Origin of the sequence: Rhodanobacter glycinis (assembly GCF_900114325.1) — a bacterium.
Lineage (GTDB): Bacteria > Pseudomonadota > Gammaproteobacteria > Xanthomonadales > Rhodanobacteraceae > Rhodanobacter_A > Rhodanobacter_A glycinis.
The window spans coordinates 53,815-167,051 of sequence record NZ_FOSR01000003.1; the positions used below are offsets into that span (position 1 = coordinate 53,815).

The 113,237-nt window shown below is 65.5% G+C and carries 107 protein-coding genes, 1 tRNA gene and 1 other RNA gene (2 of these 109 only partly in view); 72 read left to right on the forward strand and 37 right to left on the reverse strand.

Going from position 1 to position 113,237, the window contains the following annotated elements; translation table 11 throughout:
* From BMY90_RS04200 to BMY90_RS04220, 5 genes are all read left to right on the forward strand, one after another.
* Positions 1-343 carry the 3' portion of a S1/P1 nuclease gene (locus BMY90_RS04200; protein ID WP_092701924.1) on the forward strand. The gene continues 467 nt to the left of window position 1, outside the view, so 343 of the gene's 810 nt are visible here — the last part of the coding sequence; its start codon lies off the left edge, out of view; the stop codon is at positions 341-343.
* Positions 344-416: 73 nt separating this feature from the next.
* Positions 417-1,892, forward strand: a complete 1,476-nt coding sequence (pyk, locus tag BMY90_RS04205) for a pyruvate kinase (protein ID WP_092701926.1) — start codon at positions 417-419, stop codon at positions 1,890-1,892.
* A gap of 32 nt (positions 1,893-1,924) precedes the next feature.
* On the forward strand, positions 1,925-2,482 hold the full coding sequence (locus tag BMY90_RS04210; protein WP_092701928.1) for a hypothetical protein: 558 nt from the start codon (positions 1,925-1,927) through the stop codon (positions 2,480-2,482).
* A 45-nt stretch (positions 2,483-2,527) separates the two neighbouring features.
* Entirely contained in the window at positions 2,528-2,974 is a 447-nt protein-coding gene (locus BMY90_RS04215) for an energy transducer TonB (protein WP_092701930.1), read from the forward strand.
* A 124-nt stretch (positions 2,975-3,098) separates the two neighbouring features.
* Positions 3,099-4,106, forward strand: coding sequence for a class I fructose-bisphosphate aldolase (locus BMY90_RS04220; protein WP_092702306.1), 1,008 nt, complete (start codon positions 3,099-3,101; stop codon positions 4,104-4,106).
* Between the two features lie 78 nt (positions 4,107-4,184).
* Here BMY90_RS04220 and BMY90_RS04225 read toward each other — a convergent pair whose 3' ends face one another.
* The 3 genes from BMY90_RS04225 to BMY90_RS04235 all read right to left on the reverse strand — a co-directional run bounded on the left by BMY90_RS04225 (position 4,185) and on the right by BMY90_RS04235 (position 6,408).
* On the reverse strand, positions 4,185-4,784 hold the full coding sequence (locus tag BMY90_RS04225) for an outer membrane beta-barrel protein (RefSeq protein ID WP_092701932.1): 600 nt from the start codon (positions 4,782-4,784) through the stop codon (positions 4,185-4,187).
* A 184-nt stretch (positions 4,785-4,968) separates the two neighbouring features.
* Complete coding sequence (locus BMY90_RS04230) at positions 4,969-5,562, reverse strand: porin family protein (RefSeq protein ID WP_092701934.1); 594 nt, start codon at positions 5,560-5,562, stop codon at positions 4,969-4,971.
* Positions 5,563-5,820: 258 nt separating this feature from the next.
* Entirely contained in the window at positions 5,821-6,408 is a 588-nt protein-coding gene (locus tag BMY90_RS04235) for a porin family protein (protein WP_008207531.1), read from the reverse strand.
* A 249-nt stretch (positions 6,409-6,657) separates the two neighbouring features.
* Here BMY90_RS04235 and tkt point away from each other — a divergent pair, with 249 nt between their 5' ends.
* Entirely contained in the window at positions 6,658-8,658 is a 2,001-nt protein-coding gene (gene tkt, locus BMY90_RS04240; protein WP_092702308.1) for a transketolase, read from the forward strand.
* Positions 8,659-9,661: 1,003 nt separating this feature from the next.
* Here the strand turns inward: tkt and BMY90_RS04245 are convergent.
* The 4 genes from BMY90_RS04245 to BMY90_RS04260 are packed head-to-tail and all read right to left on the reverse strand — an operon-like array spanning position 9,662 to position 11,802.
* A complete protein-coding gene (locus BMY90_RS04245) occupies positions 9,662-10,078 on the reverse strand; it encodes a hypothetical protein (RefSeq protein ID WP_092701936.1) in 417 nt (138 codons plus the stop codon).
* Positions 10,075-10,545 (reverse strand): Mpo1 family 2-hydroxy fatty acid dioxygenase, encoded by a 471-nt coding sequence (locus tag BMY90_RS04250; protein ID WP_092701938.1) that lies wholly within the window; start codon positions 10,543-10,545, stop codon positions 10,075-10,077. The genes BMY90_RS04245 and BMY90_RS04250 overlap by 4 nt, the downstream gene beginning before the upstream one ends.
* Positions 10,546-10,569: 24 nt before the next feature.
* On the reverse strand, positions 10,570-10,902 hold the full coding sequence (locus BMY90_RS04255) for a DMT family transporter (RefSeq protein WP_092701940.1): 333 nt from the start codon (positions 10,900-10,902) through the stop codon (positions 10,570-10,572).
* A gap of 3 nt (positions 10,903-10,905) precedes the next feature.
* On the reverse strand, positions 10,906-11,802 hold the full coding sequence (locus BMY90_RS04260; protein WP_092701942.1) for a phosphoribosylaminoimidazolesuccinocarboxamide synthase: 897 nt from the start codon (positions 11,800-11,802) through the stop codon (positions 10,906-10,908).
* 286 nt (positions 11,803-12,088) lie between these two features.
* On the opposite strand from BMY90_RS04260, the gene BMY90_RS04265 reads away from it, so the two are divergent.
* From BMY90_RS04265 to rpe, 3 genes are all read left to right on the forward strand, one after another.
* Positions 12,089-12,409, forward strand: a complete 321-nt coding sequence (locus BMY90_RS04265) for a c-type cytochrome (protein WP_092701944.1) — start codon at positions 12,089-12,091, stop codon at positions 12,407-12,409.
* Positions 12,406-13,221: a co-chaperone DjlA gene (gene djlA / locus BMY90_RS04270; RefSeq protein ID WP_092701946.1), complete on the forward strand. Its 816-nt coding sequence runs from the start codon at positions 12,406-12,408 to the stop codon at positions 13,219-13,221. Before BMY90_RS04265 ends, djlA begins: the two co-directional genes overlap by 4 nt.
* 121 nt (positions 13,222-13,342) lie before the next feature.
* Entirely contained in the window at positions 13,343-14,017 is a 675-nt protein-coding gene (gene rpe / locus BMY90_RS04275; RefSeq protein ID WP_092701948.1) for a ribulose-phosphate 3-epimerase, read from the forward strand.
* A 318-nt stretch (positions 14,018-14,335) separates the two neighbouring features.
* Here rpe and BMY90_RS17185 read toward each other — a convergent pair whose 3' ends face one another.
* Positions 14,336-14,473, reverse strand: coding sequence for a hypothetical protein (locus tag BMY90_RS17185; protein ID WP_175481490.1), 138 nt, complete (start codon positions 14,471-14,473; stop codon positions 14,336-14,338).
* Between the two features lie 306 nt (positions 14,474-14,779).
* Here BMY90_RS17185 and pdsR point away from each other — a divergent pair, with 306 nt between their 5' ends.
* Genes pdsR through BMY90_RS04290 form a run of 3 tightly spaced genes read left to right on the forward strand, consistent with a single transcriptional unit; the run spans position 14,780 to position 18,145 of the window.
* Positions 14,780-15,469 (forward strand): proteobacterial dedicated sortase system response regulator, encoded by a 690-nt coding sequence (pdsR, locus tag BMY90_RS04280; RefSeq protein WP_008209455.1) that lies wholly within the window; start codon positions 14,780-14,782, stop codon positions 15,467-15,469.
* Positions 15,469-16,095, forward strand: coding sequence for a hypothetical protein (locus BMY90_RS04285; protein WP_037098894.1), 627 nt, complete (start codon positions 15,469-15,471; stop codon positions 16,093-16,095). Before pdsR ends, BMY90_RS04285 begins: the two co-directional genes overlap by 1 nt.
* A gap of 31 nt (positions 16,096-16,126) precedes the next feature.
* Positions 16,127-18,145, forward strand: coding sequence for an ATP-binding protein (locus BMY90_RS04290; RefSeq protein ID WP_092701950.1), 2,019 nt, complete (start codon positions 16,127-16,129; stop codon positions 18,143-18,145).
* A gap of 9 nt (positions 18,146-18,154) precedes the next feature.
* Here BMY90_RS04290 and BMY90_RS04295 read toward each other — a convergent pair whose 3' ends face one another.
* Both BMY90_RS04295 and BMY90_RS04300 read right to left on the reverse strand, forming a co-directional pair.
* On the reverse strand, positions 18,155-19,087 hold the full coding sequence (locus tag BMY90_RS04295; RefSeq protein ID WP_175481491.1) for a pilin: 933 nt from the start codon (positions 19,085-19,087) through the stop codon (positions 18,155-18,157).
* A 196-nt stretch (positions 19,088-19,283) separates the two neighbouring features.
* Positions 19,284-20,447 carry a pilin gene (locus tag BMY90_RS04300; protein ID WP_175481492.1) on the reverse strand — a complete coding sequence of 388 codons (1,164 nt, stop codon included), beginning with the start codon at positions 20,445-20,447 and terminating at the stop codon, positions 19,284-19,286.
* A gap of 308 nt (positions 20,448-20,755) precedes the next feature.
* Here BMY90_RS04300 and trpE point away from each other — a divergent pair, with 308 nt between their 5' ends.
* Both trpE and BMY90_RS04315 read left to right on the forward strand, forming a co-directional pair.
* Positions 20,756-22,246, forward strand: a complete 1,491-nt coding sequence (gene trpE, locus BMY90_RS04305) for an anthranilate synthase component I (RefSeq protein WP_092701956.1) — start codon at positions 20,756-20,758, stop codon at positions 22,244-22,246.
* Positions 22,247-22,832: 586 nt separating this feature from the next.
* Positions 22,833-23,018, forward strand: coding sequence for a hypothetical protein (locus tag BMY90_RS04315; protein ID WP_092701958.1), 186 nt, complete (start codon positions 22,833-22,835; stop codon positions 23,016-23,018).
* Between the two features lie 133 nt (positions 23,019-23,151).
* Here the strand turns inward: BMY90_RS04315 and BMY90_RS04320 are convergent, their stop codons facing one another.
* From BMY90_RS04320 to BMY90_RS04360, 9 genes are all read right to left on the reverse strand, one after another.
* On the reverse strand, positions 23,152-23,337 hold the full coding sequence (locus tag BMY90_RS04320) for a hypothetical protein (protein WP_092701960.1): 186 nt from the start codon (positions 23,335-23,337) through the stop codon (positions 23,152-23,154).
* Positions 23,338-23,394: 57 nt separating this feature from the next.
* Positions 23,395-24,207 (reverse strand): N-acetylmuramoyl-L-alanine amidase, encoded by an 813-nt coding sequence (locus tag BMY90_RS04325; RefSeq protein ID WP_092701962.1) that lies wholly within the window; start codon positions 24,205-24,207, stop codon positions 23,395-23,397.
* A gap of 187 nt (positions 24,208-24,394) precedes the next feature.
* Positions 24,395-25,447 carry a serine hydrolase domain-containing protein gene (locus tag BMY90_RS04330; RefSeq protein WP_092701964.1) on the reverse strand — a complete coding sequence of 351 codons (1,053 nt, stop codon included), beginning with the start codon at positions 25,445-25,447 and terminating at the stop codon, positions 24,395-24,397.
* A gap of 172 nt (positions 25,448-25,619) precedes the next feature.
* Positions 25,620-26,339, reverse strand: a complete 720-nt coding sequence (locus BMY90_RS04335; RefSeq protein ID WP_342741498.1) for a M15 family metallopeptidase — start codon at positions 26,337-26,339, stop codon at positions 25,620-25,622.
* 80 nt (positions 26,340-26,419) lie between these two features.
* Positions 26,420-27,988 (reverse strand): serine hydrolase, encoded by a 1,569-nt coding sequence (locus tag BMY90_RS04340; RefSeq protein WP_245734893.1) that lies wholly within the window; start codon positions 27,986-27,988, stop codon positions 26,420-26,422.
* A gap of 136 nt (positions 27,989-28,124) precedes the next feature.
* Positions 28,125-29,366 carry a dipeptidase gene (locus tag BMY90_RS04345; RefSeq protein ID WP_092701966.1) on the reverse strand — a complete coding sequence of 414 codons (1,242 nt, stop codon included), beginning with the start codon at positions 29,364-29,366 and terminating at the stop codon, positions 28,125-28,127.
* Positions 29,363-30,652 carry a diaminopimelate decarboxylase gene (gene lysA / locus BMY90_RS04350; protein WP_092701968.1) on the reverse strand — a complete coding sequence of 430 codons (1,290 nt, stop codon included), beginning with the start codon at positions 30,650-30,652 and terminating at the stop codon, positions 29,363-29,365. The genes BMY90_RS04345 and lysA overlap by 4 nt, the downstream gene beginning before the upstream one ends.
* Positions 30,653-30,718: 66 nt before the next feature.
* The gene (locus tag BMY90_RS04355; protein ID WP_092701970.1) at positions 30,719-33,754 is read right to left on the reverse strand and encodes a TonB-dependent receptor; all 3,036 of its coding nucleotides are present in this window, start codon (positions 33,752-33,754) and stop codon (positions 30,719-30,721) included.
* Between the two features lie 55 nt (positions 33,755-33,809).
* A complete protein-coding gene (locus tag BMY90_RS04360) occupies positions 33,810-35,312 on the reverse strand; it encodes a transglutaminase-like domain-containing protein (RefSeq protein WP_092702316.1) in 1,503 nt (500 codons plus the stop codon).
* 196 nt (positions 35,313-35,508) lie between these two features.
* Between BMY90_RS04360 and BMY90_RS04365 the strand changes: the two genes are divergently transcribed.
* The 7 genes from BMY90_RS04365 (at position 35,509) to BMY90_RS04395 (ending at position 43,613) form a co-directional block, all read left to right on the forward strand.
* On the forward strand, positions 35,509-36,663 hold the full coding sequence (locus BMY90_RS04365; protein ID WP_092701972.1) for a DUF819 family protein: 1,155 nt from the start codon (positions 35,509-35,511) through the stop codon (positions 36,661-36,663).
* Positions 36,664-36,673: 10 nt separating this feature from the next.
* The gene (locus BMY90_RS04370; protein WP_092701974.1) at positions 36,674-38,080 is read left to right on the forward strand and encodes a C40 family peptidase; all 1,407 of its coding nucleotides are present in this window, start codon (positions 36,674-36,676) and stop codon (positions 38,078-38,080) included.
* Between the two features lie 55 nt (positions 38,081-38,135).
* Complete coding sequence (locus BMY90_RS04375; protein WP_008211204.1) at positions 38,136-39,236, forward strand: dipeptide epimerase; 1,101 nt, start codon at positions 38,136-38,138, stop codon at positions 39,234-39,236.
* 18 nt (positions 39,237-39,254) lie between these two features.
* Positions 39,255-40,112: a MurR/RpiR family transcriptional regulator gene (locus BMY90_RS04380; protein ID WP_008211202.1), complete on the forward strand. Its 858-nt coding sequence runs from the start codon at positions 39,255-39,257 to the stop codon at positions 40,110-40,112.
* A gap of 174 nt (positions 40,113-40,286) precedes the next feature.
* On the forward strand, positions 40,287-41,054 hold the full coding sequence (locus BMY90_RS04385; protein ID WP_008211200.1) for a L,D-transpeptidase family protein: 768 nt from the start codon (positions 40,287-40,289) through the stop codon (positions 41,052-41,054).
* Complete coding sequence (locus tag BMY90_RS04390) at positions 41,051-42,325, forward strand: dicarboxylate/amino acid:cation symporter (RefSeq protein WP_092701976.1); 1,275 nt, start codon at positions 41,051-41,053, stop codon at positions 42,323-42,325. The genes BMY90_RS04385 and BMY90_RS04390 overlap by 4 nt, the downstream gene beginning before the upstream one ends.
* 151 nt (positions 42,326-42,476) lie before the next feature.
* Positions 42,477-43,613, forward strand: a complete 1,137-nt coding sequence (locus BMY90_RS04395; RefSeq protein ID WP_092701978.1) for an NAD(P)/FAD-dependent oxidoreductase — start codon at positions 42,477-42,479, stop codon at positions 43,611-43,613.
* 12 nt (positions 43,614-43,625) lie between these two features.
* On the opposite strand, the gene BMY90_RS04400 is transcribed toward BMY90_RS04395, so the two are convergent.
* Positions 43,626-44,852, reverse strand: coding sequence for a glycoside hydrolase family 27 protein (locus BMY90_RS04400; RefSeq protein WP_092702318.1), 1,227 nt, complete (start codon positions 44,850-44,852; stop codon positions 43,626-43,628).
* A gap of 143 nt (positions 44,853-44,995) precedes the next feature.
* Here BMY90_RS04400 and BMY90_RS04405 point away from each other — a divergent pair, with 143 nt between their 5' ends.
* The 7 genes from BMY90_RS04405 (at position 44,996) to BMY90_RS04435 (ending at position 52,862) form a co-directional block, all read left to right on the forward strand.
* The gene (locus tag BMY90_RS04405) at positions 44,996-46,864 is read left to right on the forward strand and encodes a glycoside hydrolase family 2 protein (RefSeq protein WP_217638548.1); all 1,869 of its coding nucleotides are present in this window, start codon (positions 44,996-44,998) and stop codon (positions 46,862-46,864) included.
* A 157-nt stretch (positions 46,865-47,021) separates the two neighbouring features.
* Positions 47,022-47,879, forward strand: a complete 858-nt coding sequence (locus tag BMY90_RS04410) for an SGNH/GDSL hydrolase family protein (RefSeq protein WP_092701982.1) — start codon at positions 47,022-47,024, stop codon at positions 47,877-47,879.
* Between the two features lie 163 nt (positions 47,880-48,042).
* Positions 48,043-49,386: an Hsp70 family protein gene (locus BMY90_RS04415; protein ID WP_092701984.1), complete on the forward strand. Its 1,344-nt coding sequence runs from the start codon at positions 48,043-48,045 to the stop codon at positions 49,384-49,386.
* A gap of 273 nt (positions 49,387-49,659) precedes the next feature.
* The gene (locus tag BMY90_RS04420; RefSeq protein WP_092702320.1) at positions 49,660-50,259 is read left to right on the forward strand and encodes an anthranilate synthase component II; all 600 of its coding nucleotides are present in this window, start codon (positions 49,660-49,662) and stop codon (positions 50,257-50,259) included.
* A complete protein-coding gene (trpD, locus tag BMY90_RS04425; RefSeq protein ID WP_008216812.1) occupies positions 50,256-51,308 on the forward strand; it encodes an anthranilate phosphoribosyltransferase in 1,053 nt (350 codons plus the stop codon). The genes BMY90_RS04420 and trpD overlap by 4 nt, the downstream gene beginning before the upstream one ends.
* Positions 51,309-51,360: 52 nt before the next feature.
* On the forward strand, positions 51,361-52,155 hold the full coding sequence (gene trpC / locus BMY90_RS04430) for an indole-3-glycerol phosphate synthase TrpC (protein WP_008216815.1): 795 nt from the start codon (positions 51,361-51,363) through the stop codon (positions 52,153-52,155).
* Positions 52,156-52,160: 5 nt separating this feature from the next.
* Positions 52,161-52,862, forward strand: coding sequence for an HAD family hydrolase (locus tag BMY90_RS04435; protein ID WP_092701986.1), 702 nt, complete (start codon positions 52,161-52,163; stop codon positions 52,860-52,862).
* 130 nt (positions 52,863-52,992) lie between these two features.
* Here BMY90_RS04435 and crp read toward each other — a convergent pair whose 3' ends face one another.
* Positions 52,993-53,688 carry a cAMP-activated global transcriptional regulator CRP gene (gene crp / locus BMY90_RS04440; protein ID WP_092701988.1) on the reverse strand — a complete coding sequence of 232 codons (696 nt, stop codon included), beginning with the start codon at positions 53,686-53,688 and terminating at the stop codon, positions 52,993-52,995.
* A gap of 291 nt (positions 53,689-53,979) precedes the next feature.
* Here crp and speD point away from each other — a divergent pair, with 291 nt between their 5' ends.
* On the forward strand, positions 53,980-54,765 hold the full coding sequence (speD, locus tag BMY90_RS04445) for an adenosylmethionine decarboxylase (RefSeq protein ID WP_008216821.1): 786 nt from the start codon (positions 53,980-53,982) through the stop codon (positions 54,763-54,765).
* A 132-nt stretch (positions 54,766-54,897) separates the two neighbouring features.
* Here the strand turns inward: speD and coq7 are convergent, their stop codons facing one another.
* Positions 54,898-55,539 (reverse strand): 2-polyprenyl-3-methyl-6-methoxy-1,4-benzoquinone monooxygenase, encoded by a 642-nt coding sequence (gene coq7, locus BMY90_RS04450; RefSeq protein ID WP_037102572.1) that lies wholly within the window; start codon positions 55,537-55,539, stop codon positions 54,898-54,900.
* Between the two features lie 378 nt (positions 55,540-55,917).
* Here coq7 and rplM point away from each other — a divergent pair, with 378 nt between their 5' ends.
* From rplM to BMY90_RS04470, 4 genes are all read left to right on the forward strand, one after another.
* A complete protein-coding gene (gene rplM / locus BMY90_RS04455; RefSeq protein WP_008216823.1) occupies positions 55,918-56,346 on the forward strand; it encodes a 50S ribosomal protein L13 in 429 nt (142 codons plus the stop codon).
* 9 nt (positions 56,347-56,355) lie between these two features.
* A complete protein-coding gene (gene rpsI, locus BMY90_RS04460; protein WP_008216826.1) occupies positions 56,356-56,748 on the forward strand; it encodes a 30S ribosomal protein S9 in 393 nt (130 codons plus the stop codon).
* 12 nt (positions 56,749-56,760) lie between these two features.
* Positions 56,761-56,835, forward strand: a tRNA-Gln gene (locus BMY90_RS04465).
* A gap of 244 nt (positions 56,836-57,079) precedes the next feature.
* The gene (locus BMY90_RS04470) at positions 57,080-59,047 is read left to right on the forward strand and encodes a chloride channel protein (protein WP_092701990.1); all 1,968 of its coding nucleotides are present in this window, start codon (positions 57,080-57,082) and stop codon (positions 59,045-59,047) included.
* 104 nt (positions 59,048-59,151) lie between these two features.
* On the opposite strand, the gene rpiA is transcribed toward BMY90_RS04470, so the two are convergent.
* The 6 genes from rpiA to BMY90_RS04500 all read right to left on the reverse strand — a co-directional run bounded on the left by rpiA (position 59,152) and on the right by BMY90_RS04500 (position 61,729).
* Positions 59,152-59,793 carry a ribose-5-phosphate isomerase RpiA gene (rpiA, locus tag BMY90_RS04475; protein WP_008216830.1) on the reverse strand — a complete coding sequence of 214 codons (642 nt, stop codon included), beginning with the start codon at positions 59,791-59,793 and terminating at the stop codon, positions 59,152-59,154.
* A 31-nt stretch (positions 59,794-59,824) separates the two neighbouring features.
* The gene (locus tag BMY90_RS04480) at positions 59,825-60,277 is read right to left on the reverse strand and encodes an EVE domain-containing protein (RefSeq protein ID WP_008216832.1); all 453 of its coding nucleotides are present in this window, start codon (positions 60,275-60,277) and stop codon (positions 59,825-59,827) included.
* Positions 60,274-60,888, reverse strand: a complete 615-nt coding sequence (locus BMY90_RS04485) for a 5-formyltetrahydrofolate cyclo-ligase (RefSeq protein WP_092701992.1) — start codon at positions 60,886-60,888, stop codon at positions 60,274-60,276. Before BMY90_RS04485 ends, BMY90_RS04480 begins: the two co-directional genes overlap by 4 nt.
* Before the next feature lie 102 nt (positions 60,889-60,990).
* Positions 60,991-61,179, reverse strand: a non-coding RNA gene (ssrS, locus tag BMY90_RS04490) — 6S RNA.
* 6 nt (positions 61,180-61,185) lie between these two features.
* Positions 61,186-61,512 (reverse strand): cell division protein ZapA, encoded by a 327-nt coding sequence (locus BMY90_RS04495; protein ID WP_008213635.1) that lies wholly within the window; start codon positions 61,510-61,512, stop codon positions 61,186-61,188.
* The gene (locus BMY90_RS04500) at positions 61,505-61,729 is read right to left on the reverse strand and encodes a TIGR02449 family protein (protein ID WP_008213636.1); all 225 of its coding nucleotides are present in this window, start codon (positions 61,727-61,729) and stop codon (positions 61,505-61,507) included. The genes BMY90_RS04495 and BMY90_RS04500 overlap by 8 nt, the downstream gene beginning before the upstream one ends.
* Positions 61,730-61,896: 167 nt before the next feature.
* On the opposite strand from BMY90_RS04500, the gene BMY90_RS04505 reads away from it, so the two are divergent.
* Complete coding sequence (locus BMY90_RS04505; protein ID WP_008213637.1) at positions 61,897-62,463, forward strand: UPF0149 family protein; 567 nt, start codon at positions 61,897-61,899, stop codon at positions 62,461-62,463.
* Complete coding sequence (locus BMY90_RS04510; protein ID WP_092701994.1) at positions 62,418-63,770, forward strand: aminopeptidase P N-terminal domain-containing protein; 1,353 nt, start codon at positions 62,418-62,420, stop codon at positions 63,768-63,770. Before BMY90_RS04505 ends, BMY90_RS04510 begins: the two co-directional genes overlap by 46 nt.
* A 178-nt stretch (positions 63,771-63,948) precedes the next feature.
* On the opposite strand, the gene pepQ is transcribed toward BMY90_RS04510, so the two are convergent.
* The 6 genes from pepQ to rph all read right to left on the reverse strand — a co-directional run bounded on the left by pepQ (position 63,949) and on the right by rph (position 70,901).
* A complete protein-coding gene (gene pepQ / locus BMY90_RS04515; RefSeq protein ID WP_092701996.1) occupies positions 63,949-65,265 on the reverse strand; it encodes a Xaa-Pro dipeptidase in 1,317 nt (438 codons plus the stop codon).
* Between the two features lie 74 nt (positions 65,266-65,339).
* Positions 65,340-65,687, reverse strand: a complete 348-nt coding sequence (locus tag BMY90_RS04520; protein WP_008213641.1) for a PilZ domain-containing protein — start codon at positions 65,685-65,687, stop codon at positions 65,340-65,342.
* The gene (locus tag BMY90_RS04525; protein WP_092701998.1) at positions 65,684-68,191 is read right to left on the reverse strand and encodes a DUF1631 family protein; all 2,508 of its coding nucleotides are present in this window, start codon (positions 68,189-68,191) and stop codon (positions 65,684-65,686) included. Before BMY90_RS04525 ends, BMY90_RS04520 begins: the two co-directional genes overlap by 4 nt.
* A gap of 102 nt (positions 68,192-68,293) precedes the next feature.
* The gene (gene hemW / locus BMY90_RS04530) at positions 68,294-69,460 is read right to left on the reverse strand and encodes a radical SAM family heme chaperone HemW (RefSeq protein WP_092702322.1); all 1,167 of its coding nucleotides are present in this window, start codon (positions 69,458-69,460) and stop codon (positions 68,294-68,296) included.
* A gap of 11 nt (positions 69,461-69,471) precedes the next feature.
* Positions 69,472-70,071, reverse strand: a complete 600-nt coding sequence (rdgB, locus tag BMY90_RS04535) for an RdgB/HAM1 family non-canonical purine NTP pyrophosphatase (protein ID WP_092702000.1) — start codon at positions 70,069-70,071, stop codon at positions 69,472-69,474.
* Positions 70,072-70,166: 95 nt separating this feature from the next.
* A complete protein-coding gene (gene rph, locus BMY90_RS04540) occupies positions 70,167-70,901 on the reverse strand; it encodes a ribonuclease PH (protein WP_008213646.1) in 735 nt (244 codons plus the stop codon).
* A 91-nt stretch (positions 70,902-70,992) separates the two neighbouring features.
* Here rph and BMY90_RS04545 point away from each other — a divergent pair, with 91 nt between their 5' ends.
* The 19 genes from BMY90_RS04545 to BMY90_RS04630 all read left to right on the forward strand — a co-directional run bounded on the left by BMY90_RS04545 (position 70,993) and on the right by BMY90_RS04630 (position 87,810).
* Positions 70,993-71,853 carry a YicC/YloC family endoribonuclease gene (locus tag BMY90_RS04545; RefSeq protein WP_008213647.1) on the forward strand — a complete coding sequence of 287 codons (861 nt, stop codon included), beginning with the start codon at positions 70,993-70,995 and terminating at the stop codon, positions 71,851-71,853.
* 187 nt (positions 71,854-72,040) lie between these two features.
* Positions 72,041-73,312: a tyrosine-type recombinase/integrase gene (locus tag BMY90_RS04550; protein ID WP_092702002.1), complete on the forward strand. Its 1,272-nt coding sequence runs from the start codon at positions 72,041-72,043 to the stop codon at positions 73,310-73,312.
* A 91-nt stretch (positions 73,313-73,403) separates the two neighbouring features.
* The gene (locus BMY90_RS04555) at positions 73,404-73,850 is read left to right on the forward strand and encodes a hypothetical protein (protein WP_139201686.1); all 447 of its coding nucleotides are present in this window, start codon (positions 73,404-73,406) and stop codon (positions 73,848-73,850) included.
* A 61-nt stretch (positions 73,851-73,911) separates the two neighbouring features.
* Positions 73,912-74,136, forward strand: a complete 225-nt coding sequence (locus BMY90_RS04560) for a helix-turn-helix transcriptional regulator (protein WP_217638549.1) — start codon at positions 73,912-73,914, stop codon at positions 74,134-74,136.
* 47 nt (positions 74,137-74,183) lie between these two features.
* Positions 74,184-74,660, forward strand: a complete 477-nt coding sequence (locus BMY90_RS04565) for a hypothetical protein (RefSeq protein ID WP_092702006.1) — start codon at positions 74,184-74,186, stop codon at positions 74,658-74,660.
* Positions 74,650-76,209 (forward strand): DUF3631 domain-containing protein, encoded by a 1,560-nt coding sequence (locus tag BMY90_RS04570; protein ID WP_092702008.1) that lies wholly within the window; start codon positions 74,650-74,652, stop codon positions 76,207-76,209. The genes BMY90_RS04565 and BMY90_RS04570 overlap by 11 nt, the downstream gene beginning before the upstream one ends.
* Positions 76,206-76,568, forward strand: coding sequence for a TubC N-terminal docking domain-related protein (locus BMY90_RS04575; protein WP_139201687.1), 363 nt, complete (start codon positions 76,206-76,208; stop codon positions 76,566-76,568). The genes BMY90_RS04570 and BMY90_RS04575 overlap by 4 nt, the downstream gene beginning before the upstream one ends.
* Complete coding sequence (locus BMY90_RS17555) at positions 76,565-76,783, forward strand: HGGxSTG domain-containing protein (RefSeq protein ID WP_139201688.1); 219 nt, start codon at positions 76,565-76,567, stop codon at positions 76,781-76,783. Before BMY90_RS04575 ends, BMY90_RS17555 begins: the two co-directional genes overlap by 4 nt.
* A gap of 541 nt (positions 76,784-77,324) precedes the next feature.
* Positions 77,325-78,065 (forward strand): sensor histidine kinase, encoded by a 741-nt coding sequence (locus BMY90_RS04580; RefSeq protein ID WP_139201689.1) that lies wholly within the window; start codon positions 77,325-77,327, stop codon positions 78,063-78,065.
* Positions 78,062-78,712 carry a response regulator gene (locus tag BMY90_RS04585; protein ID WP_092702014.1) on the forward strand — a complete coding sequence of 217 codons (651 nt, stop codon included), beginning with the start codon at positions 78,062-78,064 and terminating at the stop codon, positions 78,710-78,712. Before BMY90_RS04580 ends, BMY90_RS04585 begins: the two co-directional genes overlap by 4 nt.
* A gap of 805 nt (positions 78,713-79,517) precedes the next feature.
* The gene (locus tag BMY90_RS04590) at positions 79,518-80,831 is read left to right on the forward strand and encodes a hypothetical protein (RefSeq protein WP_245734895.1); all 1,314 of its coding nucleotides are present in this window, start codon (positions 79,518-79,520) and stop codon (positions 80,829-80,831) included.
* A gap of 17 nt (positions 80,832-80,848) precedes the next feature.
* A complete protein-coding gene (locus tag BMY90_RS04595) occupies positions 80,849-81,352 on the forward strand; it encodes a hypothetical protein (RefSeq protein WP_092702018.1) in 504 nt (167 codons plus the stop codon).
* A 3-nt stretch (positions 81,353-81,355) separates the two neighbouring features.
* The gene (locus BMY90_RS04600) at positions 81,356-83,344 is read left to right on the forward strand and encodes a GMC family oxidoreductase (RefSeq protein WP_008213659.1); all 1,989 of its coding nucleotides are present in this window, start codon (positions 81,356-81,358) and stop codon (positions 83,342-83,344) included.
* 227 nt (positions 83,345-83,571) lie between these two features.
* The gene (gene gmk / locus BMY90_RS04605; protein ID WP_008213660.1) at positions 83,572-84,198 is read left to right on the forward strand and encodes a guanylate kinase; all 627 of its coding nucleotides are present in this window, start codon (positions 83,572-83,574) and stop codon (positions 84,196-84,198) included.
* A 73-nt stretch (positions 84,199-84,271) separates the two neighbouring features.
* Positions 84,272-85,108 carry an ABC transporter ATP-binding protein gene (locus BMY90_RS04610; protein ID WP_037101018.1) on the forward strand — a complete coding sequence of 279 codons (837 nt, stop codon included), beginning with the start codon at positions 84,272-84,274 and terminating at the stop codon, positions 85,106-85,108.
* Positions 85,105-85,878, forward strand: a complete 774-nt coding sequence (mlaE, locus tag BMY90_RS04615; RefSeq protein ID WP_008213668.1) for a lipid asymmetry maintenance ABC transporter permease subunit MlaE — start codon at positions 85,105-85,107, stop codon at positions 85,876-85,878. The genes BMY90_RS04610 and mlaE overlap by 4 nt, the downstream gene beginning before the upstream one ends.
* A gap of 55 nt (positions 85,879-85,933) precedes the next feature.
* Positions 85,934-86,797, forward strand: coding sequence for an outer membrane lipid asymmetry maintenance protein MlaD (gene mlaD / locus BMY90_RS04620; RefSeq protein WP_092702020.1), 864 nt, complete (start codon positions 85,934-85,936; stop codon positions 86,795-86,797).
* A gap of 37 nt (positions 86,798-86,834) precedes the next feature.
* A complete protein-coding gene (locus BMY90_RS04625; protein WP_092702022.1) occupies positions 86,835-87,506 on the forward strand; it encodes an MlaC/ttg2D family ABC transporter substrate-binding protein in 672 nt (223 codons plus the stop codon).
* A 1-nt stretch (position 87,507) separates the two neighbouring features.
* Entirely contained in the window at positions 87,508-87,810 is a 303-nt protein-coding gene (locus BMY90_RS04630) for an STAS domain-containing protein (RefSeq protein ID WP_245734897.1), read from the forward strand.
* Between the two features lie 82 nt (positions 87,811-87,892).
* Here the strand turns inward: BMY90_RS04630 and BMY90_RS04635 are convergent, their stop codons facing one another.
* Positions 87,893-88,768 (reverse strand): MlaA family lipoprotein, encoded by an 876-nt coding sequence (locus BMY90_RS04635; protein ID WP_245734899.1) that lies wholly within the window; start codon positions 88,766-88,768, stop codon positions 87,893-87,895.
* A 194-nt stretch (positions 88,769-88,962) separates the two neighbouring features.
* Here BMY90_RS04635 and rpoZ point away from each other — a divergent pair, with 194 nt between their 5' ends.
* The 7 genes from rpoZ to BMY90_RS04670 all read left to right on the forward strand — a co-directional run bounded on the left by rpoZ (position 88,963) and on the right by BMY90_RS04670 (position 97,150).
* Entirely contained in the window at positions 88,963-89,253 is a 291-nt protein-coding gene (rpoZ, locus tag BMY90_RS04640) for a DNA-directed RNA polymerase subunit omega (RefSeq protein ID WP_092702028.1), read from the forward strand.
* A 136-nt stretch (positions 89,254-89,389) separates the two neighbouring features.
* Entirely contained in the window at positions 89,390-91,552 is a 2,163-nt protein-coding gene (locus BMY90_RS04645; protein WP_092702030.1) for a RelA/SpoT family protein, read from the forward strand.
* A 98-nt stretch (positions 91,553-91,650) separates the two neighbouring features.
* Positions 91,651-92,034, forward strand: a complete 384-nt coding sequence (locus BMY90_RS04650; RefSeq protein WP_008209492.1) for a RidA family protein — start codon at positions 91,651-91,653, stop codon at positions 92,032-92,034.
* An 80-nt stretch (positions 92,035-92,114) separates the two neighbouring features.
* Positions 92,115-94,232 carry an ATP-dependent DNA helicase RecG gene (gene recG / locus BMY90_RS04655; RefSeq protein ID WP_092702032.1) on the forward strand — a complete coding sequence of 706 codons (2,118 nt, stop codon included), beginning with the start codon at positions 92,115-92,117 and terminating at the stop codon, positions 94,230-94,232.
* Between the two features lie 87 nt (positions 94,233-94,319).
* Entirely contained in the window at positions 94,320-95,252 is a 933-nt protein-coding gene (locus BMY90_RS04660) for a nucleoside hydrolase (RefSeq protein ID WP_092702034.1), read from the forward strand.
* A 117-nt stretch (positions 95,253-95,369) separates the two neighbouring features.
* On the forward strand, positions 95,370-95,615 hold the full coding sequence (locus BMY90_RS04665; RefSeq protein WP_008211571.1) for a type B 50S ribosomal protein L31: 246 nt from the start codon (positions 95,370-95,372) through the stop codon (positions 95,613-95,615).
* Between the two features lie 239 nt (positions 95,616-95,854).
* Positions 95,855-97,150, forward strand: a complete 1,296-nt coding sequence (locus tag BMY90_RS04670; RefSeq protein WP_092702036.1) for a citrate synthase — start codon at positions 95,855-95,857, stop codon at positions 97,148-97,150.
* Between the two features lie 70 nt (positions 97,151-97,220).
* On the opposite strand, the gene BMY90_RS04675 is transcribed toward BMY90_RS04670, so the two are convergent.
* Together BMY90_RS04675 and BMY90_RS04680 are read right to left on the reverse strand one after the other, a co-directional pair.
* Positions 97,221-97,898 (reverse strand): hypothetical protein, encoded by a 678-nt coding sequence (locus BMY90_RS04675; RefSeq protein WP_092702038.1) that lies wholly within the window; start codon positions 97,896-97,898, stop codon positions 97,221-97,223.
* A 220-nt stretch (positions 97,899-98,118) separates the two neighbouring features.
* Positions 98,119-100,659 (reverse strand): penicillin-binding protein 1A, encoded by a 2,541-nt coding sequence (locus BMY90_RS04680; RefSeq protein ID WP_092702040.1) that lies wholly within the window; start codon positions 100,657-100,659, stop codon positions 98,119-98,121.
* 248 nt (positions 100,660-100,907) lie between these two features.
* On the opposite strand from BMY90_RS04680, the gene BMY90_RS04685 reads away from it, so the two are divergent.
* From BMY90_RS04685 to BMY90_RS04735, 11 genes are all read left to right on the forward strand, one after another.
* A complete protein-coding gene (locus tag BMY90_RS04685; protein ID WP_008211562.1) occupies positions 100,908-101,966 on the forward strand; it encodes a pilus assembly protein PilM in 1,059 nt (352 codons plus the stop codon).
* On the forward strand, positions 101,966-102,724 hold the full coding sequence (locus tag BMY90_RS04690; protein ID WP_092702042.1) for a PilN domain-containing protein: 759 nt from the start codon (positions 101,966-101,968) through the stop codon (positions 102,722-102,724). Before BMY90_RS04685 ends, BMY90_RS04690 begins: the two co-directional genes overlap by 1 nt.
* Positions 102,724-103,395, forward strand: a complete 672-nt coding sequence (locus BMY90_RS04695; protein ID WP_092702044.1) for a type IV pilus inner membrane component PilO — start codon at positions 102,724-102,726, stop codon at positions 103,393-103,395. The genes BMY90_RS04690 and BMY90_RS04695 overlap by 1 nt, the downstream gene beginning before the upstream one ends.
* On the forward strand, positions 103,392-103,931 hold the full coding sequence (locus BMY90_RS04700) for a pilus assembly protein PilP (protein ID WP_092702046.1): 540 nt from the start codon (positions 103,392-103,394) through the stop codon (positions 103,929-103,931). The genes BMY90_RS04695 and BMY90_RS04700 overlap by 4 nt, the downstream gene beginning before the upstream one ends.
* Before the next feature lie 55 nt (positions 103,932-103,986).
* The gene (locus BMY90_RS04705) at positions 103,987-106,134 is read left to right on the forward strand and encodes a type IV pilus secretin PilQ (RefSeq protein ID WP_092702048.1); all 2,148 of its coding nucleotides are present in this window, start codon (positions 103,987-103,989) and stop codon (positions 106,132-106,134) included.
* Between the two features lie 149 nt (positions 106,135-106,283).
* Positions 106,284-107,279 carry an AAA family ATPase gene (locus BMY90_RS04710; protein WP_092702326.1) on the forward strand — a complete coding sequence of 332 codons (996 nt, stop codon included), beginning with the start codon at positions 106,284-106,286 and terminating at the stop codon, positions 107,277-107,279.
* Positions 107,276-108,208: a DUF58 domain-containing protein gene (locus tag BMY90_RS04715; RefSeq protein ID WP_092702050.1), complete on the forward strand. Its 933-nt coding sequence runs from the start codon at positions 107,276-107,278 to the stop codon at positions 108,206-108,208. Before BMY90_RS04710 ends, BMY90_RS04715 begins: the two co-directional genes overlap by 4 nt.
* Positions 108,205-108,711, forward strand: coding sequence for a DUF4381 family protein (locus BMY90_RS04720; RefSeq protein WP_092702052.1), 507 nt, complete (start codon positions 108,205-108,207; stop codon positions 108,709-108,711). The genes BMY90_RS04715 and BMY90_RS04720 overlap by 4 nt, the downstream gene beginning before the upstream one ends.
* Positions 108,704-109,678 (forward strand): VWA domain-containing protein, encoded by a 975-nt coding sequence (locus BMY90_RS04725; RefSeq protein ID WP_008211547.1) that lies wholly within the window; start codon positions 108,704-108,706, stop codon positions 109,676-109,678. The genes BMY90_RS04720 and BMY90_RS04725 overlap by 8 nt, the downstream gene beginning before the upstream one ends.
* The gene (locus BMY90_RS04730) at positions 109,675-111,687 is read left to right on the forward strand and encodes a tetratricopeptide repeat protein (protein ID WP_092702328.1); all 2,013 of its coding nucleotides are present in this window, start codon (positions 109,675-109,677) and stop codon (positions 111,685-111,687) included. The genes BMY90_RS04725 and BMY90_RS04730 overlap by 4 nt, the downstream gene beginning before the upstream one ends.
* A protein-coding gene (locus BMY90_RS04735; protein ID WP_092702054.1) for a BatD family protein crosses the window boundary here: on the forward strand, positions 111,684-113,237 show its 5' portion. It continues 207 nt past the right edge of the window; the window shows 1,554 of its 1,761 coding nt (coding positions 1-1,554); its start codon is at positions 111,684-111,686; its stop codon lies beyond the right edge, outside the window. The genes BMY90_RS04730 and BMY90_RS04735 overlap by 4 nt, the downstream gene beginning before the upstream one ends.

Below are 113,237 nucleotides of genomic sequence, written 5' to 3' on the forward strand. Positions count from 1 at the left end.
CCTCGGCGGCAACAAGTTCCAGGTGCAGTTCGAGGGCAAGGGCAGCAACCTGCACCGGGTCTGGGACTCCGGCATGCTGTACACGACCGGCCTCCGCTGGCAGGCCTACACGCAGAAGCTCGACGCCGAAGGCCCGGTGGCGCTACCGCCGCCGATCGCGCCGCTGGACAACCCCTACGCGCAGTGGGCCGAGGAATCCTGCCGCATCACGAAAGACATCTATCCGTCCACACACAAGATCGGCCAGGCCTATGTCGACGCCGAACTGCCGGTGGCCGAGCATCAGTTGCGCATCGCCGGACGGCGCCTGGCCGAGGTGCTCAATACCACCTTGGGACATTGATGCATAACGCATGCGTATGCACTTGGGCTTCTGATAGTCTGGCCGGACGATAAACGACACCAGACTTGGCCGGATGACAAACGCAACCCAGAACCGCCGTACCCGCATCGTCGCCACCCTCGGTCCCGCCACCGACGCGCCGGGCATGCTCGAAAAGATCATTGCCGAGGGCGTGGACGTGGTCCGCCTGAATCTTTCCCATGGCCAGGCGGACGACCACCGCGCCCGCGCCGAAGCCGTGCGCAAGGCCGCGGCGGCTGCCGGCCGCGAAGTCGGTGTGCTGGCCGATCTGCAAGGGCCGAAGATCCGCATCGAGACGTTTGCGGAGGGTCCGGTGGAGCTGGAAGTGGGCCATCGTTTCGTGCTGGATTGCTCGCCCGATGCGGCGCCCGGCAACATCGACCGCGTGGGCGTGAGCTATCACGAGTTGCCGCATGACGTGCATGCCGGCGACGTGCTGCTGCTGGACGACGGCCTGGTCGCGCTGACCGTGCTTGAGGTGGTGGGCGCCGAAGTGCGCTGTGAAGTGCTGGTGGCCGGCAAGCTGTCCAATCGGAAGGGGCTCAACCGCCAAGGTGGCGGGCTTTCCGTGACAGCGCTGTCGGACAAGGACAAGGCCGACATCAAGCTCGCCGCCGAGATTGGCGCGGACTTCCTGGCCGTATCCTTCGTGCGTTCCGCCGCCGACATGCACGAGGCGCGCCGCCTGTTGCACGAGGCTGGCGGCAACGCGGCGCTGGTGTCCAAGATCGAGCGCGCCGACGCCATCCCCGTGCTGGGCGAGATCATCGATGCGTCCGATGTGGTGATGGTGGCGCGCGGCGACCTGGGCGTGGAGATCGGCGATGCCGAGCTGCCCGGCCTGCAGAAGAAGATCATCCGCGAGGCGGTGGAACGCAATCGCGCGGTGATCACCGCCACCCAGATGCTGCAATCGATGGTGCGTTCGCCGATTCCCACCCGCGCCGAAGTGCTGGACGTGGCCAACGCGGTGATCGACGGCACCGATGCGGTAATGCTGTCCGAGGAATCGGCCGCTGGCGCCCATCCGGACAAGGCGGTGGCCGCGCTGGCCCGCATCTGCCTGGGTGCCGAACGCCAGTTCGAACCGAAGGAAGACCTGTCCACGGCCCATCACCGGATGGACCGCACCGACCAGGCGATCGCGCTGGCCGCGATGGTGCTGGCCGGCCAGTTGGGCGTGCGCGCCATCGTCGCGCTCACCGAATCCGGCGCCACCGCGCAGTGGCTGTCGCGTTATCGCAGTGCGGTGCCGATCTACGGCATGTCGCCGTTCGCCGCCGCGCGCCGCCGCATGCTGCTGCTGCGCGACGTGCAGCCGGTGGAATTCAGCCATGGCGAGAAGCAGAGTATGGCCGCCTCCACCCGCGCCGCGGTGCGGCTGCTGTTCGAGAAGGGCAAGCTGGGCGAGGGCGACCGCGTGGTGATCACCTACGGTGACCGCGTGGGTCACGTCGGCGGCACCAATACGCTGAAGCTGCTGTCGGTGGGTGCCGACGGCGCAGTGGATACCATGCGCGATCTTTGACGCCGGTAGCGCGGCGTTGCACAGGGAGGGGCATGAAAACGACGCTTTATACGGTGTTGTGCGTTGCTATCCGGCTGGCTGCGGTGTTGATGGCCGTGGAGCTGCTTGTGGCGTCGCCGGTGTATTTGCTGGGGATGCCAGACCATGCCTTATCTCTTTTTGGTGTGGCCATGGTTGCCATGGGGCTGCTGATTGCCTTGGCGTTGTGGCTGAAACCGGGGTTGCTGGCCAGATGGGCGGTCAGGCGATCAGGTCATGAGACCCTGGAAAGTTCCTTGAGCGCGGATGCTATTCAGCGTATTGCCTTTGCCACGCTTGGGGCGTGGTTGTTTGTTGATGGTTTGGCTCGTGCCATACCGCAAGTCTGGATGCTATGGAGATTGCACAGAATGACCGAGCTGTATCCGGGTATGGCGGCACCTGCCGGGCAGTGGAACGGTCTATTGTTCTCCGGAGTAAAGCTGGTGGCGGGCATCGCTTTGACACTGGGTGCGCGTGGGTTGACTGGCATGCTCCACCGCTTGCGTGGTTATCCGCATGTCGACGACAAGGCGGCAAACCATGACACGGGCGTCGCGCAAGACGATTAAACTGCGTGCGTGCACCCGCTTTCGCCCCTGCGCAGGAGATTCCCGATGAACACCACGTCACGCCGCCTCTGTCAGTCGTTGTTGCTGGCTTCCGCCGTGCTCTGCACCCTGCCGGTATTGGCGCAGGAGGCTCGCAAGGTGAGCCCGCAGCAGCTGTACAACTACTGGATCCGCCTGAACACCAAGGTGCAGGTGAACATGCCCAACAGCGGCAAAAACCTGCTCAAGCCCGGTTGCGTGGCGGTCAGCTACCTGATCGGCTCCGATGGCGTACCGTTGCACGTGAAGGTGCAGAAGGTCGTGCCGGCCAGCGACCTGGGCCCGGCGGCGGCCAGCGCAGTAACCAATTTCCGTTATGGCCCGTCGCTGAGCAACCGCAGCCACAACCCCGTGGCGACCTACTACGTGGTGCCGTTCAACTCCCCCGACGACAAGGCGGCCCGCGACAAGCTGATGGCGCCCTGCGCCCTGCCGGGCTACAACCAAGGCTGAACCGACGTCTGTCGCGGATGCCGGTTCCGGCTACAATGCGCGGTTTGAGCCTTGCCAGCCCGTAGTGGGCGGCATCCACCCATGGGGCGGCCGAGTGGCCGCCATCAGTTTTGCGGAGTCGTTCATGAGCATCGAAGATCTCGAAAGCATCGCCCTGGCGATGGTTGCGCCCGGGAAGGGCATCATCGCCATCGACGAATCGACCAAGACCATCGCCAAGCGCTTCGAGGCGGTCGGTATCGAGAACAGCGAGGAGAACCGTCGCGCCTATCGCGAGCTGCTGCTGACCACGCCGGGCCTGAACGAGCATATCTCCGGCGCCATCCTGTACGACGAGACGATCCGCCAGAAGACCAGGGACGGCGTGCCGTTCACGGAAGTGATGAAGAAGGCCGGCATCATCCCCGGCATCAAGGTGGACAAGGGCCCGGTGCCGCTGGCCGGCTTCCCGGGCGACGTGGTCACCGAAGGCCTGGACGGCCTGCGTCCGCGCCTGGAAGAGTACGCCAGGCTGGGTGCCCAGTTCGCCAAGTGGCGCGCGGTGATCAACATCACCGAGGACAATCCCAGCTCCACCGCGATCGAAGCCAACTGCCACGCGCTGGCGCGCTACGCCGCGCTGTGCCAGGAAGCGGGCCTGGTGCCGATGGTGGAGCCGGAAGTCATCATGGATGGCGACCACACCATCGAAGTCAGCTACGAAGTGCACGAGGCCGTGCTGCGCAGCCTGTTCAACGCGCTGTACGAGCAGAACGTGATGCTGGAAGGCACCATCCTGAAGTCCAGCATGGTCATTCCGGGCAAGGCGTGCGACGAGCAGGCCAGCGTCGAGGAAGTGGCCGAAGCCACCGTGCGCGTGCTCAAGACCTGCGTGCCGGCCTCGTTGCCGGGCATCGTGTTCCTGTCCGGCGGCCAGACCGACGAGCAGAGCACCTCGCACCTCAATGCCATGAACCGCATGGGCCCGCACCCGTGGCCGCTGTCGTTCTCCTACGGCCGCGCCATGCAGCAGGCCGCGCTGAAGCTGTGGTCCAAGGACATGAAGGCGAACTACGCCGACGCCCAGAAGACCGTGCACGCGCGCGCCAAGGACAACGGCCTGGCCGCACTGGGGCAGTGGAACGGCAAATAAGCCGGCTCCGGTTTCGCGACAACAAAAAACGGGCGCCTCGCGGCGCCCGTTCTTGTTTTCGACGTTTGCAGCCGTCGATCAGAAGCGGTATTCGGCGCTGACCGAGTACACCTTGTTGCCAATGTCGTAGCCGTGGCCGTTCATCTTGTAGTAGTCGAAGTTCGCGCCAACGCTCCAGTGCGAATTGAAATCGACACCGGTACCAACGCCACCGTACCAACCCAGCGATTGTTGGCTGCCCGATGCACGCTCGGTGCCGAAGGCACCTCTGATGTCGGTCGCGGTGAGCTTGGCGCGCAGTTTCCAGATGAAGGCGCCGCCGCGGGCCGAGATGTACCACATGCGGGTTGGGTTGAAGTGACCGTTGATGCCCAGTGTCCAGCCATCGCCCGAGAGCTTGCTGTTCACGTTGCCATCGCTTTCCTTGACGCTGCCCAGGTTGGCATAGCCGGCCTCCACACCGATGAACTGTGACCGGTAACCGGCATTCACCAGTACGGCCGTGCCGCCGGTTTTGCTGCCCGAACCGGAATAGCCATCCGCGTTGACGGATGCGCTGTAGTCGATGGTTCCGACATTGCCGTTGACGAACCAGCCGGTGAGGTCCTTGGCCTGGGCGCTAGCCGCCATGCAGGCGCCTGCGGTCAGCAGGGCAATGACTGCAATCTTCCTTTGCACGAGTTGTTTCCCCTTGTCGAGTTCCTTCGTAGGCCCGGCACGACATGCCGGGCGCCGGCACACGTCCGGTGTGCGGCGGCCGCATTCTAGGGGAGTGGTGACGCAAGGAGACAGTGCCCCGGGCGCAAGAAAAAACGGGCGCCTCGCGGCGCCCGTTCTTGTTTCCGACGTTTGCAGCCGTCGATCAGAAGCGATATTCGGCGCTGACCGAGACCATGTCGGTGCTCAGGTCGACGTCGTGCTTCTTGGCGTTGTAGTAGTCGTAGTTCAGGCCGAGGCTGAAGTTGTTGGTGAAGTCGTAGCCGAAGCCGGCGCCGGCGTACCAGCTGGTGTCATCCAGGCGATGGCGGGTCGGCAGGTCGTCGTTGCTCAGGCCGTGGCCCTTCCAGCCGTAGATGCCGGTGCGGGCACTGACATACCAGTTCGGGCTGATGTTGAAGTGGCCGTTCACGCCGGCGGTCCAGCCATGCAGCTGGGTCTTCTGGCGATCGACCACGCGATTGCCGTTGAAGATGTTCTTGGCGTGGATGTTGCCCAGATCGTTGTAGCCGATCTCGGCGCCCAGCGCGACCGACGGGCTCACTGCCCAGCGGTAGCCGCCGTTGATGCCGTAGCCGGTGTCGTGGCCGTCATACGGCCCCTTGTTGATGGAGGTGCGACCGACGTTGCCGTTGACGAACCAGCCACCGTTGCCGTTCGGCGCACTCTGCGCGAAGACGGCCGGGGCGGCCATCAGGCCGGCGGTGGCGAAAGCGAGGGCGAGCAGCGACTTCTTCATGGAGTGTCTCCTGTTATTGGAAAAACGGTGACCGACCGGGTTGGGGAAAACGGCGGTACCGGTGCCGAATCGGAATGAAATCCGACAAGGACGAATACTTAGATGGAGCACTACGGAAAAGATTCAACGACCGTAGTAAAAGCATTAAGTCTGAATTAATTCAGCAATCGTTCTGTTTTCTGAAACGTTGGGCTGCCAGGCAATCAGGCGCCTCCAGGCGCCTGATTGCACAGGCTTTATCAAAGCCGTTTCAAGCCATCAGAAACGATATTCGCCCGATACGGTGTAGACGTTCGGGTTCATTTTCAGACCCTTGTCGGATGCGCCGTAATAGTTGTAATTCAGGCCCACGCTCCACTGCGGGTTGAAGTTGTAACCCACGCCGGCGCCGGCGTAATAGCTGGTTTTCTCGAAGTGGCGGAATTGCGCATTGTCGCCGCCGGTCAGGCCTTCGGCCTGGGCGTAGAAAGCGCCGCCGCGAATTTCGGCGTACCAGTTCGGCTGGAAGTTGTAGCGCAGGTCGAGGCCGGCGGTGCTGCCGCGCAGCTTGGACTTGGTGCCGGGCAGGCCGTTATATGCGCCATCGGCCTTGGTGCGACCCAGGTACTGGTAGCCGACTTCCACGCCCAGCGAGGTTTCGGGGTTGATCGCGAAGCGATAGCCGCCTTTCACGCCGCCGGCGAAAGCGCCGTTGTCGTAATTGCCCTGGGTGATGTGGGCATAGCCGGCATCGGCGCCGACGTACCAGCCGTGCTGGGCCGTGGGGGTGGAGTCTTGCGCGAATGCGGCAGGAACCGCGATCAGGCCGCCGGTGGCCAGGGCAAGGGCAAACAACGTCTTGTTCATGGGGATGATCCTCTTGTTTTTGATGCGTCCCGCGACGCCTTGGGGAAAGGTGATGTCGCGGTCCGGCAACCGTCATGTAGCGGTGCCGTGCCATTAGATGGGCACACGCCTGAAGGGTTTCAATACCGTTAAGTGCAGTATTAAGGTCGGGTTAAGTCCCGCCCTCGGGCAGCATTGCTGCGCGACATGCCCATGGCGATCGGCGACAATGACGGTTTTTCGTCACCGCAGCCCATCGGAGATGCTTTCATGACCACCCGTCGCCAACTTGCCAATGCCGTGCGTGCCCTTGCCATGGACGCCGTGGAGGCGGCCAACTCCGGTCACCCGGGCATGCCGATGGGCATGGCGGATATCGCCGAGGTGCTGTGGAACGACTTCCACCACCACAACCCGGCCAACCCGCACTGGTTCAACCGCGACCGTTTCATGCTGTCCAACGGCCACGGCTCGATGCTGCAGTACGCCGTGCTGCATCTGTCCGGCTACGACCTGCCGATGAGCGAGTTGAAGCGCTTCCGCCAGCTGCACTCGAAGACGCCGGGCCACCCGGAAGCGCATGAGACGGTGGGTGTGGAAACCACCACCGGCCCGCTGGGCCAGGGCATCGCCAACGGCGTGGGCTTCGCGCTGGCCGAGAAGGTGCTGGCCGAGCGCTTCAATCAGCCCGGTTTCAATGTGGTCGACCACCATACCTGGGTGTTCTGCGGCGACGGCTGCCTGATGGAAGGCATCTCGCAGGAGGCGATCTCGCTGGCCGGTACCTGGAAGCTGGGCAAGCTCACCCTGATCTACGACGACAACAACATCTCCATCGACGGTGAAGTGCCAGGCTGGTTCACCGACGACACCGCCGGGCGTTTCGAGGCCTGCGGCTGGCACGTGATCCGCGACGTGGACGGCCACGATGCCGAGAAGGTCAAGGCGGCGCTGGCCGCGGCCAAGGCCGAGACCGGCAAGCCCACGCTGGTGATGTGCAAGACCATCATCGGCTTCGGTTCGCCGAACAAGGAAGGCACCGAATCCTGCCATGGCTCGGCGCTGGGCAAGGATGAGATCGCCGCCGCGCGCGACATGCTCGACTGGCGTTCGCCGCCGTTCGACATCCCCGCCGACATCTACGCCGGCTGGGACGCGAAGGAAGCCGGCGCCAAGCTCGAATCCGAGTGGAACGCGCTGTTCGCCGAGTACGCCAAGGCGCATCCGGAACTGGCGGCCGAGTTCAAGCGCCGACTGGCCGCCGAGCTGCCGACCGACTGGGCCGAGAAGTCGCAGGCGTTCGTCGAGAAGCTGCAGGCCGAAGGTCCGAACGTGGCCAGCCGCAAGGCCTCGCAGATGACGCTGGATGCGTTCGGTCCGCTGTTGCCGGAACTGATCGGTGGCTCGGCCGACCTGGCCGGTTCCAACCTCACCATCTGGAAGGGCTCGGTCAGCGTTACCGAAGCCAGCCCCAACGCCAACTACATCCATTCCGGTGTGCGCGAGTTCGGCATGACCGCGATCGGCAACGGCCTGGCGTTGCATGGCGGCTTCGTGCCTTACGACGCCACCTTCCTGGTGTTCTCCGACTACGCGCGCAACGCCGTGCGCATGAGCGCATTGATCCCGGCGCATTCCATCCACGTCTACACCCACGATTCGATCGGCCTGGGCGAAGACGGCCCCACCCACCAGCCAGTGGAGCACATGGCTTCGCTGCGCTACATCCCGAACAACCGCGTATGGCGTCCCTGCGACGCGGTGGAGTCGGCGGTGTCGTGGAAGTCGGCGATCGAGCGCAAGGATGGCCCTTCGTGCCTGGTGTTCTCGCGCCAGACGCTGAAGCACCAGCAGCGCACCACACAGCAGCTGGCCGACATCGCGCGCGGTGGCTACGTGCTGTCCGATCCGGCCGACACCAAGTTCAAGGCGATCCTGATCGCCACCGGTTCCGAAGTGGAGCTGGCGATGGAAGCGGCGCGTGCGCTGGCGCAGCAGAATGTGCCGGTACGCGTGGTGTCGATGCCGTGCACCGAAACCTTCGATGCGCAGCCGCTGGAATACCGCGAAGGCGTGTTGCCCGGCTGGTGCCGCGCGCGCGTGGCGGTGGAAGCCGGCATCGCCGACTTCTGGCGCAAGTACGTCGGCCTGGACGGTGAGGTGATCGGCATGACCACCTTCGGCGCCTCGGCTCCGGCGCCGCAGTTGTTCGATTACTTCGGCATCACCGTCGCCCACGTGATCGACGCGACCAGGCGCGTGATCGGCTGAGGCTGGTTTTCGTGTCGTGAAAAAGGCGGGCCGTCATGGCCCGCCTTTTGTTTATCAGTCAGGGTAGGCGAACGGGTTTGCGTGCTGGGCGTTAGTGCTTCACTGGATGGCGGCGCTTGCCCGCTGCTGTTCGGAAGGCTTTTGGGGGCATGTCGCCTTGGTTGGAATGCCTTTGCTACGTGCCGCCACCTGCGGTGTCGGGGGTTCCGTCCGCCTGCCGGCGGGCGGGTTCATTTTCTCGCTTGTCCACAAACGCGTCTGGAACGTGTTTGAACGGCGAAGCCGACCCGAAGGGCGGAGGGCAGGATGCCCGGAGTAAAAAACGGAACCAAAAGAGGGACACCCTGCGTTCGCGCCCACCGGCTCTGCGAGCCGGCGGGTTCGCGCACGGCTACGGGGGTTCAGCGACAGGGCATCGGGCAACTGCGTCCTGCGTTGCCTCAACTCCGGCATCCATGCCGTCGCCTGCCCTGGCGCTGAACTGGCCGGCATCCATGCCGACCACCCTGCGGGCCTGATCCTCCGCCGTGCGCCGCTTCTCGAAGGGTTGGAAGAGCGAGCCAGCGCTCAGCTACAGCGCAACCATGTGCCTTATTTCCTAGCCCTCAGTATCCGGTGACGGCGCGGAGTGGCCGCCGGTGTAACAGGAAGTGTCACGCTTGTTCCAAACTCCTCGACCGCTATGGCTTGTAGGGTCGGCGGGTCCCATAGGCCATTTCTCTGGGTTACGTCTCTTGACTACGGGCATCCTGCCCTACGCCCTTCGGGCCAGCTTCGCTGTTCGCCACTGCTCCTGCAGTGGCGTGGGCCAGCAAAGAGAGGTAACTCGGGCGCCGGCAGGCGCTCGAAAGCCCGCTGCAAGCGAGCCAATCACCGACCACGCCAATGCAAGCGAAAGCCCGCCGCAGGCGAGCCACCCACCGACCACGTCAGAACGAGCAAAAGCCCGCCGCAGGCGAGCAATCTGGCAATCACGAAGAGCACAAGCCAAACCGAAAAACCGTCAGGTCACCCCGACCGAGGTGGCCACCCCAAAGACAATCGCCATCACGATGGCGACGGCCAGGCACGCGCTGGTCGGGCGAATGCGCCGCTGGTCGAAGCGCGGAATCAATCGCCACAGCAACACCACACCCACCAGCATGTCGATCACCAGCACCAGCCGCAGCAGGCTCGAGTGGAGCAGTTCACCGTAGGGTGGGCGCACATTGCCGACATGGATGGCCACACCGGCCACCATCAGCACCCCAAGCAATGTCCAGAGCAGGCAGGCCATGTAGACGCGGTTGAATACGGGCGGACCCTGTTCGCACCAGCGCAACACCACCCACGCGATCAAGGCGCAGAACAGCGCGCCGATGGAGCTGTAGAGCACCCACCAGACCAGACTGCTGAGCAGGGTGAGCAAGGTCGCGGTCATGCCGAGGCTCCGAGGCCCAGTTTGCGCAGCAGCTTTTCCATCAGCCACGCGGGGCCGATCAGCAGATAGGACATGTCGGTGAGGAAACTGGGGCGGCGCCCTTCGTAATGATGGCCGATGAACTGGCCGATCCAGGCGATCACGAACACGATGACTGCCAGGTAGCACAGGTGCTCGGCACCCAGCCGCTCATACAGCACGTGGGTGATCAGGCCGAGCACGGCGAAGGCGACCAACAGGGCCGTCGCCAGGCGACGCGAGCGCTGCCAGTACCAATAGAACGCCAGCACCATCACCAACACGGCCCAGGAACCTTGGCGGGCCAGCGAGGCCGGTATCGGAATGGCCCAGAGCAGGGCGATTACCGACCACACGATCGGTGGTACGCATAGCCAGTGCAGTCGCTGGTTGGTCGGATTGCGATGGTCGCTGCTGTAGCTGTCGAGCCACTCCTGCATGGTACGCATGGTTGGAATCCCCCGGTTGGGCGCTCAGTGGGCGCTGCTTTTGGATAGCAGGTTCAGCACCAGGACGCCAGCAACGATCAGGCCGATGCCGATGCCCCCGGCAAAGTCGATTTTCTGGCGGAACAGCACCGCGCCGATCAGTGTGATCAAAACGGTGCCGGCGCCTGCCCATACCGCGTACGCGATGCCCACCGGCATGCGTCGCAAGGTGAGGCTGAGGAAATAGAACGCGGTCGCGTAGCTGGCGACCACGATCACGCTGGGCCAAAAGCGGCTGAAGCCTTCGCTGGTCTTCAGCGCGCTGGTGCCGATCACTTCGGCGATGATCGCGATGGTCAGCGACAGCCAGGCGTTCATGGGTCAGTCCAGCCGGATACCGGCGAGCCGTTCCAGCGCCTCGGCATACTTGGCGCGGGTACGCGCGATGACGTCGGCGGGAATTTTCGGGCCGGGTGCCGTCTTGTTCCAGTCCTGCGTTTCCAGCCAGTCGCGCACGAATTGCTTGTCGTAGCTGGGCGGGCTGATGCCGACGCGGTATTCGTCGGCGGGCCAGTAGCGCGACGAATCGGGGGTAAGCATTTCGTCCATCACGTACAGCTTGCCGTCTTCGTCGGTGCCGAACTCGAATTTGGTGTCGGCCAGGATGATGCCGCGCTCGGCGGCGTAGGCGGCGGCCCATTTGTAGATGGCCAGCGTGGCGTCGCGGACCTGGTTGGCCAGCTCCACGCCGACGGCGGAAACCACCGTATCGAAACTCACGTTCTCGTCGTGGTCGCCCACCGCAGCCTTGGTCGAGGGGGTGAAGATCGGTTCCGGCAATTGCTGCGCCTGTTGCAGGCCGGTGGGCAACGTGATGCCACACAATGTGCCGCTGCGTTGGTAATCCTTCCAGCCCGAGCCGATCAGGTAGCCGCGCGCGATCGCTTCCACCGGCACCGGTTTCAAGCGACGTGTCACCACCGCGCGCTTTTCGTACAGCGCCGGGTCCACCCCGGCCGGCAACACCTCGGCCAACGGGGTGTGCAGCAGGTGGTTGGGGATGATGTGTGCGGTCTTGCCGAACCAGAAATTGGAAATCTGCGTGAGCATCTCGCCCTTGCCGGGAATCGGGTCGGGCATCACCACGTCGAAGGCGGACAGGCGGTCGGTGGCAACGATCAGCAGCCGATTGCCAGACAGCGCATAAACATCGCGCACCTTGCCGCGGTGGATCAGGTCGAGGCCGGGCAGGTCGGCTTGCAGCAAGGTGGTAGGCACGTGCGCTCCGAATACGTTGGGTGGAGGGATCGCCCATTGTAGCGGCGCCGCGCCGCAGTGGCGGCGTGAGCGTTCAGAAGCGTGGCCACGGCCATCGTCCGACTGCAAAGTCCTGTCTGCGGTCCATTTTTCCGCCGCTTCCTGGCCCAGGGCACTGCCATGGGCCGCCGAATCGCCGAAAAGCGGGCCTCACAGGTGAGGCATTTCGCCTCGAACCATGGCTGTGACCCACGCTCCCGCGGCCGGCACTGCTAGAATCGGCGACTTTATTGTTTCCTTCCTGCCGATGCGAACCGTACTGATTGCGGCACTCAGCTTCGCTTTTGCCTTTCCGGCCGTGGCCGCCACGCCGGCGAAGCCCGTGCGGCTCGGCCTGTGCGCGGCCTGCCATGGCGACACCGGCATGGCTCGCGTGCCTGGCGTGCCCAATCTCGCCGGGCAGAAGCTGGACTACCTGCGCAAGGCCCTCAAGGACTACCGCGATGGCAGCCGCAACGTGGCGGTGATGCGTGCCGCCATCGGCCCGCTCAGCGATGCGGACCTCGATGCGCTAGCGCAGTGGTACAGCGCCCAGTTGCCGCAGCCGCCGGCCAAGTCGCAGCCATGAGTTACACCTACACCATCTGGTTCGCCATAGCCGGCCTGCTGCTGGGCCACGGCGTCGTCGGTGCGGCGGTGGGCGGCATCATCGGCTTCGTGCTGGACAACCTGCGCTTCAGCCAGCGCCGCAGCGCCACGCCGGAAGCCGGTGGCTTCGTGGGGCCGCTGTTTGCCCTGCTCGGTGCGGTGGCGAAATCGGACGGCCGGGTCTCCGAGGCGGAAATCGCCGTCGCCGAACGCATGATGACGCGGATGGGCCTCAGCGCGGAGTTGCGCCAGCAGGCCGTGGCCAGCTTCAACCGCGGCAAGCAGCCGGAATTCGACGTCACCCCGATGATCGACGAGCTGCGCCAGTGGGTCGGCTTGCGTCGCGACCACGCTTTCCCCGTGCTCGACGTGGTGATCGAGACGGTGCTGGCCGAAGGCAATCCGCCACCGGAAAAGATGGCGATCCTGCGCCAGTTGGCCTTCGCCCTGCGGGTCAGCGACATGGAGCTGATGGCGCTGATGGCGATGAAGGGCTACGCATGGAACGCCGGCACCGGTGGCCAGCGCGGCTACAGTCGCGGTACCGGCGGAAGTGGCGGCTACGTGCCGCCCACGCGAAATACCCAGGGCCCCGATCCCTACGCCATTCTTGGCATTGCCCGTGACGCGGATGACCGCGCGGTGAAGCGCGCTTATCGCAAGCTGATTTCCGAACATCATCCGGACCGCCTCGGCGACCTGCCCGAAGACATGCGCAAGCGCGCCGAGTCGCGTGCCAGCGAGATCAATGCCGCCTACGACCGCATCAAGGAAGAGCGCGGGTTCAAATGACCGAATGACATGTAGGAGCGCACCCTGTGCGCGAAAAGCCTACGAAGCGATGACGCCGTAAACTTCCATCGCACCCCTTCATCGCGCACAGGGTGCGCTCCTACATCGCAGAGACGACGCCATGGCCAAGCAATCCCCCGTCATCGCCCCCTCCATCCTTTCCGCCGATTTCGCCCGACTGGGCGAGGACACCGCCGCCGTGCTGGCCGCCGGTGGCGACTGGGTGCATTTTGACGTGATGGACAACCATTACGTACCCAACCTCACGATGGGGCCGATGGTGCTCAAGGCGCTGCGCAAGTACGGCGTCACCGCGCCGATCGACGTGCACCTGATGGTCAAGCCGGTCGATCGCATCGCCCCGGATTTCGCCAAGGCCGGCGCCAGCCTGATCAGCTTCCATCCGGAAGCCAGCGAACATGTCGACCGTACCATCGGCCTGATCCGTGACTCCGGCTGCAAGGCGGGCCTGGTGTTCAACCCGGCCACGTCGCTGGATTGCCTCGACTACGTGCTGGACAAGCTCGACCTGGTGCTGATCATGTCGGTGAACCCCGGCTTCGGTGGCCAGAAGTTCATTCCGATGGCGTTGGAGAAACTGCGTCGCGTGCGTCGCATGATCGACGAGCGCGGGCTGGACGTGCGGCTGGAAATCGATGGCGGCGTCAACGCCGACAACATCGGCGCCATTGCCGCCGCCGGCGCGGATACCTTCGTCGCCGGATCGGCGATCTTCGGTGCGGATGATTACGCGGCGGAGATTGCCGCCATGCGCGAGGCCATCGCCCGCGCATAAAAATCCCGACGCAACGAATTGCGCCGGGATCAAAGAGCGTCGTGACGACGCTTGAGGAGAGCACCATTGACTTGCGCACCTGCGCCGTCGCGATCGTGGAGGCTCAAACCAACGCTCGCGGCGACTTCCACGGCCATGGAAGGCGCGCCTGTCGAAGTATCGGACCGGGTTCTTTTCGATTGGTTCCCTGAACGCGGAAAATCCGCGACACGGCCCACCTGCGCATGCCGGGCAGCAGCGAGGCCGCGCGCAAAACGCAAAAAAAGCCCCTCCGCGGGGAGGGGCTGAAGGAACGGCGGGAAAGCCGTGAACGTGCGGTTACAGCGGTTGCCTGTTCGGATCGGCGCGCTGGCTCCAGGTGGTGACCGGCGCGCATCCTTTCGCGCCGGTCACGCCCACGCCTTCCACGGCAATCGAAACGATCATGGCAAACGGCATCAAACGGGATCGAGACATGTGGGCGCTGCTCAAGGCAGCATCAGCAACAGCGCCAGCAGCAGGGCACCCAGTGCCAGCACCACGCGCAATGGCTCGAAGTGGTGCAGTTCGGCATCGGGATCGGGGCGCTGGGAGGTGTTGGGCATCGTCGGGGTTCCTGCGGGGCTGGATTCCATCAGGCGCCCGTCAGCGGCGCGTCAGCCGTCCGCCAGCGGGCGAAGCGGCGACCGAATCGGGCAAAACGCGGGCAGTGGCGAACGGCGGCTTGCGCGAGACCGCCGCGCATAGCACGCTGCGCAGCATCACCTCACAGGACAATCGCCCATGGGTCGCAGCATCGCCATCGTCGAGGACGAACCGCTGATTCGCGCCAATTACGTCGAGGCGCTGAACCGTTTCGGCTACGACACGCGCGGTTACGGGTCGCGCCAGGATGCGTCCACCGCGTTTGCGGCCAGGTTGCCCGAGCTGGTCATCATCGATATTGGCCTGGGCGACGAGCCGGAAGGTGGCTTCGACCTGTGCCGCGAATTGCGCGCCAAGTCGGGCACGCTGCCGATCATCTTCCTCACCGCGCGCGATTCGGATTTCGACGTGATCTCCGGCCTGCGCCTGGGCGCCGACGACTACCTCAGCAAGGACACCAGCCTGCACCAGCTGGCCGCGCGCATCGCCGCGCTGTTCCGCCGGATCGAGTCGCTGAAGGCGCCGACGTCCAGCGAGACGGTGATCGAACATGGTCCGCTGAAGCTCGAATCCGAGCGCATGCGCATCACCTGGAATGATGCGGAAGTACCGCTCACCGTCACCGAATTCTGGATGGTGCACACGCTGGTGCGCTTCCCCGGCCACGTGAAGAACCGCGACCAGCTGATGCGCGAGGCCGAGCTGGTGGTGGATGATGCCACCATCACCTCGCACATCAAGCGCATCCGCAAGAAGTTCATCGCGGTGGCGCCGGAGTTCGATGCCATCGAGACCGTGCATGGCGTCGGCTACCGGTGGAAGCCGTGATGCGCGGATGTCGTGCGTGGCTGCTGCTAGCGCTGTGCGCGTACGGCATATCGGCATGGGCGGGCGGAGCAGCGGCGACAACGGCCGGGTCGGGCGCCACCCCGGGCAACGTGCTGGCCCATGGTGCGCGCGACGGCAAGGTTCCGGCTTGGGCGATTGCCGTGGACACGCCGGCCGGCTGGACCCGCGATTGCTGCACCTATGCCCGCGCCATCGGCGTCGACGCGGTGCTCTACCAGGGCGAATGGACCGGCAAGCCGCAGCGGGTGATGGTGCTCAATGTATGGCCGAGCAAGTTGCCCACGTTGCAGGCCGAGCTGGATGCCGATCGCAAGCATTACCTGCAGCGCGATCCGACCGCGAAGACGCGCAGCTTTCCCGTGCCGCATGCCGCCATGCCGTGCCAGGCCACCGTTTACGAAGGCAGCGACCATGTCGACGACGTGGTCGCCTTCTGCGATCCCGGCAAGGCCAGTGGCGTGCGCCTGAGCTGGTCGATGAGCTTCAACGACGGCGGCCCGCAGCAGCGCGCCTTGCTCGACGACTTCATGCGCGTGGTGGTGGCTTCGCATTACCGGCACTACGTGGCGCCGCCGTTGGCGAAACCCGCGGCGGCCGCCCACTGAGCCGCGCATTGCATAACCTCATGGCCACGCCATGACCCTGCGCCGCAAACTGCTGCTGGTGGCTCTGTGCACGCTGGCTTTGCCGGTGGCCGGCTGGCTGTACGTGCGGCAGATGGAGACGCTGCTGCGCGAAGGGCAGGCGCAGGCGTTGATTGCCTCGGCGCGGGCGGTGGCGCGCAGCCTGGTGGTGACGCATGCGCCGCTGCCGCAGGGCGACACCGGCTGGTATGTGCAGCAGGCGGTGAATCCGATCACCGTGGATGGCTACGGCGACGACTGGGCACCCATGACGCCGTGGAGCCAGTCGCTGGGCACGCGCGGCAAATTGCTGCTGGCCAGCGATGCGGATGGCCTCTATCTCTACGCCGATATCCGTTGCGCGCGGCGCACGCGGGCCGATGCCGACGATCCGGGCGCGCTGCGCGCTGACCACATCACCGTGCTGTTGGCGAATGCCTCCGGCCAACGTCGCTATTTGTTGGCCAGCGCCGCACCGGGACCGCTGGTGGCCGAGCCGCTGGATCCGGCCGTGCCGGGGTTGCCCGATCGCATCGACGCCTGGTGGCAGGAGGACGGCAGCGGCTACCAGGTGGAATTGCGCCTGCCGCCTACGCTGGCGCTGGATCGGCTTGGCGTGGGCGTTTACGACGGCGTGGCCGGTGGCGATCCCACGGCAGTCGATACGCGGCCCCTGCTGCAATATTCCGATCCGCTGGCGCATGAGCTGACCCAGCTCGCCCCGGTCGATGTGCACGCGCGCGTGTTTTCGCGGCAGGGCTGGTTGCTGGCACAGAGTGGTCGACTGGGCATGGCCGGGCGGCAGCCGGGCTGGTTCGCTTCCGTGGTTTATCGCGCACTGCTGGCCGATCGTCTGCATGATGCCGAACCGTGGACCGAGCAGGCGCCGAAGCCAGGCCTGCCCGAAGTGCAGACGGCGCTGAAGGGCAAGCCTTCGGCCATGTGGCGCTGGGGCGAGCAACGCGGCACGGTGGTGCTGGCGGCGGCAGTGCCGATCGAACGACAGGGCAAGCCGGACGGCGTGCTGCTGCTGGAGCAGGCCAGCCGCGCGGTGCCGCTGCTGGCCAATCGCGCGCTGTTCGGTCTGCTGCTGACCAGTTTCGGCGTGCTGCTGGCCGCGGGCATCGTGCTGTTCGCGTTCGCCACGCGCTTGAGTCTGCGACTGGGGCGCCTGCGCGACGCTGCCGAACGGGCCCAGTTGGACGACGGCCGTCTGGACGGCCATTTGCGCGGCGAGCATTTCCCGATGGTCGAGGCCGATGACGAGATTGGCGATCTGGCGCGCAGCTTCTCGCGCTTGTTCGAGGTGGTGGGTGGCTATACCGACTACCTGCGCACGCTGGCCTCGAAACTGTCGCACGAATTGAATACGCCATTGGCGATCGTGAAGTCCTCGCTGGACAACCTTGAGCACACCTTGCTGGCACAAGGCGAATTGCCGCCGGATGCGCAGCCCTACCTTGCCCGCGCCCGCGATGGCGTGGCACGACTGGGCGCACTGGTGCGCGCGATGAGCGAGTCGAGCCGGATGGAGCGCGCCATCGCTGCGGCCGAGCCGGAAGACGTGGACTTGTGCGAAGTGGTGCGTGGCTGCGCCGAGGCCTACCGTCCGCTGATTGGCGAACGTCGACTGGAATGCGTGTTGCCGGAGGTGCCGTTGCATCTGCATTGCGCACCCGAACCGATTGCGCAGGCGCTGGACAAGCTGCTGGACAACGCGTTGTCGTTCACGCCACCCGATGGCTGGCTGCGACTGACCCTGCGCGTGATCGATGGGGGTGCCGAAATCGAGCTGGCCAACCAGGGACCGCCGCTACCCGCGGCGATGCAGGGCCGCCTGTTCGATTCGCTGGTGAGCCTGCGTGACAAGGCCACACCCGGCGATGCACCGCATCTGGGCCTGGGCTTGTACGTGGTGCGCCTGGTTGCCGAGCGCCACGCTGGCACGGCGGCGGCACGCAACCTCGACGATGGCAGCGGCGTGGCCTTCAGCCTGCGCCTGCGTGGCATGCCGAGGCAGCGGCTGGGTTGACGGCGCTGGCTAGTGACACGACTCCGGCAGGTAGATCGCTTCGATGTCAGGGCTTTCGCAGTGCCACACGATGGCCCCGCCCTGCGCTCCGGCGACCCACGCCAGTTGCTTGCCGCGCAGCGGTACGAGGGCGTGTTCATCGAAGCGGGTCACCAGCGCCGTGCCATCGTCGACCGCGTACACCACGAAGCCGCTCAAGTTGTTGCCGGCGTAGGCCTCGGCCTCCTTTAAACCGGCCTGTGTGTTGCTCTGTGGCCACGCACGATGGAGACCGATTGCGTCGATGATTTGCTGTTTGAGTGGTTCGGCTTGGGCCAGTGCACCGGCGACTTGCGCGCGCACCACGTAAATCTGGTAAGCGGGCAAGGCGAGCGCAGCCACGATGACGACGGCAGGGATGACGAAGCACACCCATAACACGGCCTTGGGCGGCTGTGGCTGGGTTCGTCCGGTCTGCTGCCAGTGGGCCAGCCAGCGCAGCTGCCCCTGCAGGTAGAGCAGGTTCAGGAAGAACAGCGTAATGGCGCCAATGCGTACCGGAACCCGATAGGCGGCCATCTCCCGGCGGATCGACGCGGCCATGGCGAAATAGGCGATCAGGTACAGCACCACGTGAACCAGCTGCAGCAACATGCCCAGGCGCATCTGGGTGCTCATCGGTGCGCCGATCTCGTGCGATGTCTCGGTACCGGTCAGGACATACCCGAGGATGGAGCACGCCAGCGCGACCCACAACAGCGACTTCGCACTGCTCTGCGGGTCGATCTTGCGCACCCAGTTGGCCTGGACGAATGGCCAGATCAAGGTAAACAGGCCAAACGTGAGCACGCTGAACAGGAAGACCCAGCCCCAGTGCAATGCAGGCGGGGGCGGCAGGGCGGCGCGTTCGGCCGTCGTCTGCCGCCATGATCCGGCACTGCTGCTCACTGACTCCCGTGTCATGTCGTCGCGTTCCATCGGCATCCCCTGTCGTGAATCGCAAGATTATACGATTGTCACGAGAGGGCAAGCCCGGTTGCAGCGGATGGCACCTGGGGGCTGCTGAGCGCCTGGCCAGGCGCTCTGGAGGTGCAGCGGTTCCGTGTCGTATCGCGTGTGCGGCGCCGCTTGCATGACGTGGCCAGGAGCAACGGCCGGATCAGCGGCAGCCGCGCGGCAGATCGCGGTCGGGCAGGGTGCTGTCGCCGCAGCTCCAGCTGAGCGTGGCGCCGCTGGGCGAGGGCGTAAGCACCAGCAGCTTGTCGCGGATCGTGCGGTTGGTTCCCGCGGTGTCGTAGGTCACCACGATGCGGCCATTCACCACGTGCACGCCGGAAACATAACGGGCGGTGATGCTGTCGCCGTCGGCCAGGCCGGCGGCCTCGTTGTCGGCCGGAAACTCGCCGTGGCTGGTGTAGTACTCGGTCACCGCCACCCGGGCACCCTGCGCCAGCGTGGCGCCCTGGTAGACCTGTGCCCGCACGATGTAGCCCTGGTAGGCCGGGATACTGATGGCCGCCAGTATCGACAGCACGAACGGCACGATGAGGAACAATGCCCAGAACACGCCCTTGGGCGCGCGCGGCGTCACCTGTCCGGTGCGCTTCCAGCGGGCGACCCAGCTGAGCTGGCCTTGCAGGTAGTACATGGTGAAGAAGAACAGGGTGACGCCGCCGATCTCCAGCGGCAGGCTGCGCCCGCCCAGATGGTCGCGCATCGAGCCGGCCATGGAGAAGAACGCCACCAGGTACAGCACCCAGGAGGCCAAAAGCAGCAGCCCGGCCAGGCCCAGCGAACTGCCACCGCCATGCGCCAGCGCTGCCAGGCTGATGATATACATCGGATAGCCCAGCACCACGCAACCGGTGGCCAGCCCCAGCAGCAGCGTGGCGTTGCTGCGCGAGTCGAGCTTGCGTACCCAACTGGCCTGGATGAAGGGCCACACCAGCCCGAAGATGCCGAAACTGAGCACGGCGAACAGCCATACCAGGGCCCAGTGCAGCGATGGCGGCATGGGCACGTCGTCGCGCTCGTCGTACGCGGGCGCATCGTCATGCCAGGCGGAAAAGCCCTGCGTGCGATCAGCAGCAGGTGGGGACGGTGGCGGAGCAGGTGGTGCGGGTGGCGGAGGCGGCGCCGGTGGCTGCGCTGCCTGCGGCGGAAACAGGGTGGCCAGCGGCACCCAGTCGGCCATCCCCTCGCGCCATGCCACCGCGTCGGCGGACAGCTTGCCCTCGCGCTGCCACTGGCGGATCTGCGCTTCGCTGTACGGACCGTACTGCTTGCCGTTCTGGCCGATCCATGTCTGGTTCGTGGTTGTCACATCGCACTCCCTGTGGGTCATCCTGAAGTTCGCTGTCACCCACGCGTTGGCGGGTAACGACATGCTTTCCATGGCCGCGCCATCGGAAAAACAATCACCAGGGGAATCCATGCGCGCATCACGCGTCGACAGACCGGAAGTCCGGTTTGTCTATCGCGAATCGCCGAAATCGAACCGGTTCCCCGTTCGATGCATTCCCCTGAAGCGAGATTAGTGGCAGTGCCATCGGCAGAACAAGCCGGGGTGAAGAGCGTGCCCATGGCCGTACAGACTGCTATCTTGATGCACTTTCCCCGCAGGACCCCCACGTGATTTCCCCAGGCAAAATCAGCCAAGACGACTTCGATGCACTGGCCGCGCAGGGCCACACCCGCATTCCGCTGGTGCGCGAGGTGTTCTCCGACCTGGACACGCCGCTGTCGGTTTACCTGAAACTGGCCGATGGCCCGTACACCTTCCTGTTCGAATCGGTCGAGGGCGGCGCCACCTGGGGACGCTATTCGATCATTGGCCTGCCGGCGAAGCGGGTGTATCGCCTGCGCGGACATGAACTGGAAGTGGAGGACTCGGGTGAAGTCACCGAGCGCCGCCACCTCGACGATCCGCTGGGCGAGATCGAGAAACTGCGCGCGCAGTACGACGTGCCGCGGCTGCCGCAGCTGCCGGCGTTCAGCGGCGGACTGGTGGGCTACTTCGGCTTCGAGACCATCGGCTACATCGAGCCGCGCCTGGCGCAGTGGGACCGCGCCGACGAGCTGGGTACGCCCGACGTGCTGCTGATGCTGGCCGAGGAAGTGGCGGTTTTCGACAACCTCAAGGGGCGGCTCTACCTGATCGTGCATGCCGATCCGTCGCAGCCGCAGGCTTACGCGCAGGCGCAGCGCCGGCTCGACGCGCTGGTCTATCGCCTGCGCCAGGGCGGCGCGGCCTATCCGCAGCTGACCCAGTCCACCGCGCTGGACGAAAGCGATTTCAAATCCTCCTTCACCAAGTCCGAGTTCGAGGCGATGGTGGAGAAGGCGAAGGAATACATCCGCGCCGGTGACATCTTCCAGGTGGTGCCGTCGCAGCGGCTCAGCGTGGGCTTCAATGCGCGGCCGGTGGATGTGTACCGCGCGTTGCGCGCATTGAATCCGTCGCCGTACATGTATTTCGTGGATCTCGGCGCGACCCAGATCGTCGGCTCGTCGCCGGAAATCCTCGCCCGGCTGAAAGACGGCAAGGTACTGGTGCGCCCGTTGGCCGGCACGCGCAAGCGCGGTGCCACCGAGGCCGAGGACCAGGCGCTGGAAGCCGAGCTGCTGGCCGATCCGAAGGAACGCGCCGAGCACGTGATGCTGATCGACCTGGGTCGCAACGACATCGGCCGGATCAGCGAAACCGGCACGGTCGAGGTCACCGATTCGTTCGCGATCGAGCGTTACTCGCACGTCATGCACATCGTCTCGCAGGTGCAGGGCACCGCCAAGCCGAACCTCAGTTACATGGATGTGCTCAAGGCCACGTTCCCGGCCGGCACGCTCTCGGGCGCGCCGAAGATCCGCGCGCTGGAAATCATCCAGGAACTCGAACCGTACAAGCGCAACATCTACGCCGGCGCCATCGGCTGGATCGGCTGGTGGGGCGATGCCGACACTGCCATCGCGATCCGCACAGCGGTGATCCAGGACGGCCGTCTGCACGTGCAGGCGGGCGCCGGCATCGTCTACGACTCCGACCCCGCCGCCGAGTGGGAAGAGACGATGAACAAGGGCCGCGCACTGTTCCGCGCGGTGGCGCAGGCGGCGAAGGGGTTGTGAGGCGGCCGGCGTGGTGTGTCACCGCAGCACTGCTGCTGGCGATGACTGAGAGCGGCGACCGATTCTGAGTTATGGTTCATGGAAACCCTCCACTGCTGCGCTACCATCCAGTGCAGGACAACAGCGAGGGAACGTTGAAAATGGACAGATGCCCGAAGCAGCCAGCGTGGTACGCCTACTTCCGAGAGAACATGGAGCAGATGCACTTGCCGTCTCCTACATCTTGGTATTCGACGCAACATGAGATAACCGGTGCGATCTCCGGACTGGTCGCGTTGTATTCAAGGCTCGGGCCACGGGTGACCGTCTTTGAACTATTGAAAGCCGGCACAAAGATGGACGGGCTGGTTGTGGTCGGCGGAATGTCCGCCTCTTGGTACCTCGGGGCTGCAGTTGGCAGCGCGGCCGTAGCAACTGGTCGGTCCCTTTCGTGTGGCACGCAGATAATCGATGTGCTTGGCTACGCAGCACGAAATCGCATGCTAACACCGAGTATTTCACGCCAGCTTGTTTCCCACCCAGAGATATACGACACCGTCCGACGTAATCGTTATCTCTATGGGCAATTGGCACGGGGGGCGGCAGCGTGAAAGCGCAAACTAAGGTAAAAATGAAAGACGACGTGGCGTTACTGACTGTAGCCATCGTCTGCTGCGCAGGCGCTGTGCTGTTCTGGCGCTTTTTGGGCGAGGCGGGTGGTTCTATCCTGTTTATCATCGCCGTTGCGTCTCTCGCGTGGGACAACATCCGGCTTCGCCGGAAGCTGCGCTGACCTTCTTGAAACGGTCGAGAGGTTCTAGTTGGCTTCCCGTGGTGCCAATGAAGCAATGGGCGCACTGCCGGCAGTAGTACGGAAAGTTCTGAACAGTTTTCGGGATACCGAGAACAGCTTCACGGGTGATCGTTTACTTCGCCCAGTCGGCGATGCCTTGGTGCAGTCCTTGCGCAAAGCCCGTAGCGAACTGCGCTCCGCTTCCAGTGAGGAACAACGCGATGGCCGCAGCGAGCATCAGCTTGCGTGCGTTGCGCCGATAGCCGATGACCAGCAGCGTCGCTCCGACCACAAGTAGCACGAGTTGCACATAGATCATCGGTCGGTCGTCCGTGAGAGATGGAAACCACATGATGCATCATGCGACTTCTCCATGTCAGGGTGACTGTGGTGCCGGTGCGGCGCAGGTGTTGGCCGTCGGTTCGATCTGCTGCGCGAGGTTGTAGAGAACGCGCAGATCCTGTGCGTCCAGCGTGTCGCCGTCCATGCCGCGGAAATGGTGGTGGAAGGAGCGCACGGCGGCGGGGCGGTCGTCCAGGGGATAGCCAACCACGGCCAGCGCCATCCATGGATCGAAACCTGCGGGTGGATCGCATAGCGGGCCTTTTGGCCAGCGGCCGAAACCGGCATCGGCGAGTTGTTGCCACGGGAATAGCGGGCCGGGATCGTCCTTGCGTCCGGGGGCCAGGTCTTCGTGGCCGATGATTTGCGTGGGCGGGATGTGCAGCCGCGTAGTGAGGTCGGCAAGCAGGCGCAGCAGGCTGGCGATCTGCGGTTGGGCGAATGGCGTGTGGCCATCGTTGTCCAGCTCGATGCCGGTCGAAGCGGAGTTGAGGTCGGTGATGGTGCCCCAGCGCCCCGGCCCTGCGTGCCAGGCACGCAGCTGATCGGCCACCAGTTGGTAGATGTGGCCGTCGCTGCCGATCAGGTAATGCGCACTGACCGGGCCGCCGCTGTTGCGGGTGCGCAAGGTATCGAGTGCTTCCTGCGCCGTATGCTCGTTGGTGAAGTGCAACACGATCAGCACCGGCCGGCGAATGTCGTGGTTGGGCGAAGGCACCCAGGTGGCCAGCGGGTTGCGCGGCGGCGCGTGGGCGCAGGCAGCGAGGAGTGCGAGTGCGAGCAGCAGGGTGGCTGTGCGCAGGAGGCGTGGGATCGGGAGTGTCTGGCGCATGGCGGTGGGTTTCATGAGTGGTTTTTGCTCGTCATTCCGGCGCAGGCCGGAATCCAGTCAAACGACTCGTGCGAAGCACGCAAAACCGGTTTCGTGTGCTTCGCACGCATGCTTCACTGGATGACCAGACCTTCGTCTGTTGAAAAGCTCCTCCAGCTTGCGCTGGAATGACGGTAAGGAAAGGTTGGGGTAATGACGGTAGTCAATGTAAGAACGGCTCGGCGATGGCTAGCACGGTGCGGTAAGGTTCCGGCGTGTTGCGGTTGCTGAGCAGGACCACCGTGAGGTGCTGCTTCGGCCAGCGCACGATCACGTTGCGGAAGCCGATGCTTTCGCCGGAGTGCCACAGCGTGTCGCCGGTGATGCGCCAGCCGAAACCGTAACTGGCTTCGTACGGTTCGCCAGTGACTTTGACGTGCGGGCTGAAGGCCAGCTTGCGCGAGGCATCGCTGAGCAGGCGGTCGTCGTACAGCGCGGCATCCCATTTGGCCAGGTCGTCGATGGACGAATAGATGCCGCCGTCGCCGCGGGTGGCGCTGGTCAGGTCCTGGTCGGTGCGTTGCCATTGGCCATCGGTTTCGCTGTAGCCGTAGGCGCGATGTGGCACCGTCTTGTCGTCGTGCACGTAGAGCAGGGTGTGGTCCATGTGCAGTGGCGTGAAGATGCGCTGCTTGAGGAAGTCCTGCAGCGGCAGGCCGGAGGCTTTTTCCACCACCAGACCGAGCAGCACGTAGCCGGTGTTGCTGTAGCGGTAGGTGGAGCCGGGCGCGAAGTAGGTGTGCGTGGTGGCGGAGACCATGCGCAGCACGTCCTGGTCGTTCAACTGCTTCGTGGCGCCGGTTGGAATCAGGTCCTCATAGTCGAGCAGGCCACCGGTATGGCAGAGCAGCTCGCGCAGCGTCACCTTGCCGGCGAAGGTCGGCAGCGACGGCAGCCAGTGGCGGATCGAGTCGTCGAGTTTCAGCTTGCCGTCCTGCGACAGCAGCAGGATCGCCGCGGCGGTGAACTGCTTGGTGACGGAAGCGAGGCGATAGTCGGTGGCCGACGTGGCGGCGACGTGGTGTTCCAGGTCGGCCATGCCGTAGCCGCGGTCGATCAGCGGCTTGCCATCCTTGATCACCAGCAGCGAGGCACCGGGAACGTCGCCGGTGTATTTCTGCATCAGGCGGTTGGCGTTCTGGATGGTGTCGGCGGTGGTGGCGTTTGTGGTTCCGACGACGAACAGCGACAGGGCGAAGAGGGTGACAAGACGCATGGCGGACCTCCGGAAGCCGGGGCTTGGGCCCCCTCCCTTCGGGAGAGGGGTTGGTGAGAGGGTTCGGGCGGAGCGGAGCGTTGCGCTCCGGCCGTACCCTCACCCGCCTGCCGGCACCCTCTCCCGAGGGGAGAGGGATTGTTTCGTGCAGGGCGTGGCGAGAGTGGGGCATTCATTGCACTGGCACGTCGTACAGCGTGTGCGGCGTGGGCTCGGGTGCCAGGGTGTAGTGCCACCACTCCATGCTGTAGTTCTTGAACCCTTCGTGCTCCATGGCGGCGCGCAGGCGGTGGCGGTTGGCGAGCTGGGTGGCACTGATGCCGGGGGCGTCGGTGTGGGCGCGTACGCCGAACCAGTCGAAGCCGGTGCCCATGTCCAGTGGCGCGCAATGCGTGCCATCGGCGGCGCAGCGCTCCATGGTCAGGTCGACGGTGGCGCCACGGCTGTGGCCGGACACGGGAGCGATGTAGACGCCGAGCAATTTCGACTTGTCCAGGTTCGGGTAGTGCTGCGGTTTGGTGCGCTGGTCGGAGAGGTCGTGCGCCCAGTGCACGAAGTCCGCCACCGCGCGGGCGGGGCGGTAGCAATCCCACAGCTTCAGCCGATAGTGCTGCGCTCGCAGATCGTGTTCGACCCGGGCCAGTGCGTCGGCAGCCGGGCGCAGCAGCAGGCATTTCGGGGCAAGGTAGCCGTGCACCGGCCGACCGACGAAGTTGTCGCGGCCGGCGTACTTGATGTCTTCGGCGATGTCGGGCACCAGGCTGCGGATGTCGACCAGGTCGGCCTGCGCCGCGGTCTTCGCGGGCGAGAGCTGCGGCGCCTGTTCGGCGGCCCGCACGACTTGCAGGCAGGCCGCGAGGACGATGAATGACGCGATGCCGTAGGAGCGCACCCTGTGCGCGAATGCTCTTGGCTTCGACCAAGCGCCAGAGCCTTCGCGCACAGGGTGCGCTCCTACGGGAAGTCGGTGTTTCATGGGCAGTCCCCCGTGCGGGTGAAGTGCAGGTCTTCGTAGTCGGAGCTGAAATCGCCCAGCGGATCGACCTTGGCCATGCTCAGCGTAGCGGGATGGCCGTCTTGCGCCGGATGGAAATCCAGCCATGCGTCGGGCGCCACGCTGCGGTCGGTCCAGCGCACCAGGTCGCGGTTGCCCAGTTGCATGAGGTCGCCGTTGAGCCGGGGCGATTTGGCGACGGCGAAGTGCACGCGGCCATGGTTCGGACACAGCAGCATCTCGCCGAGCCAGGGATCGCGGTAGCGACCGGTCCATGCCGCCAGGGCGACTGGCGCGACCGGCCTGGCGGCGGAGGTGTCGGGAGCGGCGGCACGGGTTGTTGCCTGTTTGTCCGCGCGCGCCAGCGCATCGGCGTACCAGGCGACGCCGCGCGCGTCGCCCGGTGCGGTGAAGTGCTTGAGCAGCACTTCGCCCAGCACGGTGCGTGCGCTTTCGGCCTCGCCGTTGATCAGGAACACGAAGCCGCTTTGCCGGTCGGGCAACAGCATCAGTTCGGAATACATGCCGGCCAGCGTGCCGGTGTGCCATACCGTCCAGTGGCCATCGACATCGGCCATGCGCCAGCCGAAACCGTAGGCCATGATGTGGGAGTGATCCCATTCGCGACGTTGCGTGGAGACCGGAATCAGCATGTGCGGCGCCTGCAGGATGCGGCGTTGCTTCGCCGACAGCCACTGCAACTGCGCCGGCGTGGGAGCCAGCCAGTTGCGTGCCCAGCTGAGCATGTCGTCGAGGTCGCAGCGGATGCCACCGGCCGGCGCGGAGGTGATCGCCGGGATCACCGGGCCATCCTCGCGCATCGGGATGTTGCGCGTGCCATCGCGGTAGTGCGGCTCGGCCACGTCGCCGACCGCGTCGCGGTTCCACCGGCCGACCTGGCAACGGTCGAGGCCGAGCGGCTGGAACACCTCGCGATGCATCAGTGTTTCGTAGGGCGTGCCACCCGCGGCGGCGGCCACTTCGCCGGCCACCACGTAAAGCAGGTTGTCGTACTGGTACTTCGAGCGGAAGCTGTAGCCAGGCTTGATGTAGCGCAGCCCATGGATGATGTCGGCGCGGGTGAAGGCATTCGGCTGGGGCCACAGCATCAGGTCGCCGCCGCCCTCGGGCAGGCCGCTGGAGTGGGTGAGCAGGTCGGCCACGCGCATGTTCTTCGTGACCCACGGGTCGTGCATGCGGAAGTCCGGCAGGTACTTCGTCACCGGGTCGTTCCAGTGCAGCTTGCCCTGGTCGACCAGCCGGCCGAGCAAGGCCGTGGTCATCGCCTTGCTGTTGGACGCGATCTTGAACAGCGTGCGCGGGGTGATCTTGTGGCCCGAGCCGGCGATGGTCTCGCCGCGCGTGCCGATGTAGACCACCTGGCCGTGCTCGATCACGCCCAGCGCGATGCCGGGCAGGTGGTAGCGCGCCACCACGGCGTCGAGGATGGGGTCGTAGGTGGCGGTGCGGTCTTGCTGAGCGGCCTGTGCTGGAAGGACCAGCCCGAGCAAGAGGCAGGGAAACGCCAAGGCACGGAACAGCCTCACCGTCACCCCAGCGAAAGCTGGGGCCCAGTGCCTTGTGGTTTCGATCGGGCGACGAAGGCGCTGGATCCCAGCTTTCGCTGGGATGACGAGCATGTTGGTCTCCAGCAGGTGATTGATGTCGGGCGTGCCCAGGCGCTCAGCGTTGTGCATCGCGTTCCACCTCGCCCCACACGCGCAGCAGGTTGCCGCCCCAGATTTTCGCGATGTCGGCATCGCTGAAGCCGGCGTGGCGCAGCGCCATCGTGACGTTGCGGGTTTCGCTGGCGTCCTTCCATCCGGTGATGCCGCCGCCGCCATCGAAGTCCGAGGCGATGCCCACGTGGTCGATCCCGGCCACCTGCACCATGTGCCGGATCTGCTTCACGTAGTCGTCCAGGGTGGGCAACGGGTATGTCTTCTCGATCTCGGCCATGCCTCGGGCCATCGCTGGCAGGTAGTCGTCCTTGTCGCTGTCGTATTCGGCGTCGCCATGGGCCTTGGCCACGGCGTCCTGCAGCTTCTTTTCGGCGGCCTCGCGACCGGGGTCGTGCTTGAGGAATTCCTTGTATGCCACCGCCTGGATCACGCCACCCTTGGCGGCGATCGCGCGCAGCAGGTCGTCGGGCAGGTTGCGCGGGTGGTCGAGCACGGCGCGCGCACCGGAGTGCGAGGCGATGATCGGTGCCTTCGAATAGGCCAGCGCGTCGCGTACGCAGCGATCGGAGGCGTGCGAGATATCGACCATCATGCCGAGCTGGTTGGCGCGTGCCACCACCTGGCGACCGAACGCGCTCATGCCCTTGTCGCCCGCGCTGTTCATGGCCGGCTCGCCGTACTTCGTGTCCGGCAACGAACTGGTGCACAGATCGTTGTCGCCCACGTGGACCAGTCCCACGTAGCGCGCGCCCCGGTCGTAGGCGGCATCCAGGCGATGGATGTCGTGGCCGAGCGAATAGCTGTTCTCGATGCCGATCATGGCCGAGAGCAGGCCGGCGCGGCGGTTGGCCATGGCCTGCGCGGGCGTGGTGGCGAGGCGGATGCGGTCGGGATAGCGCATCAGCATGCGTTCGATGCCTTCGTACTTTTTCTCGGCCTGGCGCACGGCCTTGGCGTAGCCCGCGGGCGTGAGCGGCCCCTGTGGCACCCAGATCACGAAGAACGCGGCATTGAGCCCGCCGCGTTCCATCTTGCCCAGGTCGACCAGCAATCGGGTGTCCTTGCCGACATCGAAGCGTGGCTCGCGCATGTAGGTGAACGGGATGTCGACGTGGGTGTCGATGGTGATCGGTGGATCGGCGAGCCGGGCCGTTTGCGTGGCGCCGGCGGCGGGCTGGCCAAAGGCGAGCAGGCCCGATGCCAGCGCGCCAAGCATGAGCGTGTGCGGTGAAAAATGTTTCATGCCGTCTCCCAATGCCGGGCCGATGGTTCGCCGGCGGTCATTTCCTCGAAATGCTGGCGCCTGCGAACCACGGCGTAGCGGCCGCGATCGAGCAGCGCCTCGGCGGCCAGGGGCCGCGAGTTGTAGGTGGAGGCCATCGAGGCACCATAGGCGCCGGTGGTGCGGATCATCAACAGGTCGCCGGCGGCACAGGCGGGCAGGCGGCGGTCGCGGGCGAAGGTGTCGCCGGTTTCGCAGACCGGCCCGACCACGTCGTAGACGGTTTCCGGTCGGGCCTCGTTCGCGACCGGCACGATATCGTGCCAGGCGTCGTACAGGCTCGGGCGCGCCAGGTCGTTCATGGCCGCGTCCAGCACCAGGAAGTCGCGCGCTTCGCCGTGCTTGATGCGTATCACGCGGGTCAGCAATACGCCGGCTTCGGCCACCAGATAGCGGCCAGGTTCGAGCAGCAGATCCCCGTCGAAGCCGGCCAGCGCCTCGCGGATGGTCGCCGCATAGTCTTCCGCCGCGATCGGCGTGTCGTCCTCGCGATAGCGCACGCCGAGGCCGCCGCCGACATCGATGCTGGCAATGGGATGACCGGCCTCGCGCAGCTCGTGCCAGAACGCGGCCACGCGCTGCAGGGCGAGACGGAACGGTTCCAGCGAAAGGATCTGCGAGCCGATGTGCACGTGCAGGCCGTCCAGTCGCACGTGCCGCAGTTGTTCGCGCGCGGCGAACCAGTGACGTGCCTCGTCGATGCTTACGCCGAACTTGTTCTCCGACTTGCCAGTGGCGATCTTGGCGTGGGTGAGCGCGTCCACGTCCGGGTTGATGCGCACCGCGGCGCGTGCGGTGGTGTGTTGCGTCGAGGCCAGTCGTTCGATGGCATGCAGTTCGTCCAGCGATTCCACGTTGAAGCGCCGGATGCCCACGTCGAGTGCGCCGGCGATCTCGTCCTCGCTCTTGCCCACGCCGGAGAACACGATGCGCTCGGGCGGGATGCCCGCCTGCAATGCGCGGCGCAGTTCGCCGGCGGAGACGATGTCCGCACCCAGTCCCGCCGCGGCCATCAGTTCGAGGATGGCGCGATTGCCGTTGGCCTTGACGGCGTAGCAGATCGTCGCGTCGAGGCCATGCAGCGCCTGCTGCAGCGCGTTGATGCGTTGGCGGATCGCGCTGGCGGAGTAGGCGTGGAGCGGCGTGCCGAGCCGGCCGGCGAGCGCGGCGAGATCGACGCCGTCGAACTGCGCCGAGGACCTGGCGTCCATGCCGGTGGCAGTCTGCTGGATGGACAGCGTGCTCATGGGCTTGCTCGTGGAATCAAAAAAAGGCGACCCGCAAGCTGTGCGGGTCGCCACGCGGGGAGGCCGTCAGAAATCGAGGGCTACGGCGAGCTGCACGTAACGCGGAGGCTGGAAGATGAACGGTTGCAGGAAGGTGCTGTTGGTGGAGTTGGAGATGCTGGTTTGCAGGTCCTGGTCCACCTGCACCGTACGCTGCTGGTTGAACAGGTTGAACGCCGTCAGCTTCACGCGCAGGGTGCCGCCGTCGAACGGACGCAGGTAGGTGATGTTGGCGTCGACGGTATAGGTCCACGGCAGGCGCCCGTAGTTGCCGCGTTTCACCTCGTGGTAGACGCGGTCTTCGGAGGGGTATTGCACCGGGTTGCCGTCCGCGTCGAACTGCCCGGGAATGGAACCGCACTTGTCCACGCAGATGAAGTAGCTGTGATAGTTGGTGGCGTCATAGGGATTGCCCACGCCGTAGCTGGTGATCGGCCCACCCGAGTTGAGCTCGAGGTTGGCGCCGACCTGCCAGTGCTTGGCGAGCGCGTAGGTGCCGCGCACCTTCAGCTGGTGGCGGCGATCGTTGGGCAGGAAGCCGTTGCTGAGATTGACGTAGGGGTTGTCCCAGTTTTCGGTGCGGCCGGTATCGTCGAAGTCGGTATCGGAGTTGACCGGGCCTTCCGCGTTGCCACGGTTCCACGCGATCGTGTACGAGGCGTTCAGCGACCACTTCTCGTCCCATGCGCGGTCGAGCTGGAATTCGAAGGCGCCATAGGTGCGCTTGGGTTTCTTCCAGCCGCGCTGGCCCAGGTAGTTGCCGGCCGAGTCGTACATCGCCCAGCCGTACTTGGCGGTGTTGATGGTGACCCAGCCGTCCGGCGTGCCATCGCAGTTGGTGTCGCCCCACACCGTGACATTCTTGCCGGGGTTGGCCATCACCCAGCCCACGTAGCCATTGCCGCCGCATTGCGGGGTGGCGCTGATTTCCATGTCGTCGATCGCGTTGTGCATGCGCCGGTAGATGCCACGCACGCCCCACGACCACTTCGCGCTCAGCAGTTGCTGGAAGCCGAGAATGGCTTCGTCCTGGTAGACCGGATCCATGTGGCGGTCGACCTCGGAGCGCAGGTCGCCGACGGTGCCATTGCCCTGCGATTCGTCCACGTTGCCGATTTGCGGCCCGAGCCTGGGCACCACGTACGACACGCCGTTGAGGGTCTGGGTTTCCCAGCCATCGAAACCGTAGTAGGTGCGCCGGTCGAGCAGTCCACCAGCCTGCTTGATGTTGATCACGTTGGCCACCGGCAGGTAGTAACGGCCGAGATTGCCGAAGATCTTCATCGTGGCGTCGCCCTTCACGTCCCACGAGAAACCCAGGCGCGGCGCGATCTGCTTGTCGATCTTGATGTAGCTCTGGCCGTTGGCGGCCTCGTTGTCGAAGCTGTCGTTGCGAATGCCGGCGTTGAGCACCAGGTTCGGCGTGATCGACCAGTTGTCTTCCAGGTACACCGCCGAGTTGATGGTGGGGAAGGTGCCGGCGATCACGTACTGGCGGGCGCGGACGTAGGCGTTGTAGCCGGGTGGCACCACGCCGCCATTGTCGATGGTGCTGCCGGGCGTGGTGGCGTAGACGTTGTAGTAGTAGCCGCCCGGACCGGCGTAGTGCCGCGCGTAGTCGGAGACGTCCTTCTCGTGGTCGTAGCCGAAACGCAGCAGGTGGTTGCCCAGCGTCCATTCGAAGTCGGCACGGTACTGGGTGCGCTTGTCGGTGCGTGCATACACGGTGGAGCTGTTGGTGCAGCCCAGTGCCGCACCCGGCGGATACTGGTTCAGCACCGCGCTGGTGGCAGCCACGACGTTGCATTGCTCGTCGAGTTGCGACTCGGTGTTGGACTGGCGCTGGTTCTTGCCGTACATCAACTTCATCGAGAAGTCGTTGGTGAGGTAACTGCTCCAGGTCAGCGCCCAGTTGCGGCCACCGGTCCGGTTGTTGACCACGTTGGTGCGCGCGCCTTCCGTATCGGTGGCGTAGTCGTAGCCGTAGACGCTGTCGACGTCGTGGTCCTTGTCGGAGAAGGCCATCAGCGACAGCGTGTTCCTGTCGGTGATGTTCCAGTCGACGGTGGCGCCCCAGAAGCCGTTGTCGCCGTTGTGCTCGTTCATGATCTCACCGAGGTCATCGGTGTTGCGCGGGGAGTTGCCGCGCTGCTCGTACATCGCGAAGAAGAACAGCTTGTCCTTCACGATCGGGCCGGACGCCCAGACATTGGTCTTGATCAGCGACTGCCGATCGCGGCTGGAGGTGATGTAGCGGTTGCCGTCGGCGTCGTAGCGGTTCAGTGCCACCGAATGCCAGTTGCCCGGCTCCATGGTGATGGTGGTGCCGAACTTGAATTCGTTGGTACCCGTGCGGGCCACCGCGTTGACCACGCCGCCGGTGGTGCGGCCGAACTCCACCGAGTAGCCGCCGGTCTTGACCTGGAATTCCTGGTAGAAATCGAACGGCGCTTCCGAGAAGCCGTTGCGGTTGTAGAAGTCGGTGACGTTGAGGCCGTTGACGTAGAACGCGTTTTCGGCGATCGACGAGCCGCCGAAGGAGATGCCGCCGATGCCGGCATTGCCCTTGACCACGCCGGGCGCCAGCATCGCCACCGAAGCCACGTTCTGCTCCACCGGCAGGCGCTGGAGCTGGGCGTGGGAAATGTTGGTGGCCGATTCGGTGGAGGTGACGTCGATGATCGGCAGCGTGCTGCTGACCACGTTCACCGCGGCCAGCTCGGTCGCTGCGGTCTTGATGCCCACATCCACGGTGGTGGTGTTGCCCAGGCTCACGGTGACGTTTTGCGGCTCGCCCAGGGCATGTCCCGCGCTGCTGGCGGTGAGCACGTAGCGGCCGACGGGCAGGAACGGAAAGCGGTAGTTGCCGTGGCTGTCCGCGACAATGGTTCGGGTCAGCCCGGTGGAGGGGCTGGTGATGGTCAACGTGGCGGCGGCCTGGGTCCGCCCGACCACCGCACCATCGGTATTGCCGGCCCGTGCCGGGGTCATCGCCAGCGACGACAGGCCGAGGCCCAGCGCCGCGCACAACACGGTCCTGCGAAAGTATCGGCTGCTGCTCATATTCCCCATCTCCCCATCGACGCCGTCGATGCCATATATGAAAAGCGGTGGTGGTTTAGTGGTGCGCGTTTCCCTGCGCCGATGCGGCAGGCCCGGACACCGGCGTCCAGTTGAAGCCGTAGTGCCACTGGTCGTAGTAGAGGTTTCCCCCGCTCCACTCGACCTCGCCGCGCTGCGAATCCACGGTGTCGGAACGGAAGTCGTGCTTGGCCGGCACGAAGTCCCGGCCGAAGTCGCTGTTGAAGGCGACGCGCCAGGCATCCAGTCCACCGAGGTAGAACCATTCCAGTGCGGCATCGCCCGGTTTCGGGTGAGCGCCCGGATACAAGCGTCCGAAGGTCACGTCCATCGGAATCCAGCCGTAGGGCGCCAGGTAGAGCTGGCCCCAGTCGTGGATGTCGTCGTAGCCGCCCGGCGCGAAGATCGCGCCGGACTGCCAGCGTGCGGGAATCCCGTTCATCCGCAGCAAGGTGATCAGCAGCATGGTCTGCTGGCCGCAATCGGCGTGGCCGGCGTGCAGCGCGTAATCGCTGAGGTTGCCGATGGTGGAGTACTCGCGCGCACCGGCCCAGGGAATGTCGTCCACCGCGGCGAACAGCTTCTGCGCGATGCGGTACGGGTTCTTTTCGTTGCCGACCACCTGTCGCGAGAACAGCTGCATCTGCTCGGTGAACACGACATGCGGCGGACGTTCGGCCACGTAGGGCGCCAGTTCCGGCGTGATCTTCGCCGGCACCACCTTGTCCGGGTCGATGACGTGGTACTGCGCGGACAGGGTCAGCTCGTAGGTGACCGAGAAACGGGTGGGCTTGCCGGCTTGTGCGGTTTTCTCGAAATAGGCCGTGCGCTGCGGGGCGCTGGCTGGCGCGAGTTCGTGCTTCGCCGGCACGCTGGCGATGAAGCGGATGTCGTCCTGCTGGCCGGGCAGCGGTTTCGGATAGGGAATCCATGCGCGCACGACCTGACCGGCCGGCACCGCGTCGGCATCCACCGTCAGCGTCTGGGTAATGCGCACGCGATGCGCTTCCACGCTGCTGCGATGGCTGGCCAGCGCGGCCTGGCGCACGGACCGGTGATAGTCGCCCAGCGTTCCGTACGGATCGTCATTGAACGGTGCGGGATGGGCCCGACGCGCGGCGGCCTCGGCGCTGAGCCGGTACAGGTTGGCGGCGTCGCGCTTGAAGTAACGGAGATGGCCGTCGATCACCATGTGCTCGAACAGGCCGTGGGCGTCCCAGCGCTGGAACTCGTCCTCGCGCAGGTCGGGAATCTGTTCGCGGATGCGCGCCTTCAGCGTGGTCGCGTCGAGCGAAAAATCCATGCCGATGCGGCGCATGCGCTCGCGCTGGAACAGCAGTGCCCGGCGGGTGGCGGCGTCCAGCCCGGGTTGGGCTAGCGCGGCATCGATGTTGGCGGTCGCGGTCTGGAACTGGCCGGCGTCGATGCTGGCGGCGATCCGGTGGGTCGTGTCCGCTGTCGTCGCTGGCGCCGCGCCCGCGACCACGCAGGTGGCGGCGAGCCACGAGCCGGCAAGCAGCAGACGCAGCCCGTGTTGCATCATGATGATCGGAAGTGGTGCGGTTCTCACCGTGGAACACCCCGCTAAGTTTTCCCCGAGGTGGCTGTGTAGCATGCTTGCAATCGATGGTCAATAATTTATGCTTCAAACTGTTATTTGTTGAATTAAGTATTCCAGTTCGAAGTAGACTGGCTGCGCCTGCACGTCCGGCAGCAGTCCATGGCAAGGGGAAACGATGATCCACACGGTCTGGCCCTATCTCGCGGTGATGCTGCTGGTCGCTGGCCTGTTCCCGGCGGTCGAGCGTTACTCCGGCTGGCGCGTGTTCAATGTGCTGCCGCCGATCGTGCTGACCTATCTGGTGGTCACGGCGCTCTCGGTGTCGGGGCTGTGGCAGGTGAATGCCGAGATCCATGCTGCGCAAGCGACGGTGATCGGGCGCGCCATCCCGGCGCTGTTGTTCCTGCTGATGATCAATTGCGATTTGCGTGCGATCTTCGCCCTGGGTCCACGCGTGCTGGCGGTATTTGCCTGCACTTCGGCATGCCTGTTCGCGGCGTTCATGGGGGCCTTCCTGATCTATCGCCAATGGCTGCCAGCGGGCAATGGCTGGATGCCGCTGGCTGCACTGTCCGGCAGCTGGATGGGCGGCAGCGCCAACATGGTGGCGGTGAAGCAGGCCATCGGCATGCCCGATTCGATGCTGGCTTTCTCGCTGCTCACCGACGCACTGGGTTATTCGACCTGGGTGGTGGTGCTGTTCTCGATCGGGCCGCTGGCAACCGCGTTCAACCGCTGGACGCGGGCAAAATCCAGCGGTGACCTGGTCGTGGCTGAGCGACCGGCGATCGGACCGATCCGATATGACAACGTGCTGCTGTGGCTGGGCGCGGCGCTGGCGGTAGGTGCGCTCTCGGTATGGCTGGGCGGCAAGCTGCCCACGTCAAACATGGTGTCGGCGACGACTTGGGCGATCCTGCTGGCCACCGTGGCGGGGCTGCTGGTGGCGCACACGCCGGTGGCGCGCTTCCCGGGCGCGGGGGCGATTTCCAGCGCGCTGCTGATCGTGGTGGTGGCGGTGCTGGCCTCGCAGAGCAATTTCCAGGGTATCGCGCAGGCGCCGCTGTACATCGCCTGCGGGTTCACCGTGATTGCCATCCACGCCACGCTGCTGGTGCTGCTGGCGCGGCTGTTCCATTTCGACCTGTATTTGTGTGGCATCTCTTCGCTGGCGTGCATCGGCGGGGTGGCGGCCACGCCGGTGCTGGCCGCCAGCTATTCGAAGTCGCTGGTGCCGGTGGGCGTCCTGCTGGCCTTGCTCGGCTATATCCTCGGAACCGGTTTTGGCCTGGTGGTGGCCAGCCTGATGTCGCACGCGGCGGCGATGTAGGAGTGAAGCGATGAAACGTTCGATGTTCGCGGCTTTGGCGTTGGCCTTCGTGTTCGCCCATGCACCGTTGCAGGCGCGCGATGCAGCCGGCACGTTGCCGATACCGCCGAGCGGCGTGCTCGGCGTGGGCGAGGCGCAGCTCACCCCGACGTTCTGGATCGGCCTGCAGGCCACGCCTGACCAGCCCATCCTCACCCGCGCGCAGATCGATGCGCAGAACGCGAAACTGCTGAAGCTCGATCCGTCGATGCACGACCTCGCCGCATTGCCCGCGTCGGTGTCGCGGGCGCAGGTGACCGGCTGGATCGAGCACCGTTCGAAACGACCCACGCACACGCTTTTCGACGTGCATGGCCAGCCGGTGCCCAAGGCCACGCTGGATAGCCTGATGAGCGAGCTGGCACTGGGCGCGATCCCTGCGCAACAGCCGGTGCGCTATGGCCTGGTGGTGCATCGTGCCGCGTTGCGCAGCTTTCCGACCATGCTGCGTGTGTTCAGTCGGCAGGGCGATACCGACATCGACCGTTTCCAGGAAAGCGCCGAATTTCCCGGTACGCCGGTGGCCATCGTGCACACCAGCGGGGATGGCCGGTGGCTGTTCGTGATCAGCCCGCGCTACGCGGCATGGATGGAAAAGAAGTACGTGGCCGAAGCACCGAAGAACGTGGTGCTCGGTTACGCCGCGAAAACGCCGTACCGGGTGGTCACCGGCGCCAGTGTGCGCACGGTATTCACCCCCGAGCAGCCGGCGGTGTCGCAATTGCAGCTGGACATGGCCACGCGCGTGCCGCTGCTGACCACGCTGCCGCCCGACCAGCCGGTGAACGGCCAGACCCCGTACACCTCGTACACGCTGCAATTGCCGATGCGCAAGGACGACGGCAGTCTCGCGCTGGTGCCCGCGTTGTTGCAGAAGAACACCGACACCGCCGGCGACTACCTGCCGCTGACGCCACGCAACCTGATCACCCAGGCGTTCAAGTTCCTTGGCGAGCGCTACGGTTGGGGCCATGCCTACGACGGTCGCGACTGCTCGGGCTTCGTCTCCGACGTCTATCGCAGCATGGGCGTGCAGATGCCGCGCAACACCAGTGACCAGGGCGTGAGCCCGGCGCTGGCGCATCGCCTGTTCACTGCCGCCGACAGCCACGAGGTGCGGTTGAAGGCGGCGATGCAGCTCCGGCTCGGCGACCTGGTCTACATCCCCGGCCACGTGATGATGGTGCTGGGCCAGTGGCAGGGCCAGCCGTGGGTGATCCACGACGTGCTGGGCATGAGCTACCTCAAGCCCGACGGTTCCACTGCGCACGTCAAGCTCAACGCGGTGTCGGTCACGCCGTTGTTGCCGATGCTGTACGGCAAGGACGGCACCACCTTCATCGACCACATGACCAGCATCGTGCGCATGCGTCGCTGATCGCCGGCGACAGACGGTCGACGAATTTCCATCGAACTCACGGACACGGCTCTCCATGAAAATTACCGACATTCAATTCGGCATGCTGCGGGTTCCGCTGAAGACGCCGTTCAAGACGGCGCTGCGGACCGTCAACCAGGTCGAGGACATCGTGGTCATGGTGCATACCGACACCGGCCACATCGGTTATGGCGAAGCCCCGGCCACGGCGGTGATCACGGGCGATACCCATGGCTCCATCATCGACGCGATCCGCCATTACATTTCGCCACGGCTGATCGGCCAGGACGTGGCCGACCTCAATCGGCTTGCCGGCCTGGTGCAGTCCTCGATGGAGAAAAACACCAGCGCCAAGGCGGCCGTGGAAATCGCGCTGTACGACTTGTGGGGCCAGTTGTACAAGGCGCCGCTGTACAAGTTGCTCGGTGGCGGCGATCCGGTGATCACCACCGACATCACCATCAGCGTGGACTACATCGACAAGATGGTGGCCGACTCCATCAGTGCCGTGGAACGCGGTTTCGAATCGCTGAAGATCAAGGTGGGCAAGGACATCGGCGTGGACATCGAGCGGGTCAAGGCGATCTATGCCGCGGTGGAAGGCCGCGCGTTGCTGCGGCTGGACGCCAACCAGGGCTGGACCGCGAAGCAGGCGGTATATGCGCTGCAGACGCTGGAGGATGCCGGCATCAAGCTGGAGCTGGTCGAGCAGCCGGTGAAGGCGCGTGACCTGGCCGGCATGCGCTACGTCACCGAGCGCGTGCACACGCCGGTAATGGCCGACGAAAGCGTGTTCGGGCCGATGGAGGTGATCGAGTTGATCCGGCTGCGCGCGGCCGACATCATCAACATCAAGCTGATGAAGACCGGGGGCATTTCCAATGCCATCCGGATTGCCGACATCGCGGCCATGCATGGCATCGAATGCATGATCGGCTGCATGCTGGAAACCAGCATCAGCGTGGCCGCCGCGGTGCACGTGGCGGTGGCCAAGGCCGACGTGATCACCAAGGTCGACCTGGACGGCCCCTCGCTGTGCCAGTTCAATCCGGTGGACGGTGGGGTAATCTTCAACGAATCCGAGATCTCGGTGACGGATGCACCGGGTCTGGGCATCCGCGAGATCCGTGGGCTGGAAACCGATATCGCCGCCTGAGCAGGAACCCGATCCGACATGTCGCCCCTCGTCAAGATCCGCTCCGAACGCGACCAGATGTCGGCGGTGGAACGTCGCATCGCGGATTTCATCCTGGACAACGCCCAGTTGTTGCGCGACTACTCTTCGCAGCAATTGGCCAACGCGCTGGGCATCAGCCAGTCCAGCGTGGTCAAGTTCACCCAGAAGCTCGGTTTCAAGGGCTATCCCGACCTGAAGTATTCGGTAGGCGAGGCGATTGCCCGCGCCGACAATGGCGGCGTTGAACAAGCCACGGCGCATGCCGGCGGCGAAACGGACGATTCGTCGGCCGGTGGCCTGTGGCGGCGCAAGTCCGAGGCGGAGGAGGCCACCCGGCTGATCAACACGTCGCAGACGCTCGCCGCCGTGGCCGGGGCGATCGGTACGGCCGGACGCAGCGGCAAGGTGTTCATCATCGGCCTGGGCGACGACGACATCTACGCGCGCGGCTTCGCGCTGAAACTGTCGTTGCTGGGCATCCTCACCGTGCACAACTTCGATACCGCGCGGATGACCGCCAACGTTTCCGCGGCCAGTGCCGGCGACGTGCTGCTGGTGTTTTCCGAACACGGCAACCACCCGGCGCTGTGCAAGATCAGCCGTTATTTCCGCGAGCGCCGTGGCCAGGTGATCAGCGTGACCCGGCATACCGCCAACCCGCTGCGCACGCTGGCGGACATTGCCTTGCTGGTGTCCGCGCACGACGAGCAGCCGTACATCCAGCCGCTGCTCTATCAATCCGCGTTGCAGCACCTGCTGGATGGCATCTTCGTGCGTCTGTGCGAAAGCGACGATTCGCGCCATGCGCAACTGGTGGCGAACCTGGATCGCATCCAGCAGATGCTGGAGCCGTGATGGTCGTCCGGACGTCCATCCGTGCTGCGATTTTTAACCCCCCTCCCGTCGGGAGAGGGGTTGGGGTGAGGGTGCGGTGTCGCCGTGACACCCGTCTCCGCCCGAACCCTCACCCGCCTGCCGGCACCCTCTTCCGAAGGGAGAGGAATTCCTTCGTTGGAGGATTCCACATCCATGCGTAACCGTCTCGTCACACTGCTGATCGCCGGGCTCGCGCTGTCCGGCAACGTCGTCGCCGGCGATGCCCCCGCCGCCTGGTCCGATGCTCGCCAGATGGTGCTGGTCACCGTCCCCGGCTGGAATGCGATGCAGGGCACGCTGCGAACTTACGAGCGTAGTGATGGCGGTGCGTGGCACGAAGCAGGCAAGGCCCGGCCGGTGGTGATCGGCCACAGCGGCGCGGCCTGGGGCATCGGTCTCAGTCCGGCGCAGCACGACGGCCCACAGAAGCGCGAAGGCGACGGCCGCAGCCCGGCCGGCGTGTTCCGCATTGGCACCACGTTCGGTTACGCCGCCCATGCGGACACGACGATGCCCTACCTCGCGCTCACCGCCACCGACTACTGCATGGACGTCAGCGGCTCGCCGTTGTACAACCACATCGCTGACACCGCCAAGGTAGGCGCGGCGGCGTTGAAGGGCTCCAGCGAACCGATGCGGCGCGATCTGCATTTCCAGGGCGATCAGCGCTACCGGCTCGGCTTCGTGATCGAGCACAACCCGAACGGTGTGCCGCAGGGTGGCAGTTGCATCTTCGGCCATCTGTGGAAAACGCCGGATACCGGCACCACCGGCTGCACCGCGATGAACCCCGCCACCATGCGCCGTTTGCTGGCGTGGCTGAAGCCGCAGGCGCATCCGATTTTCGTGCTGTTGCCGCAGAACGAATACGCACGCCTGCGTCATGGCTGGCAGTTGCCGTCCACGCAGGGTGGCCGATGAGCGCCACCACGCGCGTACTGTCGGGTCTCGCGGCCGGCGCACTGGTGGGTCTGGCGCTTGCGGCGTGGGCGCCGGCATGGGCGGCGCACGCCGCGGATGTCGCGCAGCCGATCGGCCACCTGTGGTTGAACGCCTTGCAGATGACGGTGGTGCCGCTGGTGCTGGCGCTGGTGGTGGTGGGCGTGAATACCGCCAGCGACGCGGCGGCTTCCGGACGCATCGCGCGGCGCACGCTGGTCACCATCATCGTGCTGCTGGCCGGTGGTGCGGCAGTGGCGGCACTGGTCGCGCCGCCGCTGTTTGCATTGTTTCCGCACAACCCCGAATTGGGTGCGGTGCTGGCTGGCCACGCGGCGCAGGCGCCGTCCGGGGCCGTGCCCGGTTGGTCCCACTGGTTCGAGGACATCGTGCCGAGCAATGCCCTGATGGCCGCGGCGCAGAGCGCGATGTTGCCGCTGGTGGTGTTCGCGTTGTTTCTGGGGTTTGCACTGACCCGGTTGCAGGCCTCGCGGCGTGCCTTGCTGGTGGAATTCTTCCAGGCAGTGGCGGACGCGATGATCGTGATCGTGCGCTGGGTGCTGTGGCTGGCGCCGCTGGGCGTGTTCGCGCTGATCCTGGCGGTGTGCGCGCGTGCCGGCGTGGGCATGGTGCGCGCGTTGGGCGTGTACGTGTTGACCGAGATCCTGCTCTACCTGCTGGTGACCGCGTTGATGCTGCCGGTGGCGGTGCTGTGGGGCGGCGAGCGCTTGCGCCGATTCGTCGTCGCGCTGGCGCCGGCGCAGGCGGTGGCGGCCAGCACGCAATCGTCGCTGGCGTCGTTGCCGGCGATGCTGGAAAGCGCGGAAGAGCGGCTCGGTTATCCACCGCAGGTGAATGCGCTGGTGTTGCCGATGGCGGTGTCGCTGTGTCGCCTCACCAGCCCGGTGCAATACGTGGCCTCGGCCTGCTTCATCGCCTGGGCCAGCGGCATCGACCTCAGCGCGGCGCAACTGATTGCCGGCGCGGCGCTGGCCGTGGTGATCAGCCTGGGCTCGGTCGGCCTGCCCGGGCAGGTCACCTTCATGGCCACCAACCTGCCGGTGGCGCAAGCCATGGGCGTGCCGCTGGGGCCGCTGGGCCTGATGCTTGCCGTCGACACGCTGCCGGATGTCTTCGCCACGCTGGGCAACGTCACCGCCGACCTCACCGTGAACAGCGTGGTGGTGCGGCAGTCGCGCCGCGATGCGGCCGGGCCGCCTCCCGGCATGCAGCAAGAGGCCGGAACGGAGTGACCCGGCCTCGACCCGAACCGCAGGATTTACCTTGAACTGCTCCCGCAGGAAAACTCGAATAACTCCGTCATTCCAGCGAAAGCTGGAATGACGCATCAATGGAATTATTCGGGTTTCCCTGCAGGAGGGAACGTCTGGACGGAATGCCGATATGCATGAGAACACATTCGACGCCATCGTCATCGGCGCCGGCATGGCCGGTGCCTCGGTGGCCTGGTTTCTGGCGCCGCACGCGCGCGTGCTGGTGCTGGAGCGCGAGGCGTGGCCGGGCGTGCATTCCACCGGCCGCTCGGCGGCCTTGTTCAGCGAAACCTATGGCTCTGCCCAGGTGCGTGCGCTGACGCGTGCCACGCGTCCGTTTCTGGAACGCCCGCCGAGCGGCTTCGCCGCGCATCCCATCCTCACGCCGCGCGGCACCGTGGTGATCGGCTCGGCGGAGCAGGCCGACCAGGTGCGGGCGATGCACGATGCCAACGCGCCGTTTGTCAGCGACCTGCACCTGCTGGGTACCGACGCCTTGCTCGGCATGGTGCCGGTGCTGCGACCGGAAGCGGCATGCCTCGGCCTGTACGAGCCGGGCTCTGCCGACATCGACGTCAACGAGCTGCACCAGGGTTTCCTGCGCGGACTGCGCGAGCGCGGCGGGCAACTGCTGGCGAATGCCGACATCCGCACGATCGAGCGCGCGCAAGGGCACTGGGAGATCGATTGCGGTGAGTCGCGATTCCGCGCGCCGCTGCTGCTCGACGCGGCGGGGGCGTGGGCCGATGACGTGGCGCGCCTGGCCGGCGTCGCTCCGCTGGGACTGCAGCCGAAGCGACGCTCGGCCTTTCTGTTCGAACCGCCGGAAGGCATGGCCACGGCAAGCTGGCCGTTCGTGATGGCGGCCGACGAAAGCTGCTACTTCAAGCCCGATGCCGGCCTGTTGCTCGGCTCGCCCGCCAATGCCGATCCGGTGCCGCCACACGATGTGCAGCCGGAAGAGTTCGACATCGCGCTGGGCATTCATCGCATCGAGGAAATCACCACGATGACGATCCGCCGGCCGACCCGAAGCTGGGCCGGCCTGCGCTCCTTCGTGCCGGACGGCAACCTGGTGGGCGGTTTCGCGCCGGACGCGGAAGGCTTCTTCTGGGTCGCGGCGCAAGGTGGCTACGGCATCCAGACCAGTGCGGCGATGGCCGAGGCCTGCGCGCAACTGGTGCTGGGTCGTGCGTTGTCGGCGCATCTGCAGGACGCGGGCATTTCCGCCGCGCTGCTGGCGCCGCGCCAGGGCGCGACGCCATGAGTTGACCGTGTCTCAGCCGGGAGTCCCGGTGTCGGCTGGCGCTTTGCCGGCCCATACGCGGAACATGGCCACCGCGTGGGTGGGCACGTCGGCTTCGATGGCACCGGCGCTGGTCGAACTATGGTGTTGCCACAGGTCGCGCACGGTATAGCTTGAAGCCGACTTCAAGCCGATCGCCGTTGCGCTGGTGGCGATGTGCAGCGGACCGCTGCCGCGGTTGAGCAGGATCACCGCCACCGAACCGTCGGACATCGGCTTGGCCCAGACGTCGGCGTTGCCGTCGCGGTGCACGCGATAGCCCTGGCGACCACCCCAGTCCTGGTCCACCGCGATCACTTCGCGGTTGGTCAGGATCGCGCGCACGTCCTTCGACATCTTGCGCAGGTCATTGCCTGCGATCAGCGGCGCGTTGAGCAAGGCCCACAGGCTGAAGTGCGCACGGTTTTCGTCGTTGTTGAGGTAGCCGTTGCCCACTTCCAGCATGTCCGGGTCGTTCCACGCGCCTGGGCGGGAGGCGTGCGACAGCGCGGCCTGCTGGTCGAGGATGTCCAGGATGCCCTGGGGATAGCCGTTGGCCGGCTGGTCGGTATGCCAGCGCGGGGTGATGTCCTGGGTGGTGCGCCACGAGTTGCCGATGGCCTGCGCCCAGTTCCATGGCGACTGATTACCCCATTCGCACAGGCTGTAGACGATCGGGCGCCCGGTCGCGCGCAGCGCATCGCGCATGGCGGTGTAGCGTTGCGGATAGGTCTCGCCGCGGTAGTCGCCGCAGTTGTCGTATTTGAGGTAATCCACGCCCCAGCGTGCGAACTCCTTCGCGTCCTGCTTCTCGTGACCGAGGCTGCCGGGGTAACCGGCGCAGGTGATGGTGCCGGCCGACTCGTAGATGCCGAGTTTCAGCCCCTTGCGGTGCACGTAGTCGGCCACCGCCTTGATGCCCTGCGGGAACTTCGCCGGGTCCGCCACCAGCTCGCCGTGCGGCCCGCGCTGCTTGAGCAGCCAGCAGTCGTCGATGTTGACGTAACGGTAGCCGGCCGCCTTCATGCCGGAGCTGACCATGATGTCGGCAGTGGCCTCGATCAGCTTGGCGCTGACGTCGCAGTGGAACGTGTTCCAGCTGTTCCAGCCCATCGGCGGGGTGCGTGCAAGGCCGTTGTCGAGCGCATGTGCGGGCGTGTTGGCCAGCACGCAGAGCGCTGCGGCCAGAACCATCGATGGCAATTTTCGCCAGGCAATCATCAGGGGATTCTCCATGCGGCGGTGGCAGTGGTGGGGCAGGTCGACAGTTTGCAACCACCATGCTGGACATTTGTCGGACAATTGTCCACCCTCGGGCATGGCGGTGCCTTCGCCGCATCGACATGACCACGAGGAGAGGGCGGATGATCGGCAGTATCGGGATGCGGCGCATGGGCGCCAGCCTTGGGTTGGCCATGGCAATGGGTTTCGTCGTGCCGGCGATGGCGGCACCGGATCAAGTGGCCACCTGGTCCGGCAAGATGGCCCCACTGGCTACGCCGTGGACGGCCGAAGTGTCGCCTCGCAATGCCTTGCCCGATTATCCGCGCCCGCAACTGGCTCGCCCCTCGCTGGCGCACCCGCAGTGGCTGAACCTCAACGGCTTGTGGCAGTACGCGGCGACTGATGGCAAGGCCGCGCCACCGTTCGGCAAGACCCTGGCGGGGAAGGTGCTGGTGCCGTATCCGATCGAGTCGGTGTTGTCGGGTGTGCAGAAGCATGCGGACTTCATGTTCTACCGCCGGCTGGTGACGATTCCCGCCGGCTTCACCGCGCATGGCCAGCACGTGCGCCTGAATTTCGGCGCGGTGGACCGCGAGGCCACGGTCTACGTCAACGGCAAGCAGGTGGCGCACCATGTCGGCGGCTACACCTCGTTCAGCGCGGACATCACGCCCGAGCTGCGCGCGCACGGCCCACAGGAGATCGTCGTCGCCGTGCATGCGCCGGTGGACGGCGCCAACGTGATGATCGGCAAGCAGCGGCTGAAGCCGAGCGGCATCTTCTACACCGCTGCCTCGGGCATCTGGCAGACGGCATGGCTGGAACCGGTGCCGGCCACCAGTCTGGCGCAACTGACCTTCACTCCTGCGCGCAGCCTGGATGCGTTCACCGTGACCGCGCGCGTGCATGGCGACGAGCATGCGGCGATGCTGCACGTCACCGCTTACGCGGACGGCAAGGCGGTGGGCGAGGCCAGCGGACCGGCCAACCAGCCGCTGCACCTGGCCATCGCGCATCCGCACTTGTGGAGCCCGCACGATCCGTTCCTGTACACCTTCAAGGCCGCGCTCGACGCGGGCGGGCAGAGCGATCACGCGACCAGCTACGCCGGCCTGCGCAGCATCGCCATTGCCAAGGTGGGCGGCCGCAATCGCATCGTGCTGAATGGCAAGCCGACCTTCCTGCTGGCCACGCTGGACCAGGGCTATTGGCCCGACGGCATCTACACCGCGCCCACCGACGCGGCGCTGAAGTTCGATATCCAGAAGACCAGGGACCTGGGCTTCAACACCATTCGCAAGCACATCAAGGTGGAACCGGCGCGCTGGTATTACTGGGCCGACCGCATCGGCCTGATGGTGTGGCAGGACATGCCGGCGTTGCCCACCGGCAGCAACGACAAGCTCAGTGCCGCGGACAAGGCCAACTTCCGCGCCCAGGTCACCGCGATCGTCGATCAGCTCAAGGGCGAGACCTCGATCATCGGCTGGATTCCGTTCAACGAAGGCTGGGGCCAGTGGAGCATCCCGGCTGCCGCGGAGCTGGCGGCGCAGATCAAGCAACTCGATCCCTCGCGCCTGGTCGATGCACGCAGCGGCGCCAACTGCTGTGACATGAAGGGCGACCCGCATGCCGGCGACGTGTATGACGTGCACGATTACCAGGGGCCCGGCCTGCCCAGCCCGGATGCGCAGCGCGCCGCCATCGATGGCGAACACGGCGGCCTGACCCTGGGCATTCCCGGTCACGTCTGGCCGAACACGCCGATCAATCCCTACGGCGCGGTGAAGGATCGCGCCGCACTGAACGCGGGCTACGTCGCCAACACCAAGGTGTTGCTCGACAAGGGCGTGCCCAAGGGCATGTCCGGCAGCGTCTACACCCAGATCACCGATGTCGAGGGCGAGCACAACGGCCTGTACACCTACGACCGCAAGGTGGAAAAAGTGGACGAGGCGAAGGTACGCGCGATCAACCAGGCGGTGATCCGCGCCGGCGCACAGCCGTAGCCGGCAGCAGCGCTTGTGCCGCAGGGCCGCTTCGCGGGAGCGCTGGACGCTGCATCACCACGTGAGCGATACCTGCCGTGCAACGTGTGGTCTTGTCGGCCACCAGCCTGCAAGCGCGGAGGGCTTCGGTTTCCCATCATCTGATCGAGGTGCGTCGATGAAAAAACTTCTGTTGCCATGCCTGTCCGTGTTGCTTGCTGGCATCGCGGCACCCGCGCTGGCCGCCGGGCCGACCCACGGTGCGACCTACGTCGCCATGGGCAGTTCGTTCGCGTCCGGGCCCGGCGTGGCGACGCGCGTGCCGGGCAGTCCGCCAGGTTGCGCGCGCTCGACGGCCGACTACGCGCATGTGCTGGCGCGCAAGCGCGGTTTGCACTTGGTGGACATGACCTGCGCCGGCGCGACGACCGCGGACATCCTGGACAGGTCGCAGGCCGGGCAGCCACCCGAAATCGATGCGGTGGATGCCGATACGCGCCTGGTCACGATCACCATAGGCGGCAACGATCTCGCCTACATCGGCAATCTGTGGGCCGAATCGTGCCTGCGTCGCCCCGACGCAGTGCCCGCTGCCTGGCATCCACAGGACTGCAAGGTGGTGCCCGAGGATCAGGTGCAGGCGGCGTCGCGCCGCTTGCCGATGCAGTTCCATCGCATCATCGCGCAGATCCGTGCGCGTGCGCCCCATGCCGAGATCGTGCTGGCCGATTACACCAACATTCTTCCGTCCCATGGCTCCTGCCCGCAGCGTTTGCCGTTGTCGCCGGAACAGATCGCGGCCGGGCGCCGCGTGGCCGCGCAACTGGCGCGAATCACCGCCGAGGCGGCGAAGGCCGATCACGTGAAGCTGGTCGCGGCTTCGGCCGTGACCATGGCTCATGACGTGTGTGCTGCCGATCCGTGGGTGTCCGGTTTCCGGTTTCCGCCGAACCCCCGCGTGTTCGCGCCGGTTCCCTATCACCCGACGGGCCAGGCCATGGCGGCTATCGCCGCAGCTGTCGATCGCGCGCTGTAGCGCGATCACGTGGGGGCATCATCCGGCGGCCGACCCGGAGCGGCCGTCTGTCTGGTTGTCCGTCATCGCCGCGGGCACGCGCCGTCATGCGTCTGCGCGAGTCACCGGGATTACCCGATGCTGCCATAATGGCCGGCTTGCCCTTGCATCACGGTGGCATCGCATGCGCATCGGAATCGATTTCGGAACCAGTTATTCGGCGGCGGCTGCGTTGGTGGGTGGACGGCTGGAGCTGATCCGCTTCGGCGACGCCAGGCAGTTCCGCACGGCGGTCTTCTTCCCGGAACAGATCCCCAACCCCGAGGATTTTCAGCTCACCCCGGCACTGGCCGCGCAGGTGGAGTCGATCGTGCGTGCCTCGCGGCAGCAGCGTGCGCAGGCCACGGAAACGCAACTGCGGCGCGATGCGATCCGCGTGGTGCGGCGCCAGTGGATGGAGGAGCAGACGCGCAGCGCATCGACGGTGATCGATCGCTTCCAGCAGGCGCTGTTCGGCGAGGAGGCCGTCGAGGCCTATCTGGATGAAGGCGCCGGCCATCTGATCGAATCGCCGAAGTCGATGCTCGGCTACCGGCTCGATGCGCCGGTACGCAAGATCATCGTCAACATCGCCGCGCACATCCTTGAACACATGCGATTGGCCGCCACGCGCCAGCTTGGCGTGTCGGTGCGTGGCGTGGTGATCGGCCGGCCGGTGGAGTTCCGCAGCTCGATGGGTGCAGCCGGTGGCGAGCAGGCGCTGGAGCTGCTGCGCGAGGCGGCCGGCATGGCCGGCTTCGACGACGTCTCGTTCCTGGAGGAGCCGGCAGCCGCGGCGATGCACTACCACCTGCAACTGGCCGAGCGGCAGCGCACGCTGATCGTCGACATCGGCGGCGGCACCACCGACCTGGCCTGGGCCGAGCTGGGCGGTGGCGAGGCGCCGCACATCCATCGCAGCTGGGGCCTGACCAAGGGCGGCACCGATCTCGATATCGGCCTGAACCTGCACAGCTTCATGCCGCATTTCGGCAAGGGTGAGGCACCGATACCGGCCCACCATTTCGTGGAAGCGGCCAGCGTACACATCCTGCCCAAACAGCGCGAGTTCCGGCAGCAGAATTACCGGCTGGTCGACGAACCGTTCGGCTCGCGCCTGCGCGCACTGCAGGAACTCGGCGCCACCACGCGGCTGAACCGGCTGGCCGAGCGGATCAAGATCGAACTGGGCGAAGCCGCGCAGAGCCGTGCATTGCTGGACTTCATCGAAAACGACCTGGCCGTGGACGTGGACCGCGACGACTTCCTGCGCGGCGCCGACGATTTCCTCAAGCGGCTGCAGCAGTTGCTGGCACAGGCGCGCGAGGACATGGGCGAAGCGCCGGGCGGCATCTTCCTGACCGGCGGCAGCTCGCGTTCGCCACACCTGCAGGCTTGTGTGCAGGCATGTTTCCCGGAGATTCCGCTGGTGTGCGGCGAGGCCTCGCTGGGCGTGGTGTCGGGGCTGGCCGTGGCCGCCGCTGGTTGAGTTCATTGGCAGGTTCCGTCGCCACGGCTCGGCGATGTCATCTTCGAAATCTGCGCAAATACAGATGGATGGCCAAATGGCAGGGGTGGGAGCCACGCCTGAACGCGCCGGATTCAGCTTGGTTCACGGGCGGCAATGCGTGAAAATGGCCTCTGCTGCGACAAAGGTGCATCGCCATATCCCTGCGCCCATGGGAAATGCGGGTATGGTGGCGCCAATGAGTCCGGCCCTTCAGCGGGCCGTGGCACCAAAAATCATGGGATGTATTCCGACATGCTGCTGATGATCGACAATTACGACAGCTTCACCTTCAACCTCGTGCAGTACCTGGGCGAGCTGGGGCAGGAGGTGAAGGTGGTGCGCAATGATGCGCTGGACGTGGCGGGCATCCGTGCGCTGAAGCCGGCGCACATCATGATTTCGCCCGGGCCGGGTACGCCGGACGACGCGGGCGTGTCGCTGGACCTGCTGCGCGAGTTGTCCGGCGAGATTCCGATCTTTGGCGTGTGCCTGGGGCATCAGGCGATCGGGCAGGCGTTCGGCGGCCGGGTGATTCGCGCCAAGCAGATCATGCACGGCAAGATTTCGCCGGTACGCCATCGCGGCGAGGGCGTGTTCGCCGGCTTGCCCGATCCGTTCGAGGCCACGCGTTACCACTCGCTGGTGGTGGAGCAGTCGTCGCTGCCGGACTGCCTGGAAGTGACGGCGTGGACCGAGAACGCGGATGGCTCCATCGACGAGATCATGGGCCTGCGCCACAAGACGTTGCCGGTCGAAGGCGTGCAATTCCATCCGGAATCGATCCTGACCCAGCGCGGTCACGACCTGCTGGCCAACTTCCTCGGCTTGCCGCGGCGGATGCTGGCGGCATGAGCGGGCGCGAGATCACCATCACCCCGCACGAGGCCTTGCAGCGCACGATCGAACATCGCGAGATCTTTCACGACGAAATGATCTCGCTGATGCGCCAGATCATGAGCGGGCAGGTGAGTCCGCTGATGACGGCGGCGATCATCACCGGCCTGCGCGTGAAGAAGGAAACCATCGGCGAGATCACCGGCGCGGCGCGGGTGATGCGCGAGCTGTCGGCGAAGGTGGATGCGCCGGCCAGCGGGCATTTCCTCGATATCGTGGGCACCGGCGGCGATGGCGCGTCGAGCTTCAACATTTCCACCGCCTCGATGTTCGTGGCGGCGGCGGCCGGGGCGAAGATCGCCAAGCATGGCGGCCGCAGCGTGTCGTCGAAGTCCGGCAGTGCCGACGTGCTGGAGGCGCTGGGCGCCTCGATCGAGCTCAAGCCGGCGCAGGTGGCTGCCTGCCTGGCCGAGACCGGTATCGGCTTCATGTTCGCGCCCAACCATCATCCGGCGATGAAGGTGGTGGCGCCGGTGCGCAAGGAAATGGGCGTGCGCACGCTGTTCAACATCCTCGGGCCGCTGACCAATCCGGCCGGTGCGCCGAACATCCTGATGGGCGTGTTCCATCCCGACCTAGTCGGCATCCAGGTGCGCGTACTGCAGCAACTGGGCGCACGTCATGCGCTGGTGGTGTGGGGGCGCGACGGCATGGACGAGATTTCGCTGGGTGCGGCCACCCTGGTCGGTGAGCTGCGCGACGGCGAAGTGCGTGAATACGAGGTGGAGCCGGAAGACTTCGGTCTGTCGATGGCCTCCAGTCGCAATCTGCGCGTGGACAACGTGGCGGAGTCGAAGGCGATGCTGTTGCAGGCACTGGATGGCGAGCCCGGCGTGCCGCATGACATCGTGTGCCTGAACGCCGGTGCGGCACTGTATGCGGCGAACGTGGCCGGCTCCATCGGCGAGGGCATTGAGCGCGCGCGGTCGACGATTGCCAGCGGCGCGGCACGTGCGAAAATGGAAGCCTTCGTGGCTGTCACGCGCCGATTGGCCAATGCCGGGTAAGATGGCGCCATTCCCCTTGTTGTTTCCCTTCCCCGACTGCCGGTGACCACGCATGGCCGACATTCTCAATCGTATTCTCGCGCGCAAGGTGGAGGAGATCGCCGAGCGCAGTGCCCAGTTGCCGCTGGAAGCGCTGGCGGCACGGGTCGAAGGCTTGCCGCCGACGCGTGGCTTCGCCGCCGCGCTGGAGGCGAAGATCGACCAGGGCCTGCCGGCGGTGATCGCCGAGGTCAAGAAAGCCAGTCCGAGCAAGGGCGTGATTCGCCCGGAGTTCGACCCGGCCGCGATTGCGAAGAGCTACGAAGCTGGTGGTGCGGCCTGCCTGTCGGTGCTGACCGACAAGGATTTCTTCCACGGCAGCGAGGAGTTCCTGCGTCAGGCGCGTGACGCGTGTTCGTTGCCAGTGCTGCGCAAGGATTTCGTGATCGATCCGTACCAGGTGTACGAGGCGCGTGCGATCGGTGCGGACTGCATCCTGCTGATCGTCGCCGCGCTGAGTGATGCCGCGCTGCTCGACCTGTCGATGCTGGCCGCCGAGCTGGACCTGGACGTGCTGTGCGAAGTGCACGATGTCGAGGAGCTGGAGCGTGCGTTGGCGCTGCCGGTGCCGCTGGTGGGCGTGAACAACCGCAACCTGCGCACCTTCGAGACGTCGCTGGAAACCTCGCTCGAGCTGCAGGAGCTGATGGAATACGACCGCATCATGGTCACCGAGTCCGGCATTCGTACCGCCGAGGACGTGGCCTTGCTGCGCGACGCCGGCATCAACGCGTTCCTGGTCGGCGAAGCGTTCATGCGCGCGGACAACCCGGGTCTCGAACTGCAGCGATTGTTCGCCACGACCTGACACGCATGGGAACAGGGGAATTCCAGGCAACGCCATCCACGGCGGACGGCGACGCGTCCGCGTCGCGCGTGGTGCTGTTCGATTTCGACGGCGTGCTGATCCACGGCGACTCCTTTTACCTGTTCATGCGCGACCGCTACGCACGGGCGTGGTGGCGCAAGGCGCTGGCCCTGCTGGCCTTGCCGTGGCTGCTGTTGTGCCTGCCATTCTCGCGCCGCCGGGCGATGCGCACATTGGTGCATATCGGCCTGTGCGGGGTGGGCGAGCAGCGTTATCGCGAGATCGCCACCCGGTTCGGCGCCGCGCTGGTGCGTCGTCCGCGCCAGTTCTGTCGCGATGGCCTGCAACAGTTGCGGCGTCATCAGGCCGCGGGTGATCGCGTGCTGGTGGTGACCGGCTGCGAGGAAACCCTCGCACGCAGCGTGCTTGCCGAGCTGGGCCTTGACGGTCTCGAAGTCGTCGCCTCGTCGCTGCAACCGGGGTGGTCGGGCATGCGGATGCAGCGCCACAACGTGGGGCGGCGCAAGCCGGAGGCGCTGGCGGCACTCGGCATCCGCGCCAGTGCGGTGGCCTACAGTGATTCGAGCCAGGACATCCCGATGTTGAAAATGACAGCCGATCCCGTGCTGGTGAATGCCGTGCCGGTGATCTGCAAGCGGGTCGAGAAGGCACTTGGGCGCAGCGTGCGCCGGGTCGAGTGGTACTGAGCCGGCGTGCTATGGCCGGGTGATCCATGCCGGCCGGGCTCCGCAGTTTTCGCCGCACGCGGATGGCTGGCCTGCGTGTGACGAAGTGGGCGTGACGCGCGATGGGCGGGGGTGGTGCCGCCCGCTTTCCTCAGCGGGTGCCGCGCACCACGATGGTCTTGCCGGAGACGTCGATCATGCGCTGCTCCTCCAACTGCTTGAGCACGCGGCCGACCATTTCGCGCGAACAACCCACGATGCGGCTCACTTCCTGGCGCGAGATGCGAATCTGGGTGCCGTCGGGGTGGGTCATCGCGTCCGGCTCCTGGCACAGGTCCAGCAGGGTGCGCGAGATGCGGTTGGTGACGTCCATGAAGGCCATGCGGCTGACCTGGCGCGAGGTGCGCAACAGGCGGTTGGTGAGCTGCGAGCCGATCGCGAACAGGATCTTCGGGCATTCCTCGCGCAGCGGACCTTCCATCAGCTGGAACAGGCGTTCATAGCTGATCTCGGCCATTTCGCAGGGGGTGCGGGTGCGCACCACCGATTCGCGCTGGGCCTGCTCCACGAACAAGCCCATCTCGCCGATGAACTGGCCGCGGCTGAGGTAGGCCAGGATCAGTTCGCGGCCCTGTTCGTCCTCGGTGCAGACCGCAAGCGAGCCGTCGATGATGTAGTAAAGCGTGTTGGCGGGGTCGCCGGGGCGGATGATGGCCGTCTTGCCCGGATAACGCCGGCGGTGGCACAAGGCCAGGAAGCGTTCCATCGAAGCCGGGTCCGGTGCGAAACCGAGCGGCGCCTGGGAACGTTCGAAGGCCTGCTGGAGTTGGTATTTGAGTTGCGCCACGTGCTCTTTCCCCCAAAAAAATGTCTCAAGGGCCGCCGATGAACGGTGGCCGCGTCTGTGTTGTGCGGGTCCCTTGCAACCGGCCCATTATGGCAAACGCAGGCAAAACGGCGCAGGTTCAATTTTTCTCCGCTTTCCATCATACTTTGCAGTTCTGCGGTCGGGTGAGAACTCGCGCGGACTATCAAGTGGACACGAAAGATAAGGGTCTTTCGTGCCATGTTTCCAGCGGGGACCCTTGCTGCTAACCCGCCTCGTCTGCTGACCGCACCCCGGTCATGGAGAGTCGCCGTGGTCAAGCCACTTCCCCGTCTGCGCCTGCAGGGTTTCAACAACCTCACCAAGGCGCTCAGCTTCAACATCTACGACATCTGCTATGCGGTGTCCGAAGAACAGCGCCAGCGCTACATCGAGTACATCGATGAACAGTACGACGCCGATCGGCTGACCCAGATCCTCACCGACGTGGCCGAGATCATCGGCGCGAACATCCTGAACGTGGCCCGCCAGGACTACGACCCGCAGGGTGCCTCGGTGACCATGCTGATCTCCGAGGAACCGGTGGTCGAGAAGCTCGGTCGCGATTCGATCGCCGGGGCTGTGGTGGCGCACATGGACAAGAGCCACATCACCGTCCATACCTATCCGGAGACGCACCCGCACAACGGCATCGCCACCTTCCGCGCGGACATCGACGTGGCCACCTGCGGCGTGATCTCGCCGCTGAAGGCATTGAACTACCTGATCGACAGCTTCGAGTCGGACATCGTGGTGTGCGACTACCGCGTGCGCGGCTTCACCCGCGACGTGAAGGGCAAGAAGCACTTCATCGACCACAAGATCAATTCGGTACAGGATTACCTGGCACGCCACATCAAGCAGAAGTACGAGATGTTCGACGTGAACGTGTACCAGGAGAACATGTTCCACACCAAGATGCACATCAAGGACTTCGACCTCGACACCTACCTGTTCGAGGCCCATGCCGACGACCTCTCGTTCAAGGAGCGCCAGCGCATCGAGTCGCTGCTGCGACGCGAGATCGAGGAACTGTTCCACGGCCGCAACCTGATGTGACGAAAAACCCGCCGCGAGGCGCGGTTTTTTCTTTGGGCATGGTACCCGCCGATCTTCTCCCTCTCCCCTTTGGGGAGAGGGCCGGGGTGGGGGGCGGGTGCTCGTGAAAGCTTTGGCTGAACCAGACCCCCGTCAGACCCGGTACGCCACCGTCTTCATCACCATCGAGCTGGCGTGCATCAGTTGCGGGATCGGGAACGGCAGGTCGATGCCGCCGCGGGCCTGGGCGTTCTGGGCATGGCGCACCTCGTCGGCCTGCATTTGCCGCAGCACCGCGCGCGAGCGCTCGTCCTGCGCGGGCAGGCGGTCCAGGTGCTCGGCCAGATGGGCTTCCACCTGGTGTTCGGTCTCCACCACGAAACCCAGGCTCACCGCGTCACCGGCCAGTGCGGCCAGCGCGCCGATCGCGTAGCTGCCGGCATACCACAGTGGGTTGAACAGGCTGGGGCGGCTATCCAGCTCCTTCAGTCGCTCGGAGCACCAGGCGAGGTGGTCGGTCTCCTCGTCGGCAGCCTCGCGCAGGTGAACGCGGTTCTCCTCGCGCCGGGCCAGTGCGGCCTGACCGTCATACAGGGCCTGGGCACAGACTTCGCCGGTATGGTTGATGCGCATCAGGCCGGCGGCATGGCGGCGTTCGGCGTCATCCAGATCGGCACTGGCGATGGTGGCGCCGGGTGACGGGCGGTTGCCCTGTGGCGTGCCGGCGACCGTTTCCAGGGCGCGTTCGAGGCCGCTCAGCAGGCGGTCCAGTGGGGTCAGGGTACGTGCAGTCATCACGTCGCTCCGGTAGTTCGAATAATTGGGCCGGCAGCCGTCGGCGAAGGTCGCTGTGCCGGTTGTCCATGCCGATCGGGTACAGGCGGCAGCCCATGATAGGACGACAGCTGCCCATGGGCGGCCAGCGCCATGATGTCGTTGCATGGCATCGGCTGGGACGGGCCGGCCGGCCGGGTGTGCGCTGCCCATGGCCGGTCGGAACGGAAATGTGGGTGGGGGTATTCTCAAGCGGCCGGTCGTTCATGCTATCATTGCCAGCTCGCAACCCGCCGAGTTCGGGCTTGCGCGATGGATGAAAGCTCAGCTATCATCTCGCGCCTTTGCTCCACACGATTCCGCTAACCGCCCTAGTGGCGGCAGATCAGGTATTCCGAAATGAAAACGTTCAGCGCCAAGCCGGAAAGCGTCAAGCGCGACTGGTTCGTGGTTGATGCCACGAACAAGACGCTCGGCCGTCTGTCGACCGAGATTGCTCGTCGCCTGCGCGGCAAGCACAAGCCGGAGTTCACCCCGCACGTCGACACCGGCGATTACATCGTCGTGATCAACGCCGACAAGGTGGCCGTCACCGGTGCCAAGCTGGACGACAAGATGTACCACCGCTTCACCGGCTATGTCGGCAACCTGAAGACCATGAGTCTGCGGGACCTGCTGGCTACCCATCCGGAGCGCGTCATCGAGATCGCCGTCAAGGGCATGTTGCCGAAGAACCCGCTGGGCCGCGCGATGTACCGCAAGCTCAAGGTGTACGGCGGCGCCGAACATCCGCATACCGCCCAGCAGCCGCAGGCGCTGGAGATCTAAGGAATCATCATGGCAATCCAGCAGAATTACGGCACTGGCCGCCGCAAGTCCTCCGCCGCCCGCGTGTTCCTGCGCAAGGGCAGTGGTGCGATCGTGGTCAACGGCAAGAGCCTCGAGCAGTTCTTCGGTCGCGAGACCTCGTGCATGATCGTGCGCCAGCCGCTTGAGCTGACCGAGAACATGGACAAGTTCGACATCATGGTCACCGTCAGCGGTGGCGGCATCACCGGCCAGGCCGGCGCGATCCGCCTGGGCATCGCCCGCGCCCTGATCGAGTACGACGAATCGCTGAAGTCGCCGCTGCGCAAGGCCGGTTTCGTGACCCGCGACGCTCGTGAAGTCGAGCGCAAGAAGGTCGGTCTGCACAAGGCACGTCGCGCCACGCAGTTCTCGAAGCGCTAAACTCAGCTTCATAGCCCCGTCGCCAAGCGGTAAGGCACCTGACTCTGACTCAGGCATTCGGAGGTTCGAATCCTTCCGGGGCTGCCAAACCCAAGTCGATAGCGTGATTCCGGTCGCGCCATCGCCCGAAAACCCGCCGCATGGCGGGTTTTCGCGTTTCCGGCATGGCGACACGAAAGAGCGCTCTGCGAGGTTCGGATGATGGACGTGGGGCGATGCGCGCCGATCACCGGAAATCGCAGAATATTACGGCGTTATTTGCGTTTTGATCCCTTCGGTTTTGCACTGCAACAGCGTAAAATTCCCGTTTTTACCCTCCTGTGATGATTCCATGACGCCAGCAACTGACGAACCCGTCGGGCACGCAGACGTGCGTACTGTCGGCAGCACCGACGCGCTCCCTATCGCCCCGGCCCTGGGCCTGTCCCTGGACGCGGCGAGCATGCCGCGCAAATCGACCCTGGTGACGCGCCGAATTCTGTTGATCAGCGTGCTGGCCGTGATTCTTGGCGTGGCGGCGGCTTACGTGGCACAGCTGCTGATGCTGTTGATCAACCTGATCACCGACCTGTGCTTTTATGGCCGTGTTTCGGATGTGATCGGGCCCACGGCGCACAAGGGTTCCTTCGTGTTGTCGCCGGCCGGGAATCATCTTGGCGTCTGGGTCATCCTGATCCCGGTGATTGGCGGCCTGCTTGCCGGTATCATGGCTCGCTGGGGTTCCCGTGCGATCCAGGGCCACGGCATTCCCGAGGCGATGGAGCAGATCCTTACCAACGAATCCAACATTCCGGCCCGCATCACCTGGCTGAAGCCGCTGTCTTCGGCGTTTGCGATCGGTACCGGCGGCCCGTTCGGCGCGGAAGGTCCGATCATTTCCACCGGCGGCGCCCTGGGTTCGCTGATCGGCCAGTTGCTGCGGGTGACGGCGAACGAGCGCAAGGTGTTGCTGGCGGCGGGTGCCGCGGCAGGCATGGCGGCGGTGTTCGGCGCGCCGGTGGCCTCGCTGGTGCTGGCCGTGGAACTGCTGTTGTTCGAGCTGCGCCCGCGTTCGCTGATTCCGGTGGCGTTGGCCACGGTGACCGCGGTGGGCGTGCGCTATGCCACGTATGGCGCGGCGCCGGTGTTTCCGATGCCGAGCGTGTTGCAACCGGGCGGAATGGCGCTGATCGGCTTCGTGCTGATCGGCGGCCTGGTCGGTTATGCGTCGGTGTGGGTGACCAAGGCGGTGTACGGCGTCGAGGACATGTTCGAAAAGCTGCCGATCCACTGGATGTGGTGGCCGGCGCTTGGCGCCTTGGTGGCGGGCGTCGTTGGCTGGATCGAGCCGCACACCCTGGGCGTGGGTTACGACAACATCGACGCGCTGGTGCAGGGGCATTGGGGCCTGACCATGCTGCTCACGTTCGGTGCGCTGAAGTTCATCTCGTGGGTGATTGCGCTGGGCAGCGGCACCTCCGGCGGTACGCTGGCGCCGTTGTTCATGATCGGCGGTTCGATGGGCGCCGCGATCGGCATGGGCATCAACCATTTCATGCCGGCGGCCGACATCGATCCGCGCATCGCGGCACTGGTAGGCATGGCGGCAATCTTCGCGGGTTCTTCGCGCGCACTGCTGACGGCGGTGGTGTTCGCCTTCGAAACCACGCGCCAGCCGGCGTGCCTGCTGCCCCTGCTGGGTGGTTGCACGGCGGCCTACCTGATCTCGGCGTTGATCATGCGCAACACCATCATGACCGAGAAAATCGCCCGTCGCGGCGTGCGCGTGCCCTCCGAATACGCGGCCGATTATCTGGATCAGGTAGCGGTGGGCGAGGTGTGCTCGCGTAACGTGGTGTCGCTGAAGGCCAACCAGACCCTGGCGGAAGTGCGCCCGTGGCTGAACGAGAGCGGGGAAGATACGCGCCACCAGGGTTTCCCGGTGGTGGACGAAGCCGGGCACGTGTGCGGTGTACTTACCCGGCGCACCCTGCTCGATCCGCAGTGGCATTACACCCACACCTTGGCCGAGCTGGTGACGCGCAAGCCGATTGCGGTGAATGAAGCGCATTCCCTGCGCGAGGCAGCCGATCACATGGTGGCCGAAAAGGTGGGCCGGCTGATCGTGGTGAGCAAGGATGATCCGCACAAGCTGGTGGGCATTCTCACCCGTGGCGACATCCTGGCCTCGCACGCGCAGCGCCTGCGCGAGGCACGCGAATCGTCACGGCATCTGAAATTGCGCCAAGGCTTCAAGCCGCAACCGCGCAGCGGCAACACGATGGATGGCCACGGCCACGGGCGTGGTTCAGGCCGCTAAGCCGCTAGCGAGGAAGCAGGCCACAAAAAAACCGCCGGACAGGCGGTTTTTTTGTGGAGTCGGGATGGCGCACATGGAGCCAATGACGGGCGTCCGTCAAAAGCTCACATTTCCTGGCTGCCCATCAGCACCACGTCGGCCGGGCGCCGTGCGAACAGACCCACGGTGACGATGCCGGGCAACTGGTTCAGCTGCTTTTCCAGCGCCACCGGATCGGTGATGCGCCAGCCGTGCACGTCGATGATCCAGTTGCCGTTGTCGGTGACCACGCCGTCGCGCCACACCGGCTGGCCGCCCAGCTTGACGATTTCGCGGCCGACCAGGCTGCGCGCCATCGGGATCACCTCGATCGGCAGCGGGAACGTGCCCAGCACGTCCACGCGCTTGCTCGAATCGATGATGCAGATGAATTTCTGCGACGCTTCGGCGACGATCTTCTCGCGGGTCAGCGCAGCGCCGCCGCCCTTGATCAGGCGCTTGTGCGGGTCGCATTCGTCGGCGCCATCGATGTAGATCGACAGCGGGCCGGCGGTGTTGAGGTCGAGCACCGGGATGCCGTGCTTCTTCAGTTGCGCGGACGACTGTTCGGAGCTGGACACCGCACCCTGGATGCGGTCCTTCAGGTCTGCCAGTGCATCGATGAAGAAGGCGACGGTGGAGCCGGTGCCGACGCCCACGATGGCGCCGTCCTCCACGTAGCGGATGGCGGCTTCGCCGGCCTGGCGTTTCTCGTTGGCATTGCTCATCGGGTGATTCCGGCAGTCATGAAAAGGGAGCTCATTCCAGCGCCAGGATGGTGCGCCAGTCTTCGGCATCGACCGGCATCACCGACAGGCGGTTGCCCTTGCGCACCAGCGCCATCCCGGACAAGGCCGGCAGTGCCTGCATTTCCTTCAGCGTGATGGTGCGCTTGAGCTTGCGCACGAAGGCCACGTCCACCAGCACCCAGCGCGGATTGTCGCGCGAGCTGGCGGCATCGAAGTGCCCGTTCTTCGGATCGAACTGGGTCGGGTCAGGGTAGGCGTCGGTGGCGATCCTGGCGATGCCGACGATGCCCGGTTCGGCGCAGTTGGAATGGTAGAAAAAAACCTGATCACCCACACGCATGCCGTCGCGCATGAAATTGCGCGCCTGGTAGTTGCGCACGCCGTCCCATGGTTCCCGTTTCTTGCGCTTCAGGTCGTCGATGGAGAAGGCGTCCGGCTCGGACTTCATCAGCCAGTGATTCATGCAGGCGTTCCGTGGTCGGTGGCGTGACAGTCGATCAGTTCGCGATCGGTGGCCACGTAATCCAGCGGGATGTCCCAGGATTCGGCGTCGATCGCGTCCATTTCCTGGAAAGCATAGGCGATGCCGACCAATAGCGGTTCGGTGGGGCGGGCCTGGTCGCCGAGGAAGGCGAAGCTGCGGTCGTAATAGCCGCCGCCGTAGCCGAGCCGATGGCCACGGCGATCGAACGCCAGCAGCGGCACCAGCACCAGGTCGAGCTGGAACGCGGCGAACCATTCGTGCGGCGTCACCGGTTCGGGAATGCCGTAGCGGTTCGGCTCCACCGGGTCGCCGGCACGCCACGGCGCGAAACGCAGTTCGCGTTCGCGCCCGATCATCGGCAGCAGGAATTGCTGGCCGCGTTCAGCCAGTGGAGGAATGGCGAGGTTCAGCGGCAGCTCGCCGTCAGTGGCCCAGTAGCCGGCCACGCGGGCGTCGGTGTGGAACTCGGGCAGCTGCTCCAGGCTGCGCCGCAGGCCCTGAGCGGCCGCCATGCGCTGCGGGGGCGTCAGTGCGCGCCGGCGCGCGGCCAGCTGCTGGCGGATTTCGCGGCGTTCGGCGGGGGCGTCCACGGTGGCGCGGCTCCTGGAAGAAAGCGCGTCCGGCGGACGTCGCGGCAGGCGGCCCGTGACCGGTGATCGCCTTGCAAGCGGCCACCGGACGGAGAAAGAGGTGGCGTCGACCGCGATGCCGCTGCCCACCAAACGACCTTGATCCACGATGGATCAGGTGGGAGGGCGTTCAGGGTCTCGAGGCTTTCCGCACGTGGCGGACATGCACAACAACCGATGAAGCGCCGACCCGGGGCCGTATTTAGGAACAAGGCAAATGTAAGAGTGTGCTGGCGCACACCGCAGAGACGCCGGGGCCTATTTTAGTAGCGGCTCGGCTTGCGCGTCGAGTGCCGCTTCCAGCTTGCGGCGCAATGCGACGATGGCGTCAGTCACGTTGTGGTCATTCCCGTCGTGCTGCTTGCGCAGGGCCAGGTATTCGTGGGTGACGCTGATCGCGGCCAGCACGGCCAACCGGTCGAAGCCGGGCGCCTTGGCGTTGGCGCGCAGTTCGCGCATCTTGCGGTCGAGATAGCTGGCCGCATCCAACAGGCCCTCGCGCTCATCCGGCGCGCAGGCGATCAGGAATTCGCGGTCGATCAGGCGCAGCGCGACCGGTTCGCTGGTATTTGTCGTCTCAGCCATTGCTTTCGAGCGCCTTCAGTCGCTGGATCATCGCCTCGACGCGGCCGCGCGCCTGCTCGTTGCGGGCCATCAGCCCGGCGCGCTCGTTGGCCAGTTGTTCCTGGCTGTGGCGCAGGCTGCGGTTTTCCTCGTGGAGTCGTCGCACGATGTCCAGCATGCGATCGAGCTGCTGGCTCAGTGCGGCGACCTCGTGCTGAATGGAATCGGGCGTGCTCATGCGTCGAACTATATCAGCACGCGCTGCGAAATCTGCGGGGCATATCGCGTTTGCCCGGCCAGCGCGTGGTGCGTGCGCCGGCACCCGGCAGCGGGCCCGGAAAAGTCCGTCGACCGCCGCGGGTGCGCTGTTAGACTGGCGCCCTGTATGCCTTTGGGAGTGCCGCGATGACCGTCGATGAACCGATCGGCCATGACGAACTGGACGGCGTGTGTGCACGCCTGCGTCTGGCCATTGCGGCCAGCGAATTGCATGGCTCGCTGTGCGGCTTTCTTGCCGGCGGCGGCCACCTGGATGGCACGTCGCTGCTGACTGCCCTGCATCTGGACGGCGAGGAAACCACGCCTTCGACGGCCGACCAATCCGTACTCGAACGGGTGGCACGGCAAAGCGCGAATGAACTGGCCGACCCCGAGCTGGGGTTCGAGCCGCTGCTGCCGCCGGACGACCGCCCCTTGCCTGAACGTGCCGATGCGCTGGGCGACTGGTGTCGCGGTTTCCTCGGCGGCTTCGGGCTGGCCGGTGCCGGCACGCACGCGAAATTGTCGGAGGAGGCGCAGGAGATCCTGCGCGACCTCGGCACGCTGGCCGGCGCCGCGTTCGATTTCGGTGACGAAGGCGAGGACGAGGATTCGCTGATCGAATTGCACGAATTCGTGCGCATGGCCGCGATGTTGCTGCACGCCGAATGCGCGGGTGGCCGCAATCGCCCCACCGGCGACACCGTGCATTGAGCATCGCCGCGGCCGAGTTTGCGCGTCGCCGGCGCCAGTTGATGAAGATGGCTGGCGACGACGCGGCCTTGCTGATCGCCGCCGCGCCCGAACGCATGCGCAACGCCGATGCGGCATGGCCGTACCGGCAGGATTCGGATTTCCACTACCTGGCCGGTTTCCCGGAGACCGACGCGGTGCTGGCGCTGCTGCCCGGGCGCAAGCACGGCGAGGTGGTGCTGTTCTGCCGCGAGCGTGACGCCGAGCGCGAGCGTTGGCACGGCGAGATCACCGGTACCGAGCGCGCCGTCGCCGATTTCGGCATGGACGACGCGTTCCCGATCGACGATATCGACGACATCCTGCCCGGCATGATCGAGGGCAGGGCGCGCGTGTATTGCCACTTCGGTCGCGAGCCCGCGTTCGACGCCCAACTGATGGGCTGGATGCGGCGCCTGCGCCAATTGCGCGGTGGTGGCGTGGCGCCCAAGGAATTCGTGGCGCTGGGCCATCTGCTGCACGACCTGCGCCTGTACAAATCGCGCGACGAATTGCGCCTGATGCGCACGGCCGCTGCCGTGGCCGCCGAGGCGCACCTGGCCGCGATGCGCACCGCGTTGCCCGGCCGTTACGAATACGAAGTGGAAGCGGAGATTTTGCACACGATTCGCCGTCACGGCGCGGTGCCTTCGTTCCCGCCCATCGTGGCCGGAGGCGCGCGTGCCTGCACCATGCATTACACCGCCAATCGCGCGCCGCTGGCCGATGGCGAGCTGTTGCTGATCGACGCCGGCGCCGAGGTGGATTGCTACGCCTCCGATATCAGCCGCACGTTCCCCGTGGGTGGTCGCTACAGCCGTGAGCAGCGCGCGCTGTACGAGGTGGTGCTCACCGCCCAGCTTGCCGCGATCGACGAGGTTCGGCCGGGCAATCCGTTCGATGCCGCGCATCACGTCGCGATACGCGTGATTGCCGAAGGGCTGTGCGCGCTGGGGCTGCTCGACGGCGATGCCGACAGCGCGATTGCCGAAGGAAGCTACAAGCGTTTCTTCCCCAGCAAGACCGGCCACTGGCTGGGCCTGGACGTGCACGACGTGGGCGACTACCGCATCGACGGCGAGCCGCGCCTGCTGGAACCGGGCATGGTGGTGACGGTGGAGCCGGGCATCTATGTGCCGCCGGACGAGACGGGAGTACCCGAGCGCTGGCGCGGCATCGGCATCCGCATCGAGGACGACGTGGCGGTGACGCGCGACGGCCACGAGGTGCTGTCCGCCGGCGTACCAAAGGATCCTGGCGAAATCGAGGCGCTGCTGGCCGGGCGTTGAGGCGCGGCGGCCTGTCCTTTCGAGCCCCTTCTCCTTGCCGCCTTGGGTGTCCGTTTCAGCTGAGACGGTGCCGGCCGGTGGGTGGGTCCGGGAACGGATGGAGCGAGTGCGTCGAACACCGGCGCAGGCCCGGATCCTCTCCCTTCGAGGGGAGAGGATTTTTCACCAGCGTACGGAGTTACACCTGCGCAAACGCGTCCCGCGTGAGATTTTCCGGCTCGCCGTCGGTGCACACCACTTCGTCTTCGATGCGGATGCCGCCGTATTGGCGGAAGTGGTCGACCTTGGTCCAGTCGATATCGGCGGCGACGGGTTTGTCTTTCAGTTCGGCCAGCAGCATGTCGATGAAGTACAGGCCCGGCTCGATCGTCACGACCATGCCCGGTTCCAGGGTACGGGTCAGGCGCAGGTACGGGTGGCCGTCGGGTTGCGCGACGGTGCCGCCGCGCTCGCTTTGCTGGAAGCCGGCGACGTCGTGGGTCTGCACGCCGATCGAGTGGCCAAGGCCATGTGGGAAGAATGCGGTGGTGACACCGGATTCCACCGCGCTTTCCGCGCTCATGCGGATAAAACCGTGTTCGCGCAGGATGCCGGCCAATACGTGGTGGGCATGGATGTGCAGTTCAGGGTAGCTCTGGCCGGCGCGCACTTTCGCCGCATAAGTCTGCTGGGCGGCGTCCATGCTGTCGATCAGCGCCTGGAATTCGCCCGCATCCGGCATCGCGTAGGTCCGGGTGATGTCGCAACCGTAGCCGGCGGCACTGGCACCGGCGTCGATCAGGAACGAGCGATTCCGGGCGGGCGGCGTGCGGTCGAAATGCATGTAATGCAGCACGGCGCCGTGTTCGTTCAATGCCACGATGCTGGCGTACGGCAGTTCGGCATCGATCTGCCGCGCGGCAGCGAGGTAGGCCATGTGGATGCCGAACTCGCTTTCGCCGGCGCGAAAAGCCGCCGCGGCGGCGCGGTGCGCGCGGGTGCCGATGCGGTTGGCCTCGCGCATCAGTTCCAGTTCGTAGGGTGTCTTGTAGCTGCGGTGCCAGTGCAGATAGTCGACCACGGCCTGCGGATTGTTCGCCTCCACGTCGCGGGTGGCGGGGCAGGTGGGTGCGATCACCGCGCGCTTGCCGGCTGGCAACTGCGCCACGGCTTCCGTCGCATTGCGCACGGTGACGATGTCGAAATGCTCCACCCAGTAGCCTTGCGGCGCCTCGGGCACTACGTGCCAGTAGTCGCGCGGCTGCACGAACACCAGCTTCGGTTTCGCGCCGGGCGTGTAGACGATCCAGCTGCCCGGTGCGTCGGTCAGCGGCAGCCAGTGCTTGAAGTGCGGATTGACCGTGAACGGGTAGTCCTGGTCGTCAAGGAACTTGCGCAGCGGCAGCCCGGCGGCGATGACCAGATGGTCGAAGCCGCCCAGCGCCAATGCCTTGTCGGCGCGTTCGCAAAGGGTGGCCAGATGCTGGGAATAAAGCGGGGCGAGGTGGGCGTTCATGCGGACTCCTGACAGCAGCAGCCTGTCAGTGTAACGCGCCGGGCACAGGCGGCCGGCGACGTCGCTCGCTGGCGTCAGTGCTGCTGCAACCAGTGTTCCAGTCGCGTGGCATCGTTGCTCGTGATGGCGATGATGCGGTAGCCCGCCCAGACCTGCCCCGGGCTGGCCGCGGGTTCGTGCCACTGCGCCTGGATGCCGACCTCGATCGTGCTGGCACGCGCATCCGGGCCGGGTAGCGGCAGGCGCACCTGATAGACCGCGTCGCGACGTGGTGCGTGCGTGCCGATCAGCAGCAGGCCGGTGGCCGAGAGATTGCCGAGATGTCCCATGGGCTGGTCGCGGATCACGTCCATGACCGGTGCGCGGGAGCCGACCGGCTTGCGCGCCGCGCGGCGTTGTTCATTGCCGGGTGCAGTCGTCACGGGCGGGCTCCGGAGCGCGTGGGTCGCAGCAGGTTGCTGGTGAGCGAGTGCCAGGCGCGATCGAGCAGGCCGTCGCGTTGCGCGGGCATCTCGCGTACGCGACCGCTGGCCATGGCGCGGGCCAGCTCGCGCAGATTCATTTCCTCGCCGCGTTGACCGCGCCGGGTGACGAACAGGCTGTTGCCCGAGATCGGCGAGAACCAGGCCAGCTTCAGCGCGGTGGGCGCACCACCGGCCGGGTCGGCGAACTCGAACCAGCTGCCGAACGGCAGTTGGCGCAGGCGGTTGTGGATGCGTGCCTCCTGCGGACCCAGCGGTGGCTGCTCGGCCGTATCGTTGCCGCGACGACCTTCCTGGCTGCGCTGTTCGCCCAGCCGCTGGCGCTGCTTGAGGCGCAAGGCCAGATCGGTGGCGCTGGGCAGGTTGTCGGTGGTGGCGGCGAGCGTTGGATGCGGGATGGCGGAGGCCATGGGTGCCTGCGCCTGTACGACCGGCAGGGGTGCAGTGGCCTCGGGTGCCGGCGCAGGTGTGGGCATGGCGGCGGGCACGGTAGCCGTCTCGGATGACGTGATCGCTGGCGCTTTTTTCGAGGCCGCTTTGGTCACCGATGTTTTCCGGGCGACGGTCGGTGCTGGCGGAGCGTTGCTTGGTATCGGTGCGGTGGCATCGACCTGCGGGGCCGCCGCGGTGGGCGCCGGAACGGGGGTGCCGATCAGGCGTTGCGCCACCTGTTCGGCCTCCTCGGCGTGCATGCCGATCTGTTGCAAGCCGGCTTCCACTTCCTGTCGCAGCAGCGCCGGGTCGTCCACCGGCAACTGGCCCAGCAACTGATCGGTAATGCGCAGGCGCCATGCAAAGGTTTCGCTGTCCTCGCCGTGGCGCAGCAGGGTCAATGCGAGCACGTCGGACCACGCGCGTTCCAGCAGGGCGCGCAGCAGGCCGCGCGGCTGGGTTTTGGCAAAGCGTTCGCCCATCAGCTCGCTGGCGCGATGACGCGCCTGATCGAGTTTTTCGCGGCCTTGCATGGCCTCGATATGACGGCGCTCGGTGGTTTGTGCCTTGCGGTTGAGCTGGGCCAGATGATGTTCGATATCGGCCAGCAGGGTGGTGTACAAACCCGCGCTGGGCGGTTCGCGGCGGGCGCGTTCGACCAGTTGTTCCAACCGGGCCAGCAACGGGCCGTCGGTTTCGCCATCGGGGCCGTCGAGCCAGTCATTGGCGGCCTCGGCGACGGTGCTGAGCAGGCGTCGGCCGGGGTGTTCGCGCTGGTCGAAGAAATCGTGGTCGGTGACGGCCAGGCGCAGCATCGGCAGCTGCAGGTCGCCGAGCAGCGCACGTGCGTGCGGCCCCTGGTGCAGTTGCTGGCCGAGCTGTTCGAACAGCATCGCCACCAGTTCCACGGTGTCGTCCTGTTCGGCGCTCAGTTGCGTGGGTTCGGCGCCGAGCGGCTTGCCGGTATTGAGCTGCAGTACCAATTCCTCGCGCAGGCGCTGTGCACTGCGCAGTTCGCGGCTGGCCTTGTCGGTGACCTGGACCAGGTGTTGCTGCAAGGCGTCGAGCGCGACTTGCAATTCGTCCGCAGTGGCGGCGCGACCCTGTGCCGCGGCGCTGCTGTTGTGGGTGCGTCCGCGGGCGAGCAGGTCGCGCAAGGTTTCGAGGACCGCGATGGGTTCGTTGCTGGTGGCGCTGGTCGCGGCCGTAGCGGATGGCGCGACGGGGGCTTCGCTGGCGTGCACCGGTTCGTCCGTCGTTGCGGGAGCGGCGCGGCCGCTGCCGGCGTGTGCCGGGCCCGAACGTGCAACGGAGAAGGTTCGCAGTTGCGGCAGGATGCCGTCGTCGAGCAGGTGCGCGTTGAGGCTTTCGTAGAGTTTCCCGAGAGTGCCGGTCACCGTCTGCTCGAAGACCTGCAGCAACAGCAGGCGGTGCTCGATCGGCAGTTGCATCGGCTCGCTGGCCGTGCGCAAGGCGCGGGCCAGATTGGCCGGGCTGGGCGGCAGCGCGTCGCCTTCCAATGGCGGCATGGCCACCAGTACGGCGAAGCGGTAGCCGAGTTCGGACAGCAGCAGGCTGTTATGCCCCTCGCCGCGTGCGGCCAGCTTGTCCAGTGCGGTATTGAGCTCGTGTTCGTTGCGGTCAAGCAGTGACAGTGGCTGCAGCGGACCATCGTCGGCCGGCGGGGTGTCGGACTCGTCGAGGCGGGCGAAGCTGTCGCTCAGGTCTTCGATGAAGCGTTGCGCGAACGCGACACGTTGCTGGTCGAGTAGTGCCCGACTGTCGAAGCAGCGTTGCTGCTCCAGATGGTTGCGCGAGCGTTCGGCCTGCTGGTACAGGCTCTGGTCGAAAGCATCCAGGCAGCGTTTCAGCGGGGCACCGAGCCAGTCGGCAGACAGTGCGCAGGATTCCTCGATCAGCCGGCGTGCGCGCGGCGACCATGACTGGCGCGCAGGGCGCTGGCCAAAACTGGCCATCCCCGCGTGGCGTCGAAGCTGAGGTTCGACATCCATGACCCAATCCCCTGATTTTCCCGAGCGGATAGTGTATGACGGCCGAAGCCGGCGTGCCTATCAGGCCCGAACATCGTCAACTGGCCGGCATGGCCCGGGGACTCAGGGCAGGAAACTGGCGATCACGTCGTTCAGGAAGCGCTGGCCGAGGGGCGTGGTGCGCAATTGCCGTGGATCGTCGGCGAGCCAGCCACGGCGGCGTGCGTCGGCCAGCGTGGCAGCAATGTGCTCCGGGGGCAGGCCGGTGCGGGCGGCGAAATCGGCCATGGGTACGCCGTCGATCAGGCGCAGCGCATTGAGCATGTATTCGAACGGCAGCTCGGTTGTGCTGATCACGCTGTCGCCGCCGATGCAGGCCGGGCTGGCGCCCGCTTCCATATAGGCTCGCGGAAGGCGCGTTTTCCAGCGGCGGTGGATTTGGCCGCTGGCGGCATCGCTGAGCTTGCCGTGGGCGCCGGCGCCGATGCCGAGGTAGTCGCCGAATTGCCAGTAGTTGAGGTTGTGCGCGCAGCGGCGGTCCGGCTGCGCGTAGGCGGAAATTTCGTATTGGCCATACCCGGCCTGGGCCAGGCGCGCTTCGCAGGCTTCCTGCATTGCCCAGGCATGATCATCGTCGGGCAGCGGCGGCGGATTGGCGGCGAAGGCGGTGTTCGGTTCCAGCGTGAGCTGGTAATGCGAGATGTGCGTGGGCGCCAAGGCGATGGCGCGTTCCACGTCGGCCAGGGCACCGTCCAGGGTTTGCTGTGGCAGCGCGTACATCAGGTCGAGGTTGATGTTGGCGTAGCCGGCATCCTGCGCCGATTTCACTGCCGCCTCGGCTTCGCTGGCCGAGTGAATGCGGCCGAGGCGCTTCAGCTTGTCATCGTCGAAGCTCTGCACGCCGAACGAGATGCGGTTGACCCCGGCGGCCAGATAGCCGTCGAAACGGCCGTGCTCGACCGTGCCCGGATTGGTTTCCAGGGTGATCTCGGTGTCATTCGCCAGCGGCAGGCGCTGGCGCACACCGTCGAGCAGGCGGCCGATCAGCTCCGGCGCGAACAGGCTGGGCGTGCCGCCGCCGAAGAAGACGCTGACGATGGGGCGGCCCTGCGCCGCTGCGCCGAAGTCGCGCAGGTCGGCATCGAGATCGGCCAGCAGGAGCTCGATGTAGTCGGCGTAAGGCGGTGGTTCGCTGCGCAAGCCATGCGAGTTGAAGTCGCAGTACGGGCACTTCTTCACGCACCACGGCATGTGGATATACAGCGACAGCGGTGGCGCGACCAGACTCATTGCGATCAGGCTCATGCGTACCGCTCGCGCAAGCGCTCGCGCAACTTCACCAGCGCCTGGCCGCGATGGCTGAGGCGATTCTTCAGCGCGTCGTCCATTTCGGCCACGCTCTGTTCGTAACCATCGGGCAGGAACACCGGGTTGTAGCCGAAGCCACCGGTGCCGCGGCCTGCTTCGAGGATGCGTCCGTGCCAGCGCGCCTCGGCGATCAGCGGCGCCGGGTCGTCGGCGTGTTGCAGCAGCACCAGTACGCAGATGAAGAACGCGCCGCGCTGGTTGCCTGGTACGCCGTCCAGTGCGCGCAGCAACTTGGCGTTGTTCGCCGCGGCGTCGCCGTGGCCGCCGCTGTAGCGCGCCGAATACAGGCCGGGCGCGCCGTTGAGATGGTTCACGCACAGGCCCGAATCATCGGCCAGCGCGGGCAGGCCGCTGGCTTGCGCGGCGTGGCGTGCCTTGAGCAGAGCGTTCTCGACGAAGGTCAGGCCGGTTTCCTCGGCATCGTCGATGCCCAGCGTGGCCTGGGGCACGACTTCGAGCCCGCTGTCGGCCAGCAATGCGCCGAATTCCTTGAGCTTGCCCGGGTTGCTGCTGGCCAGAACGATGCGTTGCATGGTGATGTGGATCTCCTGAGCCTGGTTGCCCTCACCCCGTGCTCTCTGCCGCAGGCGGGAGAGAGGGAGTGATCGTCGCGCTGCACGCGACCACGTTATTCGATGGAAGTGGCCAACGCGGCGCGTTGCGCGGCCACCAGTTCGCCGATGCCCTTTTCGGCCAGCGCCAGCAAGGCATCCATCTCGTCGCGGCGGAAGGCGTGGCCTTCGGCGGTGCCCTGGACTTCGATGAAGCCGCCACCGTCGTTCATTACCACGTTCATGTCGGTGTCGCAGTTCGAATCCTCGGCGTAGTCGAGGTCGAGCACCGGCAGGCCCTTGTAGATGCCGACCGAGACGGCGGCAATCGCGCCGACGATCGGGTTGCGCTTCAGGTTCTCGCGCTTCATCAGCAGGCTCACCGCGTCGACCAGGGCCACGTAGGCGCCGGTAATGGCCGCGGTGCGGGTGCCGCCATCGGCCTGCAGCACGTCGCAGTCGAGGGTGATCACGCGCTCGCCCAGCGCCTGGCGATTGATGCAGGCGCGCAGGCTGCGGCCGATCAGGCGCTGGATTTCCATGGTGCGGCCGCCCTGGCCACCGCGCGCGGCTTCGCGCTGCATGCGGGTGTTGGTGGCGCGCGGCAGCATGCCGTATTCGGCGGTGACCCAGCCTTCGCCCTTGCCGCGCAGCCAGGCGGGTGCCCGATCCTCGATGCTGGCGGTGCACAGTACGCGGGTGTCGCCGAAGCTGACCAGTACCGATCCTTCGGCGTGGCGGGTGTAATGGCGTTCGATGGTGACGGGGCGCAGCTGATCGCTGGCACGGCCGCTGGGGCGAGTGACGTTCATGGGGGCTTTCCTGGCTTCGCGTGGCCGGATTGGGCAGGCGGGGCGCCAGAGTTTACCATTGCGTCCTTTCCACCACCTCCGGAAGCCTCCGATGATCCGCAGCATGACGGCTTACGCCAGCGCCGAAACCACCGGTTCCGCCGGCACGCTCAGTTGCGAGCTGCGTACGGTCAATCATCGTTACCTGGAGCTGAGTCCACGCCTGCCGGACGACTTGCGCAATGCCGAGTCGCTGTTGCGCGAGCGCGTCGCGGCGAAACTGTCGCGCGGCAAGGTGGACCTGACCGTGCGTCGCAACGGCGAGTCGCGCGGAAGTTCGCTGCAGCTCGACCGGACGCTGCTGGCGCGTTTGTCCGAGCTGTCGCTGGATATGGAGGCGCAGTTCCCGCGCATGCGCGTGGAATTCACCGAACTGCTGCGTTTTCCTGGCGTGATGCAGCAAGAGGCAGTCGATCCGGAAGCACAGCAGGCGGCGCTGTTCGAGGTGCTTGATCGCGCCCTGGACGTGCTGACTGCCACCCGCGAGCGCGAAGGCGCCAAGATCGAGGAGGCGTTGCGCGACAAGCTCGACGCGATCGAACGCATCGTCGCTGACGTGCGCGGCTGGATGCCGGAAATACGCACTGCCCTGCGCGCACGGCTGGAATCGCGCCTGGCCGACCTCAAGCAGCCCGCCGACCCGGGCCGGCTGGAGCAGGAACTGGTGCTGCAGATCACCCGTTGCGACGTGGACGAAGAGCTGGACCGCCTGGCCACCCATATTGCCGAAACACGCCGCGTGCTCGGCCTGAAGGAGCCGGTCGGCCGTCGCCTCGACTTCCTGATGCAGGAATTCAATCGCGAGGCGAACACGCTGGGTTCCAAGTCGGTCGACGCGCGCACCACCAATGCCGCAGTGGAACTCAAGGTGCTGATCGAGCAGATGCGCGAACAGGTGCAAAACGTGGAATGATGTTTCATGGTGTCCAATGCCGTCCGGTGTGAAACGTTAAGTTACTGAAAGCCCGCGAATTGCGGGCTTTTTCTTGTCCGACATCCACCGATGGTGTCCATCTCCATCCGGCTGTACCCTTGTACCCAAGCTTGTACCCAATGGGTACAAATTGGCTTCGGATTGGGTACAACGTCGAGAGGTGGCTATGGGCAAGCTGTCAGACGTCGAGATACGGCACTGGATCGCTGCCGGCGAGCGGTTCGAGGGGAAGGGCGACGGCGGCGGTTTGAGTCTGCGCTATCGCCAAGGGGACGCCGTACCGCGCTGGCTGTTCCGCTACCGGCTCGCCGGCAAGCCGCGCGTGTTGCACCTGGGCAGTTACGGCACCTTGTCGCTGGCGGATGCGCGTAAGACCGCCAAAGAGATGCGGGCGCGGGTAGCGCTGGGGTACGACGTGGCCGGCGAGAAACAGGAGCGTGTGCAGGAAGCCGCCGCCAAGATCGAGGCTGCGCAGAACGCGGTCACCGTCGCCAAGCTAGCCGACGAATACCTAACCGAGCGAATCATCGGGCGGTGGAAACACCCCAACATCGTGCGCAGCCGGATCGAGCGCGATATCAAGCCGGCCATCGGCCACCTGCATCTCGCCGACGTGAAACCGTCGCACATTGACGCGCTGCTGAAAGGCATCGTGAAGCGTGGCGCCCCGACGATGGCAACGGACGTGCTGCGCTGGCTGAAAAGGATGTTCGATTACGCGATCAAGCGCGAGATGGTGCTGAGCAACCCGGCGGCGGCGTTCGATCCATCGGACGCGGGCGGCAAGGAGGAAGCGCGCGACCGCTGGCTGACCCGTGCGGAGCTGGTGCGCCTGCTGGCCGCAATGAAGGCAGCGAAGGGCTGGACGTACCAGAACACGCTGACCGTGAAACTGTTGCTGATGCTTGCGGTACGCAAGGCGGAACTGATTGAGGCGCCGATCAAGGAGTTTGATCTTGAGGCCGGTGTGTGGGCGCTTCCTGCCGACCGCACCAAGACCGGGCAGGCGGTGGATATCCCTCTGCCCCGCCAAGCCGTCGAGGCGCTGCGCGAGCTGGTGCGTCTGGCTGGGCATAGCGCGTGGCTGCTGCCGGCGCGCAAGATGCAGACGCGCATGGTTCCGCATATCGACTTGAACACCGTGGGTGCAGCCATCGCCAAGAACATCCGTCCCCTGCTGGGCGCAGACTTCCCGCCGTTCGTGGTGCACGACTGTCGCCGCACGGCGCGCACGCATTTGGAAGCGCTGGGTGTGCTGCCGCACGTTGCCGAGCGTTGCCTGAATCACAAGCTGAAAGGCGTGGTGGGCATCTACAACCGGCATGACTATTTCGAGGAGCGCGCGGACGCACTGCAACGCTGGGCCGACCTGCTGGAAGAACTGGAGGCTGGCGGCGCGGGCAAGGTTGTGCCGATCAAGAAGCGCAAGGCTGGCTGATTCGATCAAGCCGCGCCTAGCCCGACGGGGCGAACACCGGGCACCTTCCCCGGCTGGCGCGATTCCCTTTGAAGGGCGCAGAGGTGTGCGCTTGAAGAAAAAAGCTCCGACGCTTGCTGATGTGAGACGCAACCCCGAGCTATACACGAAAGAGCTTGAGGAACTGCAACGCCAATTGGCCGCCATGCCTCGTTTCGTGTCGCCGCTTGAGGATTTTCCGAAAGAGTACGTGGATGCGGTCAAAAATTGGCCGGATAGAGCGCAGGACGAACTGACAGCGGGTGACGCCGCAGAGATAATTCGCAGCGTAAAAGGTGTGCCGCGCAAGCTCGGGAGCCGCGTGTCCGGTGAGCGTCGAACATTGCAGGCCAGGGACAGCCACCAAGACTGGGCGACTGAAGCGAAGAAACTGTTGAGCGCAGGGCGTGCGCAGCACGAGATTTCCTCTATTTTGGCGCAGCGCTTTCAGGTCACCGCGCGTGCGATGCGAACGGCTCTACAAGATGAGGGCGTGCTGAAAAAAAGGAAAGTCATCTAAAGCACGCTTCCGTTTCGGTGTATCTAATCCACGACCGTCCAAACCAACAAAGGGCGGTCAAATGGCAACCGAAGTCATCCCCACGCGCTTCCTGCGCGTCTCCGATATCACCCGCAACCGCCGCACCGGCAAACCCGGCTTGCTGCCGGTCACCGCGAGTACGTGGTGGGCCTGGTGCAAGAGCGGCAAGGCTCCGCAGCCGATCAAGCTGAGTGCAGGTGTCACCGTCTGGCGCGAGGCCGATGTGCTGGCCTTCGCCGAATCGCTGGCCGTGGGTGTGCAATGACCGCCCCCAGAAACGCCACCGCCCCGACGCGGCAACGTCGAGGCGGCATGGGTAACAACAACGAGTTGCGTCATGTTAACGCGTCGCCGTCCGCGCTGCTGCTGCCGCGCCTGGAAGGCGTCATGGCGACTGGCAAGGGCTGGCGCGCATATTGTCCGCATTGCGGCGGCAAGTCTCGCAAGCTGAGCATTGCTGAAGGCGACAACGGCACCTTGTATCTGCATTGCTTTGCCGGGTGCAGCGTCCATGACGTACTCGCTGCTGTCGGCTTGCAGGTAGGCGACCTGTTCGTGCGCCGCGACCTGAAAAGCATGACACCCGCCGAGCGCAGCCAGTTGCGGCAGGCGGCGTTGCTGCCGAAGTGGCGAGCTGCCTTGGAGGTGTTGAACACCGAGGCCGGCGTGGTGCTGATCGCAGCCGACCAGCTTGCCGATAACCATCCGTTGAACGATGCCGACCTGACCCGCCTGCGCGTGGCCTGCCTGCGCATCTTCGACGCAATGGAGGTGCTGCATGCACGCTGATACCTACAGCGCCAGCATCGACGACCTGGCCGAACGTGAGGCGTTAGCGAACCCGGTTGCTGATCGTATCGAGCTGGCGCTGCGGAAGCTGGAAAGCGACCCCGGCGCGATCTTTGAAAGCGACGTGCTGGCCGACCTGATCGAGGTACGTCAGGCCGACCCGGCCCGGTATCAGCGTGTGCGTGCTGCGGCGAAAGCGGCGAAGGCCAACGTGGGCGAGCTGGACAAGCTCACGACGCCGCAGGATGACGCCGGCACCGTCGAACTGTTCCCGGAGGTGGAGCCGTGGCCTTTGCCAGTGGACGGCGCCCGCATGCTTGCCGACGTGTACAAGATCATCGCTCAGCACGTCATCGCCGATCAGCCCACGATCTGCGCGGCGGCCTTGTGGGTGGTGCACACCTACTGCATGGACGCGCTCACGGTGTCGCCGCTGGCGCATATCAGCGCGCCGGAAATGCGCTGCGGCAAGACGGTGTTGCTCACGGCGATGATGCGGCTTTGCCATCGTCCCTTGTCGGTGGCGAGCATTTCGCCTGCGGCGATCTTCCGCACGGTGGAGAAGTGGGCGCCGACGCTGGGTATTGACGAAGTGGACGCCTTCCTGAAAGACAACGAGGAAGCGCGTGGGCTTATCAATTCCGGCCTGTACCGCGAGACAGCCGTGGTCATTCGCTGCACGGGGGATGACAACACGCCCACGCAATTCAGCACCTGGGCGCCCAAGATTCTCTGCGGCATAGGTAAGTTGGCCGGCACCATCGAGGATCGTTCCATCCCGTTGCGCATGCGGCGCAAGGTCGCGGGCGAAACCGCGGCCAACATCCGGCGCTCCGATCCGCAGCCGTGGGCCGACCTGCGTTCGCAATTGACCCGCTGGACGGATGACCATCGGCAGGCGGTGGGCAGGGCGCACCCGGTGCCAGCGGCAGGGCTGGGCGACCGCGCGCAAGACTGCTGGGAGCCGTTGCTTGCCATTGCCGATGAAGCGGGCGGGGAATGGCCGCGTCGGGCGCGCGCGGCGGCGCTGGCGCTTCACGGCGTGGAGGAAGAAACCCCGAGCATCGGCGTGGAGTTGCTACGCGACGTGGAGGCAGCGTTCAAGGAGAGGCAGACCACAAGGCTTGCCAGTCGCACGCTGCTGGACATCCTGACCGGCGACGATGAGGCACCGTGGGCGACATGGAACCGAGGCAAGCCGCTGTCGGTGCGCCAGCTCGCAGCGCGGCTTTCGGAGTTCGGCATCGCGCCCAAGACAACCCGGCTTCCGAACGGCGACCGGCTCAAGGGTTACGCGCTCGCCGACTTCGCCGATGCCTTCACCCGCTACCTTTCCGCCGAGGGGGGTATTTTATCCGTGACAGCGGGACAACAGCATAACAGCGCGGTTTGCGAGGCATCGGCAACCGTGACGCATGCCGATCCGTCACGGATCGGAAAAGCCCCGGAACCCGCATCAGACAAGGCTTGTCACGGTGTCACGCTTAAAAACACCCCCCCGGAGAAAAAAGAGGAAGGCAGCACGGAACGGGAGGCTTTCGACCTATGAACACCATCGAACTAAGCCGTCAGTGTCGAGCGGCTGGCATCCGTCTACAGGCACGCGGTGATCGTCTCCACATCGAGGCACCTGCCGGCTGCGTGACTCCGGAGCTACGGCAGGCGCTGACCGAGCACAAGGCCGACCTGCTGGCACTTCACGCGATCCGTGCGCGCCTGCTGGTGCTGGCGGTGAAGCTGGGCATTCCCCGCACCGTGGTGGACGCCCTGCCGGTCGAGGAACTGGAAGCCACCGCTGAACAGACCGCCTTGTGCGAGGGCCATACGGACGGCAACGGCGACCCGCTCGCGCGCACCCTGCTGGTGTTCTATCTGAAGTGCCTGGCCGACAAGGTGGCGACCGCGTGAGCGAGCGCCAGCCCACGCGTCGAGGCACCCCGTCCGATTACGCTGGTGATGATCCGGACTTGTGCAATGCCCGCACTCGCTCCGGACAGCCCTGCCGGGCGCTGAAGCTCGCGCATGGGCGCTGCAAGTGGCACGGTGGACTGTCCACTGGACCGCGAACACAGGAAGGCCGAGCCAAGGCGCTGCGCAACCTAGCGCTACGGTGGAAACCATGAAGCCGCCGCCATCGCGGGCGCGTGTACGTACGAATGACTGCCGAAGCCATCCGCCGCCCAACCCGCCCACATCGCGCCCGTGTGTGCGCGAACAAGTCCGGCGCGTCGGGCGAGGCGCGCTGGCGAAGCTGCCGGAGCCGGGCCGCTATACTTCCCCGATGAACCTACCGCCTACCCCTGCATTCCGTTGTACCCATGCTTGTACCCACGCGGGAAAGTTGAATGGCCATTCCCTTGTCTGGCGCGGTTTTCAAGCCGCACTGTGGGTTTAGGTGCAGTCGAGTAATTGCATCGTGCCCCGGTGACGCCGTCCGGCCGTGTAGCTGCATGCACATTCCTATCGCGCATGGCTGTCACGGCGCTGGCGTGCGCCGTGATTCCGTATTGCGCACACGCTGGCAGAACTTTTGCTGGCCGCGATGGTAGATTATGACGACTCGCTGCATGGCCTGTGGCCATGCTGTCGTCCGTGGTGTGGACAGTGCAATCGGTCGCTGGGCGTCGGATCGCCCACCGCGGGCCGGGAAGGCGGGAGGGGGATATGTCGTCGATACACGAGGCTGTTGACGGTGTAGTGCCAGGCGCGGCTCACGGGCGGTCGTCTGCGGGCGCCGCGCTGCCCGATGCTCAGTTGATACAGCAACTCCACGACGGTCCTTCGCAATGGATGGCACTCGCGCTGCTCCAGCTGGATCGCGCACTCAGTACGGGACGGCAAGTGGATGCCCGGTTGCTGGACGGTGTCCGCACGCTTCTGAGCGAAGCGACGCGAAGTATTCGCGGCGTACTGGAGGATTGGTGTGACACTGAATTGCCACCCGCCATGTCGATGGTGGATGCGTTGTCGGATCTTGGTCTGCGAGTAGCTGCACTGACCGGATTGAGCTTGCGGGTGCAGTGCGATAACCCAGCGACTGATCCCCCCGCCACCGTGTCCTTCACTGTGCTGAACGTAGCGCAGGAAGTGCTACTGAATACCTGCAAACACGCTCCCGGTGCGCATGCTGCCATGCGTTTGCGTGCTATCGGCAGCGGTTTCGAATTGTCCATTTGCGACGATGGCCCCGGTTTCGACCCCGTGGCGATGTATCGTCGCCACGACATCGTGGGTGGACTCGGACTGGGTGCACTGCCTCGACGCATGACCAGCGTGGGCGGGAGCTTCAGTATCCTCAGTCGCCCCGGGCACGGCACTCAGGTCCTGATCCGATGGCCGGCCATTGCCGGGTGTCGCGATAGCCACGGCCATGGTGGCTGTCGCCCGGACGTGTCGGCGCGATGAACGTCAGAGTCATTTTGGGAGATGACCATGTCATGCTGCGCGAAGGCTTGGTTGCCTTGCTGCAGAATGAACCGGACATTGACGTGGTGGGACATGCCGGTCACGGCTTGGATCTGCTTCGCTTGGCGCGAGAGTTGCGTCCCGACGTGGTGATCGCGGATGTTGCCATGCCGCTACTGACCGGGATCGAGGTGGTGCGGCGCATACGGGGCGAAATATTGCCAAGCAAGGTGCTGTGCCTCTCGGTAAGTGCGCAGCCGGGGCAAGTTACTGAGGCGCTGGAAGCAGGCGCCTCGGGTTACGTGCTGAAGGAAAACTGTTTCGATGATCTGGCGCGGGCGATTCGCCACGTTTTCAATAATCAGGTTTTCCTGAGCACCGAACTCGTGGCTCCCATGATGAGTACATACAAGGCTGGCGGCGATAGGCGCATTGTCGCAATGCCGCCGCCGTTGACTTGGCGTGAGCGTGAGGTCACCCGGCTTTTTGCTGAAGGTTGCTCCACGCAACAAGTAGCCAAGCGGCTGCACATCAGCACCAAGACGGTGGCGACCCATCGGGCCCACGTATTCCGCAAGCTCAACATAAGCAGCCTTGCTGAGCTGACACGTTTTGCTGTGAAGCATGGCCTTACTCCGCTGGACTGACTTCCCGACATGCAGCGATGCAGCTGCAGAATGATCGTGCACGTTCTTTCAGCGGGTTTGTTCGTGGAGGCTCGGACGCCGAGAGGAAGAGTGTTTTTGTGCGTCTTCGGCATCAGCAAAACGGAGGGCAATATCAGCAGATTGCCGATAGGGCGTAACGGAAGCCTGCGGCTATGCTGCAAGCGTGCCTTTTGCCGCTTTCCGCAGTTGGTGCATGACCATTCGGCGGGACGGGGACGCAACGGCATCAAGGCTCGCGGCTGATGGAAGCATTGGCAGTTCAGCACAAGGACGCCGACGGCTTTCTGCCGCAGTTGTACGTGCGCATCTAAGCCTCGTGGAGAGGGGGGCTTGGCCGGGTGATGCTGTGCTGCTATGCCAGACAAACTGGCGCAGTTGAGCTCGCACGTCTATGTGCATGGCAGCGAGATCCATCTGGGACCAGTGCAAGAAAAGTATTTGCAGCGTGGGTCTGGGGACATGGCCTAGTCGGGGCAGGTGCAGGTGCGACCATCAATGGGAACGCGTGCATGCAGTGGGAGACGGCTGCGATGGGAGCAAGAGTGTTGCAACTGAAGTGAAGCTGTGACAGCCATCGGATGGTTTGTCCGGTGGTGACGGCTAGTTCACTGCGTGCGTGGTTTGCGCAGACATGTGTGGGATGTCGCGAGTTGCGGTCTGCAAGAGGCGCCTGAGGCGGGGAGGGCGCGTCAATGTCCCTGCCAGACCGTAGAGGATGATGCTCATGAAGAACCATATCCCGTCTTTGCGTTTGTTACATTTGCGCCGAGCGTGGCCATTGGGGGTGGCCGCCTCTGGTTTGCTGGTAGCGTTTCTTGCCCAGGGCATGGCGCCCGATGTGTCGGGCGCGGGCAAGCAGGCGGCCACGGTGCCGGTGCTCAGTCCGACGATTCCGCTGGAGATCACTGTGACCTCGCCGCCGAGCCCGCCCACGCTGGCGTCGCTGCAGCACGATTTCGACGTGTTTTCGTGGCAGATGTTCGTGGCGTTGAACTGGCCGGCGAATGCCGACGGCTCGCCCAACACCAAGCTGACCATTGGCCAGGCGCCGCGCGATTCGGTGGTCTGGCAGCACTGGCGCGAGAGCCGCAGCATTTTCCTGCCCAAGGGGGAAACGCCGCCGCCGTGGGGGCAGAACACGCCGTTGCCGGCGGTGTGCAGCGGCATCAATCCGAAGACCTTGCCGCCGAACACCTTGCGGTTGACCCAGATCGGCAAGACGCCGAACCTGCTGGACGAGAGCAGCGAGCCGTTCAAGACCGGTCCGCTGATCGACCAGAACGGCCGCTATACGCGCTACGAGATCCTCACCAACGAAACGATGTTCAACTACATCCTCGGCAATACGCTGTATTCGAAGGCGGGGCAGCAGGCGTTCAATGCCGATGCCGATTTCCCGTCGAGCGATCCCAAGGCCGCGCAGGTCGGCTCGATCATGGTAAAGGCGGCGTGGGTGGAGATGGGCGGCAAGTACGACCCGTCGAAGTTCTTCACCGCCTGGGCGCTGGTCTATGACAACCCCGCCGAGCAGCACGGCGTGAAGCCGTTCTGCAAGCTTGAAAAAGTGGGGTTGGTGGGCTTGCACATCGCGCACAAGACCGCCGATGAGCCGCAGTGGATCTGGTCCACGTTCGAGAACGTGGCCAATGCCCCGACGCAGGGCGAGAAGCTGCAACGCAGCGCGTACAACTTCTTCGATCCGGCCTGCAAGGATTGCCAGGTGAACGAGCCGCCGCCGCGTCCATGGAACCCGGAGAACGCGTACACCAAGCCGTCGCAGATCGAGCGGGTGATCGCGATCACGCCCGAGGCGAAGCGGCTCAACGACAGCTTCCATCGGGCGTTGGCCGCGGTGACGCCCAACTCGGTCTGGCTCAATTACGAGTTGGTGAGCACGCAGTGGCCGACCAATGCCAGCAGCCGGATCGATCCGACCGGGGTGCCTGCGCCGTCGTTCCTGGCCAACACCACGCTGGAAAGCTACATCCAGGGCGAGGTCAAGCAGACCTCCAGCAGTTGCATGGCATGCCACAACAACGCCACCACCACGGCGGGCAAGTCCGCCGATTTCACCTACCTGCTGCAACGCGCCCAATAACCCGGAGGGACACCGACATGAGCGATACCATGGACAACTTCATCGGCCTGAGCGCGGTGCTGACCGGCTTTGCCAGCAGCATTCTCGCGCCCGGCCTCGACCCGGTGAACATCAAGGCGGAATACCTGCCTTTTTTCACGGCCAAGGTGGCCGCGGAAAGCGGCAACCCGCAACTGGTCGACAGCATCTTCGCCAAGTACGCGTCGCTGGCGGCGCAGCAGTTGAGCGACCAGCAGATCGGCACGGCCATGCTCGACCCGGCCAATGGCGCGGACTTCGTGCTGGCCTGCCGCAAGCTGATCTTCATGTGGTACTCGGGCGCGTGGCCCACCCTGATACCAGCCAGCGCCAGCGCCCCGGCCAGCACGGTCAGCGACCTGATCTCGGCCAAGAGCTACACCTGCGGGCTGGCCTGGCAGGTCATGCAGTCGCATCCGATGGGCGATTCCAACTACCGCTACGGCTACTGGAACAGCCAGCCGCCGGCACTCAACGACTACACCGGCCAGCAAGGAGCGTGACCCATGAGCAATCCAACCTATGACCTGGTGATTGTCGGCTCCGGCATCGCCGGCGCCATCGTGGCCCATCAACTGGGTCGGCAGGGCAAGAAGGTGTTGATCCTCGAAGCCGGTGCGCCGGTGCCGGTGGATCGCAGCGGCTACATGCAGACTTTCTTCAAGGCCAACGCGAAGACGCCCGAATCGCCGTACCCGCCGACGACGCAGAACCCGACCGCGGCCACGCCGGATAACCCGCTGGGCCTGCCCGATCCGGCCACCGAAAACGCGCCGCGCTACACCGTGCTGCAGATCGGCGCCTGGCGCAATCCGAAGCAGTGCTACTTCGACTATCCTCCGCAGCCGCCCTATCTCAAGGGCGACAGTCCGGAAGTCACCTTCGCCTTCGCCAGCTCGTACGAACGCATCGGCGGCGGCACCACCTGGCACTGGCTGGGCACCAGCCTGCGCCTGTTTCCCACCGATTTCACGCTGAAGACGACCTACGGGCACGGTGTGGACTGGCCCGGTGGGCAGACCTTCTACCAGGCGCTGGTGCCCTACTACGAGAAGGCGACCGACGTGATCGGCGTCTCTGGCGACAAGACGCAGCTCGACACGCTCTACACCCAGTTCAAGGTGTCGCCCAGCGGCCAGTATGGCCCCGACTACGATTACCCGATGCCGGCCATCGTCGACTCCCTGGTCGATCAGGCTTTCGACGTGCCGGCGGTCACCACGCTCACCGTCGACGGCAACCCGGTCTACCTCACGCCCACGCCGCAGGGGCGCAACTCGCTGCCGGGGGACCGGCGCCAGTGCGCCGGCAATACCAACTGCATTCCGATCTGTCCGATCCAGGCCAAGTACGACGCCACCGTGACCCTGGGCGACGCCTTGCAGACCGGCAACGTGGAGATCCGCTATCGCTGCGTGGCCAGCAACATCCGCGTCGACGACGACACCGCCGAAGTCGTCGGCATCGACTACATCAGCTACGACGAGCACACCGGCGACGCCACCGGTTCGGGCACGGTGACCGCGAGCAAGTATCTGTTGGCGGCGCACGCCATCGAGACACCCAAGTTGCTGCTGATGTCGAACAAGAACAAGAACTTTCCGAACGGCGTGGCCAATTCCAGCGGGCAGGTCGGACGCAACCTGATGGACCACGTGATGTACCTGGCCTGGGGCTTGGCCAAGGATCCGGTTTACGCCTTTCGCGGCCCGCTCTCCACCTCGGGTATCGAGTCGTTGCGCGATGGTGCGTTCCGCAAGAATCGATCGGCCTATCGCATCGAGATCGGCAACGAGGGCTGGCAATGGGCGGCCAACGATCCGTTCACCACGCTGGCGGATTTCGTGTTCGGACAGGATACCAACCAGCTCAACGGCAACGCGGTGAACCCGCAGGGGCAGCCGTTGCGCTTCAACCCGAACCTGCCCGCGAACAGCCAGCTTTTCGGCGCGCAACTGGTCGATACGCTCAACGGCATCTACGTGCGCCAGATCCGGCTGGGCTACCTGATCGAGCAACTGCCCGATCCGGACAACCGGGTCGAACTGTCGCCCACCGAGACCGATCATCTTGGCCTGCCGCGTCCGCGGGTCACCTATCGCATTCGCCAGGATTACGAGCGCGACGGTTTCGTTTCTGCCAAGCAGGTGTCCACGGAAATCTTCAACGCCATGGGCGCCACCGAGTACACCAGGACGCCGCCGGCACCGGTGCTGTACGGCGCGGCCGACCAGGTCACCGCTACCAACTTCCAGTACCAGGGCAACAACTTCACCTTCTACGGCGCCGGGCATATTGCCGGCACTTACCGTATGGGTGACAGCAAGTCCGACTCGGTGCTGAATGCCCGCCAGCAGTCGTGGGACCACGGCAACCTCTACATGGTGGGCAGCGGCGTATTTCCCACCATTGCCACGGGAAATCCGACGCTGACGATTGCCGCACTGGCGCTGCAGGCGGCCGACAATATCCTGCAGGACCTTGCCGCAGCGTAGCTGCGAAAGCGTATAGTGCGAATCGCGTCGGGAGGCGGATACTCTTCAGTTTCCCGGCGCGTCAGTCTCCTGGCCCGGAGTGCATGTCGACGCTCCCGCTATACTTGCCCGGATGAAATCCACCTCGCTTTCCCGCTCGCCCCGCTCGCCGTGCAGCCAACGCGGTTTCACTGGCCCGCTTCGGTGTCGTGTACAGCGTAGCCACACGATCGAGCAAGGGCACTGAAATGGAAAAACCGTGCGGCACGCTGTTCATCGTTGCGGCTCCCTCGGGTGCGGGCAAGTCGACTCTGGTCAATGCCTTGCTGGAGGGCGATCCGGCGATCTCGCTGTCGGTGTCGCATACCACGCGGGCGCCGCGGCCGGGTGAGCAGTACGGGCGGCATTACTACTTTCTGGAGCGCGCGGAGTTCGAGCGCGAGATTGCCGAGGGCGTGTTCCTGGAGCATGCCGAGGTGCACGGCAATCTTTATGGCACCTCGCGTCGCACCGTGCAGGAACTGCTGGCGCAGGGGCATGACGTGTTGCTGGAGATCGACTGGCAGGGCGCGCAGCAGATCCGCGCCAGCAAGCCCGATTGCGTCAGCGTGTTCATCCTGCCGCCATCGCGGGTCGAGCTGGAGCGCCGCCTGCGTGGCCGCGGCTCGGATGCGCCGGAGGTGATCGAGCGCCGCCTGCACAATTCGCGCGGCGAGATTGCGCATGCGCACGAGTTCGATTTCATCATCGTCAATGATCGCTTCGACGACGCGCTGGAGGACTTGCGCGCGATCGTGCACGCGGTACGTCAGCGCAGCGCGTTGCAGTGGAAGCGGCATGAATCGTTGATCGCCGAATTGCTGGCGGCTGAATGAGTCCGACTCGCGACCGATGGTCTTCTGGCCGCGCTTCGGCTACCTTGCTTGCTTTTCCTGTACCCGGCAGTTCATGACCATGCCCGTACCCAACACGCCTGACGAGCAAACCCTGGTGCGCATTCGTGGCCTGACCACGGTGCTCAGCGGCAAGAAGGTGTTCGACGGGCTGGATCTGGACATCCCGCGCGGCAAGGTCACCGCCATCATGGGCCCGAGCGGCACCGGCAAGACCACCTTGCTCAAGCACATCACCGGGCAGATGCGCGGCGATGCAGGCGAGGTGCGGGTGGACGGGCGGAACGTGCCGGAGCTGGGTCGCGAGCAGTTGTACGCATTGCGCGAGCGGATCGGCTACCTGTTCCAGAATTCCGCGTTGCTGACCGATTTCGACGTGTTCGAGAACGTGGCCTTCCCGCTGCGCCAGCACACCAGGCTGCCGGAAGTGCTGATTCGCAACATCGTGTTGACCAAGTTGCAGGCGGTGGGTCTGCGCGGGGCGGCGGCACTGGAGCCGAGCGAGCTGTCCGGCGGCATGGCGCGGCGCGTGGCGCTGGCGCGGGCGATCGTGTTCGACCCGATGCTGATTCTCTACGACGAACCGTTCGTCGGCCTCGATCCGATCGCACTGAACCAGGTGCTGAAGCTGATTCGCACGCTGAACCAGACGCTGGGCATCACCAGCGTGCTGGTGGCGCACGAACTGGAGGCGATCAAGCAGGTGGCCGACCATGTTTACCTGATCGCCAACGGCAAGGTGGTGGCGCAGGGCGATCCGAAAACCATTGCCGACGATGGCTCGCCGTGGACGCGGCAGTTCTTCGGTGGCGAGGCCGACGGCCCGGTGCCGTTCCAGTACCCCGCCGGCGATTACGCCGAGGCGCTGGGATTTTCGCGGAGTAGTCCATGAACGCGCAGGTTGGACGCGACAATATCGTGACCCAGTCGCTGGGCCAGATCGGCGATTGCGGGCTGTTCCTGCTGCGCATCCTGGCGGCGGTTCCGCGCAGCATGCGCCATGCGCTCGAAACGGTGCGCCAGTTGTGGTTCGTGGGCGCGATGAGCCTGACCATCATCATGGTCTGCGGCCTGTTCGTGGGCATGGTGCTGTCGTTGCAGCTGTACCACGTACTGTCGATCTTCGGCGGCACCGCGGCCACCGGCACGGTGGTGGCGATCGCGATCTACCGCGAGTTGGGCCCGGTGGTCACCGCGCTGCTGTTCGCCGGTCGCGCCGGTACCTCGATCACCGCCGAGATCGGCCTGATGCGCGCCACCGACCAGATTGCCGCGATGGAGCTGATGGCGGTCGATCCGCTGGCCTACGTGGTGGCGCCGCGCTTTCTCGCCGGACTGATCGCGATGCCGCTGCTGTGCTGCGTGTTCTGTGCGATGGGCATCTTTGGCGGTCATCTGGTTGGCGTGACCTGGCTGGGCATCGACAACGGCACGTTCTGGTCGAACATGACCGCCACCGTCGACGTGTGGCAGGACATCGTCAATGGCGTGATCTGGAAGAGCCTGGCGTTCGGTGCCGTGGTCTCGCTGATCGCGGTGTTCCAGGGCTTTACCGCGCCGCCGACCAGCGAGGGCGTGGCCTACGCGACCACGCGTACGGTGGTCGCCTCGTCCATCGCCATCCTGGCGCTGGATTTCGTGCTGACCGCCTTCCTGATGTGACCATGCCGATGTCGACCGCCGCCATGACTACCCGTTTCTTTTCGAGGATGATGCCGTGAGCCAGAGAAAATCCTATGCCGTCGGCACCGGCCTGTTCATCGTGCTCGGCTTCGCCGCGCTCGCCTACCTTGCCACCCAGACCAGTTCGGTGGCCAACCGCCACCAGGGCGACAGTTACACCGTCGATGCCCAGTTCACCAATGTCGGCCAGCTCAAGGAGCGTGCGCCGGTGAAGGTGGCAGGCGTGCGCATCGGCCAGGTGCAGTCGATCGAGCTGGAACCCGGCAAGCCGGTGGCCGACGTGAAACTGTCGATCGACAAGCGCTACGCCTCGATTCCTGCAGATTCGGTGGCGAGCATCTTCACCAGCGGCCTGCTCGGCGACCAGTACGTGGGCATCGAGTACGGCCATGCGAAGACCTTCGTGGCCGCTGGCGGCAAGCTCGCGCTGACGCATTCCAGCCAGCCGCTGGAGGCGATGATCGGCAAGTTCTTCGGCGCCGGCGGGGTGAACGACAATATCGGCGGCACTTACCAGGTGACGGCCAACTTCACCAATATCGGCACCTTGTCGGTCGGTGCGCCGGTGAAGATGGCTGGCGTGGTGATCGGCCAGGTCGCAGCGATTCAGGCCGATCCAGTGAAGCTGGATGCCAAGGTCACCCTGGCCATCGACGACACCTTCAACAAGATCCCCGACGATTCGTCCGCCGCGGTGTTCACCAGCGGTTTGATCGGCAGCCAGTACGTTGCGATCCAGCCCGGCGGTTCGCCGGACAACCTCAAGAACGGTGAGGAGATGATCCTGACCCAGTCGGCCATGCAGCTGGAAGACCTGATCGGCAAGTTCCTGGTCAACGGTTCTCCGGGCGACAAGCCCGGCAGCGGCTCATCGTCCACCCCTGCCGGCAAGCATTGAGCCGGTGCCCCGAATTCGAATTCCCAGGAGTCTTCCCATGTTGCGCAACTTGGTTCTTGCCACCGCCCTTGTGCTGGGAGGCGCGATTGCCGCTCCGGCCTTCGCCCAGAATGCCGCCAGCCAGGCCCCGGCCACCGACCAGTCGCCGGTGCAGATCGTGCAGGGCATCGCCCATCAGCTCGATACCGCCGTCGCCGGGCACCATGCCGAGCTGGCGAAGAACAAGGAAAAGCTGATCTCGATCATCAACGAGATCTTCCTGCCGCACTTTGACGTGGATTACGCCTCGATCCTGGTGCTGGGCCAGCACGCACGTGCTGCCACGCCGGAGCAGCGCGCCCGCTTCGCCAAGGCGTTCTACAACTCGATCACCCACCGCTATGCGGAAGGCCTGCTCAACTACACACAGGGCGCGGTGCACGTGCTGCCGTTCAATGGCGACCTCAACAGTCGCCGTACCGTGGTGCGTACCCAGGTGGTGATGAGCAACGGCAAGACCATCTCGGTGGACTACGCGTTCCGCAAGACCCAGAGTGGCGAGTGGAAGGCCTACGACGTGATCATCGAGGGCATTTCCTACATCACCAACTACCGTAACCAGGTCGATGCGGAAATCCGCAAGGTCGGCATCGACCAGCTGATCAAGAATCTGGAGACCCAGGGCGCGCAGGCGCTGAAGTCGATGGAGCAGGACAAGCAGGGCCATTGACGTGACGAGCGGCGAAAGCTTCCGCCTGGACAGCAGCGTGCTGGATACCGTGGCGGTATCCGGCACGCTCAGCTTTGCCACTGCTGCTGCTGCGCTGGCTGCGCTGAATGCGGCGCTCGGCCAGGGCCCGCGCCACCAGCTCGACCTGGCGGCGGTACAGGGCTGCGACAGCGCCGGCCTAGCCTGCGTGCTGGCGGTGCTGGCTGACGCCGCAGAGCAGGGGCGACCGGTGCGCGTGCTGAACGCGCCGGCGGGTATGCGCACACTGGCGCAGGTCAGTGGCGTGGCTCCGATGCTGGCTTGAGATCCCGATCTTGATGCACACATGAAAACGGGGCCGATTGGCCCCGTTTTCATGTGTGCTGACGGTATTGCGCGGCGACGCTTCAGCCGTGTCCGGTGGTACCGGCTGGCAGGGTTGCCCCCTTCGCGTTGGCCGGCTTGGCGGCGCCGTCGTCGTTCTTCTTCTCCCACTGATGCTGCTCTTGAAGCAACTGGTCGGGATCGAAGCCTTTCTGGTCAAGGCCTTGCATGCGCTCGATCACGTCGGCGGGCGGGTTGCCGTCGTACAGCTTGTACAGACGATGCTGCCGATAGGCATCACGCAGGAATGCATAGGGGTCGTAGGCGGATTCCAGGAAACTTTCCGCGTCGATCGCCTGCGCGCGCAGCGATACCAGATACAGCACGGAGGGGATGTAGTACACGCCGTGGTGGAACTTGTGGTTGCTGGTGAGGTAATGCAGCGGATCGAAGAAGTAGCTGTCCACCGGCAGGCGCCACACGTCGCGCATGGTGGTGGGGCCGATCAGTGGCAGCATCAGGAAGTCGCCTTCCGGCACGCCCCAGCGCGCCAGCGTGATGCCGAAGTCGGTATCGCCATCCGGAATGCCCATGGCCGTAGCCGGGTCGAAGATGCCGCCGATACCCAGGGTGAGATTGACCAGGAAGCGGCCGGAACCTTCCAGTGCCTGCTTCGGGCGCGCCTGCAGCAGGTCGTTGGCCACCGTGATGGGCATGCGCAGGTTGGAGAAGAAATTGCTGACCGAGCGCCGCACCGGCGGGTTGGTCACCTTGCGGTAGCCGACGGCCACCGGTCGAATGGCCAACTTGTCCACGGTATCGTTGAAGGCGTAGACCTTGCGGTTGAAGTGCTGCAAGGGATCGTCGGTGCGCGGGGGCGCCACGGCGCAGCCGGCGACGGCCAGCACGGCGCAGAGTGCGACAAGCCTGGACAACGGGAAGCGGAAGGATGAAGGCATCGGCAGGGGGTCCGCTGCGGAGGAGGGGGAGGAGATAATTGTACTGCTTGGTTTTATATTCTGCACGATCCGCGAGCAGACGGTGCCATATCGTTGCCTGACCGCCCATGATACGTGGCCTTGCATTGCCAGCCAAGCGCGCGCTGGCTACACTGTCATTCTGTATAAGTCGCTTTATCGCTTAAGGATTTCACATGGCACGCATTACCGTGGAAGACTGCCTCGAGGTGGTCGACAACCGATTCGAGCTGGTTCTGATGGCGACCAAACGCGCCCGGCAGCTCGCCAAGGGTGCCGATCCGGCCGTCAACCCCGACAACGACAAGCCGACGGTGCTGGCCCTGCGCGAAATCGCGGACCGTCGCATCGACCAGGCCACCATCGACGAAATCGACAAGGCCGAGCGCGAGCGCGCCGAGCGCGAGGCGCTGGAGTGGGCTGCGGCCGAGGTCGACGACGACCTTTCCAAGGGCGGCGACGACTGATGGACGACGGCGGCTGTCGATCCCGCAGTCGCCTGGCCGGCCCCGCCGGCATGTCTGATCGCGCCCTGTTCGCAGGGGGCGTCCCCTGCCGTCGCGAAACCATGGAGGCGGGCGCCTGAGCGGGCCCCGCATATCGATGCCGGCGGCCACGCATCCTCCCTTGGATCCGTCCGTGCTGCCTCCCTACGTGCTGGCGCTGAGAGAGCGCCTCGGTTACCTCCCCGAAAGCCAGATCGAGCGTGTGCTGCGTGCCTACGAAGTGGGGGCGCACGCCCACGAGGGGCAGGCGCGCAAGAGCGGCGAGCCCTACATCACGCATCCGGTCGCGGTCGCCGGCATCCTGGCCGAGCTGGGCATGGATGCCGAGACCATCATCGCGGCCATCCTGCACGACACGCTTGAGGACACCGAGCTCAGTCGCAGCGCGCTGGCCAGTGAGTTCGGCGAAACCGTGGCCGAGCTGGTCGACGGCGTCACCAAGCTGGACAAGATGAAGTTCGGCAGTCGCCAGGAGGCGGACGCGGAAAGTTTCCGCAAGATGCTGTTGGCGATGGCGCGCGACTTGCGCGTGATCCTGATCAAGCTGTCCGACCGCCTGCACAACATGCGCACGCTGGGCGCCAAGGATGCGCCGTCGCGTCGCCGCATCGCGCGCGAGACACTGGAAATCTACGCGCCGATCGCCCAGCGCCTGGGCATGAACAAGATCAAGGCCGAGCTGCAGGACCTCGGTTTCCGCGCGCTGTATCCCGACCGCTACCGCGTCATCAGCGAGCGCATCCGCGCGGCGTTGGGCAATCGGCGCGAGGCGATGGGCAAGATCGAGGAGGCGCTGTCCGCACGCCTGGCGGCCGACCAGTTGCCGGCGCGCGTGGTAGGGCGGATCAAGTCGCCGTGGAGCATCTATTCGAAGATGCACAGCGAGCACAAGAGTTTCGCCCAGCTGATGGATGTGTACGGTTTCCGCGTGGTGGTCGACAGCGCGATGAGCTGCTACATGGCGCTCGGCGTGGTGCACGCGCTGTACAAGCCGGTGGATCGTCGCTTCAAGGACTTCATCGCGATCCCCAAGGCGAACGGCTACCAGTCGTTGCACACGGTGCTGCTGGGGCCGTTCGGCGCGCCGATCGAGGTGCAGGTCCGCACCGCCGAGATGGACTCCGTGGCCGAGAGTGGCGTGGCTGCGCACTGGGCCTACAAGACCGACAGCGGTCCGGCCAATAGCGCGCAGGCGCGGGCGCGCGAGTGGCTGTCCTCGCTGGCCGACAGCTCGGTGCATACCGCCTCGTCGGCCGAGTTCATCGAGAACGTCAAGATCGACCTGTTCCCGGACGAGGTCTACCTGTTCACGCCGCGTGGCGACATCCTGGCATTGCCACGCAACGCCACCGCGCTGGACTTCGCCTATGCCGTGCATACCGACGTGGGCGACCATGCCGTGGCTGCCCGCGTGGACAAGAAACTGCTGCCCCTGCGCACGCGGCTGGAATCCGGGCAACTGGTGGAAATCATCACCGCGCCGTCGGCGGTGCCAAACCCGGCGTGGCTGGAGGTGGTGGTCACCGGCAAGGCACGTACCGCGATCCGCCAGTACCTGAAGCATCTGCAGCACGAGGACGCGGTGGACTTCGGCCATCGCATGCTCGATCGCGCGCTGGACGCGCTGGGCAGCAGCCTGGAAGTGATCCCGCCCACGGTGCTGGACCGCTTCCTGCACGAGTCGAAGTTCAAGCGGCTGGAAGAGTTGCTGTCCGATATCGCGCTGGGCAATCGCATGCCCGACCAGGTGGCCAGCCAGCTGGTTGCCACTCGCGGGCGGCGTTCGCATGAGGCCTCCGCGCTCGTGCATCCGGCCGAGAAGATCCGCATTACCGGCGCCGAGCGTGGCGTGCTCAGTTTCGCCAATTGCTGTCATCCGCTGCCGGGCGACGAGATCATCGGTTACCTGTCCTCGGGCAAGGGCATCGTGGTGCATCGGGCCGAATGTCCGAACGTGGTCGAGTTGCGCAAGTCGCCCGAGCGTTGCGTGGGCATCGAATGGGATCGCGACGTGCAGGGCGATTACCGCGCCGAACTGCGCATCGAGGTGATCAATCGCCCCGGCGTGCTGGCCACCATCGCCGCGGCGATCGCGGCGGCCGATTCCAACATCGAGAATGTCGAGTACGTCGAGCGCGACCTGGCCGCGGCCACCTTGCTGTTCACCATCGAGGTGAGGAATCGCAAGCACCTGGCCGACGTGATGCGCCGCGTACGTCGCACCGGCGTGGTCAGCGGCGTGTACCGGTATCCGCTGTAGGGCACGCCCTGCGCGCGAAGACCGGCCGGCCACGACGTCGAGGTTTTCGCGTACTAAGGTGCGCTCCTACAATCGCCTTTTCCGACTGAGGTTTCCCCATGTCCCGCCAAATCATTGCTACCGACCAGGCGCCTGCCGCCATCGGCCCGTATTCGCAGGCCGTGCGCGCCGGCGACACCGTGTACTTTTCCGGGCAGATCCCGCTTGATCCGGCGACCGGCAACCTCGTCGACGGTGACATCACCGCGCAGACGCGCCGCGTGTTCGAGAATCTCGTCGCAGTGGCCAAGGCGGCCGGTGGTTCGCTGCCGCAAGTGGTGCGCGTGGGCATCTATGTCACCGACCTCGCCAACTTTGCCGCGGTGAACGCGGTGATGGCGGAGTATTTCCAGGCGCCGTATCCGGCGCGTTCCACCATCGAGGTCTCCGCGCTGCCGAAGGGTGCCCAGGTGGAAGTGGATGCGGTGATGGTGTTGTCCTGATCGATCGGCGCGGCGTCGGCCTACGCTGATCGCCGCCGGTACGGCTGGGCGCGAGCGTGCGCTCCGGCTAGGCTTGGCCCATGGCTCCCCGCAACGCCCGTCCGTCGACCGAATCCACTGATCCCGGCCTGGCGCCGCTGTCCAGCTTGCCGGGCGTCGGGCCGGCACTGGCGGCTGCGCTCGAGCGGCTGGGACTGGCGTGCGTGCAGGACCTGTGGTTTCACCTGCCGTTGCGCTACGAAGACAAGACCTGCGTCACCGCGATCGCCGATCTTCGGCCCGGTGATCGCGTGCAGGTGGTGGGCTCGATCGAAGAGGTGGAGCGCGGCTTCCGTTACCGGCCTCAGTTGAAGGTGGCCATCGGCGACGGCGCCGGGCATACCCTGCAGTTGCGTTTCTTCCATTTTCGCCGGGCCCAGCTTGAGCAATTGCAGCCGGGTACGCGCCTGCTCTGTTTCGGCGAGGTGCGCCAGGGGGCGCACGGGCCGGAGATGATCCATCCGCAATACCAGCGCATCGGCGATGGCGAGGCGGTGGCCGTGGAGGAGCGGCTGAGCCCGATCTACCCCACCACCGAGGGATTGGGCCAGAAGCGCCTGGCTGGCGTGGTGGCCAAGGCGCTGGCGTTGTTGCCGGGGGATGCGCAACTGGAGCTGATTCCGGGCGCGCTGTGTGCCGATCATGGGCTGACCTCGCTGCGCGACGCCTTGCTCTACGTCCATCGACCGCCGCCGGATGCCGCATTGGCGCAACTGGTGCAGGGGCGTCACCCGGCACAGCAGCGCCTGGCGTTCGAGGAATTGCTGGCCCAGCACCTGAGCCTGAAGCGCCTGCGGGCGGCGGTGCGCCACCGGCATGCGCCTGCGCTTGGCGGTGACGGCACGTTGCAGCAGGCATTGCACGCGGCGCTGCCCTTCCGGCTCACGGCTGCGCAGCAGCGGGTGACGCGGGAAGTGATGGCCGACCTGGCTTGTCCGAAGCCGATGCTGCGGCTGGTGCAGGGCGATGTGGGTTCGGGCAAGACCGTGGTGGCTGCGCTGGCCGCACTGGCTGCGGTCGAGTCGGGCCGGCAGGCGGCACTGGTGGCGCCCACCGAATTGCTGGCCGAGCAGCATCTGCGCAATTTCCGCCACTGGCTGGAGCCCCTGGGCATCGAGGTGGAGTGGCTCGCCGGCAAGGTCACCGGCAAGGCCCGCCAGAAGGCGTTGGCGCGGGTGGCCGAAGGCGCGCCGGTGGTGGTCGGTACGCATGCGCTGATGCAGGAGGGCGTGGCGTTCGCGCAGCTGGGGCTGGTCATCGTTGACGAGCAACACCGCTTCGGCGTGCAGCAACGCCTTTCGTTGCGCGACAAGGGGGCCGATCACGGCAGCGGGCTGGTACCGCACCAGCTGGTGCTCACCGCCACGCCGATCCCGCGCACGCTGGCGATGAGTGCATATGCCGACCTCGACGTATCCTCCATCGACGAACTGCCGCCCGGGCGCACGCCGGTGCAGACCGTGGCAGTGTCCAATGCGCGCCGCGCCGAGGTGATCGAGCGCATCCATGCCGCCTGCCGTGGCGGCCAGCAGGTGTACTGGGTGTGCACGCTGATCGAGGAATCCGAGCAGTTGCGCGCGCAGGCCGCCGAGGTGGCCCATGCCGAACTCTCCGCGGCGCTGGACGATTGCCGGGTCGGGCTGGTTCATGGCCGCATGAAGTCGAAGGAAAAGCAGGCGGTGATGGATGCCTTCAAGGCCGGCGAGTTGGCGGTGCTGGTGGCCACCACGGTGATCGAGGTGGGCGTGGACGTGCCCAATGCCAGTCTGATGGTGATCGAGAACAGCGAGCGGCTGGGCCTGGCCCAGCTGCATCAGTTGCGTGGCCGGGTGGGGCGGGGCGCCGTCGCGTCCAGTTGCGTGTTGTTGTACCAGCCGCCACTGGGGCAGCTCGCGCGGGAGCGCCTGCAGGTGATGCGCGAGACCAGCGACGGCTTTCGCATCGCCGAAAAGGATCTGGAGTTGCGCGGCCCAGGCGAAGTGCTGGGGACGCGGCAGACCGGCCAGCTGGCCTTCCGCATCGCCGACCTGGCACGCGATGCGCACCTGTTGCCGGCGGTACAGCAGGTGGGTGAGCGGATGCTGGCGAAAAACCCGCGCGAGGCGGAGCGGCTGGTCATGCGCTGGATCGGTGCGTCGGCGCGTTACGCGCAGGCTTAGCTTTTGCAATCATCCTTGATTGCGAAGATCAAATGGGCAGCCATCCCTGGCTGCACTTTTCAATTCAATTCTTGCGATCATCCATCCATGAGAAAACCGCAACTTCTGATCGATACCGACCCCGGCGTGGACGACGCGCTGGCCATCCTGATGGCGCATGCGCATGCCGACATTGCCGGCCTCAGCATCGCCGCCGGCAACGTGGGGCTGGCGCATACGGTGCGCAACGCGCGCACGCTGGTCGACCTGCTGGGCGCCACGATTCCGGTGTTTGGCGGTTGCCCGTCACCGCTGGTGCGTATGCCGGAAGAAGACGCCGCGTTCGTACACGGCACGGATGGTTTTGGCGATGTCGGTTTTCCCGCGCCGGTCGCACCGGTGGCGGACGAGGCGGCTGCGTTGGCGCTGCTGCGCCTGACCCGCGAGCGGCCGGGCGAGCTGACCCTGGTGGCACTGGCGCCGCTGACCAACCTGGCGCTGGCCCTGCGGCTCGATCCCACCCTGCCGCAGCGGGTCAAGCGGCTGGTGGTGATGGGCGGGGCGGTGACCGGACATGGCAACACCGGCAAGATTCCCGCCGAATTCAACATCGGTTTCGATCCCGAGGCGGCGCATGTGGTCTTCGAAGGTTTTCCCGAATTCGACCTGGTCGACTGGGAAGCCACCCTGCGACACGCCTTCGACGATGCCGAGTTCGACCAGTGGCTTGCCGCCGGCGACAAGCGCGCCGATTTCTTCGGCAAGATTTTCGGCACCGCGCGCGCCTACAACGCCAGCCACGATCGTCATGGGGTGGTGGCCGCCGATGCGCTGGCGATGGCGGTGGCGATCGACCCGGCCATTGTCATCCGCAGCGAACGCCGCCACGTGGCGGTGGAACTGGACGGCCGCCTGACCCGGGGCGCCACGGTGGTGGACTGGGCCGGTCGGCTCGGCCGGCCGGCCAATGCCAACGTGGTGCTGGAGCTGGACCGGGAGCGGTTCGCGGCGCTGATTCGCGGGGCGCTGGGTGCGGCGTGAGCCTTCACGAAGCGCCCTGTGGCGGGGAGTTTCGCATTCCGGGCAAGGCGTCAGTTGACTGCATCGCAGGCGACTCAGTACAATTGCCCTCTTTTCACGCACCACTTTGAGTCCATCATGAAGCCTGATGTCCATCCGAATTATCGCCCGGTGGTGTTCCAGGACCTGTCGTCCGAGTTCGCGTTCCTGACGCGCTCGACGATCGCGACCAAGGACACCGTCAAGTGGGAAGACGGCAACGAGTACCCGCTGGTCAAGGTGGATATCTCCAGCCATTCCCATCCGTTCTATACCGGCAAGCAGAAGACGCTGGACGTCGGCGGTCGCGTCGACAAGTTCCGTCGTCGTTACGCGCAGAAGTGAGCGCGGGCCGCGCTGAGCGGCCATCCGGACGAACGCAAGACACGGGGTGGGCATCGCTCACCCCGTGTTTTTTTGCGTTTCAAATTCGACCATCCGCGAACGGATGTTCATCTGCCGTTGTGCGATAATGTCACGGATGCATGGCGTGGTTTCCCCGCCCGCGATGCCCCATTTCCCCCGCTGGTCCATGTCCTGCGTGACACAAGCCGGCGACGCCACTTTGCCGCAAGGAGGTTTCCGTGTCCGATACCAAGACCGTCAAATTGATGGACGAGTCGAGCAACCGCAGCAGCGAACTCCCGCTGATCAGTGGCACGCTCGGCCCGGCCTGCATCGACATTGCCACGCTCTACAAGGATACGGGGCACTACACCTTCGACCCGGGTTTTGGCGCCACCGCCAGCACCAAGAGCGCGATCACCTACATCGATGGCGACAAGGGTGTGCTGCTGTATCGAGGCTATCCGATCGAGCAGTTGGCCGAGAAGTCCAGCTTCCTCGAAGTGGCGTACCTGCTGCTCAACGGCGAACTGCCCTCGAAGGAAGAGTTCACCACGTTCGAGCACGACGTCTCGCATCACACGATGATGCACGAGTCGCTGAAGAACTTCTTCCAGGGCTTCCACCACGACGCGCATCCGATGGCGATGCTGGCCGCTGCGGTGGCCTCGCTGTCGGCGTTCTACCATGACGACCTGAACGTGGAAAACCCGGCCGATCGCAAGATGGCCGCGATCCGCCTGCTGGCCAAGATGCCGACCATCGCCGCGGCCTGCTACCGCTATTCGATCGGCTGGCCGTTCCGCTATCCGCGCAACAACCTCGAGTACGTCGACCGCTTCCTGCACATGATGTTCGAGGTGCCGAGCGAGCCGCTGGAGCTCAAGCCGGTGACCGCCAAGGCACTGGACCTGCTGTTCATCCTGCACGCCGACCACGAGCAGAACGCGTCGACCTCGACCGTGCGCCTGGTCGGTTCCACCGGTGCCAACCCGTATGCGTCGATTGCCGCCGGCATCACTGCGTTGTGGGGCCCGGCCCATGGCGGCGCCAACGAAGCGGTGCTCAAGCAGCTGCAGGAAATCGGCACGCCGGACAACGTCGAGTCGGCGATCCTGCGCGCCAAGGACAAGAACGACAGCTTCCGCCTGATGGGCTTCGGCCATCGCGTGTACAAGAACTTCGACCCGCGCGCGAAGATCATCCGCGAGATGTGCCACAAGGTGCTGGCGGAGCTGGGCGTCAAGGATCCGCTGCTGGACGTGGCGATGAAGCTGGAAGAGGCGGCGCTGAAGGACGAGTACTTCGTCGAGCGCAAGCTGTACCCGAACGTCGATTTCTACTCCGGCATCATCTACAAGGCGCTGGGCATCCCCACCGAGATGTTCACCGTGATGTTCGCCATCGCCCGTACCGCCGGCTGGATCTCGCACTGGATCGAGCAGCACGAGACTCCGGGATCGCGCATCGGTCGTCCGCGCCAGATCTACACCGGCCACGACGTGCGCGATTACGTGTCGGTGGACAAGCGCTGAGTTTCACGCAAGCGTTGCAGTTCGACGAAACGCCCTGGCTTCGGCCGGGGCGTTTTGTTTAGCGGGGCCGTCAGCGCAACGCGGCGGACAGCTTGCGCTCGAAGTCACTCTCGTTGTCGGCATCGTCGGCGAGCAGGGCCTCCACCATGGCCAGCGGTGCGCGACGCATCGGTTTCTCGTCGATGCGGTCCAGCGGCGCCTGGCGCAGGGCATCGCGGGGCAGTACGGTCAGGTCGAAGGGAAGCTCGTCCGCGGCGAACAACAATACCGGGTAGTCGTCGGTCGACTCGCGGCTGGTGCGCAGCCGTCGCATCTGCGCTTCGAACGGTACGCCGTGTTCGTGCAGGTACAGGCCGACGGCTTCGGGATCGTCGCTGAATACGTGCAGGCAGATCGCCGAGTGGGTGTCGGCGGTGCCTTCGAGCACCGCGCCGACCAGGCGTGGTTCGAAGGCCTGCAGGAAACGCATGGCCTCCACGGCAGCCTCGCGACGTTGCTGAAGCAGCCGGGGCTGGCTTTCGGCCTGGAACAGGCGCTGGTGCTCGCGCAACGCCTGTTCGATCTCGTGGTTGCGCGGCAAGGCCTGGGTGTCGAGGATGCCCAGCCGCTCGGCGGCCTTGAGCTTGGCGCGATGGAAATCGCGGATGCCGTGCTCACTCATCAATCGCGCCGCTTCCTGGGCAATCAGTACCCGGTTGCGTTGCACGCGATCGTGCGCGTGGATGCGGTGGTGTTCGCCTCGTGCCATGACGGTTCCTCCGTAGCCTGCGTCAACAGGCTACATGGAAACGTCGAACTGTGCGTGCACGGGGTGTGGCGAAAACCTGCCATCGCGTGCTTTTGTGCAGGAGCGCACCCTGTGCACGTGCGCTCCTGGCACCTGGGATTTCACGAAGCAAGGAAGCCGATGGCGCCTGCCGGCTTTCTCTCGCTTCACACTCCTCTCGACTCACTTCTCGCTCGCCGCATCAGAAGATGTCATAGGCGTGCTGCTGATCCTTGTTCTGCTGCTGCGCAGCCTTGGCACGCAGCTTGTCGACATCTTCCACCTTGAAGATTTCGGACATCGCATTGGGATCGCTGGCTGTGGTCGGCAGGCCGCTGTCGCGATTGATCAGCACGGTGCTGATGCCCGGTGGCATCGCCAGGCTGTCTTCGGGCAGGCCTTTCAGTGCGGAGCCCATGTAGCTCATCCAGATCGGCAGGGCGGCCTTGGCGCCGAATTCGCCACGTCCGAGCGAGCTGAAATTGTCGAAGCCAACCCATACCGCGGTGGACAGGTCACCGTCGAAACCGACGAACCAGGCGTCGCGGTGGTCGTTGGTGGTGCCGGTCTTGCCGGCCAGGTCCGGGCGATCCAGTGCGCGGGCGGCGGAGCCGGTCCCGCGCAGGATCACGTCCTTCATCAGCGAGGTGATCAGGTAGTCGGTGCGGATATCCAGGACATGCGGCGCCAGTACCGGCGGATGCGTGCCGCCGCCATGGGCATCGGCAGGCAGCGGGCCCTGGTCGTCACCGGCCTCGTCGGCAGTCGTGCTGGCCGGTGCCGGGGTCGAATCGGCGCTGGCCACCACGCTGTTGGCCGGAGCAGACAGCATGTCGGCCGGCGGCGGCGCCGGTGGCGTGGGGTTGAGCAGGCGTTCTTCACAGGTGCGGCAGGCGCGCGCGGGATTGGCGATATACACCGGCTTGCCGTCGCGGTCATCGATTTCCTTGATGAAGTACGGCGTGACCAGGTAGCCGCCATTGGCGAACACCGCATAGCCGCGGGCCATGCCGATCGGCGAGACCGAGGCGGTGCCCAGCGCCAGCGACAGGTTGTCCGGCAGTGCCGCCAGCGAGAAGCCGAAGCGGGTGGCGAAGGTACGCGCGTAACCCACGCCGATCGCGTCGAGCAGGCGTACCGAGACCAGGTTCTTTGATTGCACCAAGGCTTCGCGCAGGCGCATCGGGCCGGCGAACTTGTTGTCGTCGTTGCTCGGCGTCCACAGGCCGCCGGGTCGCGACGGGTCGGGCAGGGCCAGCGGGGCGTCGTTGATGATGGAGGCCGGGGTGAAGCCGCGGTCGAACGAGGCCGAGTAGAAATACGGCTTGAAGCTGGAGCCGGGCTGGCGCGCCGCCATGGTGGCGCGGTTGAACTTGCTGCGCAGGAAGCTGAAGCCACCCACCAGCGCCTGGATCGAGCCGTCCTCGGGCCTGATCGAGGCCAGCGCGGCCTCGGCGTTGGGAATCTGGGCCAGTTCCCACTGGTCCTTGCCGTTACGCGACACGCGGATGACATCGCCGCGCGCGAGCACGTCGCTGACGGCCTTGGGCGCGACGCCGATGCGACTGTCGCTGATGTACTTGCGGGCCCAGCTCATCGCGGCCAGGTCCAGTTGCACGCTGGTGTCGTGGCCGAGGTAGACGGTGGCCGCGCTGGCAGACACTGCGGTGACGATGGCCGGCTGCATGCCGGCGATCTCGTTGTAGCCGGCCAGCACGTGGTCCAGCTCCGCATTGGTCGGTGCGGCCGCCAGGTCCTGGTGCGCCTCGGGGCCGCGCCAGCCATGGCGACGGTCATAGGCGACCAGGCCTTTGCGCACGGCGGCCAGGGCGTCCTGCTGGCGGGTGCTTTCGACCGTGGTTTTCACCACGTAGCCTTCGGTCAGGGCGTCGTTGCCGAACCGCTTGAGCACCTGCTGGCGCACCATTTCGGCCAGGTACGGCGCTTCCACCTGGATCGGCTGCTCATGCGGCGAGGCGTCGTCCGGGGCGGCAATGGCCTGCTGGTACTGGGCGTCGTTGATGTAGTGGTGTTCGTGCATCTGGCCCAGCACCCAGTTGCGGCGGGCCACCAGACGCTGGGGATTGCTGACCGGGTTGACCGCCGACGGCAACTGGAAAGTGGAGGCGATCGCCGCACATTCCGGAATGGTCAGCTGGTCGAGCTTCTTGCCGTAGTAGTACTCCGCCGCGGCCGCCACGCCGTAGGCGCGGTGGCCGAGGAACATCTTGTTGAGATACAGCTCGAGGATCTGGTCCTTGGTGAACTCGTCCTCCATGCGCATCGCGGTGAACATCTCGATCAGCTTGCGCGAATACAGCTTCTGCGGGCTGAGGAAGAAGTTGCGCGCCACCTGCTGGGTGATGGTCGAGCCACCCTGCACCTTCTGGCCGCCGGCCAGGATCACATGCCAGCCGGCGCGCACGACGCTGCGCCAGTCCACGCCCGGGTGGTGGTAGAAGTCCGCATCCTCGGCCGACAGTACGGCATGCTTGAGCATGTCCGGCACCTGGCCGATGCTGACCGGGATGCGCCGGGTCTCGCCGAAGCTGGCAATCAGCTTGCCATCGGCACTGAGCACCCGCAGCGGCACCTGCATGTGATAGTCCTTCAGCACCGCCACCGAGGGCAGGCGAGGGGCGACCAGCCAGTAGGCGACGCCCACGGCAAGGGCAGCCAGCAGCAGTCCGGAAAAGCCCAGGATCAGCAGCCAGCGCAACAAACGCTTCAAAAAGGGAGTCATGTGGATGTAGCGAGACCTGAGTCAAAACACGCCAGAGTATAGATGTAGCAGTATCCACTACCGGAACGGCGAAGACGTGGATCCAGGTCCGATGCCGCAAAGCGCGATAGCTCAAATGTGCAGACCATCACGTCAAAAAGTCGAGAAAGATCGCGTAGGCCGTTGCGATTGCGTTAATTTTTGGATCTAATGCCCTTGCGGGCTCGCCAGATTTCTGGCCGCAGCCGCAAGGGGCAAGGGGGAAAACCGTGGGTCTCTTTACACCCAAGAAGCCGCCGCTGGTCGGCGTCGATATCAGTTCGACTGCCGTAAAGCTGCTGCAGCTCAGTCAGTCTGGCGGCCGTTATCGCGTGGAACACTACGCGGTAGAGCCGCTGCCACCCAATGCCGTGGTCGAGAAGAACATCGTCGAGGTCGAGGCGGTGGGCGAGGCGATCCGGCGCGCACTGGCGCGCTCGGGCTCCAAGCTCAAGCACGCGGGGGCGGCGGTGGCCGGTTCGGCCGTCATCACGCGCATCGTGCCGATGGCCAGCGAGTTGTCGGAAGATGACCTGGAGGGTCAGATCCAGGTCGAGGCCAACCAGTACATCCCGTATCCGATCGACGAGGTGAGTCTCGATTACGAGATCCTCGGCCCGGTGCGCGACAACCCCGAGATGAACAACATCCTGCTCGCGGCCTCGCGCACCGAGAATGTCGACATGCGCGTCGCCGCGCTGGACCTGGGCGGACTCACCGCGCAGGTGGTCGATGTCGAGGCCTTCGCGATGGAGAACGCCTTCGCCCTGATCGCCGACCAGCTCAACGTGGGTCGCGACGCACTGGTGGCGGTGATCGACATCGGCGCCACCATGACCACGCTGTCGGTGCTGCGCAACCAGCGCACCATCTACTCGCGCGAGCAGGTGTTCGGCGGCAAGCAGCTTACCGACGAGATCATGCGCCGCTACGGACTTTCCTACGAGGAAGCCGGCCGGGCCAAGCGCAAGGGCGGTCTGCCGGAATCCTACGAGAGCGAAGCGCTGGAGCCGTTCAAGGAATCGCTGGTGCAGCAAATCAGTCGCCTGCTGCAGTTCTTCTACGCCGGTAGCGAATACAGCAAGGTCGACCAGGTGGTGCTGGCCGGCGGTTGCGCCTCGATCGAAGGCATCGACGGCATGCTCGAAGAGCAGCTTGGCGTGCCGTGCGTGGTGGCCAATCCGCTGGCGCGGATGTCGTTGTCCTCGCGCGTGCAGGCCCAGACGCTGGCCCAGGATGCGCCGGCGCTGATGATCGCGGTCGGACTCGCGCTGAGGAGCTTCGACTGATGGCACATATCAACCTACTTCCGTGGCGCGCCGAGCGCCGCAAGCAGCGCGAACGCGAGTTTTTCATGCAGCTGGGAGCGGCCTTCGTGGTCGGCATCCTGTGCGTGCTGGTGTGGTCGTTCTGGATGGGCATGCGCATCGACAACCAGAACGAGCGCAACACCTACCTGCAAGGCGAGATCAAGCAGGTGGACGTGAAGATCGCCAAGATCAATGACCTCGAGAAGGTGCGTTCACGGCTGCTGGCGCGCAAGCAGATCATCGAGCAACTGCAGGCCAACCGCTCGCAGATGGTGCATCTGTTCGACGAACTGGTGAAGACCATCCCGACCAGCGCGCGCCTCACCGAGCTCAAGCAGAACGGCCAGTCGATGACGCTGAGTGGCGTGGCCCAATCCAATGCCAGCGTGGCCGATTACATGCGCAACATCGAGGCATCGCCCTGGATGGGGCAGGCCGACCTGAGCAAGACCGAAAACACGCACGACTCCTCGCGCATGCCCTACAGCTTCGGATTGCGTGTCGCGCTGAGCCGGCCGAAGCAGGACAAGTCCACGGACGCCGCTGCCGATCAGAAGGTGGCCGCCAAGTCCGCAGCCACGGCACCGGTCGCACCGGCGCCAGTGAAGGCTGCGGCTACACCGGCCAAGGCGAGCCCGGGTGCTTCCGGCAAGCCGTCGATCTCGGTGACGCCCGTCGAGTCGGGCAAACCCGCGCCTCCCGCCCATAACGCTGCCGTCAAGGGAGGGGTCAAGTAATGAAATTCTTCGACGACCTGCGCAACCTCGACCGCAACAACATTGGTGGCTGGCCGAAATCGGTCAAGGTTTTCTTCACGGTGCTGGTGTTTGCCGTGATCGTGTTCTTCGGCTGGTACCTGCATGTCAGCAACCAGCAGGACAGCCTGACCTCGCTGATGGGCAAGGAGGTCCAGCTCAAGCAGGAGTTTGCCCAGAAGCAGGCCAAGGCGGTCAATCTCGAGGCGCTGCAGCAGCAGCTCGACGAGATGAAGGACATGCTGCGCCAGTTGCTGCGCCAGTTGCCCAGCAAGACCGAAATGCCCGAGCTGCTGGTGGATGTTTCCCAGGCTGCGCTGTCCGCGGGCCTGGAAACCGAGCTGTTCCAGCCGGGCTCGGAAACACCCAAGGATTTCTATGCCGAGCAGCCGATCAAGCTCAAGATGATCGGTACCTATCACCAGTTCGGCACCTTCATCAGCGACGTGGCCTCGTTGCCGCGCGTGGTGATCCTGACCATGCATGACGTCTCGCTGACGCCACTGCATGCGCCGGCCAAGGGTGCCGAGCCGGCAGCCAATGAGCAGTTGGTGTTGCAGGGCACGGTGAAGACTTACCGCTATCTCGACGACAGCGAAACCAGCGAGGCCGACAAGAAACCGGCGCACGGCAAGGCGAGGGGGCGGAAATGAACATCATCGCTGCCATCAAACCTGCCCGCCTGGCGCGCGTCTCGCTGATGCTCGGTGCGGCCCTCGTGCTCGGTGGTTGTACCCGCGGCATGTCGGACCTGCGTGCCTGGGTGGCTCACGAGAAATCCCTCAAGGGCGCGCCGATCCCGCCGTTGCCGGTAATCAAGACGTTCGAGACCTTCACCTACAAGGATCAAGGCCGCCGCGACCCGTTCAGCCCGAGCCCGACCGAAGCGCAGTCCAGCAACAACTCCGGGCCGCGGCCCGACCAGAATCGCGCCAAGCAGCCGCTGGAGATGTTCGCGCTGGACAGCCTGAAGATGGTCGGCACGATCGGTACCGGCACGCACATCCAGGCGCTGATCAAGGACCCGGGTGGCGTGATCCATCGCGTCACCGACAACGAATACATGGGCCAGAACTATGGTCGGGTCACTGATGTGGCACCGGATCACGTCGACCTGGTCGAACTGGTTCCCAACGGCAATGGTGGCTGGATGGAACGTCCTGCCAGCATCGCGCTCGGCGAGAAATAGGATTACAGGGGCTGATGCAATGACCAATTCAATCCACTCTGTCCGGAGCCCTGCCATGCGCCTCGCAAGCCGTTGCCTGATGGTGGGCCTGCTGATCGGTGGCGCCGCATGGGCGACTGACGCGACAGCAGCAACCACGCTGAAGGACATCCACGCCGAAACGCTCCCGGGCGGTCGCGTGGCACTTCACCTCGATTTCGCCAACGGCCCGGTGCCGCAGCCGCGGATCTTCACCACCGACGATCCGCCGCGCATCGCGGTCGACCTGCCGGACACGGTGAACGGCGCCGCACGTCATACCGATGTCGGCGTAGGTTCCACCTCGGGCGTTACGGCCGTTTCCGCCGGTGGTCGCACCCGCGTACTGGTGGAGCTGATGCGCAGCTCGACCTACCTGACCAAGGTCGAGGGTGACAGCCTGATCCTGACCGTCAACAACGGCTCCGCCGCGGACGCGGTCCCCTCGACGGCCAATATCGATCCATCCAAGGCGCTGCCTTCGGCGATGGACGGCCCGGCCGTGACCAACATCGACTTCCGCCGTGGCGCGAACGGTGCCGGCCGCGTGCTGATCAACTTTGCCGGCCCTGGTGCGCATGCCAACATGCGCCGCGAAGGCGACCGGGTTCTGGTCGATCTCGATCACGTGAACCTGCCGGCCAGCCAGGCCCAGCGCCTGAGCGTGCTCGACTTCGCCACGCCGGTGCAGTCCATCGCCACGCGGGCCACTCCCGGCGGTGCACATATGGAGATCGCGTTCAAGGGGGCGGTGGATACCTCGTCCTACCAGACCGGTAACCAGTACGTGGTTGAAATCGCACCGAAGAAGGTGGACCCCCGGGCGGAAGCGGCGGCCAAGGGCGATTTGCAGCCTGTCTATACCGGCAATCGCGTGACCTTCAATTTCCAGGACATCCCGGTGCGTTCGGCGCTGCAGCTGCTCGCCGATGTTTCCGGCCTCAACCTGGTCGCCTCCGATTCCGTGGGCGGCAGCGTCACCCTGCGGCTGGTCAATGTGCCATGGGACCAGGCACTGGACGTGATCCTGCGCGCCAAGGGCCTGGACAAGCGTCGCGACGGCAACGTGATCTGGATCGCCCCGCAGAAGGAACTGGCCGACTACGAGCAGAGCGTGGCCGAGGCCCGCATGAAGGCCCAGGACAACGCGCCGCTGATCACCAGCTTCATTCCGATCAGTTATGGCAAGGCGTCCGAGATCGCCAAATTGCTGACTACGGGCGCCAAGCAAGGTAACGGCGGCGGTGGCAGTGGCGGTGCAAACACCAGTCGCGGCTTCCTGTCTCCGCGGGGCAGCGTGTCCTTCGACCAGCGCACCAATACGCTGTTGCTCAACGACACCGCCGAGAAGACGGCCGATATTCGCAAGCTGGTTGCGGAGCTGGACAAGCCGGTACGGCAGGTGCTGATCGAATCGCGCATCGTGATCGCCACGGACAGCTTCGAGCGCGATCTGGGTGTGAAGTGGGGCGCCAGTGGGCAGAGAACCAATCCCAGTGGCCAGGTACTGCAGATTGGTGGCCCGCTTGCCAGCACGACGACGGGTACCAGCACGGGTAGTAGTACCACCAGCCCCAGCGGTCTCAATGTAAACCTCCCGGTCACTTCACCGGCAGGCGCAGTCGGCCTCGCCATCCTGGGCAAGAACTACGCGCTGGATCTGGAACTCTCCGCAGCGCAGACCGAAGGTCGTGGCGAGGTCATCTCCAGCCCGCGCGTGATCACCGCCAACCAGCAGGAAGCGGATATCCGCCAGGGTCAGGAAATCGGCTACGTCACCTATCAGGGCGGTGTCGGCGGTTCCGGTACACCGACCGCCTCGGTGCAGTTCAAGGATGCGGTACTGGAGCTGAAGGTGACGCCGACGATCACCGCTGATAACCGGATCTATCTTGCGATCAACGTAAAGAAAGATGCACTGAACAAGATGGTGACTACCCCGAATGGCCAGGTACCGTTGATCGACACGCGCTCGGTGAATACGTCGGCTCTGGTCGACAACGGTCAGACCGTGGTGCTCGGTGGTATCTACGAGATCACCAAGAACGACTCGGTGGTCAAGGTGCCGGGTCTGGGTGATATCCCGATTCTGGGTACATTGTTCCGCCAGACCACGCGCACGAACAACAAGGCCGAACTGCTGATCTTCGTGACGCCGCGCATCTTGAACGACAACCTGCAATAAGACGTCACACGTGTAGCCAAAGGGGCGGCCAATCGGTCGCCCCTTTCGTTTGCGGGCGAGCTCGGATGTGCGGCGTGCCGTCGCATGGCAAACTTTCGCGCCTGTTCGTGGTCAATGACGGCACCATGCAGAACAACGGATACCCCATGATGGACATGCCCCAGGGCCAGCCGGCCGACTCCTTGCAGTCATCGTTCGCGCGATTGCGCGAGGAGTTGCAACAAGGCGTCATCGGCCAGCCGCACCTGATCGACTGCCTGCTGGTAGCGCTGCTGGCCGATGGCCATCTGCTGCTGGAAGGTGCGCCGGGCCTGGCCAAGACCACGGCGGTGAAGGCGCTGGCGGAGCGCATCAAGGCCGATTTCCACCGCGTGCAGTTCACGCCGGACCTGTTGCCGGCCGACCTCACCGGCACCGACATCTTTCGCCCGCAGTCGGGCAGTTTCGAGTTCGAGCGTGGTCCGCTGTTCCACAACATCGTGCTGGCCGACGAAATCAATCGCGCGCCCGCCAAGGTGCAGTCGGCGCTGCTGGAGGCGATGGCCGAGCGGCAAATCACCGTGGGTCGCAGCACCTGGCCGTTGCCCGATCTGTTCATGGTGATGGCCACGCAGAATCCGATCGAGCAGGAAGGCACGTTCGCGTTGCCTGAAGCCCAGCTCGACCGCTTCGTGATGCATGTGCGCATCGATTATCCCGATGCTGCGTCCGAGCTGGCGATCCTGCGCCTGGCCCGCGAGCAGGCACGCCAGCAGATGCATCCTCATGCCGCGCCGAAGGCCGTGCTCAGCCAGGCCGATGTGTTCGCTGCGCGCGAAGCGGCGTTGGCCGTGCACATGGCGCCAGCCCTGGAGGAATACATCGCGCAACTGGTGCTGGCCAGTCGCGATGCCGGCCGCTACGGGCCGGAGCTGAAACGCTGGATTGCCTGGGGTGCCAGTCCGCGCGCCACCATCGCGCTGGATCGCTGTGCCCGTGCCCATGCGTGGCTGGCCGGGCGCGATTTCGTGTTGCCGGATGATGTGCACGCGATTACTCACGAGGTGCTGCGCCATCGCGTGCTGCTCAGCTACGAGGCCGAGGCCGAAGGCGTGCGCAGCGACCAGGTCATCGCCCGTCTGCTGGATCTCGTCCCATTGCCATGAGTGCCGTGCCGTCACAGCCGCCAGTCGGCGATGGCCGCACGCGGGTCAACCTGGATGAACTGATCGGCCTGCGTGCCCGCGTGGCGCGTTCCGCGCTGGTGCCGACCGAGAGTCATGCCGCCCGCGCCGGCCAGCAATCCAGCCGACTCTACGGACGCGGCATGGATTACGCCGAATCACGGGCCTACCAGCCCGGCGACGACGTGCGCCGGCTCGACTGGCGACTTACCGCGCGCAGCGGCAAATTGCACACCAAGCTGTTCCAGGAAGAGCGCGAAGGCCGCCTGCTGATCGTGCTGGACCAGCACGCCGGCATGCGTTTCGGTACCCGTGCTCGCTTCAAATCGGTGCAGGCCGCGCGCGTGGCAGCGCTGGCCGCATGGCATGCGGTACGTGCCGGCGAGCGGGTCGGCTTGATGGCTTTCGGCGGGCGCCAGCACGTGCTGCAACCGCGCGGCAGCGTGCGCGGCGCGCTGGCTGCATGTGGCGCGCTGGCCGAATGGGATGGCCAGCCAGATGACGCTGGTGAATCGCTGTCTGCAGCCCTGCAACGGGTACGGCGACTGCAACACGGTGCCAGCCGCGTCCTGCTGATCAGCGACGGCTGGAGTTGCGACGAAGCCGCGCGTGGCCGCTTGCTGGATATGCGGCGGCATGCCGCCGTCTACGTGATGGTGGTGGCGGATGCCCTGGAGCTGGCGTTGCCGGCTCCGGGGCGTTATCCCCTCGAACATGCCGGCGAGCAACGCGAGGTGCTGCTGCTCGCCGAACGCGAAAGGCGCGATTTCCAGGCCAGCCTCGGCGCGGGTCAGGCATGGCTGCAAAGCGTGGCGCGTTCGCTGGCCTTGCCGCTGCAATGTATCGATACCGCGGCCGATCCGGTCGATGCCGTGGCGACCTTGCTGCGGACCCGTGGAGGTCGGCGATGATGCCGACGCTGCCGTCCGCACCCCCTCAACTGGTATTGCGCGACATTCACATGCCGCCGTCACCGCCGTGGTGGCCGCCAGCGCCGGGCTGGTGGCTGCTTGCCGCGCTATTGCTCGTGCTGCTTGGCCTTGGCGTGCTTTTCGGATTGCGGCGCCGCCGTCGGCGTCGCGCCTGCCAGCGCGTGTTGGCGGAAGTGTCTGCGCTGGACGCTCGTCATGCCGACGACGAGGCACTGGCGCGCGGATTGCATCAATTGCTGCGTCGTAGTGCACGCCGCTACGACGCGACTGCCGTGCAAAAGCGCGGCGATGCGTGGCGGCAGACCCTGGCCCGGGTGAAGGTGAAAGCCAGCACGGTCGACGTGTTGATGCTGCTGGAACAACGCATGTACCAACCGATGGGCACGTTCGACCGGGCCACAGCGCTGGCCGCCACGCGCGAATGGTTGTCGGCCGCATGGCGCCGGCAGCCACGCAAGCAGGAGGCGCCGGAACATGCCTGATTTCGCCTGGCCGTGGATGTTCGTGCTGCTGCCGCTGCCGTGGCTGTTGCGACTCTGGTTGCGCCCGGCTGCGCCCGGGCAGGCGCTGCATCTGCCACAACCGGGGCTGGTACTGCACGAAGCCCGCGGCGCCACGGTACGCGGCGCACTGCCGTGGTTGTTGGCGCTCGCGTGGCTGTGCCTGCTGGCTGCTGCTGCCCGGCCGCAACGCCTGGGGCCGCCGCAAGCGCAGCACCACAGTGGGCGCGCGTTGATGCTGGCAGTGGATCTGTCCGGCAGCATGCAGACGCCGGACATGGAGCTGGCCGGGCAGTCGGTCAGTCGCTTCGGTGCGGTCGAGGCGATTGCCGGGGATTTCATCTCCCGGCGCAGCGGCGATGAGCTGGGCCTGATCCTGTTCGGCAGTCGCGCATTCCTGGTCACCCCGCTGACGTACGACCTCAGCGCCGTGCGCGCGCAATTGCGCGGCGCCGCCGTGGGCTTGGCGGGTACGCAGACGGCGATCGGCGATGCCATCGCCGTGGCGGTGAAACGGCTTTCCGCATTGCCCGAGCAATCGCGCGTCCTGATCCTGTTGACCGATGGTGTCAACAATGCCGGCAGCATCGCGCCACTGGATGCGGCACGCGCGGCGAAGGCCGCCGGCGTGCGCATCTACACCATCGGCATCGGCGCCACGCGCATGCGCGTGCCGGGCTTTTTCGGCAGCCAGCTGATCAATCCGTCGGCGGATCTCGACGCGGACATGTTGACCAAGATCGCCGACATGACCGGTGGCCAGTTTTTCCGCGCCACCGACAGCCATCAACTGGCCGGGGCCTATCGCGCCATCGATGCGCTGGAGCCGATGCCGCAACACGGCCCCAGCCTGCGCCTGCATCATGAATTGTTCCGCTGGCCGCTGCTGGCTGCCGCGCTGTTGCTGCTGCTGGCGTGCTGGCCGAAGTGGCGGGAGCGGCGCGCATGAGCCAGTTCCTGCAGCAGTTCCACTTCCTGCAGCCATGGTGGCTGTTGGCCTTGCTGGCGTTGCCGCTGCTGCTCTGGCTCGGCACGCGTGGCGACACGGCACAACGCGAGTTGTCGCGACTGGTCGATGCGGAACTGTTGCCACATCTGCTGCATGGCCGCCCGAGCAGCCGACGCGTGCCGTCCGGATTGCTGGCCCTCGGCTGGCTGCTGGGCGTGCTGGCGCTGGCCGGTCCCACCTGGAGTCGCGTGGCGCAACCGCTGTATGCCGATCGCGCCGCCCAGGTCGTGGCGATCTCGCTGTCACAGCGCATGCTGGCACGCGACGTGGCACCGAGCCGGATCGATCGGGCGCGCTACAAGGCGCACGACTTGTTGAACGCCAATCGCGACGGACTCAACGCCCTGATCGGTTATGCCGGCGAATCCTTCGTGGTGGCGCCGTTGACCAGCGATGCGCACAGCCTGTCCGACCTGCTTGACGCGATGGCGCCGGACACCATGCCGGTGGATGGCAACAACGCGGCGCAGGCGATCGCGCAGGGCGCAGCCCTGATTCGCGACGCCAAGGCCAAGGCCGGTTCGCTGGTGCTCATCACCGATACGGCCGGTGACGCCGCGCAGGCGGCGGCGCGCAAGGCGCGTGCCGAAGGCGTGCGTGTTTCCGTACTTGGCGTGGGCACTGCGCAAGGTGGTCCGGTGCCGCTGGGCGACGGCAGTTTCCTGCACGATGCGCATGGCAACCTGGTGCTGGCCAGGCGCGATGACGCGGCGCTTGCCGCCTTGGCGTCGGCCGGTGGTGGACGCTATGTGCCGATGAGCGACAACGACAGCGACATCACCGCCCTGCGCAGTGAATTGCAGCCGGCGAGCCACGCGAGCGTGGCAGTCGGGCAGCCAGGCGATGCCTGGCAGGATCGCGGACCGTGGCTGTTGCTGCCGCTGTTGTTGATCGTTGCGCTGGGTTTTCGCCGTGGCTGGCTGTTGTTGCTTCCCCTGGTGTTGCTGCCGTTGGCGGTGCCCGCGCCGGCCCATGCTGCGGCGGCGCATGAAGGCTGGCAGGATTCAAGCTGGCATGACTGGTGGCAACGGCCCGACCAGCAGGCCGCCAGCGCCTTGCGCGACGGCCATCCGAAACAGGCCGAACAACTCGCCCGCGACCCGGCACTGCGCGGCGCCGCGGCCTACCGGGCCGGCAATTATCCCGCGGCCGTCCAGGCGTTGCAGCAAGCCAGGGGCGCGGATGCGCCGTACAACCTGGGCAACGCGCTGGCGAAACTGGGGCGCTATCCGGAGGCGATCAAGGCCTATGACCACGCCTTGCAACTGAATCCGCACAACGATGATGCCCGTGCCAACCGCAAGGCGGTGGAAGACGCCATGCGCCGGCAGAAACAACAACAGAAGTCATCGCAGGACAAGAACGGGCAAGGCGGCCAGGACAAGCAGAAGTCGCAAGGGGGCGGCGGCTCGAATGCGTCAGGCAAGGGCAACGACAAGGATCAAGGCAAACAGGGCAAGAGCGGGCAAGGCAAGGATGCGGGCAAGGCATCGCAGTCGCCCTCTTCGGGGCAACCCGATGCCGGCAAGAAGGATGCTTCGGAAAAGGGATCGCAGGGCAAGCAGGACCAGGGCGCTGCATCCGCCAAACCAGACAATGGCAAGCCAGGCAATGACAAGCCGGACTCGGACCAGAAAGCTGGCGCGCCACCCGCATCGACGCCGCAACAGCGCGCTGCGCAACAGGCGCAGGCCGCCAAGGCCGAGCAGGCGCTGGGCAAGCAGATGAACCAGGCGCTGGCACACGAGGGCAAGTCGACCGGCAAACCGGCGCCGGTACATCAATTGGGTGCAAGCGATGCGAACGATCCCTTGTCGAAGTTGCCCGCCCATGTGCGCCAGGCGCTGGAGCAAGTGCCCGACGATCCGGGGGCGCTGTTGCGACGCAAGTTCCAGCTTGAATACCAGGAGCGCCAGAACGGCGCGCCGGCGGAGGATGGACAACCATGAGCGTGACCCTGAGAGCTCGGCTGGCACTGTTGCTGCTCGCGTTGCTGCTGCCGGCATGGGCCTGTGCCAGTGGCGTGCGGGCGACGCTGGATCGCAGCCGGGTGCAGCTTGGCGAGACCGTCACGCTGAATCTCAGCGTGGACGGCAATGGCAATATCGACATGCCCGACCTGAGCCCGCTGGCGAAGGATTTCCAGGTGCTGGGCAGTTCCACCAACAGCAGCATCAGCATCGTCAACGGCAGCCGCAGCGCGCAGTTCACCATCGGCATCGCCCTGCGGCCGAAGCACGTGGGGCAACTCAAGGTGCCGTCGCTGGCGGTGGCCGGCGGGCATACCGCGCCGCTGCTGCTGACGGTGACGCCGCCCGACCCGAATACCGCGGCGAACAGTGGCAAGGATGTATTCGTCGAGGCCAGCGTCGAGCCGGACCACGGCTACGTCGGACAGCAACTGGTGTACACCGTGCGGTTGTACTACGACGTCAACCTCAGCGGCTCGCTGGACGAACCGCAACTGGCTGGCGTGGACGTGCACAAGCTGGGCAAGAGCCTCAATTACGATGCCGAACGCGGCGGGCGCCAGTACCACGTGCTCGAACGACGCTATGCGCTGGTGCCGCATCATGCCGGCACGCTGGAGATTCCGTCGCTGCAGTTCCAGGGCACGGCGGATGATCCGTCGAACCCGATGGATCCGGGCAATTTCTTCGGCCAGAACGGGCTGTTCGGCGGGGGCACTTCGGTCTCGGCGGCGTCGCCCGCGGTGAGCTTGCATGTGCAGGCGCCGCCAGCGGACTGGGGCAGCAGCAGCTGGCTGCCGGCGCGACAGCTCACGCTTACGCTGGATGGCCTGCCGGCGAATGGCGAGTTGCATGTGGGACAGCCGTTGAACCTGCACATGAGCGTGCAGGCGAGCGGCCTGCCGGCCGACGTGTTGCCCGAACCGAGCCTGCCTGCGTTGAGTGGCGCGACGGTCTATCCCGACCGTCCCGTGGACAGCACCAGCGACGACGGCAAGTGGATGCACGGCAAGCGCGAGCGTGCCTTTGCGGTGGTGCCGCAGCGGGCCGGCACGCTGACGATTCCGGCCACCACGCTGAAATGGTTCAACGTGCAGAGTGGCCAGGCGGAAACGGCGAGCATTCCCGCGCGCAGCTTCACGGTGCTGCCGGCGACCGCTGGTGCCAGTGGTGCGACGCCGGCGGTTTCCGCATCGGCGGCTGCGGCGCCAACACCGGCAAGCGCGGCATCGGCACCAACTTCCACAGTGGCGGCTTCGTCGCATGGCCACGTGAGGTGGTGGCGCTGGATTGCGTTGGCCAGCCTGCTGTTGTGGCTGTTGAGCATGCTGGGCTGGTGGTGGTACCGGCGTCATCGTGGAGCAGCAAAGGTTGCGGTGACGCGTGTCGAGCCCGTCATGCCGGCACCGCCTGCCGCCCGGGCGTTGCGCGAAGCCTTCATGCAGGCGGCGCGTGGCGACGATGCCTCGATCCAGGCGCATGCCTTGCTGGCGTGGGCGCGCGTGGAAAGGCCCGACTTGCGCAACCTG

Bases quoted from the DNA above. Each gene is read 5' to 3' on its own strand.
- BMY90_RS04580 (WP_139201689.1), top strand. From the start codon at position 77,325: ATGTCGTCGATACACGAGGCTGTTGACGGTGTAGTGCCAGGCGCGGCT.
- BMY90_RS04370 (WP_092701974.1), top strand. From the start codon at position 36,674: ATGAAACGTTCGATGTTCGCGGCTTTGGCGTTGGCCTTCGTGTTCGCC.
- BMY90_RS04525 (WP_092701998.1), bottom strand. From the start codon at position 68,191: ATGGATGTCGAACCTCAGCTTCGACGCCACGCGGGGATGGCCAGTTTT.
- BMY90_RS04680 (WP_092702040.1), bottom strand. From the start codon at position 100,659: ATGACTCCCTTTTTGAAGCGTTTGTTGCGCTGGCTGCTGATCCTGGGC.
- BMY90_RS04545 (WP_008213647.1), top strand. From the start codon at position 70,993: ATGATCCGCAGCATGACGGCTTACGCCAGCGCCGAAACCACCGGTTCC.
- BMY90_RS04585 (WP_092702014.1), top strand. From the start codon at position 78,062: ATGAACGTCAGAGTCATTTTGGGAGATGACCATGTCATGCTGCGCGAA.
- BMY90_RS04505 (WP_008213637.1), top strand. From the start codon at position 61,897: ATGACCGTCGATGAACCGATCGGCCATGACGAACTGGACGGCGTGTGT.
- rdgB (WP_092702000.1), bottom strand. From the start codon at position 70,071: ATGCAACGCATCGTTCTGGCCAGCAGCAACCCGGGCAAGCTCAAGGAA.
- BMY90_RS04610 (WP_037101018.1), top strand. From the start codon at position 84,272: ATGACCATGCCCGTACCCAACACGCCTGACGAGCAAACCCTGGTGCGC.
- BMY90_RS04635 (WP_245734899.1), bottom strand. From the start codon at position 88,768: ATGCCTTCATCCTTCCGCTTCCCGTTGTCCAGGCTTGTCGCACTCTGC.
- BMY90_RS04345 (WP_092701966.1), bottom strand. From the start codon at position 29,366: ATGAAACATTTTTCACCGCACACGCTCATGCTTGGCGCGCTGGCATCG.
- BMY90_RS04510 (WP_092701994.1), top strand. From the start codon at position 62,418: ATGCGCGGGTGGCCGCAATCGCCCCACCGGCGACACCGTGCATTGAGC.
- BMY90_RS04415 (WP_092701984.1), top strand. From the start codon at position 48,043: ATGCGCATCGGAATCGATTTCGGAACCAGTTATTCGGCGGCGGCTGCG.
- BMY90_RS04595 (WP_092702018.1), top strand. From the start codon at position 80,849: ATGAGCGATACCATGGACAACTTCATCGGCCTGAGCGCGGTGCTGACC.
- BMY90_RS04230 (WP_092701934.1), bottom strand. From the start codon at position 5,562: ATGAAGAAGTCGCTGCTCGCCCTCGCTTTCGCCACCGCCGGCCTGATG.
- hemW (WP_092702322.1), bottom strand. From the start codon at position 69,460: ATGAGTCTGGTCGCGCCACCGCTGTCGCTGTATATCCACATGCCGTGG.
- BMY90_RS04245 (WP_092701936.1), bottom strand. From the start codon at position 10,078: ATGACCGCGACCTTGCTCACCCTGCTCAGCAGTCTGGTCTGGTGGGTG.
- BMY90_RS04560 (WP_217638549.1), top strand. From the start codon at position 73,912: ATGGCAACCGAAGTCATCCCCACGCGCTTCCTGCGCGTCTCCGATATC.
- BMY90_RS04405 (WP_217638548.1), top strand. From the start codon at position 44,996: ATGATCGGCAGTATCGGGATGCGGCGCATGGGCGCCAGCCTTGGGTTG.
- BMY90_RS04710 (WP_092702326.1), top strand. From the start codon at position 106,284: ATGGACATGCCCCAGGGCCAGCCGGCCGACTCCTTGCAGTCATCGTTC.
- BMY90_RS04235 (WP_008207531.1), bottom strand. From the start codon at position 6,408: ATGAACAAGACGTTGTTTGCCCTTGCCCTGGCCACCGGCGGCCTGATC.
- BMY90_RS04660 (WP_092702034.1), top strand. From the start codon at position 94,320: ATGAGAAAACCGCAACTTCTGATCGATACCGACCCCGGCGTGGACGAC.
- BMY90_RS04215 (WP_092701930.1), top strand. From the start codon at position 2,528: ATGAACACCACGTCACGCCGCCTCTGTCAGTCGTTGTTGCTGGCTTCC.
- BMY90_RS04550 (WP_092702002.1), top strand. From the start codon at position 72,041: ATGGGCAAGCTGTCAGACGTCGAGATACGGCACTGGATCGCTGCCGGC.
- BMY90_RS04255 (WP_092701940.1), bottom strand. From the start codon at position 10,902: ATGAACGCCTGGCTGTCGCTGACCATCGCGATCATCGCCGAAGTGATC.
- BMY90_RS04690 (WP_092702042.1), top strand. From the start codon at position 101,966: ATGGCACATATCAACCTACTTCCGTGGCGCGCCGAGCGCCGCAAGCAG.
- BMY90_RS04365 (WP_092701972.1), top strand. From the start codon at position 35,509: ATGATCCACACGGTCTGGCCCTATCTCGCGGTGATGCTGCTGGTCGCT.
- BMY90_RS04325 (WP_092701962.1), bottom strand. From the start codon at position 24,207: ATGAAACCCACCGCCATGCGCCAGACACTCCCGATCCCACGCCTCCTG.
- BMY90_RS04220 (WP_092702306.1), top strand. From the start codon at position 3,099: ATGAGCATCGAAGATCTCGAAAGCATCGCCCTGGCGATGGTTGCGCCC.
- lysA (WP_092701968.1), bottom strand. From the start codon at position 30,652: ATGAGCACGCTGTCCATCCAGCAGACTGCCACCGGCATGGACGCCAGG.
- BMY90_RS04285 (WP_037098894.1), top strand. From the start codon at position 15,469: ATGCGCGGATGTCGTGCGTGGCTGCTGCTAGCGCTGTGCGCGTACGGC.
- BMY90_RS04290 (WP_092701950.1), top strand. From the start codon at position 16,127: ATGACCCTGCGCCGCAAACTGCTGCTGGTGGCTCTGTGCACGCTGGCT.
- tkt (WP_092702308.1), top strand. From the start codon at position 6,658: ATGACCACCCGTCGCCAACTTGCCAATGCCGTGCGTGCCCTTGCCATG.
- BMY90_RS04330 (WP_092701964.1), bottom strand. From the start codon at position 25,447: ATGCGTCTTGTCACCCTCTTCGCCCTGTCGCTGTTCGTCGTCGGAACC.
- BMY90_RS04695 (WP_092702044.1), top strand. From the start codon at position 102,724: ATGAAATTCTTCGACGACCTGCGCAACCTCGACCGCAACAACATTGGT.
- BMY90_RS04575 (WP_139201687.1), top strand. From the start codon at position 76,206: ATGAACACCATCGAACTAAGCCGTCAGTGTCGAGCGGCTGGCATCCGT.
- BMY90_RS04390 (WP_092701976.1), top strand. From the start codon at position 41,051: ATGAGCGCCACCACGCGCGTACTGTCGGGTCTCGCGGCCGGCGCACTG.
- rpe (WP_092701948.1), top strand. From the start codon at position 13,343: ATGGCCAAGCAATCCCCCGTCATCGCCCCCTCCATCCTTTCCGCCGAT.
- trpC (WP_008216815.1), top strand. From the start codon at position 51,361: ATGGCCGACATTCTCAATCGTATTCTCGCGCGCAAGGTGGAGGAGATC.
- BMY90_RS04650 (WP_008209492.1), top strand. From the start codon at position 91,651: ATGTCCCGCCAAATCATTGCTACCGACCAGGCGCCTGCCGCCATCGGC.
- trpD (WP_008216812.1), top strand. From the start codon at position 50,256: ATGAGCGGGCGCGAGATCACCATCACCCCGCACGAGGCCTTGCAGCGC.
- BMY90_RS04380 (WP_008211202.1), top strand. From the start codon at position 39,255: ATGTCGCCCCTCGTCAAGATCCGCTCCGAACGCGACCAGATGTCGGCG.
- gmk (WP_008213660.1), top strand. From the start codon at position 83,572: ATGGAAAAACCGTGCGGCACGCTGTTCATCGTTGCGGCTCCCTCGGGT.
- BMY90_RS04360 (WP_092702316.1), bottom strand. From the start codon at position 35,312: ATGCAACACGGGCTGCGTCTGCTGCTTGCCGGCTCGTGGCTCGCCGCC.
- rph (WP_008213646.1), bottom strand. From the start codon at position 70,901: ATGAACGTCACTCGCCCCAGCGGCCGTGCCAGCGATCAGCTGCGCCCC.
- BMY90_RS17185 (WP_175481490.1), bottom strand. From the start codon at position 14,473: ATGTCTCGATCCCGTTTGATGCCGTTTGCCATGATCGTTTCGATTGCC.
- BMY90_RS04500 (WP_008213636.1), bottom strand. From the start codon at position 61,729: ATGAGCACGCCCGATTCCATTCAGCACGAGGTCGCCGCACTGAGCCAG.
- BMY90_RS04705 (WP_092702048.1), top strand. From the start codon at position 103,987: ATGCGCCTCGCAAGCCGTTGCCTGATGGTGGGCCTGCTGATCGGTGGC.
- BMY90_RS04570 (WP_092702008.1), top strand. From the start codon at position 74,650: ATGCACGCTGATACCTACAGCGCCAGCATCGACGACCTGGCCGAACGT.
- pepQ (WP_092701996.1), bottom strand. From the start codon at position 65,265: ATGAACGCCCACCTCGCCCCGCTTTATTCCCAGCATCTGGCCACCCTT.
- BMY90_RS04400 (WP_092702318.1), bottom strand. From the start codon at position 44,852: ATGATTGCCTGGCGAAAATTGCCATCGATGGTTCTGGCCGCAGCGCTC.
- rpoZ (WP_092702028.1), top strand. From the start codon at position 88,963: ATGGCACGCATTACCGTGGAAGACTGCCTCGAGGTGGTCGACAACCGA.
- BMY90_RS04730 (WP_092702328.1), top strand. From the start codon at position 109,675: ATGAGCCAGTTCCTGCAGCAGTTCCACTTCCTGCAGCCATGGTGGCTG.
- BMY90_RS04375 (WP_008211204.1), top strand. From the start codon at position 38,136: ATGAAAATTACCGACATTCAATTCGGCATGCTGCGGGTTCCGCTGAAG.
- BMY90_RS04700 (WP_092702046.1), top strand. From the start codon at position 103,392: ATGAACATCATCGCTGCCATCAAACCTGCCCGCCTGGCGCGCGTCTCG.
- BMY90_RS04395 (WP_092701978.1), top strand. From the start codon at position 42,477: ATGCATGAGAACACATTCGACGCCATCGTCATCGGCGCCGGCATGGCC.
- BMY90_RS04295 (WP_175481491.1), bottom strand. From the start codon at position 19,087: ATGACACGGGAGTCAGTGAGCAGCAGTGCCGGATCATGGCGGCAGACG.
- djlA (WP_092701946.1), top strand. From the start codon at position 12,406: ATGAGTTACACCTACACCATCTGGTTCGCCATAGCCGGCCTGCTGCTG.
- BMY90_RS04250 (WP_092701938.1), bottom strand. From the start codon at position 10,545: ATGCGTACCATGCAGGAGTGGCTCGACAGCTACAGCAGCGACCATCGC.
- rpsI (WP_008216826.1), top strand. From the start codon at position 56,356: ATGGCAATCCAGCAGAATTACGGCACTGGCCGCCGCAAGTCCTCCGCC.
- BMY90_RS04715 (WP_092702050.1), top strand. From the start codon at position 107,276: ATGAGTGCCGTGCCGTCACAGCCGCCAGTCGGCGATGGCCGCACGCGG.
- pyk (WP_092701926.1), top strand. From the start codon at position 417: ATGACAAACGCAACCCAGAACCGCCGTACCCGCATCGTCGCCACCCTC.
- mlaE (WP_008213668.1), top strand. From the start codon at position 85,105: ATGAACGCGCAGGTTGGACGCGACAATATCGTGACCCAGTCGCTGGGC.
- BMY90_RS04565 (WP_092702006.1), top strand. From the start codon at position 74,184: ATGGGTAACAACAACGAGTTGCGTCATGTTAACGCGTCGCCGTCCGCG.
- rpiA (WP_008216830.1), bottom strand. From the start codon at position 59,793: ATGAGCAATGCCAACGAGAAACGCCAGGCCGGCGAAGCCGCCATCCGC.
- BMY90_RS04355 (WP_092701970.1), bottom strand. From the start codon at position 33,754: ATGAGCAGCAGCCGATACTTTCGCAGGACCGTGTTGTGCGCGGCGCTG.
- BMY90_RS04625 (WP_092702022.1), top strand. From the start codon at position 86,835: ATGTTGCGCAACTTGGTTCTTGCCACCGCCCTTGTGCTGGGAGGCGCG.
- rplM (WP_008216823.1), top strand. From the start codon at position 55,918: ATGAAAACGTTCAGCGCCAAGCCGGAAAGCGTCAAGCGCGACTGGTTC.
- BMY90_RS04265 (WP_092701944.1), top strand. From the start codon at position 12,089: ATGCGAACCGTACTGATTGCGGCACTCAGCTTCGCTTTTGCCTTTCCG.
- BMY90_RS04410 (WP_092701982.1), top strand. From the start codon at position 47,022: ATGAAAAAACTTCTGTTGCCATGCCTGTCCGTGTTGCTTGCTGGCATC.
- BMY90_RS04320 (WP_092701960.1), bottom strand. From the start codon at position 23,337: ATGATCTATGTGCAACTCGTGCTACTTGTGGTCGGAGCGACGCTGCTG.
- BMY90_RS04420 (WP_092702320.1), top strand. From the start codon at position 49,660: ATGCTGCTGATGATCGACAATTACGACAGCTTCACCTTCAACCTCGTG.
- BMY90_RS04665 (WP_008211571.1), top strand. From the start codon at position 95,370: ATGAAGCCTGATGTCCATCCGAATTATCGCCCGGTGGTGTTCCAGGAC.
- BMY90_RS04725 (WP_008211547.1), top strand. From the start codon at position 108,704: ATGCCTGATTTCGCCTGGCCGTGGATGTTCGTGCTGCTGCCGCTGCCG.
- BMY90_RS04675 (WP_092702038.1), bottom strand. From the start codon at position 97,898: ATGGCACGAGGCGAACACCACCGCATCCACGCGCACGATCGCGTGCAA.
- BMY90_RS04210 (WP_092701928.1), top strand. From the start codon at position 1,925: ATGAAAACGACGCTTTATACGGTGTTGTGCGTTGCTATCCGGCTGGCT.
- BMY90_RS04480 (WP_008216832.1), bottom strand. From the start codon at position 60,277: ATGAATCACTGGCTGATGAAGTCCGAGCCGGACGCCTTCTCCATCGAC.
- recG (WP_092702032.1), top strand. From the start codon at position 92,115: ATGGCTCCCCGCAACGCCCGTCCGTCGACCGAATCCACTGATCCCGGC.
- BMY90_RS04645 (WP_092702030.1), top strand. From the start codon at position 89,390: ATGCCGGCGGCCACGCATCCTCCCTTGGATCCGTCCGTGCTGCCTCCC.
- coq7 (WP_037102572.1), bottom strand. From the start codon at position 55,539: ATGACTGCACGTACCCTGACCCCACTGGACCGCCTGCTGAGCGGCCTC.
- BMY90_RS04435 (WP_092701986.1), top strand. From the start codon at position 52,161: ATGGGAACAGGGGAATTCCAGGCAACGCCATCCACGGCGGACGGCGAC.
- pdsR (WP_008209455.1), top strand. From the start codon at position 14,780: ATGGGTCGCAGCATCGCCATCGTCGAGGACGAACCGCTGATTCGCGCC.
- BMY90_RS04495 (WP_008213635.1), bottom strand. From the start codon at position 61,512: ATGGCTGAGACGACAAATACCAGCGAACCGGTCGCGCTGCGCCTGATC.
- BMY90_RS04720 (WP_092702052.1), top strand. From the start codon at position 108,205: ATGATGCCGACGCTGCCGTCCGCACCCCCTCAACTGGTATTGCGCGAC.
- BMY90_RS04470 (WP_092701990.1), top strand. From the start codon at position 57,080: ATGACGCCAGCAACTGACGAACCCGTCGGGCACGCAGACGTGCGTACT.
- BMY90_RS04600 (WP_008213659.1), top strand. From the start codon at position 81,356: ATGAGCAATCCAACCTATGACCTGGTGATTGTCGGCTCCGGCATCGCC.
- BMY90_RS04385 (WP_008211200.1), top strand. From the start codon at position 40,287: ATGCGTAACCGTCTCGTCACACTGCTGATCGCCGGGCTCGCGCTGTCC.